Source organism: Mesorhizobium sp. LCM 4577 (assembly GCF_001854795.2).
GTDB lineage: Bacteria > Pseudomonadota > Alphaproteobacteria > Rhizobiales > Rhizobiaceae > Mesorhizobium > Mesorhizobium plurifarium.
On sequence record NZ_MDDU01000001.1, the window covers coordinates 684,823 to 800,165 of the forward strand.

At 64.6% G+C, this 115,343-nt stretch carries 105 protein-coding genes (2 of these 105 only partly in view); 60 read left to right on the top strand and 45 right to left on the bottom strand.

Annotation, left to right across the window (positions count from 1 at the left end):
• The 6 genes in view from araG to LCM4577_RS03305 are tightly spaced (at most 26 nt apart) and all read left to right on the top strand, a layout consistent with a single transcriptional unit that may run on beyond the window.
• Positions 1-70, top strand: partial view of an L-arabinose ABC transporter ATP-binding protein AraG gene (gene araG / locus LCM4577_RS03280; RefSeq protein ID WP_071036795.1) — the 3' portion only. Its footprint begins 1,442 nt before the window's first position; the window shows 70 of its 1,512 coding nt (coding positions 1,443-1,512); its start codon lies beyond the left edge, outside the window; its stop codon occupies positions 68-70.
• Positions 71-79: 9 nt separating this feature from the next.
• Positions 80-1,030: an L-arabinose ABC transporter permease AraH gene (gene araH, locus LCM4577_RS03285; protein ID WP_071069585.1), complete on the top strand. Its 951-nt coding sequence runs from the start codon at positions 80-82 to the stop codon at positions 1,028-1,030.
• Positions 1,027-1,791, top strand: coding sequence for an SDR family oxidoreductase (locus LCM4577_RS03290; RefSeq protein ID WP_116389978.1), 765 nt, complete (start codon positions 1,027-1,029; stop codon positions 1,789-1,791). The genes araH and LCM4577_RS03290 overlap by 4 nt, the downstream gene beginning before the upstream one ends.
• Positions 1,792-1,817: 26 nt before the next feature.
• A complete protein-coding gene (locus tag LCM4577_RS03295) occupies positions 1,818-3,125 on the top strand; it encodes an ABC transporter substrate-binding protein (protein ID WP_041001151.1) in 1,308 nt (435 codons plus the stop codon).
• On the top strand, positions 3,125-4,054 hold the full coding sequence (locus tag LCM4577_RS03300) for a carbohydrate ABC transporter permease (RefSeq protein WP_041001153.1): 930 nt from the start codon (positions 3,125-3,127) through the stop codon (positions 4,052-4,054). Before LCM4577_RS03295 ends, LCM4577_RS03300 begins: the two co-directional genes overlap by 1 nt.
• A complete protein-coding gene (locus tag LCM4577_RS03305) occupies positions 4,054-4,908 on the top strand; it encodes a carbohydrate ABC transporter permease (protein WP_052458151.1) in 855 nt (284 codons plus the stop codon). The genes LCM4577_RS03300 and LCM4577_RS03305 overlap by 1 nt, the downstream gene beginning before the upstream one ends.
• Positions 4,909-4,966: 58 nt before the next feature.
• Here LCM4577_RS03305 and LCM4577_RS03310 read toward each other — a convergent pair whose 3' ends face one another.
• Positions 4,967-5,914 carry a GlxA family transcriptional regulator gene (locus LCM4577_RS03310; protein WP_071069589.1) on the bottom strand — a complete coding sequence of 316 codons (948 nt, stop codon included), beginning with the start codon at positions 5,912-5,914 and terminating at the stop codon, positions 4,967-4,969.
• Positions 5,915-6,001: 87 nt separating this feature from the next.
• On the opposite strand from LCM4577_RS03310, the gene LCM4577_RS03315 reads away from it, so the two are divergent.
• The 7 genes from LCM4577_RS03315 (at position 6,002) to LCM4577_RS03345 (ending at position 13,109) form a co-directional block, all read left to right on the top strand.
• Positions 6,002-6,709: a DJ-1/PfpI family protein gene (locus tag LCM4577_RS03315; protein ID WP_041001156.1), complete on the top strand. Its 708-nt coding sequence runs from the start codon at positions 6,002-6,004 to the stop codon at positions 6,707-6,709.
• A 119-nt stretch (positions 6,710-6,828) separates the two neighbouring features.
• Positions 6,829-7,560, top strand: a complete 732-nt coding sequence (locus LCM4577_RS03320) for a FadR/GntR family transcriptional regulator (RefSeq protein ID WP_071069591.1) — start codon at positions 6,829-6,831, stop codon at positions 7,558-7,560.
• Positions 7,557-8,777, top strand: coding sequence for a PLP-dependent transferase (locus LCM4577_RS03325; RefSeq protein ID WP_041001160.1), 1,221 nt, complete (start codon positions 7,557-7,559; stop codon positions 8,775-8,777). Before LCM4577_RS03320 ends, LCM4577_RS03325 begins: the two co-directional genes overlap by 4 nt.
• 27 nt (positions 8,778-8,804) lie before the next feature.
• Complete coding sequence (locus tag LCM4577_RS03330) at positions 8,805-10,082, top strand: sugar ABC transporter substrate-binding protein (protein WP_040988956.1); 1,278 nt, start codon at positions 8,805-8,807, stop codon at positions 10,080-10,082.
• A 184-nt stretch (positions 10,083-10,266) separates the two neighbouring features.
• On the top strand, positions 10,267-11,190 hold the full coding sequence (locus LCM4577_RS03335; RefSeq protein ID WP_071069593.1) for a carbohydrate ABC transporter permease: 924 nt from the start codon (positions 10,267-10,269) through the stop codon (positions 11,188-11,190).
• Positions 11,190-12,038 carry a carbohydrate ABC transporter permease gene (locus tag LCM4577_RS03340; protein WP_071036457.1) on the top strand — a complete coding sequence of 283 codons (849 nt, stop codon included), beginning with the start codon at positions 11,190-11,192 and terminating at the stop codon, positions 12,036-12,038. The genes LCM4577_RS03335 and LCM4577_RS03340 overlap by 1 nt, the downstream gene beginning before the upstream one ends.
• Before the next feature lie 3 nt (positions 12,039-12,041).
• Positions 12,042-13,109: an ABC transporter ATP-binding protein gene (locus tag LCM4577_RS03345; protein ID WP_071069595.1), complete on the top strand. Its 1,068-nt coding sequence runs from the start codon at positions 12,042-12,044 to the stop codon at positions 13,107-13,109.
• On the opposite strand, the gene LCM4577_RS03350 is transcribed toward LCM4577_RS03345, so the two are convergent.
• Complete coding sequence (locus tag LCM4577_RS03350) at positions 13,106-14,905, bottom strand: ABC transporter ATP-binding protein (RefSeq protein ID WP_071069597.1); 1,800 nt, start codon at positions 14,903-14,905, stop codon at positions 13,106-13,108. The genes LCM4577_RS03345 and LCM4577_RS03350 overlap by 4 nt on opposite strands.
• A 189-nt stretch (positions 14,906-15,094) precedes the next feature.
• On the opposite strand from LCM4577_RS03350, the gene LCM4577_RS03355 reads away from it, so the two are divergent.
• From LCM4577_RS03355 to LCM4577_RS03390, 8 genes are all read left to right on the top strand, one after another.
• Positions 15,095-16,453 carry an LLM class flavin-dependent oxidoreductase gene (locus LCM4577_RS03355; RefSeq protein WP_071069599.1) on the top strand — a complete coding sequence of 453 codons (1,359 nt, stop codon included), beginning with the start codon at positions 15,095-15,097 and terminating at the stop codon, positions 16,451-16,453.
• Positions 16,454-16,465: 12 nt separating this feature from the next.
• Entirely contained in the window at positions 16,466-17,239 is a 774-nt protein-coding gene (locus LCM4577_RS03360; RefSeq protein WP_040988763.1) for a DUF427 domain-containing protein, read from the top strand.
• A 54-nt stretch (positions 17,240-17,293) separates the two neighbouring features.
• Positions 17,294-18,934 carry an ABC transporter substrate-binding protein gene (locus LCM4577_RS03365; protein WP_071069601.1) on the top strand — a complete coding sequence of 547 codons (1,641 nt, stop codon included), beginning with the start codon at positions 17,294-17,296 and terminating at the stop codon, positions 18,932-18,934.
• Positions 18,935-18,965: 31 nt separating this feature from the next.
• A complete protein-coding gene (locus LCM4577_RS03370; protein WP_071069603.1) occupies positions 18,966-19,925 on the top strand; it encodes an ABC transporter permease in 960 nt (319 codons plus the stop codon).
• Positions 19,922-20,809, top strand: a complete 888-nt coding sequence (locus tag LCM4577_RS03375) for an ABC transporter permease (protein ID WP_083354611.1) — start codon at positions 19,922-19,924, stop codon at positions 20,807-20,809. The genes LCM4577_RS03370 and LCM4577_RS03375 overlap by 4 nt, the downstream gene beginning before the upstream one ends.
• Before the next feature lie 52 nt (positions 20,810-20,861).
• Positions 20,862-21,347 (top strand): hypothetical protein, encoded by a 486-nt coding sequence (locus LCM4577_RS03380; RefSeq protein ID WP_040988758.1) that lies wholly within the window; start codon positions 20,862-20,864, stop codon positions 21,345-21,347.
• A gap of 120 nt (positions 21,348-21,467) precedes the next feature.
• On the top strand, positions 21,468-22,907 hold the full coding sequence (locus LCM4577_RS03385; protein WP_071069876.1) for an aldehyde dehydrogenase family protein: 1,440 nt from the start codon (positions 21,468-21,470) through the stop codon (positions 22,905-22,907).
• Positions 22,908-23,028: 121 nt separating this feature from the next.
• Complete coding sequence (locus LCM4577_RS03390) at positions 23,029-23,604, top strand: DUF1349 domain-containing protein (protein WP_071036450.1); 576 nt, start codon at positions 23,029-23,031, stop codon at positions 23,602-23,604.
• Between the two features lie 21 nt (positions 23,605-23,625).
• Here the strand turns inward: LCM4577_RS03390 and LCM4577_RS03395 are convergent, their stop codons facing one another.
• From LCM4577_RS03395 to LCM4577_RS03410, 4 genes are all read right to left on the bottom strand, one after another.
• Positions 23,626-25,191 carry a glycosyltransferase gene (locus LCM4577_RS03395; protein WP_071069878.1) on the bottom strand — a complete coding sequence of 522 codons (1,566 nt, stop codon included), beginning with the start codon at positions 25,189-25,191 and terminating at the stop codon, positions 23,626-23,628.
• A gap of 22 nt (positions 25,192-25,213) precedes the next feature.
• Entirely contained in the window at positions 25,214-27,319 is a 2,106-nt protein-coding gene (locus tag LCM4577_RS03400) for a glycosyltransferase (protein WP_083354612.1), read from the bottom strand.
• A 12-nt stretch (positions 27,320-27,331) separates the two neighbouring features.
• The gene (locus LCM4577_RS03405; protein ID WP_244508200.1) at positions 27,332-28,009 is read right to left on the bottom strand and encodes a bifunctional DNA primase/polymerase; all 678 of its coding nucleotides are present in this window, start codon (positions 28,007-28,009) and stop codon (positions 27,332-27,334) included.
• Between the two features lie 70 nt (positions 28,010-28,079).
• Positions 28,080-28,859, bottom strand: a complete 780-nt coding sequence (locus LCM4577_RS03410) for a helix-turn-helix transcriptional regulator (RefSeq protein WP_041008032.1) — start codon at positions 28,857-28,859, stop codon at positions 28,080-28,082.
• A 110-nt stretch (positions 28,860-28,969) separates the two neighbouring features.
• Between LCM4577_RS03410 and LCM4577_RS03415 the strand changes: the two genes are divergently transcribed.
• The 8 genes from LCM4577_RS03415 to LCM4577_RS03450 all read left to right on the top strand — a co-directional run bounded on the left by LCM4577_RS03415 (position 28,970) and on the right by LCM4577_RS03450 (position 39,725).
• Complete coding sequence (locus tag LCM4577_RS03415) at positions 28,970-31,111, top strand: hydantoinase/oxoprolinase family protein (RefSeq protein ID WP_071069607.1); 2,142 nt, start codon at positions 28,970-28,972, stop codon at positions 31,109-31,111.
• Positions 31,112-31,125: 14 nt separating this feature from the next.
• Positions 31,126-33,321, top strand: coding sequence for a hydantoinase B/oxoprolinase family protein (locus tag LCM4577_RS03420; RefSeq protein WP_071069609.1), 2,196 nt, complete (start codon positions 31,126-31,128; stop codon positions 33,319-33,321).
• A 5-nt stretch (positions 33,322-33,326) separates the two neighbouring features.
• A complete protein-coding gene (locus LCM4577_RS03425; protein ID WP_071069611.1) occupies positions 33,327-33,833 on the top strand; it encodes an acetone carboxylase subunit gamma in 507 nt (168 codons plus the stop codon).
• Positions 33,834-33,840: 7 nt separating this feature from the next.
• Complete coding sequence (locus LCM4577_RS03430; RefSeq protein WP_071069613.1) at positions 33,841-34,611, top strand: glucose 1-dehydrogenase; 771 nt, start codon at positions 33,841-33,843, stop codon at positions 34,609-34,611.
• Between the two features lie 18 nt (positions 34,612-34,629).
• On the top strand, positions 34,630-35,457 hold the full coding sequence (locus tag LCM4577_RS03435; protein ID WP_071036443.1) for an SDR family NAD(P)-dependent oxidoreductase: 828 nt from the start codon (positions 34,630-34,632) through the stop codon (positions 35,455-35,457).
• Positions 35,458-35,538: 81 nt separating this feature from the next.
• Positions 35,539-36,477, top strand: a complete 939-nt coding sequence (locus tag LCM4577_RS03440; protein WP_083354613.1) for an ABC transporter substrate-binding protein — start codon at positions 35,539-35,541, stop codon at positions 36,475-36,477.
• Positions 36,478-36,570: 93 nt separating this feature from the next.
• On the top strand, positions 36,571-37,632 hold the full coding sequence (locus LCM4577_RS03445) for a glycine betaine/L-proline ABC transporter ATP-binding protein (protein ID WP_071069615.1): 1,062 nt from the start codon (positions 36,571-36,573) through the stop codon (positions 37,630-37,632).
• A complete protein-coding gene (locus LCM4577_RS03450; protein WP_083354614.1) occupies positions 37,629-39,725 on the top strand; it encodes a proline/glycine betaine ABC transporter permease in 2,097 nt (698 codons plus the stop codon). Before LCM4577_RS03445 ends, LCM4577_RS03450 begins: the two co-directional genes overlap by 4 nt.
• On the opposite strand, the gene LCM4577_RS03455 is transcribed toward LCM4577_RS03450, so the two are convergent.
• From LCM4577_RS03455 to LCM4577_RS03470, 4 genes are all read right to left on the bottom strand, one after another.
• Positions 39,726-41,009 carry an O-antigen ligase gene (locus LCM4577_RS03455; RefSeq protein ID WP_071069617.1) on the bottom strand — a complete coding sequence of 428 codons (1,284 nt, stop codon included), beginning with the start codon at positions 41,007-41,009 and terminating at the stop codon, positions 39,726-39,728.
• Between the two features lie 39 nt (positions 41,010-41,048).
• Complete coding sequence (locus LCM4577_RS03460) at positions 41,049-42,140, bottom strand: acyltransferase (protein ID WP_083354615.1); 1,092 nt, start codon at positions 42,138-42,140, stop codon at positions 41,049-41,051.
• A 118-nt stretch (positions 42,141-42,258) separates the two neighbouring features.
• Entirely contained in the window at positions 42,259-43,437 is a 1,179-nt protein-coding gene (locus tag LCM4577_RS03465; RefSeq protein WP_244508201.1) for a polysaccharide biosynthesis/export family protein, read from the bottom strand.
• Between the two features lie 185 nt (positions 43,438-43,622).
• Complete coding sequence (locus LCM4577_RS03470) at positions 43,623-44,300, bottom strand: sugar transferase (RefSeq protein ID WP_041001197.1); 678 nt, start codon at positions 44,298-44,300, stop codon at positions 43,623-43,625.
• 607 nt (positions 44,301-44,907) lie between these two features.
• Here LCM4577_RS03470 and LCM4577_RS03475 point away from each other — a divergent pair.
• Positions 44,908-45,180 carry a hypothetical protein gene (locus LCM4577_RS03475; protein WP_041001351.1) on the top strand — a complete coding sequence of 91 codons (273 nt, stop codon included), beginning with the start codon at positions 44,908-44,910 and terminating at the stop codon, positions 45,178-45,180.
• Here the strand turns inward: LCM4577_RS03475 and LCM4577_RS03480 are convergent.
• From LCM4577_RS03480 to LCM4577_RS03505, 6 genes are all read right to left on the bottom strand, one after another.
• Positions 45,154-47,049, bottom strand: coding sequence for an ABC transporter ATP-binding protein (locus LCM4577_RS03480; protein WP_083354617.1), 1,896 nt, complete (start codon positions 47,047-47,049; stop codon positions 45,154-45,156). The genes LCM4577_RS03475 and LCM4577_RS03480 overlap by 27 nt on opposite strands.
• Positions 47,050-47,057: 8 nt before the next feature.
• Positions 47,058-48,038 carry a serine kinase gene (locus tag LCM4577_RS03485; protein WP_071069620.1) on the bottom strand — a complete coding sequence of 327 codons (981 nt, stop codon included), beginning with the start codon at positions 48,036-48,038 and terminating at the stop codon, positions 47,058-47,060.
• Positions 48,035-49,948, bottom strand: a complete 1,914-nt coding sequence (locus LCM4577_RS03490) for a lasso peptide isopeptide bond-forming cyclase (protein ID WP_071069622.1) — start codon at positions 49,946-49,948, stop codon at positions 48,035-48,037. Before LCM4577_RS03490 ends, LCM4577_RS03485 begins: the two co-directional genes overlap by 4 nt.
• A gap of 3 nt (positions 49,949-49,951) precedes the next feature.
• On the bottom strand, positions 49,952-50,326 hold the full coding sequence (locus tag LCM4577_RS03495; protein WP_082037341.1) for a lasso peptide biosynthesis B2 protein: 375 nt from the start codon (positions 50,324-50,326) through the stop codon (positions 49,952-49,954).
• A 25-nt stretch (positions 50,327-50,351) separates the two neighbouring features.
• The gene (locus LCM4577_RS03500; protein WP_040988730.1) at positions 50,352-50,651 is read right to left on the bottom strand and encodes a PqqD family protein; all 300 of its coding nucleotides are present in this window, start codon (positions 50,649-50,651) and stop codon (positions 50,352-50,354) included.
• Between the two features lie 156 nt (positions 50,652-50,807).
• Entirely contained in the window at positions 50,808-50,960 is a 153-nt protein-coding gene (locus tag LCM4577_RS03505; RefSeq protein ID WP_095769314.1) for a lasso RiPP family leader peptide-containing protein, read from the bottom strand.
• A 500-nt stretch (positions 50,961-51,460) separates the two neighbouring features.
• On the opposite strand from LCM4577_RS03505, the gene LCM4577_RS03510 reads away from it, so the two are divergent.
• The 9 genes from LCM4577_RS03510 to LCM4577_RS03550 all read left to right on the top strand — a co-directional run bounded on the left by LCM4577_RS03510 (position 51,461) and on the right by LCM4577_RS03550 (position 61,917).
• Complete coding sequence (locus tag LCM4577_RS03510) at positions 51,461-52,693, top strand: nucleotidyltransferase family protein (RefSeq protein ID WP_083354618.1); 1,233 nt, start codon at positions 51,461-51,463, stop codon at positions 52,691-52,693.
• 46 nt (positions 52,694-52,739) lie between these two features.
• The gene (locus LCM4577_RS03515; RefSeq protein ID WP_071036436.1) at positions 52,740-53,750 is read left to right on the top strand and encodes a glycosyltransferase family 2 protein; all 1,011 of its coding nucleotides are present in this window, start codon (positions 52,740-52,742) and stop codon (positions 53,748-53,750) included.
• Positions 53,751-53,874: 124 nt separating this feature from the next.
• Positions 53,875-54,252 carry a hypothetical protein gene (locus LCM4577_RS03520; protein WP_040988930.1) on the top strand — a complete coding sequence of 126 codons (378 nt, stop codon included), beginning with the start codon at positions 53,875-53,877 and terminating at the stop codon, positions 54,250-54,252.
• Positions 54,253-54,379: 127 nt separating this feature from the next.
• On the top strand, positions 54,380-55,264 hold the full coding sequence (locus LCM4577_RS03525; RefSeq protein ID WP_071069624.1) for a family 16 glycosylhydrolase: 885 nt from the start codon (positions 54,380-54,382) through the stop codon (positions 55,262-55,264).
• 74 nt (positions 55,265-55,338) lie between these two features.
• A complete protein-coding gene (locus LCM4577_RS03530) occupies positions 55,339-56,670 on the top strand; it encodes a UDP-glucose/GDP-mannose dehydrogenase family protein (RefSeq protein WP_040988726.1) in 1,332 nt (443 codons plus the stop codon).
• Between the two features lie 94 nt (positions 56,671-56,764).
• Positions 56,765-57,985 carry a glycosyltransferase family A protein gene (locus LCM4577_RS03535; RefSeq protein WP_071069626.1) on the top strand — a complete coding sequence of 407 codons (1,221 nt, stop codon included), beginning with the start codon at positions 56,765-56,767 and terminating at the stop codon, positions 57,983-57,985.
• 54 nt (positions 57,986-58,039) lie between these two features.
• Positions 58,040-59,119, top strand: coding sequence for a glycosyltransferase (locus tag LCM4577_RS03540; protein ID WP_071036433.1), 1,080 nt, complete (start codon positions 58,040-58,042; stop codon positions 59,117-59,119).
• Positions 59,120-59,284: 165 nt separating this feature from the next.
• Complete coding sequence (locus tag LCM4577_RS03545) at positions 59,285-60,454, top strand: glycosyltransferase (RefSeq protein WP_071069628.1); 1,170 nt, start codon at positions 59,285-59,287, stop codon at positions 60,452-60,454.
• Positions 60,451-61,917: a lipopolysaccharide biosynthesis protein gene (locus LCM4577_RS03550; RefSeq protein WP_071069630.1), complete on the top strand. Its 1,467-nt coding sequence runs from the start codon at positions 60,451-60,453 to the stop codon at positions 61,915-61,917. The genes LCM4577_RS03545 and LCM4577_RS03550 overlap by 4 nt, the downstream gene beginning before the upstream one ends.
• Here LCM4577_RS03550 and LCM4577_RS03555 read toward each other — a convergent pair.
• Positions 61,819-63,336: a polysaccharide pyruvyl transferase family protein gene (locus tag LCM4577_RS03555; protein WP_244508203.1), complete on the bottom strand. Its 1,518-nt coding sequence runs from the start codon at positions 63,334-63,336 to the stop codon at positions 61,819-61,821. The two genes, LCM4577_RS03550 and LCM4577_RS03555, sit on opposite strands and share 99 nt — an antisense overlap.
• 139 nt (positions 63,337-63,475) lie before the next feature.
• Here LCM4577_RS03555 and LCM4577_RS03560 point away from each other — a divergent pair, with 139 nt between their 5' ends.
• From LCM4577_RS03560 to LCM4577_RS03585, 6 genes are all read left to right on the top strand, one after another.
• A complete protein-coding gene (locus LCM4577_RS03560) occupies positions 63,476-64,651 on the top strand; it encodes a glycosyl transferase family 1 (RefSeq protein WP_071069633.1) in 1,176 nt (391 codons plus the stop codon).
• Complete coding sequence (locus tag LCM4577_RS03565) at positions 64,651-65,658, top strand: glycosyltransferase family 2 protein (protein ID WP_116389963.1); 1,008 nt, start codon at positions 64,651-64,653, stop codon at positions 65,656-65,658. The genes LCM4577_RS03560 and LCM4577_RS03565 overlap by 1 nt, the downstream gene beginning before the upstream one ends.
• Positions 65,658-66,596: a glycosyltransferase family 2 protein gene (locus tag LCM4577_RS03570; RefSeq protein WP_071036428.1), complete on the top strand. Its 939-nt coding sequence runs from the start codon at positions 65,658-65,660 to the stop codon at positions 66,594-66,596. The genes LCM4577_RS03565 and LCM4577_RS03570 overlap by 1 nt, the downstream gene beginning before the upstream one ends.
• Positions 66,586-67,572: a glycosyltransferase family 2 protein gene (locus LCM4577_RS03575; RefSeq protein ID WP_071069635.1), complete on the top strand. Its 987-nt coding sequence runs from the start codon at positions 66,586-66,588 to the stop codon at positions 67,570-67,572. Before LCM4577_RS03570 ends, LCM4577_RS03575 begins: the two co-directional genes overlap by 11 nt.
• Before the next feature lie 29 nt (positions 67,573-67,601).
• Entirely contained in the window at positions 67,602-68,498 is an 897-nt protein-coding gene (galU, locus tag LCM4577_RS03580; RefSeq protein ID WP_041001220.1) for a UTP--glucose-1-phosphate uridylyltransferase GalU, read from the top strand.
• A 167-nt stretch (positions 68,499-68,665) separates the two neighbouring features.
• Entirely contained in the window at positions 68,666-71,047 is a 2,382-nt protein-coding gene (locus LCM4577_RS03585) for a polysaccharide biosynthesis tyrosine autokinase (protein WP_071069637.1), read from the top strand.
• Between the two features lie 58 nt (positions 71,048-71,105).
• Here LCM4577_RS03585 and LCM4577_RS03590 read toward each other — a convergent pair whose 3' ends face one another.
• Together LCM4577_RS03590 and LCM4577_RS03595 are read right to left on the bottom strand one after the other, a co-directional pair.
• Positions 71,106-71,819 carry a metallophosphoesterase gene (locus LCM4577_RS03590; RefSeq protein ID WP_064745047.1) on the bottom strand — a complete coding sequence of 238 codons (714 nt, stop codon included), beginning with the start codon at positions 71,817-71,819 and terminating at the stop codon, positions 71,106-71,108.
• A 456-nt stretch (positions 71,820-72,275) separates the two neighbouring features.
• Positions 72,276-74,183 (bottom strand): propionyl-CoA synthetase, encoded by a 1,908-nt coding sequence (locus tag LCM4577_RS03595; protein ID WP_071069639.1) that lies wholly within the window; start codon positions 74,181-74,183, stop codon positions 72,276-72,278.
• A 393-nt stretch (positions 74,184-74,576) separates the two neighbouring features.
• Here LCM4577_RS03595 and LCM4577_RS03600 point away from each other — a divergent pair, with 393 nt between their 5' ends.
• The 4 genes from LCM4577_RS03600 to LCM4577_RS03615 all read left to right on the top strand — a co-directional run bounded on the left by LCM4577_RS03600 (position 74,577) and on the right by LCM4577_RS03615 (position 76,453).
• Complete coding sequence (locus LCM4577_RS03600) at positions 74,577-74,666, top strand: putative RiPP precursor (protein WP_198541015.1); 90 nt, start codon at positions 74,577-74,579, stop codon at positions 74,664-74,666.
• Between the two features lie 91 nt (positions 74,667-74,757).
• Positions 74,758-75,045 (top strand): PqqD family protein, encoded by a 288-nt coding sequence (locus LCM4577_RS03605; RefSeq protein ID WP_071069641.1) that lies wholly within the window; start codon positions 74,758-74,760, stop codon positions 75,043-75,045.
• Complete coding sequence (locus LCM4577_RS03610) at positions 75,045-75,476, top strand: lasso peptide biosynthesis B2 protein (protein WP_071069889.1); 432 nt, start codon at positions 75,045-75,047, stop codon at positions 75,474-75,476. The genes LCM4577_RS03605 and LCM4577_RS03610 overlap by 1 nt, the downstream gene beginning before the upstream one ends.
• Positions 75,473-76,453, top strand: a complete 981-nt coding sequence (locus LCM4577_RS03615) for a serine kinase (protein ID WP_071069643.1) — start codon at positions 75,473-75,475, stop codon at positions 76,451-76,453. The genes LCM4577_RS03610 and LCM4577_RS03615 overlap by 4 nt, the downstream gene beginning before the upstream one ends.
• A 17-nt stretch (positions 76,454-76,470) precedes the next feature.
• Here LCM4577_RS03615 and LCM4577_RS03620 read toward each other — a convergent pair whose 3' ends face one another.
• From LCM4577_RS03620 to LCM4577_RS03690, 15 genes are all read right to left on the bottom strand, one after another.
• Positions 76,471-77,496, bottom strand: coding sequence for a nucleotidyltransferase family protein (locus LCM4577_RS03620; protein ID WP_071069645.1), 1,026 nt, complete (start codon positions 77,494-77,496; stop codon positions 76,471-76,473).
• 64 nt (positions 77,497-77,560) lie between these two features.
• Positions 77,561-78,547 carry a dihydroxyacetone kinase subunit DhaK gene (gene dhaK / locus LCM4577_RS03625; protein WP_071069647.1) on the bottom strand — a complete coding sequence of 329 codons (987 nt, stop codon included), beginning with the start codon at positions 78,545-78,547 and terminating at the stop codon, positions 77,561-77,563.
• 21 nt (positions 78,548-78,568) lie between these two features.
• Positions 78,569-79,000 carry a hypothetical protein gene (locus LCM4577_RS03630; protein WP_071069648.1) on the bottom strand — a complete coding sequence of 144 codons (432 nt, stop codon included), beginning with the start codon at positions 78,998-79,000 and terminating at the stop codon, positions 78,569-78,571.
• A 4-nt stretch (positions 79,001-79,004) separates the two neighbouring features.
• The gene (gene ptsP / locus LCM4577_RS03635) at positions 79,005-80,579 is read right to left on the bottom strand and encodes a phosphoenolpyruvate--protein phosphotransferase (RefSeq protein ID WP_071069650.1); all 1,575 of its coding nucleotides are present in this window, start codon (positions 80,577-80,579) and stop codon (positions 79,005-79,007) included.
• A 41-nt stretch (positions 80,580-80,620) separates the two neighbouring features.
• Entirely contained in the window at positions 80,621-80,923 is a 303-nt protein-coding gene (locus tag LCM4577_RS03640; RefSeq protein WP_041008092.1) for an HPr family phosphocarrier protein, read from the bottom strand.
• Positions 80,924-80,942: 19 nt separating this feature from the next.
• Positions 80,943-81,332: a dihydroxyacetone kinase phosphoryl donor subunit DhaM gene (dhaM, locus tag LCM4577_RS03645; RefSeq protein WP_040988688.1), complete on the bottom strand. Its 390-nt coding sequence runs from the start codon at positions 81,330-81,332 to the stop codon at positions 80,943-80,945.
• Positions 81,332-81,931: a dihydroxyacetone kinase subunit DhaL gene (gene dhaL, locus LCM4577_RS03650; RefSeq protein ID WP_071069891.1), complete on the bottom strand. Its 600-nt coding sequence runs from the start codon at positions 81,929-81,931 to the stop codon at positions 81,332-81,334. The genes dhaM and dhaL overlap by 1 nt, the downstream gene beginning before the upstream one ends.
• Before the next feature lie 10 nt (positions 81,932-81,941).
• Positions 81,942-83,585, bottom strand: a complete 1,644-nt coding sequence (locus LCM4577_RS03655; protein ID WP_071069652.1) for a dihydroxyacetone kinase subunit DhaK — start codon at positions 83,583-83,585, stop codon at positions 81,942-81,944.
• A gap of 59 nt (positions 83,586-83,644) precedes the next feature.
• Complete coding sequence (locus tag LCM4577_RS03660; protein WP_071069654.1) at positions 83,645-84,658, bottom strand: ABC transporter ATP-binding protein; 1,014 nt, start codon at positions 84,656-84,658, stop codon at positions 83,645-83,647.
• Positions 84,651-85,751 (bottom strand): ABC transporter ATP-binding protein, encoded by a 1,101-nt coding sequence (locus tag LCM4577_RS03665; RefSeq protein WP_071069656.1) that lies wholly within the window; start codon positions 85,749-85,751, stop codon positions 84,651-84,653. Before LCM4577_RS03665 ends, LCM4577_RS03660 begins: the two co-directional genes overlap by 8 nt.
• Before the next feature lie 2 nt (positions 85,752-85,753).
• Positions 85,754-85,960, bottom strand: a complete 207-nt coding sequence (locus tag LCM4577_RS03670; RefSeq protein WP_071069658.1) for a hypothetical protein — start codon at positions 85,958-85,960, stop codon at positions 85,754-85,756.
• Positions 85,957-86,907, bottom strand: a complete 951-nt coding sequence (locus LCM4577_RS03675; RefSeq protein WP_041001244.1) for a carbohydrate ABC transporter permease — start codon at positions 86,905-86,907, stop codon at positions 85,957-85,959. Before LCM4577_RS03675 ends, LCM4577_RS03670 begins: the two co-directional genes overlap by 4 nt.
• Complete coding sequence (locus tag LCM4577_RS03680) at positions 86,904-87,851, bottom strand: carbohydrate ABC transporter permease (RefSeq protein WP_071069660.1); 948 nt, start codon at positions 87,849-87,851, stop codon at positions 86,904-86,906. The genes LCM4577_RS03675 and LCM4577_RS03680 overlap by 4 nt, the downstream gene beginning before the upstream one ends.
• Positions 87,852-87,961: 110 nt before the next feature.
• Positions 87,962-89,293, bottom strand: a complete 1,332-nt coding sequence (locus tag LCM4577_RS03685) for an ABC transporter substrate-binding protein (protein ID WP_041001246.1) — start codon at positions 89,291-89,293, stop codon at positions 87,962-87,964.
• 234 nt (positions 89,294-89,527) lie between these two features.
• Positions 89,528-90,226 (bottom strand): PIG-L deacetylase family protein, encoded by a 699-nt coding sequence (locus LCM4577_RS03690; protein ID WP_041001248.1) that lies wholly within the window; start codon positions 90,224-90,226, stop codon positions 89,528-89,530.
• 21 nt (positions 90,227-90,247) lie between these two features.
• On the opposite strand from LCM4577_RS03690, the gene LCM4577_RS03695 reads away from it, so the two are divergent.
• From LCM4577_RS03695 to nhaA, 5 genes are all read left to right on the top strand, one after another.
• Positions 90,248-91,138, top strand: a complete 891-nt coding sequence (locus tag LCM4577_RS03695) for a DMT family transporter (RefSeq protein ID WP_071069662.1) — start codon at positions 90,248-90,250, stop codon at positions 91,136-91,138.
• Between the two features lie 45 nt (positions 91,139-91,183).
• Positions 91,184-93,646 (top strand): ATP-dependent helicase HrpB, encoded by a 2,463-nt coding sequence (hrpB, locus tag LCM4577_RS03700; RefSeq protein WP_071069664.1) that lies wholly within the window; start codon positions 91,184-91,186, stop codon positions 93,644-93,646.
• A gap of 362 nt (positions 93,647-94,008) precedes the next feature.
• The gene (locus tag LCM4577_RS03705; RefSeq protein ID WP_041001252.1) at positions 94,009-95,334 is read left to right on the top strand and encodes an ActS/PrrB/RegB family redox-sensitive histidine kinase; all 1,326 of its coding nucleotides are present in this window, start codon (positions 94,009-94,011) and stop codon (positions 95,332-95,334) included.
• A 232-nt stretch (positions 95,335-95,566) separates the two neighbouring features.
• Entirely contained in the window at positions 95,567-96,130 is a 564-nt protein-coding gene (locus tag LCM4577_RS03710) for an ActR/PrrA/RegA family redox response regulator transcription factor (RefSeq protein WP_040993706.1), read from the top strand.
• A gap of 341 nt (positions 96,131-96,471) precedes the next feature.
• Positions 96,472-97,668, top strand: a complete 1,197-nt coding sequence (gene nhaA, locus LCM4577_RS03715) for a Na+/H+ antiporter NhaA (RefSeq protein ID WP_071069666.1) — start codon at positions 96,472-96,474, stop codon at positions 97,666-97,668.
• Between the two features lie 3 nt (positions 97,669-97,671).
• Here nhaA and LCM4577_RS03720 read toward each other — a convergent pair whose 3' ends face one another.
• The 4 genes from LCM4577_RS03720 to LCM4577_RS03735 form a co-directional block, all read right to left on the bottom strand.
• Complete coding sequence (locus LCM4577_RS03720; RefSeq protein ID WP_083354635.1) at positions 97,672-98,712, bottom strand: RNA polymerase subunit sigma-70; 1,041 nt, start codon at positions 98,710-98,712, stop codon at positions 97,672-97,674.
• A 43-nt stretch (positions 98,713-98,755) separates the two neighbouring features.
• Complete coding sequence (locus tag LCM4577_RS03725; protein ID WP_071036410.1) at positions 98,756-99,502, bottom strand: SDR family NAD(P)-dependent oxidoreductase; 747 nt, start codon at positions 99,500-99,502, stop codon at positions 98,756-98,758.
• Positions 99,503-99,681: 179 nt separating this feature from the next.
• Entirely contained in the window at positions 99,682-100,182 is a 501-nt protein-coding gene (locus LCM4577_RS03730) for an MmcB family DNA repair protein (protein WP_052458165.1), read from the bottom strand.
• Positions 100,183-101,359: 1,177 nt separating this feature from the next.
• Positions 101,360-101,596 carry a hypothetical protein gene (locus LCM4577_RS03735; RefSeq protein WP_131803417.1) on the bottom strand — a complete coding sequence of 79 codons (237 nt, stop codon included), beginning with the start codon at positions 101,594-101,596 and terminating at the stop codon, positions 101,360-101,362.
• 141 nt (positions 101,597-101,737) lie between these two features.
• On the opposite strand from LCM4577_RS03735, the gene LCM4577_RS03740 reads away from it, so the two are divergent.
• A complete protein-coding gene (locus LCM4577_RS03740) occupies positions 101,738-102,208 on the top strand; it encodes a nucleoside deaminase (protein WP_041008124.1) in 471 nt (156 codons plus the stop codon).
• Positions 102,209-102,215: 7 nt separating this feature from the next.
• On the opposite strand, the gene LCM4577_RS03745 is transcribed toward LCM4577_RS03740, so the two are convergent.
• Positions 102,216-103,004, bottom strand: coding sequence for an outer membrane protein (locus LCM4577_RS03745; RefSeq protein ID WP_083354620.1), 789 nt, complete (start codon positions 103,002-103,004; stop codon positions 102,216-102,218).
• 232 nt (positions 103,005-103,236) lie between these two features.
• On the opposite strand from LCM4577_RS03745, the gene LCM4577_RS03750 reads away from it, so the two are divergent.
• Entirely contained in the window at positions 103,237-104,202 is a 966-nt protein-coding gene (locus LCM4577_RS03750) for a helix-turn-helix domain-containing protein (RefSeq protein ID WP_071069670.1), read from the top strand.
• Between the two features lie 6 nt (positions 104,203-104,208).
• Here the strand turns inward: LCM4577_RS03750 and cueR are convergent, their stop codons facing one another.
• On the bottom strand, positions 104,209-104,613 hold the full coding sequence (gene cueR / locus LCM4577_RS03755) for a Cu(I)-responsive transcriptional regulator (RefSeq protein WP_071036406.1): 405 nt from the start codon (positions 104,611-104,613) through the stop codon (positions 104,209-104,211).
• 227 nt (positions 104,614-104,840) lie between these two features.
• On the opposite strand from cueR, the gene LCM4577_RS03760 reads away from it, so the two are divergent.
• On the top strand, positions 104,841-105,458 hold the full coding sequence (locus tag LCM4577_RS03760; RefSeq protein ID WP_040988659.1) for a L,D-transpeptidase: 618 nt from the start codon (positions 104,841-104,843) through the stop codon (positions 105,456-105,458).
• Between the two features lie 190 nt (positions 105,459-105,648).
• Here the strand turns inward: LCM4577_RS03760 and LCM4577_RS03765 are convergent, their stop codons facing one another.
• From LCM4577_RS03765 to trpS, 3 genes are all read right to left on the bottom strand, one after another.
• Positions 105,649-106,218 (bottom strand): NifU family protein, encoded by a 570-nt coding sequence (locus tag LCM4577_RS03765; RefSeq protein WP_040994447.1) that lies wholly within the window; start codon positions 106,216-106,218, stop codon positions 105,649-105,651.
• A gap of 183 nt (positions 106,219-106,401) precedes the next feature.
• Positions 106,402-106,893 (bottom strand): universal stress protein, encoded by a 492-nt coding sequence (locus LCM4577_RS03770; RefSeq protein WP_040988654.1) that lies wholly within the window; start codon positions 106,891-106,893, stop codon positions 106,402-106,404.
• Positions 106,894-107,046: 153 nt separating this feature from the next.
• A complete protein-coding gene (gene trpS, locus LCM4577_RS03775; RefSeq protein ID WP_040988920.1) occupies positions 107,047-108,114 on the bottom strand; it encodes a tryptophan--tRNA ligase in 1,068 nt (355 codons plus the stop codon).
• Between the two features lie 179 nt (positions 108,115-108,293).
• Here trpS and LCM4577_RS03780 point away from each other — a divergent pair, with 179 nt between their 5' ends.
• Positions 108,294-108,539: a PSK operon transcription factor gene (locus tag LCM4577_RS03780; RefSeq protein WP_040988652.1), complete on the top strand. Its 246-nt coding sequence runs from the start codon at positions 108,294-108,296 to the stop codon at positions 108,537-108,539.
• The gene (locus LCM4577_RS03785) at positions 108,539-108,943 is read left to right on the top strand and encodes a type II toxin-antitoxin system VapC family toxin (RefSeq protein WP_040988650.1); all 405 of its coding nucleotides are present in this window, start codon (positions 108,539-108,541) and stop codon (positions 108,941-108,943) included. The genes LCM4577_RS03780 and LCM4577_RS03785 overlap by 1 nt, the downstream gene beginning before the upstream one ends.
• Here the strand turns inward: LCM4577_RS03785 and murJ are convergent.
• Positions 108,918-110,522, bottom strand: coding sequence for a murein biosynthesis integral membrane protein MurJ (murJ, locus tag LCM4577_RS03790; protein ID WP_041008137.1), 1,605 nt, complete (start codon positions 110,520-110,522; stop codon positions 108,918-108,920). The genes LCM4577_RS03785 and murJ overlap by 26 nt on opposite strands.
• 40 nt (positions 110,523-110,562) lie before the next feature.
• On the bottom strand, positions 110,563-113,364 hold the full coding sequence (locus LCM4577_RS03795; RefSeq protein ID WP_071069672.1) for a [protein-PII] uridylyltransferase: 2,802 nt from the start codon (positions 113,362-113,364) through the stop codon (positions 110,563-110,565).
• 186 nt (positions 113,365-113,550) lie between these two features.
• Between LCM4577_RS03795 and LCM4577_RS03800 the strand changes: the two genes are divergently transcribed.
• A protein-coding gene (locus tag LCM4577_RS03800) for a heavy metal translocating P-type ATPase (protein ID WP_041008142.1) crosses the window boundary here: on the top strand, positions 113,551-115,343 show its 5' portion. 712 nt of this gene lie beyond the right edge of the window; the window shows 1,793 of its 2,505 coding nt (coding positions 1-1,793); it begins with the start codon at positions 113,551-113,553; its stop codon lies off the right edge, out of view.

Below are 115,343 nucleotides of genomic sequence, written 5' to 3' on the forward strand. Positions count from 1 at the left end.
GTTCGCCGAAAAAGCGATCCTGGCCGCCGCTTTGCCCGACAAGAAAACCCCCGACGCGATCGCATCCTGAGGATTTGTAATGACCGATCGATTGAAGAAGGTCCTGCTCGGCGAACAAGGCCTCGTCGTCATCTTCATCGTCGCCTTCGCGCTGGTGTCGCTGCTGGTGCCGAACTTTCTCACCGACCGCAACATGCTTGGCCTGCTGCAGTCCGTGGTCACCGTCGGCATCGTCGCCTGCACGATGATGTTCTGCCTCGCGGCGCGCGATTTCGACCTGTCGGTCGGCTCCATCGTCGCCTTTGCCGGCATGGTCGCGGTGATGGCATCCAACTACACCGGCTCGATCCTGCTTGGCCTCATCGCTGCCATCGCCTGCGGCGCCGTCGTCGGCTGGGTCAACGGCGTCGTCATCGCCAAGTTCCGCATCAACGCCCTGATCACCACCTTGGCCACCATGCAGATCGTGCGCGGCTTCGCGCTGATCTCGTCCGACGGCCGCGCCGTCGGCATCAACAGCCCGGATTTCTACCAGCTGGCTCTGTCGAAGCTGCTCGGCATCCCGACGCCGATCTGGGTGCTGGCGGTGCTCTTCGCCGTTTTCGGCTTCGTGCTCAACAGCACCGTCTTCGGCAAGAACACGCTGGCCATCGGCGGCAATCCGGAAGCCTCGCGCCTCGCCGGCGTCAATGTCGACCGGACGCGCATCTGGATCTTCACGCTGCAGGGCGTGGTCTGCGGCATCGCCGGCATCCTGCTTGCCTCGCGCATCACCTCCGGCCAACCCAACGCCGCGGTGGGCTTGGAGCTGTCGGTGATCTCGGCCTGCGTCCTCGGCGGCGTCTCGCTGGCCGGCGGCAGGGCCACGATGTCGGGCGTCATCGTCGGCGTGCTGATCATGGGCATCGCCGAGAACGCCATGAACCTGCTCAACATCCCGGCCTTCTACCAATACATCGTGCGCGGCGTGATCCTGCTTCTGGCGGTCCTGCTCGACAATCTGCGCTCCTCGGCATTGGGGCGGCGCTGATGGCACGGCTCGAGGGAAAACGCATCTTCCTCACCGGCGCGGCGCAAGGCATCGGCTACGCCATCGCCGAGGCCTGCCTGCGCGAGAAGGCCGAGCTGTTCCTGGTCGACCGCGACGCGGAGCTGCTCGCCGAAAGCGCCGGACGTTTGGGCAAGGTCGCGCATGCCGCGGCCGATATCGCCGACGCCAAGGCAATCGAGGCCGCGATGCAGGCAGCGGCAAAGGCCATCGGCCCGATCAACGCCGTCATCAACAATGCCGGCGTCAATGTCTTCTCGACGCCGCTCGAGGCCACCGAGGACGACTGGACGCGCAATCTCGACGTCAATGTGAAAGGCGCCTGGCACTGCGCCAAGGCGGCGCTGCCGGGAATGATCGGACAGGGCGGCGGCGTGATCCTCAACATCGCTTCCACGCACGCCTTCACCATTATCCCGCACACTTTCCCCTATCCCGTCGCCAAGCATGCTCTGCTCGGCCTGACCAAATCGCTGGCGATCGAATATGCCGGCAACAATGTGCGCGTGAACGCGCTGGCGCCGGGCTATGTCGCTACCSAGAAGGTCATCGATTACTGGAACAGTTTTGAAGATCCCGAGGCCGCGCGCTCCAAGACGCTGGCGTTGCRTCCGGGCGGGCGGATCGCCACGCCGGAAGAGATCGCCATGGCGGCGGTCTTTCTCGTCTCCGACGAATGCCCCTTCATCAACGCCGCCTGCCTCGTCGCGGATGGCGGCCTGAGCGTGCTTCACCACCCCTGACACACAAGCCATAATGGGAGGAAACCATGGCGACTGATGTTATCGAGAAGTTCCTGCTGACGCGTCGCCAGGCGCTCGCGCTCGGCGCAAGCGCAGCACTAGCCGGTGCGCTGCCGCGCGACGCCTTCGCAGCGGACGAAAAGGTCACGCTCTGGCATGGCTGGACCGGCGCCGACAACACCACCGCGCTCAACGGCGTCATCGACACCTTCAACAAGGGCGGCAAGGGCGTCACCGTCGAGCCGACCGGCTACGATTGGGATACGCTTTTCTCCAAATGGGTGGTCTCCTCGGCGGGCGGCCGCGCGCCGGACCTGGTGCTCTTCCACATCACCGAGCTGCCGGAATTCGCCACGCGCAAGGTCATCCGCCCGATCGACGACGTCGTCGCCTCATCCGGCCTCGACCTGTCGCAGGTTCCGGACGCCGGCCGCACAGGCGTGACCTTCGACGGCAAGGTCTATGCCGCGCCGCTCGATGTGCATCCGCTCGGCTTCTACTACAATGTCGATATGGTGCAGGAGGCGGGGCTCGATCCGGCCAAGCCGCCGAAGACCGGCGAGGAATTCCTCGAATGGGCAAAGAAACTGACCGTCAAGGACGGCAGCGGCAAGATCACCCGCTATGGCTTCGAATTGCCAAACACCTGGGCGACGGCGCGCTGGATCTGGTTCAGCCTGATGTACCAGAATGGCGGCACCTTCCTTGACGACAAGGGTCTGGCCGCGGTCGATAGCGAGGCCTCGCAGAAGGCGTTGCAATATCTCGTCGACCTGATCAACGTGCATGGCGTGACCAACCCCGAGGTCGGCGGCAACAAGGGCGAGGACGCCTTCGCCTCGAAGCAGGTCGCCATGAAGTTCATCGGCCCCTGGGAGGTCAATCTGCGCATGGCGCAGAAGATGAATTTCATGACCGCGCAGCTGCCTGTTTTCGGCGCCAAGCCTGCGGTATGGGCGAACTCGCACTGCATGGCCGTGTCGAAGCAGAAAAGCGACGACAAGCTCGCCGCCGACGGCACCTTCATGAAGTGGTTCTTCGACAACTTTGCCGCCCCGGCCACCACTGTCGGCATCATCCCGCAGAGCAAGGCGGTGCGTGAAAGCGCGGCCTTCACCGGCACCGAGCAGTACAAATACTTCAAGTCCTTCGTCGACGACCTGCCCAACATCGTCTACGAGCCGCTGATCCCGCAATACCTGTCGGTCTTCTCCTTCGACAAGCCGACGCCGCTGGTCACCAATCTGCAGGCAGCTCTCAGCGGCTCGAAGTCGGTGCCCGACGCCTTGAAGGCGATGAAGGAAGGTCTCGACGCGCAGCTGAAGAAGGGCTGATGGCATCGCTGGCGTCACAACCGGCGGGCCGCTCCAGGGCCCGCCGCGCAGCGGCGCAGGAAGGAGGGGCGGTGCGCAGCGGCATGACGCTTGCCGCCTATCTGTTCCTGTCGCCCTATCTGGCGTTGTTCATCGCCTTCATGCTGTTGCCGACGCTCGCCGCCATCGGCATCAGCTTCATGCGCTGGGACATCCTCGGCACGCCGGAATTCATCGGGCTGGACAATTACCGGCAGATCTTCGCCGATCCGCTGTTCCTGACCGCGATCAGCAACACCTTCTATTTCGTCTTCCTGACGGCGATCCCGATGGTCGTGCTCGGCCTGGCTCTGGCCATGCTGCTCGACCAGAAGCTCAAGGGCACCGCCTTCGTGAGGACGGTGGTGTTCCTGCCCTATGTCGTCATGGTCTCGACGGTCGGCATCCTCTGGGGCTGGCTGTTCGACAAGGGCACCGGCCTCGTCAATTACTATCTCACCACCATCGGCATCGAGCCGATCGCCTGGCTCAAGGACCCGCACTGGTCGATGCCGGCGCTGGCCATCACCACCATCTGGTGGACCGTCAACACCAACATGATCATCTTCCTGGCGGCGCTGCAGGACATTTCCGAGGAATTGCATGATGCCGCCACGCTCGACGGCGCCGGCCCGTGGCAGCGCTTCGTCTACATCACCTTGCCCTTGCTGCGGCCGGCCATGGCGCTGGTCACCGCGCTCACCATCATCAATGGCTGGCGCGTCTTCGGCCAGGCCTATGTGATGACGCAGGGCGGGCCGGAGGCGAGCACCTTCGTCATCGTGCAATATATCTACCTCACCGCGTTTCAGAATTTCGAAATGGGCCCGGCCGCCGCCGCGGGCGTGGTGCTGCTCCTGATCACGCTCGTCTTCTCGCTGGCCCAGATGAAGCTGATGAAGGCGATCTGATGCAGGACCAGCGCTCCAACCGTGCCGGAAAATCGCTTGGCGGGCGCACGCTCGCCTATGTGCTGATGATCGTCGTGACGGCGCTCTGGGGCGCGCCGATCCTGTGGATGCTGGTCACTTCGATCAAGCCCGAGAGCGAGATCTATGCCTATCCGCCGGCATGGATTCCAGACGCGCCGACGCTGGAAGCCTATGGCGCGCTGTTCCAGCGCTTCCCCATGCTGACCTGGTTCCGCAACTCGGCCGTCGTCGGCATCCTGACCACCGTGCTGACCCTGGCCGTCGATGCCTTGGCCGCCTATCCGCTGGCCCGCATGCAATTCCCCGGCCGCCGCGTCATCATGGGCGTGATCTTCGCGACCTTCCTTTTGCCCTATGAACTCCTCTTCGTGCCGCTGTTCCTGGGCCTCAACAGCTACGGCCTTGTCGACAGCGTCTTCAGCCTCACCGTGCCGGCTTCCGCCAATGCCTTCGGCGTCTTCCTGCTGACCCAGTTCTTCCAGGCCGTGCCGCGGGAGCTGGAGGATGCCGCCATCATGGATGGCTGCGGCCGTTTCGGCTTTTTCTGGCGCATCCTGTTGCCGCTGACCAAGCCGGGACTTGCCACCGTCGCGATCTTCACCTTCGTCGCCAGCTGGAACAATTTCTTCTGGCCGCTGATCGCCACCAATTCCGACGAGACCCGCACGCTACCGGTCGGGCTGGCCACGCTGGTCGGCGGCGCCGGCATGTCGATGAAGCAGAGCGTGCTGATGGCTTCGGCCGTCGTGGCGACGCTGCCGACGGCGATCTTCTTCCTCGCCTTGCAGCGGCACTTCGTGCGCGGCATCGCCGCGACCGGCATCAAGGGCTGACGATGGCCGATATCGGGATCGATCCGTTGCGGATCGCTTCGGCGCACGCGGCAATCGATCAGAAGCGCTCGCGATAGTCGCGCGGGTTGGTGCCCAGCACACGTAGAAAGCCGCGCCGCATCGTTTCTTCCGAGCCGAAGCCGCAGCGCCGCGCTGTCTGGCTGACGGTCTGCCCCCGCTCCAGCATCCGCCGCGCCGCCTCGATCCGGATCTCCTCGACGGCGCGGGCGGGTGTGCGCCCCGTCGCCTCCTGATAATGCCGCGAGAAACTGCGCCGGCTCATATTCGCGCGGTCGGCCAGTTGCTCCAGCGACAGGTCTCCGCTCAGATTGTCCAGGATCCAGCCATGCAGCCGGTCGAAGCGCCCGTCGCCTTGCTGCAGCTTGAGGGTCTCGCTGAACTGCGCCTGGCCGCCGGGACGTTTCAGGAAGACGACCAGCTCGCGCGCCACCGCCAGCGCCGTGCGCCGGCCGAGGTCGGCCTCGACGAAGGACAGCGCCAGGTCGATGCCCGCCGTCACGCCGGCGGAGGTCCAGACATTGCCGTCGCGAAGGAAGATCGGGTCGGGGTCGAGCCGAACCGCGGGAAAGCGCTTGGCGAACTCCGCGCAGCGTCCCCAATGGGTCACCGCGCGGCGGCCGTCGAGCAGACCGGCCTCGGCCAGCAGCATGGCGCCGCTGCAGACGGAGGCGGTCCGCGTCGCATCGCGCGAACGGCCGATGATCCAATCCACCAGTTCAGCCTCCTCGCATGCCGCGTTGACGCCCCAGCCGCCGGGCACGATCACCGTGTCGATCTCGGTCCCGTGTGCCGGCAGCGCCGCTGCCTCCAGCACCAGGCCGGACGATGTCCTGATCCGCGGCGAAGCGGCGACGACGGCGACCTCATAGGCGGGCGCTCCGCCGGCCTGCATCTTGAAGTCGTTGGCGCTGGCGAAAACCTGCAGCGGTCCGCTGACATCGAGGAGCTGGATGTCGGGATAGGCGAGGATTTCGATGCGGCRCATGGCTTTGGCCTGAAACGAGGGATCAATGGCAATCGCGCCAAAGCATGATGCCTTACATTGCCAGAAGTCAACTCGCGGAGATTCCCCATGTCCCTTCGTTTCGGCATTCTCGTCTTCCCCAACGTCCAGCAGCTCGACCTCACCGGGCCTTATGAGGTCATGGCGACGGTCAAAAGCGCCGAGGTGGAACTGATCTGGAAGAATCGCAATCCGGTGACGTCCTCGACGCGGCTGTCGCTTACGCCGACGGCGACCTTCGACGATTGCCCGCCGCTCGACGTGCTGTGCATTCCAGGCGGTGGCGGCGTCAACGCGCTGCTGGAGGACAAGGCGGTTCTCGATTTCGTCTGGGAGCGCGCGGTTGAGGCGCGCTACATCACCTCGGTGTGCAGCGGCGCCCTGGTGCTTGGCGCGGCCGGATTGCTCAAGGGCAAGCGGGCGACCACGCACTGGTATGCGCATGATTTCCTGGAAGAATTCGGTGCGATCCCGGTCGATGCGCGCATCGTCGAGGACGGCAAGCTGATCACCGCCGGCGGCGTCACCTCGGGGATCGATTTCGGCCTGGCGCTGGTCGCAAGGCTGCTCGGTCAAGCGGAAGCCGAAATCGTGCAGCTCTCGCTCGAATATGCCCCGGCGCCGCCCTTCCGCTCCGGCACGCCCGCCGGGGCTTCGCCGGCCGTCCTGGCGGAGGCAAAGGATCGGCTTTCGGGTTCGCGGCGGGTTCGCGAGGAAATGTTCGCGCGCTGGCGCGAAGAGCGGGCGTCGGCCAAGCCGGCACGCATCGGCGCCTGAACGACAGGCCGGATGGCGGGTCCCTCCGCCGTTCGGTCGTTACCATTTCGACTGTTGACTCATCTTTCCGCCTGTGCAGAAATTGGTTGGACCATTGAACCACTTCGGGCTCAACCTGCGTGACCGATTTCCTGCCCCCCATCCAGACCACGGCCCGCGACGACGCGGTGCTGAAGGCCTTGGCGGGCTTCGTGCGGCAGGAAGCTCTGGGCCCGGGCGAGAAGCTGCCGACCGAGCGCATCCTGGCCGAACGCCTCAAGGTCRGCCGCAACACGGTGCGCGAGGCGCTGACGCGCTGGGAAGGCCTCGGCCTTGTCGAGCGGCGGCAGGGCTCGGGCACCTATCTCAAGGCCGCTGTCTCGCCCGACATGCTGCACATGCCGCTGACATTGGCGGGCGGCAACGATTTCGCCGGCCTGATGCGCACGCTGGAGATCCGCCGCGCGCTGGAGGCCGAGGCGGCGGCCCTTTGCGCCATCCGCGCCGGCAAGGCCGAGATCGCCGAGATCGAGCGCAAGCTCGACATCATGGAAGATGCCTTCCGCACCCGCGCCGGCATGTCCTCGGAGGAGGACTGGGAATTCCACCAGGCCGTCTACCGCGCCTCGGGCAATCCGCTCTTCGAGCAGATCATCAGCGCCATGCACGAGCTGTTCCACCGCTTCTGGGAGCATCCGCTCGGCGTGCGCGATTTCGGCCATGCCAGCTTCCCCTATCACCGCACCATCTTCGACCGCATCGCCGCGCATGATCCGGACGGCGCCCGCGCCGAGGCGCTGAAGCTCATCGCCACCGTCGAGGACGATCTGAAGCGCGGCGCCGCCAACCTCAAACTTTCGGACCGCAGATGAACGAGCAGCCCAACACTTTCGATCCGGCCTCCCTGGCCAGCGACTATCTCGGCGAGGCGGCGACGCTTCTGGCGCATGACGATCCGTTCCCCGGCGGCGCGGTGGTGCCGCCGATCTACCAGACCTCGCTGTTCACCTTCGCCAGTTACGCCGACATGGCCGATACCTTTGCCGGCCGGAGAAAGCAGCCGATCTACTCGCGTGGCGACAATCCGACGGTGATGGAGTTCGAGGCGCGGGTCGCTGCGCTTGAGGGCGCGGAAGCCGCGCGCGGCTTTTCCAGCGGCATGGCCGCGATCAGCAGCACCGTACTTGCCTTTGTCGGCGCCGGCGAGCGCATGGTCGCCGTGCGCAACTGCTATGGCGACGCCTACCGCCTGTTCGAGCGCCTGTTCCCGCGGTTGCACATCAAGGTCGACTATGTCGACGGCGCCGATCCCGACGCGGTTGCCGCCGCTCTTCCCGGCGCCAAGCTGCTCTATCTCGAAAGCCCGACCTCGATGATGTTCGAGCTGCAGGACCTGGAGCATCTGACGCGGCTGGCAAAGGAGCAGGGCATCGTCACCACGATCGACAATTCCTGGGCCACCCCCGTCTTCCAGAAGCCGATCTCGCATGGCGTCGACCTGGTGCTGCATTCGGCCTCGAAATATCTGAGCGGCCACAGCGACACCGTCGCCGGCGTGGTTGCGGGTTCGGCCGCCCACATCAAGCACATCAACGAGCAGACCTATTCCCAGCTTGGCGGCAAGCTGTCGCCCTTCGAAGGCTGGCTCCTGCTGCGCGGCCTGCGCACGCTGCCGCTGCGGCTGCCGCACCACATGAAGAGCGGGCTTGTCCTCGCCGAGCGGTTGAAGGCGCATGGCAAGGTCGAGCGCGTCAACCACCCAGCCTATTCCAACCATCCCGGCAAGAGGACATTAGCCGGCTATGCCGGGCTGTTCTCCTTCGAGGTCACCGAGGATGTCGATATCCCGGCCTTCGTCGATGCGCTGAAATATTTTCGCATCGGCGTCAGCTGGGGTGGCCATGAAAGCCTGGTCGTGCCGGCAAAGGCCTCGCTCGAGCAGACGCCGGGCATCAATTCGATGGCGCGCTTCGGCGTCAGCCCCCGAACCATCCGCTTCAATGTCGGATTGGAAAATGTCGAAGACCTCTGGGCCGATATCGCCCAAGCCTTCGACAAAAGTAAAGCCTTCGACAAGTCAAAAAAATAACGAGTGTTCAAAATGGGAGTCCTGAACATGAAAAGACTGACCTTCATGCTTGCCGCCGTCGCCGGCCTGGCGATTTCCGCCAGCGGCGCGCTGGCCGACACCACCATCAAGCTGGTCGAGGTCATCACCAGCCCGCCGCGCACCGAATTCCTGAAGAAGCAGATCGCCGAATTCGAGAGCGCCAATCCGGGCATCAAGGTGGAGGTGGTCTCGCTGCCCTGGGGCCAGGCCTTCGAAAAGTTCCTGACCATGGTGCAGGCCGGCGACACGCCCGATGTGGTCGAGATGCCGGAGCGCTGGATGGGCCTCTACGCCAACAACGGCCAGCTCGAGGATCTTGGTCCGTTCATGGCCAAGTGGCCTGACGCAAAGACGCTCGGCGACCGCGCCAAGCAGTTCGGCTCGACCGTCAACAACACGCAGTTCATGATCCCCTACGGCTATTATGTGAACGCGCTGTTCTGGAACAAGAAGCTGTTCAAGGAAGCCGGCCTCGACCGGCCGCCGGAAAACCTCGACGAGTTCGTCTCCTTCTCCAAGAAGATCTCGGCCATCCCCGGCAAATACGGCTACTGCCTGCGCGGCGGCCCCGGCGCCTTCAACGGCATGCACATGTTCATGAACATCGCCGACGGCAAGGGCGGCTATTTCACCGACGACGGTGTCTCGACCATAAATGACGCGGGCTCGATCAAGGGCCTGCAGATGCTGGCCGACATGTACAAGGACGGCCTGGCGCCGAAGGACGCCGTGAGCTGGGGCTTCAACGAAACGGTCACCGGCTTCTATTCCGGCACCTGCGCCATGCTCAACCAGGATCCGGACGCGCTGCTCGGCATCGCCGACAAGATGAGCGCCGACGACTTCGCGGTCGCGCCGCTTCCGGTGGGCCCGAGCGGCAAGTCCTATCCGACGCTGGGCTATGCCGGCTGGGCGATGTTCGCCAATTCCCAGCACAAGGACGAAGCCTGGAAGCTGATGGCCACCCTTCTGTCGCCCAAGGACAATCTGGAATGGGCCAAGGAAGTCGGCGTCATCCCGATCCACAACGGCGCCGACCAGGACGCGCATTTCAAGACCGAGCAGTTCAAGGGCTGGTTCACCGAGCTCAGCGACAGCTCGAAATATGAAATGGTGACGCCGCCGACCCATCTGGAGAACCTCGGCAACTTCGTCGACCAGGTGGCCATCAAGAACTTCCAGGAAGTGCTGCTCGGCCAGAAGCCGGCCAAGGACGTGGCCGACGAATGGGCCAAGTTCCTGACCAAGGAACAGCAGGACTGGCTGGCCAAGAACAAGAAGTAAGCGCAGGCCTCTTCCTTCTCCCCGTTTACGGGGAGAAGGTGGTCCGAAGGACCGGATGAGGGGCAGCGCCAGACCTTCGTAAGTTCGCGCCGCCCCTCATCTGCCTGCCGGCATCTTCTCCCCGTAAACGGGGAGAAGGGCGCTGTCGCCAATGTCGGTCCCCATTCCCCAACGCGAGCACCGTATGACCTACGCAGTGTCCGAAATCCGATCCGCCRCCCGGCCGCGCAAGCGGCGGCTGAGCAAGGCCGCGATCGAGCCTTGGCTCTATCTTTCGCCGGCTATCGTCCTGCTGGTCCTGGTGCTTCTGGTGCCGCTCATCATCGGCATCAGCTACTCCTTCCGCAAATTCTCGGCCTTCAAGTCGCAATATGTCGGCCTCGCCCAGTACCAGGCGATGCTCTCCGACCAGGTGCTCGGCCAGGCGCTGATCAACACGCTGTGGTGGACGGTCGCCAGCCTGTTCTTCCAGTTCTTCCTCGGCCTCGGTCTGGCGCTGCTCCTCGACAAGCCCTTCTACGGCCGCAAGGTCGTGCAGGCGGTGGTGTTCCTGCCTTGGGCAGTGCCGTCCTTTCTCTCGGGCCTTACCTGGGCCTGGCTGTTCAACCCGATCATCGGGCCGTTGCCGCACTGGCTCTTCGCGCTGGGCTTGAAAGCCGAGCCGACCAATGTGCTCTCCGATCCCGCCACCGCCATGTGGGGACCGATCGTCGCCAACATCTGGTTCGGCATCCCGTTCTTCGCCATCACGCTGCTCGCCGCGCTGAAGTCGATCCCGTCCGAACTGCATGAGGYGGCGGCCATCGACGGCGCCTCGCCCTGGCAGCGCTTCACCAAGGTGACGCTACCTTTCCTGGCGCCGACCATCGTCATCACCGTCATGCTGCGCACCATCTGGATCGCCACTTTCGCCGACCTGATCTTCGTCATGACGGAGGGCGGGCCTGCCGGCTCGACCAGCACGGTGCCGGTCTACATCTATGTCAGCGCCTTCAAGTCGCTCGACAAAGGCTACGCTTCGGCCGTTGCGGTGCTGCTTCTGGTGTTGCTCATTGCCTATGCCATCGGCCTGATCGCCATCCGCCGCACGCTGGTGAGGCACGTCTGATGATCGCCGGTCGCTCCACCTCCTCGCGCATTTTCGGCGGCATCGGACTCTACGCGGCAATCGCAGCTTACGTGATCTTCGCGCTGTTCCCGATCTTCTGGACGCTGAAGATATCGGTGACGCCCGAACGCCTGCTCTATTCCGAAGGCATCACCTTCTGGCCGTCTGAAACCACGCTCAAGAACTTCGCCACTGTGCTCGAAGCCTCCGACTTCCCGCGCTACTTCCTCAACAGCGTCATCGTCTCGGTGTCGACGGCAGCGTTCGTCACCGTCATCGCCACGCTCGCCGGCTATGCCATGTCGCGCTTCACCTTCCGCGGCAAGGCGACGCTGGCGATCCTGTTGCTGCTGACCCAGACCTTTCCGCTGGTCATGGTCATCCCGCCGATCTACCGCATCATGGGCGATCTCGGCCTGACCAACAGCCTGATCGGCCTGATCATCATCTACACCGCCTTCAACACCGCCTTCGCCACCTTCCTGATGCAGTCCTTCTTCGACGGCATCCCGAAGGACCTGGAGGAAGCGGCGATGATCGACGGATGCACGCGCGCTGAGGCGATGCGCCGCGTGATCGTACCGCTCACCCTTCCGGGCATGGGCGCGACGCTCGGCTTCGTCTTCACCGCCGCCTGGAGCGAATTGCTGTTCGCGCTGATGCTGATCTCCAGCGACGAGCAGAAGACCTTCGCCGTCGGCCTGCTCACCTTCATCGGCAAGTTCGCCGTCGACTGGGGGCAGATGATGGCGGCTTCCATCCTGGCGCTGATCCCGGTCTGCGTCTTCTTCGCCTTCCTGCAACGCTATCTCGTCACCGGCCTCACCGCCGGCGCGGTCAAAGGATAAAAGATGGCTTCCGTCACGCTGCAAAACGTCGAGAAGGATTATGGCGCGCTGCGCATCCTGCACGGCGTCGATCTCGAGATCGCCGATGGCGAGTTCGTCGTGCTGGTCGGCCCGTCCGGCTGCGGCAAGTCCACGCTCTTGCGCATGATCGCCGGCCTCGAAGAGGTCACCGGCGGTGAGATCCATATCGGCGAGCGCCTGGTCAACGACGTCGCGCCGAAGGACCGCGACATCGCCATGGTGTTCCAGTCCTACGCGCTCTACCCGCATATGGATGTCTCCTCCAACATGGGCTTCAGCCTGATGCTGAAGAAGGCGGAGAAGACGACGATCGACGACCGCGTCGGCGCCGCCGCCAAGCGCCTCGGCCTCGACTCCTATCTCGGCCGCTTGCCGAGGCAGCTTTCCGGCGGCCAGCGCCAGCGCGTCGCCATGGGCCGCGCCATCGTGCGCGACCCGAAAGTCTTCCTGTTCGACGAGCCGCTCTCCAACCTGGACGCCAAATTGCGCGTCCATATGCGCGCCGAGATCAAGGCGCTGCACCAGCAGCTCAGGACCACGTCCGTCTATGTCACGCACGACCAGGTCGAGGCCATGACCATGGCAGACCGCATCGTCGTCATGCATGACGGCTATGTCCAGCAGGTTGGCCGTCCGCTCGAACTTTACGACCGGCCAGCCAACACCTTCGTCGCCGGCTTCATCGGCTCGCCCGGCATGAATTTCTTGCCGGCTAAGGTCGCCAAGGGCGGCAAGGTCGATGCCGTGCTGGCGGACGGCCAGAAGCTCAGATTGCCGGACGGCCTGCCGCTGAAGGACGGCGATGCGCTCACCGTAGGATTGCGGCCCGAGCATATCCGGCTGGTGGACGACGGCGCGCTGAAGGCCGAGGTCGAGGTCGTCGAGCCGCTCGGCCTGTCGACGCAGTTCTATGTCAGGCTGGCCAATCAGCAGATCTGCGTCTTCGTCATGGGCCGCAGCGACGTGAGGCCGGGCGACACGATCCGTCTCGCCGCCGATCCGGCGGCGCTGCATCTCTTCGATCCGAAAAGTGGAAATCGGATCGGCTAGCTGGCCAGCAGTGCATCCGTTCGCCAGCAGGCGATCAGATGGCCGTCGCCCACATCGGCGGCAGCCGGCTCCGCTTCCCGGCAACCGGCCAAGGCAAGAGGACAACGATCGGCGAACGCGCACCCGCCATGCGCTGTCTCTGCGGCCGCTTGGACCGAAACTGCCGGCGCCTCGTCCGAAGACGCCGCCAAAAGCAGCTTCGTATAAGGGTGGTTGGGTCCGCGAAAAACCTGTTCCGATGAGCCGGTCTCGATCAGCCGGCCGCGATAAAGCACGCCTATCCGGTCGGCCATGTAGCGCACGACCCTGAGGTCGTGGCTGATGAACAGATAGGTCGTGTCCTGGTCGCGCTGGAGGTCGTTGAGCAGGTTGAGCACCGTCGCCTGCACCGACACGTCGAGCGCCGAGGTCGGTTCGTCCAGCACCACCACTTTCGGCGCGCCGGCGAAGGCGCGCGCGATCGCCGCCCTCTGCCGCTGGCCGCCGGAGAGCGAGCGCGGCTTCTGTTCCACGGTCGTGTCGGTCAGCCTGACGGAACGTAGCAGCTCGGCGACGCGGTTCTTCGCATCTCTGCGGCCAAGGCCAGCAAGCCGCCGCAGTGACCGGCTGATGATCCGCCCGATCCGATGGCGCGGATTGAGCGTGCGGTCGGGCGACTGGAAAACCATCTGCAAGTCGCGCCGTTCGCGCCGCGCCCGTCTCTCGGCGCGCGGCGCGACGGTCTTGCCGAACAGCTCGACCGATCCTTGGCTGGGTGTCTGCAGGCCGGTGACGATCCTTGCCAGCGTCGACTTGCCCGAGCCGGATTCACCGATCAGGCCGAAGGTCTCGCCTTGTCCGATGCGGAACTCGACATTGTGCAGCACCGGCTGCGAACCGAATGAATGACTGACGCTCTTGCAGGCAATAGCGGTCCGGCGTTCCGGATCCGGGCCGGTTTGGCGAGCGGCCGGCTGGATGTGGCTTGCCGCGCCGATCTCTGCCAGCCGGCCGTCGCGCTTGGTGAAATTGAGCGCCGGGATCGAGGCGATCAGCGCCTTGGTATAGGCATGGGCGGGATTCTCGAAAACCTTCTCGGCGCCGCCGCTCTCGACCACGGCGCCCGACTGCATCACCGCAACGCGGTCGCAGGAGCGGCGGATCAGGTTGATGTCATGGCTGATCAAAAGGATGCTGGTCTTGTGGTCGCGGCGCAGATCGTCGAGGATCGCGATCACTTCCGACTGCACGCTGGCGTCGAGCGCTGTCGTCGGTTCGTCCAATACCAGCAGCGCCGGGTCGAGCGCGATGGCAATCGCGATGTTGGCGCGCTGCTGCATGCCGCCGGAAAGCTCATGCGGGTAGAGGTCGAGCACCCGCTCGGGATTGGCGACCCGCACACGCCGGAGCAACTCAGCCGAGCGCCAACGCGCCTCCTCATGGCGGACCGGACGATGGCGCATGATCGTCTCGCCGATCTGTCGGCCGATCGTCATGGCCGGGCTGAGCGCGGCCCCTGGATGCTGGTAGACCGCCGCGATACGATCGCCTCTCAGGCCGCGCAGCTCCTCGCCGGAGAGGCCGCGTATTTCCCGACCCTGGAACTCCAGCGCCGAGGCCGCCAGCCGGGCATTGCCCGGCAGATAGCGCAATATGGCCAAAGCCACGGAGCTCTTGCCCGAACCTGACTCGCCGACCAACCCCAACGCTTCGCCCTGGCCTATGGAGAGCGAGACACCATTGACGGCGGATTGCCATCCTCTTTTCCCGCCATAGGCGATGGAAAGTTTCTCCACGTTCAGCACTGAAGGGGACATCAAGACCTCGAAATCGCTTTCTGCCGGTACCCTAATCAAGGGCAATCGCTTCCGCTCATTTAGTACATTATCTCTATAAAATTACTCGAATTAACGACAAGCGCAATCTAGCCTTTCACCTGATCGAGAGATTTCAACGGCGCTGCCGATGCAACGCCGGCTCTCTCGCGAAGCTGCAAGGAGGCCGGCATGGCGCGAAATCAACTGATCCTGAGCGCGTTCTTCTTCAACCCCCAGGGCGATCACCGCATGTCGTGGCGGCACCCGCGCGCGCCCGGCCGGGAAGTGCTTGGCTTCGACTACTATCGAGAGCTCGTCCAGGCCGCCGAGCGCGCCGGGATCGACACGATCTTCGTCGCCGACCACGTATCGATCTGGGATTCTGTGAAGAGCGGCGTCGCGCATTACGCCAATGCCCGCCTCGAGCCGCTGACGCTGCTTTCCGCGCTGGCCGGCGTGACCAAGCATATCGGTCTCATCACAACCGCGTCGAGCTCCTACAGCGAGCCCTACAATGTGGCCCGCCTGTTCGCCTCGCTCGACCATATCAGCGGGGGCAGGGCGTCGTGGAACGTCGTCACCTCGGCCATGGACGAGGAGGCGCGCAATTTCGGCCGCGACGGCAATATCGAGCATGCCTTCCGCTACCAGCGCGCGGCCGAATTCCTCGATATCGTCAAGGGGCTGTGGGACAGCTGGGAGGATGAAGCTCTGCTGTTCGACAAGGAAACCGGCTATTTCGCCGATCCGGACAAGGTCCATGTGCTCGACCATCGCGGCGCGCATTTCAAGGTGCGCGGGCCGCTCAACGTCTCGCGCCCGCCACAGGGCCATCCGCTGATCGTCCAGGCCGGCTCGTCCGAGGACGGCAAGAATTTTGCGGCTGCCCACGCCGATGCCCATTTCGCCATCTACAGCACCAGGGAAGACGGAATCCGGTACCGCGAGAACATCAACGAGCGGCTCGCCCGTCACGGTCGGCGGCCGGAAAGCTTCAAGATCCTGCCGGGCATCCTGYCGATCGTCGCGGCGTCCGAGGCCGAGGCGCGCGACAGGCAGGAGTACCTGCAGACGCTGCTCCCCGATCGCGTCGGCATCGATCTCCTGTCGAGCTGGAGCGGCATCGATCTTTCGGCCTATCCGCCGGACGGCCCGCTGCCGCAGCTTCCGGACGAAAGCACCTTCAATGGCGGGCGCACCTCGCTCAATCGCGTCAGGCAGTGGGCGACGCAGAACCTGACCCTGCGCGAGATCGCCCGCAAACTCGCCAACAGCGGCTCGGTGCCGACCGTCGCCGGCACGCCGAAACAGATCGCCGACCAGCTCCAGGACTGGTTCGAGGCGGGCGCCGCCGACGGCTTCAACCTGATGTTCCCGCTGCTGCCGGAGGACTGGATCAATTTCGCCGAGCAGGTCGTGCCCGAACTACAGCGCCGCGGCGTCTTCCCGACCGAATACGCGCCCGGAACGCTGCGCGACCGCTTCGGCCTCGCCCGCCCCGCCAACCGCTTCGCCGAGCAGCGCGCCAACCAGCGCGCCGTGTCCTGAGGGAGAGCTGTCATGACCGCCGCACCGAGACTGCAGCCGCGCGAAGCCACCGCGCCGCAACTGATCAACGTCCTGCACAGCCCCAAGCGCATCCGCGTCAAGTTCGCCGGCCGCATTATCGCCGACAGCCGCAACGTCATGGTTCTGCGCTCCAACCATTTCCTGCCGATTTATTTCTTCCCGCTGGCGGCGATCGACCAGTCGGTGCTGAAGCCGTCGAAGCAAGGCCAGCAGCATCCGATCGGCGGCGAGACGAAATACTGGGATATCGAAACGGGCGACAGGCGCGCCGCCGATGCCGCCTGGTCGTTCACGGCGCCGCCGGATGAGAACCTCGCGCCGCTCGCCGGCCGCGTCGCCTTCACCTGGAACCTCGTGGACCAGTGGTTCGAGGAGGACGAAGAGGTCTTCGTCCATGCCCGCGATCCCTATGCGCGCATCGACGTGCTGCAAAGCTCCAGCCATGTCGAGATCTGGTTCGACGGCGAGCCGATCGCCGACAGCCGGCGTCCCGTGCTGCTCTTCGAAACGCACCTGCCGACGCGGTTTTATCTGCCGCTCGAGGATGTCCGCCTCGACCGGCTGAGGGCCTCGTTGACCAGGACCCGATGTCCCTACAAGGGCATCGCCTCCTACTGGTCCGGCGTGCTCAAGGACGGCTCTTTGCGCGAGGACATCGCCTGGAGCTACCGCGATCCGATCGCCGAAATGCCGAAGATCAAGGGGCTGATCGCCTTCTATCCGCAAGCAGTCGACCGCATCCATCTCGACGGCCAGCCGGTCTGACCCGGCTCCGTCGCCTCCACTTCATTTCAAACCGCGATTTTCACAGAGGCAAAAATGACCAAACGCAACGAAATCGACGCCCTTCGCAACCTGTCCGGCGACATCTGGAACGTCGCCGTCGACGAATATGCCAAAGGCTATCTCAAGCGCCGCGACCTGCTGAAATATGCAGCCCTCATCGGCCTGACCGGCTTCGCCGCTTCGCAAGGCCTCGGTTTCTCCCGGGCCCGCGCGGCTGTCGCCGGCGGCACCGTCCGCGTCGGGCTCGGCCAGCCGACCAAGGCGATCGATCCGGTCACGGTCACCGATCCGGCCAGCATCGGGGTGCTCAGTCAGGTCGGCGAATACCTGATCCTCGACGATCCCAAGGACGGGCTGCAGCCGAAGCTCGCTTTGTCCTGGGAAGCCGACGAGACGGCCAAGCGCTGGACCTTCAAGCTGCGGCCCGGCGTGAAATTCCATGACGGCCGCACCGTCACCGCCAAGGATGTGGTGGCGAGCTTCGAGCGTCTGGTCGATCCAAACAGCGGCTCGTCGGCGCTCTCTGCCTATAAGGGCATCCTGTCCAAGGGCGGCGCCAAGATTGTCGACGACGAGACGGTCGCCTTCGATCTCGACCAGTCGAACTCGAATTTCCCCTTCTATGTCTCGTCCGACGTCTACAACGCCGTGATCCTGCCGGCCGACTATGCCGGCGACTTCGAGAAGAATTTCAACGGCACCGGGCCGTTCAAGCTCGAATCCTTCCGTCCCAAGCAGGGCGCCAGCTTCGTGCGCAATCCCGACTATTGGGGCGACAAGGCGCTGCCCGATCGCGTCGAGATCAAATTCTTCGACGACGAACAGGCACAGGTCGTCGCGCTGCAGGCAGGCCAGCTCGACGTCATCCCGAGCACCACGCGCCTGGAATTGGCGATCGAGGGCAATCCCAACTTCAAGCTTTTGAGCGTGCAGGCGAGCTCGCATGACGCCGTGCATCTCAGGACCGACCAGGCGCCGTTCACCGACAAGCGCGTCCGCCGCGCGTTGGCGCTCACCCTCGACCGCGAGGCCATCGTGAAGGGGCTGCTCAAGGGTCGCGCCATCGCCGGTAACGACACGCCGTTCGCTCCGATCTTCCCCTCGGCCGATCCGTCCGTGCCGCAGCGCAAGCAGGACATCGCCGAGGCCAAGCGGCTGCTCGCCGAAGCCGGCGTGCCCAACGGCTTCGAGGTGACGCTGACCACCGAGCGCGCCTACGACATCCCCGACTACGCCGTCATCATCCAGAACTTCGCCAAGAAGGCCGGCATCGACGTCAAGCTCAATGTGCTGCCGCAGGACGCCTATTACGGATCGGCGACCTTCGGCAGCTCGCCCTGGCTCGACTCCAATCTCGGCATCACCGATTTCGGCCATCGCGGCACGCCCGACATCTTCCTCAACGCGACGCTGAAGAGCGACGGCGCGTGGAACGCCGCGCATTTCAAGAATGCGGATTATGACGCCTTGCTGGTCGAATACGGCAAGGCGCGTGACCTTCAGGCGCAGCGCATCGCGGCCGGCAAGATCCAGGCCCTGTTGCTCGACGAGACGCCGGAGATCATCAGCTACTTCTCGCAATACAGCCGCATCTCCAGCGCGAAAGTGGAGGGCGTGCGCTTCACCGCGATCTCGCATCTCCTGCTCGACCGCGTTTCCTTCGTCCAGGCATGACGCGGAAACGCCAAACCAGGCGGGATGCCGGATGCTGACCGGCCGCACCTTGTCGGCGCGCGCGGCCTCGCTCCTGCTGACGCTGTGGCTGGTCAGCGCGCTGGTTTTCCTCGCCGGGCAGGTCCTGCCCGGCGATGTCGCGCGCGTCATGCTCGGTCCCTTCGCCGACGCGCAAGCTGTCGCCGCGCTGAACAGACAGCTCGGCGCCGATCAGCCGGTGCTCGTCCAATACTGGCGCTGGTTCAGCGCGGCGCTCACCGGCGATTTCGGCACGTCGCTGTCGATGCGCGCGCCGGTCGGCCCCTTCGTGCTGGCAAGCCTCGGCCGCTCGGCCGCACTTGCCGGCATCATCCTTTTGTTTCTCGTGCCGCTCGGCGTCGGCGCGGGCATTGTCGCCGGCCTCAACCGGGGACGACTGATCGACCGGCTGATCGTGCTCGCCGGCGTCTCCTTCGGCATCGTTCCGGATTTCGTGTCCGGCCTGCTCCTGCTCCTGGTCTTCGGCCTGTGGCTGAACTGGCTGCCGATCACGGGTGCCGCGCCCGATGGCGCGGGCCTCTGGACGAGCGGCTACTATCTCATCCTGCCGGCGCTGCCGCTGGTGCTCAACCTCGCCGGCTATCTGGCGCGCATGACGCGGGCCGGCGTCATCGAGGCGCTTGCCGCCGACTATACGCGCACCGCCACGTTGAAAGGGCTGGATCGTCGGCAGGTCATTCTCCGCCACGTGCTGCCCAATGCGCTGACGCCGACCATCGCGGTGCTTGCCACGCAGAGCGGCTACATGCTCGGCGGGCTGGTGGTGATCGAGGCGTTGTTCGGCATCCAGGGCCTCGGCAACCTCGTGCTCAATGCCGCCAAGTCGCGCGATTTCCCGATGCTGGAAGCGGGCGTGCTGGTGATGGCGACGATCTTCGTCCTGTCCGCCGCGATAGGCGATCTCGTCCAGGCGCTRCTCGACCCGCGGCAGYGGCGGCGGGCGTCGCCATGATGGACCTTTTGGAATTCCCGGCACCGTCGCACGCGCCCGTTGTCTTGCGGGTCGCCGGCAGGCTGAGCCGCGCCGTTCGCGGCCTTCCCGCGTCCGTCATCATGGGATCGCTCATCCTCGCTTTCTGGATCGCTTGCGCCCTGTTCGGCGACCGGCTGGTTCCCTATGATCCTTATGCCGAGGATTTCCTCGCCACGCTGACGCCGCCGGACGCCGCGCACTGGTTCGGCACCGACCATCTTGGCCGCGACGTGCTGTCCCGCATCATCGTCGGATCGCGCGATATCCTGCTGGTGGCGCCGCTGGCCACGCTTGGCGGTGTTGCCGCCGGCACCATCATCGGCCTGGTGCTCGGCTATTTCGATGGCCTGGTCGACGCGATCGGCGCGCGGCTRCTCGACACGCTGATGGCCTTTCCCTTCATCGTGCTCGTCACCATGACGCTGGTGGCGCTGGGGCCATCGAACCTCACGGTTATCCTGGTGATCGCCATCGCCTATGCGCCTCTGGTGGCCAGAACCGTGCGCGCCGCGGTGCGCGAGCAGAAGGAGCGCGAATATGTCAGCGCGGCCCGCCTAGGCGGCGAGAATGCTTTCGCCATCATGGTGCTGGAGATCCTGCCCAACATCAGGGAGACGATCCTCATCGATCTCGTCACCCGGCTGGGCTACGCCTTCTTCTCGATCGCCACGCTGAGCTTCCTCGGCCTCGGCATCCAGCCGCCTTCGGCCGACTGGGGCCTGGCGATCGCCGAAGGCTACGGCTTCCTCACCGGCGGAAAATGGTGGGTCGTGGTCTTCAACTCGGGCGCGATCGTCTCGCTGGTCATGGCGACCAATCTGATCGCCCAAGGCATCGGCGCTTTCGAGAATATCGAGAGGTGAATTGCGGCTTTGATTGCTAGACTCCTGTTGATTCGTCTCGACAGGAAACGGCATGAGCAAGGCCCTTGGCACGTTCGCACTGATCACGGTTCTGAGCGCCTTACTGATGGCGCTGTCATTGGCCGTGGCGAGGCACGGCTATCCCTACGGCGCCTATGGCGTGAAGCGCCTCGACGGCATCGCCGACGCCGGCTCCTTCCTGGCGATCGCCGCCGTCTATTTCTTCGGCGCCATGCTGATGATGATCCTGCCGATCCGCGCCGCCGGCATCGTGCTGACCCATGCCGCCGACGCGATCTTCTGGGCGACGATCATGCTCTTCGCGACCATCGTCGGCTCGCTCGTCGCCAGATGGGCCTTCGGCCAGCATGAGGTGCTTTGGGCGCTCTTCAACTGGCGCTTCCTGTTCGTGGCAGTGATCGTGGCGGCGCACCTCACCATGAACGAGCTTCGCCGCAATGTCCTGCTCAGAAGCCTGTTCTTCGTCGTCTTTGGCGCGGTCACGCTCGCCTGCCTGTTCTGGTCGTTCTCGACCTGACGCGATCCGGCTCTAGGTTAAGATCGCGGGTAGACCTCCTGCTGGCCAATAGCTATATCATTTGTCTGACAATTGACCCGGCCGAAGGCCGCCGCGACCAATCTCGAAGGAAAAAACAAGATGACCGTGCTCCGCAAGAACCTGATCGACGGCGAGTGGCTTGGCGAGGCCGGCTCGCGCAACATCAACCCCTCGAACACCAACGACGTCGTCGGCGAATACGCTTCGGCGGGGCCGGAAGAGGCAAAGCAGGCGATCGCGGCCGCCAAGGCCGCTTTTCCGGCCTGGTCGCGCTCCGGCCCGCTGGCCCGCCACGCCGTGCTGAAGAAGACCTCCGACGAGATCATGGCGCGCAAGGACGAGATCGGCCGCTCGCTCGCGCGTGAAGAAGGCAAGACATTGGCCGAGGGCGTCGGCGAGACGATCCGTGCGGCGCAGATCTTCGATTTCTTCGCCGGCGAGACGCTGCGCCTGTCGGGCGAGATGGTGCCGAGCGTGCGGCCGGGCGTCGGCGTCGAGATGACCCGCGAAGGCGTCGGCGTCGTCGGCATCATCACGCCTTGGAATTTCCCCATCGCCATTCCCGCCTGGAAGATTGCGCCGGCGCTCGCCTACGGCAACACGATCGTCTTCAAGCCGGCGGAGCTCGTGCCCGAAAGCGCCTGGACCATCGTCGACATCCTGCACCGCGCCGGCCTGCCCGAGGGCGTGCTCAACCTCGTCATGGGCAAGGGCTCGGTTGTCGGCCAGGCGATGCTCGACAGCCCTGACGTCAACGCCATCTCCTTCACGGGCTCGGTCGGCACGGGCAAGCGCGTCGCCGCGGCCAGTGTTGAGCATATGCGCAAGTTCCAGCTAGAGATGGGCGGCAAAAACCCGCTCGTCGTGCTCGATGACGCCGATCTCGCCGTCGCCGTCGATTGCGCCGTCAACGGCGCCTATTTCTCGACCGGACAGCGCTGCACGGCGTCCTCGCGTCTCATCGTCACCGACGGCATTCACGACCGTTTCGTCAATGCGGTGAAGGAGCGGCTGGACAAGCTCGTCATCGGCGATGCGCTGGACGCCAAGACCCAGATCGGCCCGGTCGTCGACCAGACGCAGCTCAAGCAGGACGAGGACTACATCGCCATCGGCCGCCAGGAAGGCGCCGAACTCGCCTTCGGCGGCGACCGGCTGGAGCGCGGCACGCCGGGATTCTATCTGCAGCCGGCGCTGTTTGTCGGCTCGACCAATGCCATGCGCATCTCGCGCGAGGAGATCTTTGGACCGGTCGCCAACGTCATCCGCGTCAAGGACTACGACGAGGCGCTGGCTGTCGCCAACGACACGCCGTTCGGCCTGACCTCGGGCATCTGCACGACCAGCTTGAAGCACGCGACGCATTTCAAGCGTAATTCCGAAGCCGGCATGGTGATGGTCAATCTGCCGACGGCGGGTGTCGACTTCCACGTGCCGTTCGGCGGCCGCAAGGGCTCGAGCTACGGTCCGCGCGAGCAGGGCCGCTACGCGATGGAGTTCTACACCACGGTGAAGACGGCCTATACATTCGCCGGCTAGAGTGGTTCACCGTTTCACGGAAACGGCGAACCACTCTATCTCTTTGTTTTGACGCAATTCCGGGCGGAAAACCGCTCACACTTTTCCTGGAATTGCTCTAATCCAATCCGGGAGGAGCTCGATGAACGTGGCCGACATGACATGGCTCAACCCGCCGCCGCACCACACGGTCGGCGACGGYACGCTCACCGTCCGAACGGGCAAGGAGACCGACTTCTGGCGCGAGACCTTCTACGGCTTCTGGCGCGACAACGGCCATTTCCTCCACCGTCCCGTCGAGGGTGATTTCAGCGCCGAGGTCACCGTCAAGGGCGACTACAAGGTGCTTTACGACCAGGCGGGGCTGATGCTGCGCCTCAGCGAAACGCACTGGATCAAGGCCGGCATCGAATACACCGACGGCTTGGCCTATTTCTCCGTCGTCGTCACCAACGACACCTCCGACTGGTCGCTGGTCGCCATCGCCGCCGGCAAGGACGGCGTCAGGATCCGCCTGACCCGCCACGCCGAGGCGATCCGCATCCAGTATCTCGACGCCTCGGATGGCCACTGGAAGCCGGTTCGGCTGGCCTATTTCCCGACCTCGAAAGCGGTCGATGTCGGCATGATGTGCTGCTCGCCGCAACGCGAAGGTTTCGAGGTGACATTCTCCGGCTTCACGATCGGGCCGGCGATTTCAAGGGACCTGCACGACTGAGCGACGCACCGTAGGCCCGTCTCACCACGGCACGTGCAGGATCTCGAGTCTCGGCAGGCCGATCGGCCGGATCCCCAGATCGTTGGCGAGCACGCCAAAGGCCTCCGTCTCGATCAGGTCGCGATAGGGGATTTCCGGAAAGCGGAGCCCGCCGCGATGCAATGTCGCGTCGACCAGCAGCATCGTCCCGCCGACGCCGTCCAGTCCGATGCTGTCGAGATGCCTGACGTCGCTGAGATGAAGGCGGTTGTAGGAATACGCCGGGGGTTGATGGATGCCGCCGTATATCTCGCGATAGTAGCGATAATCCTTCTCCTTGCCCACGCTGATGAAGCTGTTGAGGTCGAAGCTGCCGCCGCCGGCGATCTTGACGCAGTTGGGAACCACGATGCGATGCCCGCCTTCCATAAGCCGGCTCAGGATGTCGCCGGGAAACCGCCATACATCGATATCGACCCACAACGCCCAATCGTCATCCGGGTTGAGGCCGTGGTCGATCAGGTGGTTGCGCACCTTCGCGATGGCGCCGCGCCTTGCGCGCTGCAGGCGTCGCTTGGCGCGCTTGGTTCGATCGACCCGGACGCCTGTCTGTCTCTGCAGCAGAACCACGTCACGATAGTTGCCGGTCAGCGGCGCCACGGCTTGCTGCAATCGCTCCCAGCTTCCGTCCGTGCTGTCGCCCTCGCAAAAGACCAGCTTGATCCTGTCCTTTGGGTAATCGAGTGCGGAGACGGCATCGAGAAACGGCTGGATATGATCCGCCGCGTCGCRCAGCGGCACCAGAATGGCGACGTTGCCGCCTGACGGGGCAGGCGCGGCGACGGCCGCCGGGTCCACGCCCTCCCTGGCGGCTGCTTCGCTCAGATAGGCGCCGCGCGTCAGATGGTGCCAGGACCGGTAGACCCGCGTGCGGATCTTGTCTCGCCATCCCGGCGCCGGGGCGCGTGTCCACCATGTGCCGGCCCAATGGTGGATGGAAAGGGTAGGCGTCTCGTTGCCGCCATTGCGTCCGGCCGAGTCCACCGGCGCGAACAACGCCGAAGGGTGGATGGCGAAGGCGGATTGGTCACCGTAGCTGAGCTGCGCCGAAGTCATCACACAGGGGCCTGTCGCGTCGATGGCCTCCTTGGCGTGGGCCAGCCCCGGCAGGAAGGACAGGAGGTGAAGCCAGAAGGGATGTCCGGGCGGGCTGGCGATCGTGCCGTTGAACAGAAGATAGGGCAATCGGCGGAAATCGGCCTGCACTCGCGCATGCGTGTCCGGTTCCTTGCAGACCACGATCCGGTCCTCGCTGGCCAGCGGATCGAACGAGGCCACGCATTCGCAGTCGATATCGGCATAGACGCCGCCGAAATGGTGCAGAAGCATATACCGTCCGGCATCCGCCCTCAGCACACCCCGTTCGTAACTGCAAAAGGTCGGCAGGAAGTCGGGATAATGCCGGGCGACGAACTCGAGCAACCGCCGGTCGTTCCAGAACATCATCGTCCAGTCCGGATGGTGCCGCTTCCAGCTCTCGACATAAGCCTGGAACCGGGCGGGGATGTCGTCGGTCTTCCAGGTCTGGTGCAGGATCTTGGGGATCATCGAAGACTCGTTGTGCAGCGGTTCATCGGCTGGCGCCCTCCAGCCCCAGGCCATGGCGAACGGCGTCGCGGATCGCCTGAGGTCCGAAGCGGGACCATGCGGTGCCATGGGCGCGGACGCGCAGCCTGGCCATGCGAGCGGGGTCGGAACAGAGTGCGACCGCCAGGTCGGCAAGTCCTTCGTCGGTGTCGGACAGGAGCAAGTCCGCGCCGCTGGTGAGGTCGAGCCCTTCCGCCGCGAGCGGCGTCGCGATCACCGGAACACCCGCGGCCATCGCTTCTAGGATCTTGATGCGCGTGCCTCCCCCGGTCCTGAGCGGAACGATGCAGAGATGCGCTGCCGACAGCAGGGGTCCGATATCATCGGGGTTTTCGATCAGGACGACGCCGTCGAGTTCCGACAGGGCCTGGACGGCTGGATCGGGCGAACGGCCGGCAAGGACGAGCCGCGCGTCTGGCAACGCCTCCCGGACCCGCGGCAGGATGATGCGCGCCAGGCGTTCAGCGGCATCGACGTTGGGATGATAGCCGAGATGGCCGACAAAGAGGATCACCGGAAATCCATCGGCTGTGCCGGGTGGTGGCGGTAGCGTCTCAGACATCTCTTTGGCGCGGGGGATGCCATTCGGCACGATATCGACCGGCGTTTCATGCGTGGTTATCGCCTTGAGCCGCTCGCGGTCCAGCTTCGAACAGACCCAGATGCGATCGACGATCGCCGCCGCCCTCCGCTCCAACTGCCTTATCTCGGGCGACACGGCCGACGCGGCATCGCCGGGCGTCTGGGTGGCGAGATCGGATTCGACATTGTGCATGTCGAGAATGAGCTGACCGGTCAACGGCCGCAGAGGCTGCAGCAGCTTGAACAGCGGAATGCTCTCGACGACGATCGTGTCCGGGCGGAACGCGCGCACCAGGGCTCTGAGACGGGCGAGCGCCGGCCGCGGAATCCTGTTCTCGCCCTTGATGCGTCGCCAGCCGAGCGAATGCGACAGCCTTTCGGCTTCCGTGGTCAGTGAGACCGTGCGGATGTCGCGGCCTGGTGGCTGCGTCGAGCCGGCAGGTCTGACCGAGGCAAGACGGACGGGACCGATTTCGGCGGCCGCGACGGCATTGCCGAAAGTCCTGAGGTCGGCGCCGGAGGCGGGCGGGTAGGCCGGATCGAAGCTGACGATCAGCGTGCGCCGTGGCGCCGCCAAGCCGGTGGATGTATCCGGCCTGATCCCGGCCAGCCGCCCGAACCGGATCCTGGCCAGGTATTGGGCCGCTTTCCAGCTCCGGCCAAGTTCTCGATGGCCCTTGACCGCGCGCATCATGCCGGCGGCGTCCGCCAACATCCCGTGCTTGATAAGCTGGCGGGCGATGCGCTGCGCTATCCAGGCCTTTCGCCATTGCAACGCGTCCCGCTCGACGCCGGCGGCCGCGAGGCCGTTGAGTTCGCGCGCTATGGTGAGGAACGTCTTGCGCGGCGCGGTGATGAAACGGCGCGCCATACGTTCCTCGTCATGGTGATAGAGAAGCACCGGCGTGTCGATGGCAACGATTTCGGCGCGCGCCAGCAGCGCCGCCCAGTAGCAGGTGTCCTCGTCGAGCCCGATCGTTTCCGGAAAGCGGATGCCGGCTGTCGCCCAACCGGCAACCAGCGCGCTTCCCATGGCGATCGGCCACAGCTCGTTGCGCAGGTATCGGCGCGTGTTCTGCCGTTTGTCAGGGCCATAGCCATGCGGGGTCTTGAGCTTGTCCGGCCGGCCTTTCGCGCGCCGTATGCTGGCCCCGACGGCGAGGCCGGCGCCAGGCCGGCTTGCGAGCGCCGATCCCAGCAGCGACAGGCTGCCGGGCATCACCTCGTCATCGGCATCGAGAAAGAAGATGGATGTGCCGCTCGTCCGCTCGATTCCGACATTGCGCGCGGCGCCCGCGCTGCCCAGGCGAACGCTCACCACATCCAGCGGCAAGCCATGGCGGCGAGCACTCTCCGTCGCCGCCTTGGCCGTGCAGTCATCCGAGCTGTCGTCTATCAGCAGGATCTCGCGGATGACCGCCCTGTCGGCGGTCAGGCTGCCGAGCGCCGCGTCCAGCGTCGCGGCCGCATTCCTTGCCGGGATGACGACGGTTATGTCGGCCGCCATGCGCTCAACCGCTCATTGCCGTTCGAAGAAGCCGCGCTTGAGCAGGCGGTCGTAGTGGTGCTTGAGCAGTGACACCGGCCGCAGCGAAAGACTGCCAAGGCCATCGACGAGCTGCGGCTCGATGTCGAATGGCGATTGGTTTTCGAGCCAGCGGTAGGAAGAACCGTCCCTGAGCACCGAAGGAGAGCCCACCACATAACCGCCGAGCGCCTTGACGTGGCCGACCCGTCGCAGGCCGAAATGCAAGCTGGAGGAGACCATCGGTTCCCGCGTTCTCAGATAGACGTGAAATCCGCTCGGCGACTTTGCTATCGGCGTGCCGTTCGCAATTGCCATGTGATCGGCGCGCCAGGCACGGTAGCCGGCATCGCTGTCGAAATCGAGGATCATCAGGTTGGAGAATCCCCCCAATATGCCGACATTGCCGGCAAAGCCGCGAAACCAGCTTGCAATGTCGCTACCGTCCGGCGGCTTCTGCGCCAGCTGGAAGGTGATGGAATTGAAAGCCAGTTCCTTCAGGTCCTTGCGCAGCGTCTGCAGATGCAGCGGATCATACTCCATCGCCGCAAGGTCGAGATGCTTGCCGCCGGCGCGAAGCGGAAGGCATATGTAGCCGCGCTCCCGCAGCCTCAAAGCATAATCGGTCAGCACCTCAGGCTGCATGCGCCAGCTTGCCCGTATCGAACCCACGGCCGATCTTCGTTAGCCAACAGCGCCGTCGTCAAGCAATTCATCCCGGCCCGACGCGTTATTTTGCGGGCTAGCCGTCCATTCGGTGCTGGAAGAATTGCAGGAACAGTTCCCGCTCGGTGGTGATGTCGAGCTTTTCATAGATTCGCCGGCGGTGGTTCTTCACCGTGCCGACGGTGATGCCGAGCCGCTCGGCGATGTTGGCGGTTGGATGGCCGGCGAGGATGAGTTCCACCAGCTCGCGCTCGCGCAATGAGAGTTCCGGCCACAGGCTTTCCGGAATTCTGGGCTTCTGCTGCGGCGAAGCGCCTGGACCGCTCGGCGCCGAGGTGCGTGAAAAGTCTGAGCCGCGCGCTTTGATGTCCAGCGCATGCAGCGCTTCGAACACCGGCAGCCGCTCGGTCAGCAGCGCGATCTCGCCGTCCTTGAACGACACGGTCGAGCGGTCGAGGAAGATGCCGAGGCACCAGTCGCCGCCGTCGGCGAGCAGGATGCCGACCTCGTCGCAGATTTCGGACTGCGCCAGGAAGCCGGCTATGTACTGGCCGCGCTTGGCCTCCTCGTCGGCCAGGCCCTTCAGCGGCATGATGCCCAGCCGGCGCTCGCTGCGCCACGACGCATAGAACGGGTCGAAGACGTAGTAATTGTCGAGATAGCGCCGCACCATCTCGTCGGAGAAGCGCCGGTGCTTGACGAATTCCGGCGTCTTGGTCGCCGAATAGCGCGTCACCGTCACCAGGTCATGCGCGATGTCGGCGCCGATCAGGTCGATCAGGCAGTCGACATGCCGGTCGGTGCCGGTGGCGGCGATCGCTTTTGCCAGCGGCGCCCAGATATTGCCCATGCGCATGCCCTTTTCTCGGCGAACCCGGCCCAAGCGTCATTGTGTCTTTAGGCATATGGCGCGATCCGGCTTCGGGAATCTAGCCTGCGGTCACTCTCGGCAAGGGAAAGCGACCCGTGGACCAGATCACCACCAACCCAATCGTCATCGGCATCGACGCCGGCGGCACCATGACCGACACGATCCTTGTCGATCAGGACGGTCACTTCAAGATCGGCAAGTCGGCGACCACGCCGAAGAACGAGGCCGAGGGCTTCCTCGCTTCGGCCGAGGACGCGGCGGATGCCTGGGGCATCTCGCTTCAGGATCTGTTTTCGGGCGTCAACGTGGTGCTCTATTCCGGCACCGGCATGCTCAACACGCTTCTGTCGCGCACCGGCCGCAAGCTCGGGCTGATCACCACCAAGGGCCTCGAGGACATGATCCTGATGGGCCGCGGCCTGCAGGCCTGGGCCGACTATTCCTATGCCGACCGCCTGCACGCGGTGACCCACCATCATCCCGATCCGCTGGTGCCGCGCCGCCGCACCCATGGCGTCACCGAGCGCATCGACCAGTTCGGCGACGTCATCCTGCCGCTCTACGAGCACGAGGTGCACGCTGCCGCAAAGAAGCTGATCGCCGACAAGGTCGAGGCGATCTGCATCATGACCATCTTCTCCCATGTCAATCCGGCGCATGAGAAACGCATCGCCGAGATCTGCCGCGAGGAGATCGCCGCCGCCGGCGCCGACATCCTGGTCTACACCAGCCACGAAGTGCGCCCGGTCATCCGCGAGCAGTCGCGGCTGAACTCGGTGCTGATCGAAGCCTATGCCACCTCACGCGGCCGCAGGCAGCTCAAGGGCATCGAGGACGTCTCGAAGAAATATGGCTTCAGATATGGCGTGCAGACGCTGCTTTCCTTCGGCGGCCTGACGTCCATCGACCATCCGCGCCTGCACGAGACGATGATCTCCGGTCCGATCGGCGGCATCCTGGGCGCGGCCTATGTCGGCAAGCTGATCGGCAACGACTCGCTGATCTGCTCGGATATGGGCGGCACCTCGTTCGACATGGGCGTCATCACGCGCGGCCAGACGCGGATCGAGAACGAGCCGCTGATGGACCGCTTCAAGCTCAACGTCCCGACGCTGCATCTCGACACCATCGGCGCCGGCGCCGGCATGATCCTCAAGGTCGATCCGCTGACCAAAAAGGTATCGCTCGGGCCGGAAAGCGCCGGCTCCGATCCCGGCCCGATCTGCTTCGCCAAGGGCGGCGCCGAGCCGACGATCGCCGACTGCGACGCCATCCTCGGCCGCTTGAACCCGCATTACTTCCTTGGCGGCAAGGTCGTGCTGCAGGTCGAAAAAGCAAGGAAAGCCTTCGAGGAGAAATGCGCCCGCGTGCTCGGCGTCGGTGTCGAAGAAGCTGCCGAAGGCATGATCGACATGCTGGAGGCCGACGCCAACAATGCGCTGCGCCGCGTCATCTCCGGCCAGGGCATCCATCCATCGGAGTTCACGCTGCTCTCCTATGGCGGCTCCGGCCCGCTGCACCTCGCCGGCTGCTCCAAAGGCATCGGCTTCAAGGACATCATCACCTTCCAGTTCGCCGCCGCCTTCTCGGCCTTCGGCTGCACCACTGCCGATTTCATGCGCCGGCATTCGGTGTCGACACAGATCGACATCGGCGCGCGCGCCAGCGATGACGAATTGCAGGCTTTCGGGGCGAAGGTTACCGGCGTGTGGAACGACCTGACGAAGGCCGCGGTCGAAGAAATGGTCGCCGACGGCCATGCGCTCTCAAAGATCAAGACCGTGCCGTTCCTGATGATGCGCTACACCGGCCAGCTCGAGGACGTCGAGGTGATGGCGCCGCTGTCGGCGGTTCGTTCGGCCGACGACATGCGCAAGGTCATCGCCGAGTTCGAGGCGGTCTACGCCAAGGTCAATCACCGTGTGTCGCGCTATGGCGAGGCCGGCTTCTCGATCACCGAGCTGGGCTTGATCGCGACCGCCGACAAGGTCAAGCCGATGCTGGTCAAGCGGCCGCTGGGCAAATCCGACCCCGCGTCGGCCCATAAGGGGGTGCGCGAGGCCTATATCGGCGGCCGCTGGCACAAGGCCAATCTCTACGAGATGGATCTGCTCCAGCCCGGCCACGAGGTTATCGGCCCGGCCATCATCGAACATCCGGCGACCACTCTCGTCGTCCACCCGCAGGACCGCGTCCATGTCGATGAATGGACGCTGCTGCACTACACCCACGCTTGAGAAGGGCGAACGCCATGCTGGACAAACCCGCCTCTGCGCTGCGCATCCGCGAAAGGCTGATCGAATCCGAACGGCTGATGGACGAGACCGGTTGCTATGACGGCATCACCGAGCTCGAGCTGCGCAACCAGGATCCGCTGAAGTTCGAGACGCTGCACACCAAATTGCGTGCCTATTGCGTGTCGGCCCGCGAAATGGCGCGGCGTATCTCCGCCTCGCCCGGCGTGCGCGAGGTCGGCGAGATGGTCGTCGCCATCTACACGCCGGAGGGCGACGCGATTGCGCTCTCCAATGGCATCATGGTGCATGTCCACACGATGAGCCGCTTCATCAAATGGATGATCCGCAACGGCTACGAGGAAAACCCGCAGATCCGCGACGGCGATATCTTCGCCAACAATGACGCCTTCATCGGCACCGTGCAGGTGCCGGACGTGATGGACGTGGTGCCGATCTTCCATTCGGGCAAGCTCGTCGGCTGGGCCGGCGCCGTCTGTCACGAGCTGGAGGCCGGCGGCATCACGCCGGGCGGCGACGTGGCGCTGGCGCAGGAGCGCTTCACCGAAGGCCTGTTCGTTTGTGCCGAGAAGGTCGGTGAGAACGACGAGCTCAGGCGCGACTACGTCATCCGTTGCGAGCGCAATCTCCGCATGCCGATCTACTGGGTGCTGGACGAGAAGGCCAAGGTCGCCTCCTGCATCGACATGCGCGAAAGCGTCAAGGCGCTGATCGACGAGATCGGCCTCGATTACTGGATGCAGGTGTCGAAGGAGTTCATCGAGGAAGGTCGCCGCGCCCAGCTCGCCCGCACCCGCCAGCTCACCGTGCCCGGCATCTATCGCGGCCACACCTTCTACGGCCACGTCACCGCCGGCAAGCCGGGCTACCAGCCGCTCGGCGACCCCAACTGGCTCTACAACATTCCGATCGAGATGGAGATCACGTCCGACGGCAAGATCGTCATGGACTTCGAGGGCACGCAGCCTTGGGGGTACCATTCGATGAACTGCACGCCGGCCGGCATGGACGGCGGCATGTTCGTGACGCTGACCCAGCACATGAATTTCGAGGGCCTGGTCAATGACGGCGCCTGGATGGCGACCGAATTGAAGCTGCCGCATGGCACCTGGACCAACCCCGACAACGAGATGGTGGCGACGGCCACATCCTGGGCGCTGCTGCTGCCCGCCTACGGCGTCTTCCAGCGGCTCTTGTCGCGCTCCTTCATCGCGCGCGGCTTCGTCGAGGAGGCCTTTGTCGGCCAGGTCAACAGCCCGATGATCGAGATGGGCGGCGAGAGCCAGTACGGCACGCCTTTCGGCATGGCGCATTTCGAATGCGCCGCCGCCGGCTCCGGTGCGCTGGCGATCAAGGACGGGCTCGACACCGCCTATGTCGGCTGGAACCCGGAATCCGACATGGGCAATATCGAGATCTGGGAACAGAACATGCCGATGCTCTATATCGGCAGGTCGATCGTTCCCAATTCCGGCGGCGCCGGCAAATATCGCGGCGGCTGTTCCTTCCTGTCGACGTGGCTGGTCTCGAAGACCGATCATTTGCGGCTGGTGACGTCCGAGCACTCCTCGCGGGTCTTCGACAATGGCGGCCTGTGCGGCGGCTATCCGGCGCCGACCTGCCAGAAGCACCGCGCCGTGCGCGATTCGAACATCTTCGAGCTGGCCGAAAACGGCGCGCCGCTCGCCCATCACACCGGCACCAATCCGTACCGCTCGGAGCTGGAAGTGCGGCTCGAAGGCGATCATGTGACGCTGGAAGGCCCTTACATCACCGCGCCGCATAAGACCGGCGATGTCTTCACCCATTCCTACAATGGCGGCGGCGGTTACGGTGACGTGCTGGAGCGCGATCCGATCAAGACCGCCTGGGACGTCGAGAACGGTTTTCTGACCAAGGAAGCAGCCGAGGGCATCTTCGGCATCGTGCTCGACGAGGACGAGGAAGGTTTTCCGGTCGCCAATCTCGAAGCCACCAAGCGCCACCGCGCCGAGATGCGGGCCAAGCGCCTGGCGCGTGCAAAACCGGTCTCGGAATGGATCGCCAAGGAGCGCGAACGCGTGAAAGCCGCCGATTTCGCGCCCGAGGTGAAGAAGATGTACGCCAGCGCCATCAAGCTGTCGCCGCGCTTCACCAGGGACTTTTCGACCTTCTGGGATGTCGATGCCAAATCGACCTTCGGCGTGGAGTAAGGACCATGACCTCATACAGCAAGGAAGTCATCGCCGATCTGGTTGCCGGCACGCTGCCCTGGCCGCAGACGCGGCGCATCATGAGCGCCTACAAGGACGACGACCGTTTCTTCAAATATGTCGCGGTGCTGCAGGATCGCGTCGGCTGGAAGGACCCGATCCTGCTCCCGGTCGGAGACCATCTCTTCATCTGCCAGAGCGGCGACGAGCGGGTGACGAAATGCGAATGCGGCCACTCCTTCGGCGACTACCRCAAGAACTGGAAGCTGAAGGCCGCGATCATCGTGCGCGACACCGAGGAGACGCTGCGCGAGATCTACCCCAACAGCGACTTGCCGGATCCGGAGTGGATGGAAATCCGCGAATTCATCTGCCCGCAATGCGGCACGCTGCATGAGGTCGAAGCGGCCGCCCCCGGCTATCCGATCGTGCATGATTTCGAGCCCGATCTCGAAGGTCTCTATCGTGACTGGCTGGGCAAGCCGCTGGAGCCGTTGAACAAGGGAGGCTGATGCCGCAATGGGCCGCGTCGCAGGCAAGGTGGCGCTCGTTACCGGGGCCGGGCTCGGCCTCGGCCGTGCGTCGTCGCTTCTGCTGGCGTCGGAAGGCGCCAGGCTCGTCGTCAGCGACATCGATGAAGGCCTCGCGGCCAACACGGCGGCGGAGATCGTCAAKGCCGGTGGCGAGGCATTGGCACTGCGCCATGATGTGTCGAAACCCGAGGACTGGCCGGCCGTCATGGCGGCGATCGAGCGGCGCTTCGGGCGGCTCGACGTGCTGGTCAACAATGCTGGCATCGCGATCGCCAAAAACGTCGAGGACACGACTTTAGCCGAATGGCGGCGCACCATGGCTGTCAATCTCGACGGCGTCTTCCTGGGCTGCCAGGAAGGCGTCAAGCTGATGAAGAAATCCGGCGGCGGATCGATCATCAATCTCTCCTCCATCGACGGCATCATCGGCGAGGCGGACTTGGCCGCCTACTGCGCCTCCAAGGGCGGCGTGCGCACCTTGACCAAGGCGGTTGCGGTGCATTGCGCCGAGCAGCGCTACGGCATCCGCTGCAATTCCATCCATCCGGGCTACATCTGGACGCCGCAGACCGAGACCTATTTGCGCGACCTCGGCACGCTCGAGCAGGAGAAGGCCAAGGCGCTGTCGCGGCACCCGATCGGCTTTCTCGGCGAGCCGAACGACATCGCCTACATGGTCCTCTACCTCGCCTCGGACGAATCGAAATTCGTCACCGGCTCCGAAATGGTGGTCGACGGTGGCTATCTTGCAGTGTGAACCCGGAGACCGCTTGCGATGACCAACCTCACCGGCCGCAGCGCCATCGTCACCGGCGGCTTTTCCGGCATGGGCTTTGCCATCGCCACGGCGCTCGCCAAGGCCGGCGCCAACGTCGCCGTCGGCTCCTATGTGGCGCCGCCGCAGGCGGGCAGGGCAGACGCCGCCTACTATCCCGGCGCCGACGAGATCGAGCGCGTGAAGTCGGCGCTGGCTGCCCACGGCACCAAGGTGCATGCCACCCATCTCGACGTGCGCGACAGCGCGCTCACCAACCTCTTCTTTGCGGAAGCCCAGGCGGCGGTCGGCCCGGCCGACATCCTCGTCAACGCCGCGGGTACCACGGCCGAGCAGCCGGTCTGCGGCCATTCCGACGAGCTCTGGGACAAGATCGTCGACACCAATCTCACCGGGGCGTTCCGTACGACCCGCGCGGTCCTGCCCGGCATGATCGAGCGCGGCTGGGGCCGCATCGTCAACATCGGCTCGACCGCCGCTTCCGTCGGCTGGAAGGACAATCCAGCTTATTGCGCCTCCAAGGCCGGCCTGCTCGGCCTGACCCGGTGCGTCGCGCTCGAAGGCGCGGCACACGGCGTCACCTGCGTCATGATCAGCCCGACCTGGGTCGAAACCGAGCTGATGCGCCGCAACGTGGCGCAGGTCGTAGAGCGCGAAGGCAAGGGCCGCAGCGCCGAGGACCTGATGGACGAATTCAGGAAGGGCAACCCGCAGGGGCGTATGATGCAGCCGGAAGAAATCGCGGCGCTCGCGGTCTTCCTCTGCTCGGACCTGGCCAAGGGGATCACCATGGAAAACATCCAGATCACCGGCGGAGCCTTATGGTAGCATCGGCAGGGGTGATGGATACCGGTCTCGTGGGAGGAGGCCGGCATGACGGAAGGACCATCAACCAACAGGGGAACTGACATGATGATAAGAAATGTCTTGCAAACAGCCGGAATTGGCCTCGCGCTGATGCTTGCCGGAGGGAGCGCGGCGTACAGCGCCGATCTCGGCGCCAAGGACGAGCCGATCAAGCTCGCCATGCTGGAATGGACCGGCGCACATGTCTCCACGCACATCGCCGGGCAGCTCCTGGAGAAGCTCGGCTATAAGGTCGAATACGTCACCGCCGGCAATTTCCCGCAATTTTCGGGCCTGGCCGATGGCTCGCTCAGCGCCTCGGTCGAGATCTGGTTGAACAATGTCGGCGACATCTATCCGAAGGTGCTGGCCGCCAAGCAGATCGAGGACATCGGCAAGCTCGACCTGAAGACCCAGGAAGGCTGGATCTATCCGAAATTCATGGAGAAGGTCTGCCCCGGCCTGCCGGACTGGAATGCGCTGAACAAGCCCGAATGCGTGCAGGCATTGGYGACGCCCGAGACGGCACCCAACGGCCGCTTTCTCGATTATCCAGCCGATTGGGGTTCGCGCGCGGCGACCATCCTCGCCGACAACAATATGCCTTACACCGCCGTTCCGTCGGGCTCCGAAGGCGCGCTGGTCGCCGAATTGGAAGCAGCAGAAGCCGCCAAGACGCCGCTGATCATGATGTTCTGGGGCCCGCATTACGCGCTGGCCGAGAACGATGTCGGTTGGGTGACGATGCCGCCCTGCAAGGAGCAGACCAACGAGCACTGCATCACCCCTCCCGATGTCGACAAGATCGTCTGGTCGGGTTTCGGCGCCAAATGGCCGGCGGCTTACGCCTTCCTCAAGGCCTTCAAGATGGATGCGACCGAGCAGCAGAAGATGATGCTGGCCGTCGACAAGCAGGGCAAGGATCTCGACGCCGTCGTCAAGGAATGGATCGACAAGAACGAGACGGTGTGGAAACCTTGGCTCGACGCCGCCAAGGGATAATTCGCCGATGTGCTTGGCAAGGGCTGAGGGCACCATAGGCCCGGCTTCCGCGCTGCGCGGAGCCGGGCGGGCGATCGGCACGGGTGGTTAAGGATGAACACGGCCGCGCGTCCGATAAAGCTTGCCTGCCGAAATGTCTGGAAGGTCTACGGCCGGCGCCCGGCCTATTACTTCGACTCGCGCGGCTATATCATCGATCCCGACGCGCTGGCCGAACGCCTGCGCGCCGAGGCGCATCTGCCGGCCGTCGTCGATGCCAGCTTCGAGGTGGCGACCGGCGAGATCTTCGTCATTATGGGCCTGTCCGGCTCCGGCAAGTCGACCCTGGTGCGCTGCCTGTCGCGCCTGGTCGAGCCCAGCGCCGGCGAGGTCCTGCTCGACGGCAGGAATCTGCTCGCCGCCAGCGGCAAGGAGCTCATCGAGCTGCGCCGCCACGCCATGGGCATGGTGTTCCAGAATTTCGGCCTGCTGCCGCATCTGAACGTGTTGGGAAACGTCGCCTTCCCGCTGAAGATCCAGGGCAAGCCGGCGAAGGAGCGCGAGGCCCGTGCCCGCGAGATGATCGCCCTGGTCGGGCTTGAAGGGCGCGAGGCGTCCTTCCCGCATCAGCTCTCCGGCGGCCAGCAGCAGCGCGTCGGCATCGCCCGTTCGCTCGCGGTGGGGCCGGAGCTCTGGTTTCTCGACGAGCCGTTCTCGGCGCTCGACCCGCTGATCCGCAAGCAGATGCAGGACGAGTTCCTGCGCCTGCAGCGCATGCTGAAGAAGACCATCATCTTCATCACCCACGATATCGCCGAGGCCTTCCGCCTCGCCGACCGGCTGGCGATCATGCGGGCCGGCAAGATCGTGCAGATCGGCCGCCCGGCCGATATCGTGCTCAACCCGGCCGACGACTATGTCGCGCAGTTCACTGAGGACATGCCGCTGTTGCGCGTCATCACGGCTGGCGACATCGCCGCGCCCGCCAATGGCGCGGTGCTGCCTGAGCGCAGCGTCGCCGCCGACACCAGCCTCGAAGCGCTGATCCCGCAGCTCGCCTCCGGCGTGGCGGCGTTCACAGTGCCGGGCGCCGGCGACAGCCCGCCGGCGGTGCTCAGCGCCGGCGCCGTGCTCGCCGTGATGGAGCGCGAGCAGGCGAGGCGCAAAAGTTCATGACGGCGCCGGCCGCGATCGCACCATCCCCGCAAAGGTTCGCCATCGCGCCGGCCCTTCTTCCCTGGTGCGCGCTGGCCGTGCTGACGGTGCTTTGCCTGCTGCTCAAAACCGAACTTCCCTGGCTGGTCAATTTCCCAAAGGAATGGACGCTGCCGCTGGCTACATACATCAATGCCGTGACCGACGTGGTGGTCGCCGTCATCCAGCCGGGTTTCCGCGCGCTCTCCGCTCTGCTCGATGCGCCGATGCGCGGCGCGCGGCTGGCGCTCGCCTGGCTGCCCTGGCCGGCGGTGATGCTGGCTGTCGCCGCCCTTGCGCTGAAGTCGAGCGGCGAACGGCTGGCCATCTTCGCGCTCGCCACGCTCGCCTATATCCTGCTCGCCGGCTACTGGCCGCAGAGCATGAACACGCTGGCGCTGGTGCTGCTGGCGGTGCCGATCTCGATCGTGCTCGGCTTCCTGCTTGGCGTTCTCGGCCATGCCCGCCCGCGTTGGCGTCCGGTGCTCAACGGCGCGCTCGATCTCATGCAGACGGTGCCGGCCTTCGCCTATCTCATCCCGCTCCTGCTTCTGTTTGGCTTCGGCCCGGTGGTCGGGCTGATCGCCTCGGCGATCTACGCGACGCCGCCGATGGTGCGCAACACCATGCTCGGATTGGATCGCGTGCCGGCGGCGATCAGCGAGGCCGGCCTGATGAGCGGCTGCACGCGCCGCCAGCAATTCTGGCAGGTCGAGGTGCCGACGGCGCTGCCGCAGCTTCTCGTCGGCTTCAACCAGACGACGATGGCGGCGCTGTCGATGGTCATCGTCGCCGCCATCATCGGCGGCTTCGAGGACATCGGCTGGGAGGTCCTTTCGTCGATGCGCAAGGCCGAGTTCGGCCAGAGCATCCTCTCAGGCCTGGTGATCGCGTTGCTCGCCATCCTCATCGACCGTCTCACCATCGGCTTCGCCAGGGCGCCGGAGACCGGCCCAACGCGCGCCATGCGCTGGATGACGCCGCGCCGGCTGGTGCTGTCGCTGGCGGTCGCGCTGGCTCTTGCAGTGGTCATCCGGTTGGCCGTGCCTGATGCGACGCTTCTGCCGCAAACCGGGCTGCGCATGCAGATGGGCACCGTCAACGAGTGGCTGCTGGGACTGGTGCGTGACTATGCCTGGTTCTTCAACGGCGCGCGCAATGCGGTGCTCTATTGCCTGTTGCTGCCGATGCGCGTCGGCATTTCCGGCTCGGCGACGCCGGTCATGTGGGGCTTCTCGCTGCCGCCATCGGCGCTGGCCGCCTATGCCGTCCTGGTGCTGGCCATGGCCGTGCTGGCTGYGCGCCGTCTCGGCTGGCAGGCGGCGGCCGCGGTGCTGGCCGCCGGCCTCGTCCTCTACACCGGCTTTCTCGATCTGCCTTGGCCGGTCTTCATCCTTGCCGTCGCCTTGCTTGCCGGTCAGGTGGGCGGGCCGCGGCTCGGCCTCTTCGCGGTGGCGGGCTTCGGGCTGATCCTGGTCAACGGTCTGTGGCCGCAGCTGGTGCAGTCGCTCTATCTCTGCACGCTGGCGGTCCTGCTTTGCCTTCTGGTCGGCGGCGCGCTCGGCACATGGGCGGCGCATAGCGACCGCGTCTCGCAGGTCCTGAAGCCGATCTGCGATGCATTGCAGACCATGCCGCAATTCGTCTTCCTCATCCCGGCGCTGATGTTCTTCAAGGTCGGCGAGTTCACCGCGCTGATCGCCATCATGCTCTACGCCATCGTGCCGCCGATCCGCTATGTCGAGCACGGACTGCGGCATGTGCGCGCCGATGTGGTCGAGGCGGTCGAGCAGATGGGCGCGACGCCGCTGCAGACGCTGCTGCAGGCCAAGCTGCCGCTCGCCTTGCCGGTCGTCATGCTCGGCCTCAACCAGACCATCATGGCGGCGCTGTCGATGCTGGCCATCGCCGCCCTTGTCGGCACGCGCGATCTTGGCCAGGCGGTCTATGTCGCGCTTGGCAAGGCCGATGCCGGCATGGGCCTGATCGCCGGCCTGTCGATTGCCTTCCTGGCGATCCTGGCCGACCGGTTGATCCAGGCCGCCGTCGCACGCTCGGCGGCTTCGTCGCTCTGATCAGACCGGCGCCGGCACACGGCCATTGGCAGGTCTCTCGTCCTCGGTTGGGACGACCGCCCTGCGGCGCCGGAAAGCCGGCAACGGGGTCAGCGTGAACAGGCCATAATAGACGATAAACGACGCCATGAAGTAGGGGCCGAGCATTTCGACCTCGAAGAAGGAGCGGATCAGCATCAGCCCGATCGCGCCGGCAAGCACCACCGAATCGGCGTTCCAGTCGCCRAACACAACCTTCGACACATGGCCGTAGAAAGAGCGCAGGATGACCAGCGCCAGCAAGGTGACGCCGATGAAGCCAATCTCGACCAGTGTCTCGACATAGGTGTTGTGGAAGTGGAAGCCGGAGCGGGTCGAGATGTAGAATTCCGCCCACAGCCGTTCCGGATCGGCAAAGCCCTGCACCCAATAGGCGGCATAGCCATAGCCGAGCAGCGGATGCTGCTGCGCCGCTTCCCAGCCCTGTTCCCAGAGATAGGTGCGGCCGGTGAGCGTCGAATCCTTGCCGAAGAGGCCGAGCACGAAATCCAGCAGGCCGAGGTTGAGCGCCGCCACCACGCCCGTCACCAGCGCGCCGGCGCCGACGATGAACAGCACGCGGCGATAACGCAGCGACAAAACCTTGGTCATGGTGAGCAGCATCACGATGCCGATCACCGCCGGCAGCGAGGCAACCGACGTCGCCGAATGGGCGATGGCAAGCATATAGACCGACAGAAGCATGATCGGCGCGGTCCAGACGAAGCCCAGCCAGTTGCGCCGGTAGAAGACCAGGAAGGCAAGGCAGAAGAAGATGCCGAGCGAGGAGAAGAAGCCGATCTGGTTCTTGGAGCCGAAGGCGCCGACGAAATTGACCGTGCCGTCGATCGTGTCGAGCGCGTAGGCGCCGACCTTCAGGGAATAGAGCAGGACAATGAAGATGCCGATCAGCGAGCCGACCACCAGCGTGCGCACGCTGATGGTGCGCGCCGCGACATAGGCGCAGACGATATGCGAGGAATATTGCACTGCCGCGCGCGCGCTGATGCCCGCCGCCTGGGACCAGAACACCGAGAAGCAGACATAGGCCGCAAGCAGTATCGGCAGCCAGGCGCTGGAAAGCCTCCAGGTAAAGCGCCGGTAATCGACGAAGAGCAGCGGCAGCCAGACGGCGTAATAGGCGAGGATCAGGATCTGACCGAAATTGGGCGAGTAGGCGAAAGCGACCATGGAAACCGCGACGGCGAAGGCGCCGTAGGTCTCGTTGCGGTCGGGATCGATCAGAATGGATTTCGGAATCTTCATGCCGGATCTGTCCGTTGAGCCCTTCTTCAGTGAGCCGGTCTAAGCCACGGCTCGCGCGCGCTGCATCTGCCGCTGCAGGAAGCGCCGCACCGGCTCGTCATAGATGCGCGTGGCGATGTCGGCGATGACGATGACCGAGGCCGCCATCACGATGCCGAACCAGGGATGATGCGCGAAAGGATCGATCGAGAAGGCCTTGCCGGCTCCGGCGATGATCATCAGCATCGGCGTGTGGATGATGTAGATCGGATAGGAAATCCGCCCGAGCCAGCCATAGAAGCCGGACAGAAGCGGCGCGGTCGGCGCCACCGCGCCGGTCATCACCATGATCGGGAAGACGATGACGATCGCCGCGAGGTCGTAGGCAACGCGCGCGCCGCCGCCAGGTGCGATGGCGAAGACGGCGAGCGTGAGCAGGATCGCGCCCTCGACCCACAAGCCGTGCCGCAGGAAGCCGAGACTGCCTTGCCAGCGCGCCATCGAGCGGCAGAGCAGCACGCCGAGGAAGAACGAGAAGGTGACGCGTGGCAGTCCGCTGAGGATGGTATTGCCGGTCATGCCGAAATCCAGCGTGCCGGCGAAGATCGAGGCGACGACGAGCAGCACGAGGCTGACGGCGACGATGCCCGTCAGCACGCGCCGCGACAGGAGCACGAAGACCGCGACATAGGCGATGTTGACGATGAGCTCGAAAAACAGCGACCACGAAGCCGGATTGAGCGGGAAGATCGTGTGATAGGCATCGCTGACCAGCGGGATGAAGAACATGCCGGTCGTCAGCCGCATGCCGATCTCGGACAGCGGCATGTATTCGACCGGCATCAGCCTGTTCTTGACCAGCAGGTAGAAGAAGCCGAGCAGCGTGCCGGCGAGATAGAGCGGATAGAGCCGGATCAGGCGGATGGCCACGAACGTGCCGAAGCCCATGCCGTTCTCGATCTTGCGGTCATAGGCATGCGCGATGACGAAGCCGCTCAGCAGGAAGAACAGATCGACGGCGAGATAGCTCGACGGCAGCACCCTACCGTCGGCCAGGAACGGCGAGAAGTGGTAGAGCATGACGCTGATCGCCGCCACTCCGCGGATGGCGTCGAGATTGAGATACACATGACGCGGAGCTGCGGGCTGCATGTTATGCCTTCAAGCGGTCCAAAACAGATCGCCCGCCCGCGTTGCGCGCGAACGAGCCTGACTTGTTCCTCCCGCCTCCGTTGCTCGGTTCGCCGCGTGCAAGCCGTGGCCGGCGGCGCTACTGGCTGGCCGTCGGCGCCAGCTTCACCTTGATCACGTCGCCCGGCAGCACAGGCGTGTCTTCCTTGGCTTCGATCTCGCTCGTCTTGCCGTCGGCAACGCGCACCAGCGAATAGAGCAGGGGCGGTTCTTGACTGCCGGTGAGGGCCGCAGTCGTTGCCGGATCCGACGCCTGGGCGATCAGGCCCTTCTGCATGCCGACCCTCAAGGCTGCCTCGTTCAGGTTCGCCTCCGTTTGCTGCCGGTCGGCAGTGAGGCTCGAACTCAGTGTGTTACGGGCATCGATGGCGTCCTGCTCCGCCTTGCTGATCGACTGCTTGGCGGTGAGGATAGCCGTCTCATAATCGAGGATCTTGCCCTGCAGGTCGGTGACCGTCTGCTGCGAGGAAAGCAATCGCGCATTGGCAATCAGGCCCTTTTGCGCCAGCGGACCGATGCTGTTTGCCTGCTGCTCCGCCAGGTCGACCTGCTTCTGCTGGTTGGCGATCTTCTTTTGCAGCGATTCGATTTCCGACTGCAGAACACCCTTCAACTGGTCGAGCGCATCAAGCTTCAGCTTCAGCGACTTCTGGTCGGAAACCAGGATGGCCGTTTCGTCGGCGACGATGGTCGGCAATCTCGAATCACCCTGGATTTCCTGAGGCACCTCGAAGGTCGTTTTCCCGGCCAGGTCGGCGTCGATGCGGGCTCGCTTGACCATCAGCCGCAAGCGCTGGTCGTCATAGATGTCATAGCTGCCCTTGGCGGTGATCAGATCCTTTTCGATCTGCGGACCATAGTCGGCATTGCGCCTTATGCCGCCGGCAATGCTGACTGCCTTGAGCACGGTCAGATCGGGCACGAAGGGAAACTGGCCGGGATTTTGGACTTCGCCCGAAATGTAGAACGGCCGGAACTGCGCCATCTGGACTGAAGCTTCCGGCTTGTCGGGTAGCGCCAGCTTACGCTGCAGCGCGAGTCCGATCGCCGAAGCGATCTCCGCCGTCGTCTTGCCGGCGGCCTCCATGTCGCCGACGAACGGCACCGAGAGCGTTCCGCCCGGGCCGATCGAATACTCGCCGTTGATGGCCGACCAGTCGCGGAACGTGCCGTCGACCGTCTGCCATTCGGCGACGCGGATGTTGAGCTTGTCCAGAGGGCCAAGCTGATAATCGCCGGCGGCAGCCAATTGCGGCATGGCCAGCGACGCCGCAAGCAAGAAGCCCGCGACGCGGGCCGGTGTCCGGGATATGAGACTGCAGGCGAAAGACAGTCCGAAGAGGTCTTTTGTCAAATGAACGTTTCCGATCCGCTTTGGCCCCATCCGCCCGATGAGATCACTGCCGGATGCCTGCCCCTAATCTGGCGGGGCAGCCCCGTCGGTCAATAGCTGCCGCGCGACATCCACACGGCAGGAACCGTCTTGAAGATGATGCGAATGTCCTGGAACATCGACCAGTTCTCGACATAGTGGCGGTCGAAGGCGACGCGTGTGTCGTAGGATACGTCGTTGCGGCCGCTCACCTGCCACAGGCCGGTGAGACCCGGGCGCGACTTCAGGTAATAGACCGCGGCGCTGCCATAGATCTCCAGTTCGTCGCGTACGACCGGGCGCGGGCCGACAAGGCTCATGTCGCCCTGCAGGATGTTGAGGATCTGCGGCAGCTCGTCGAGGCTGAGCTTGCGAAGCACCTGGCCGACGCGGGTGACGCGCGGATCGTTCTTCAGCTTGCGCGTCGCGATCCATTCGGCGTTGGCTTCCGGATTGGCGGCCAGATAGGCGGCGAGCACGCGCTCGCCGTCCGTCACCATGGTGCGGAATTTGAGGCAGGAGAAAATCCTGCCGCCACGACCGATCCGCTTGTGGCCATAGAAGATCGGACCGTTGTCCGAAAGCTTGACCAGCAGGGCGACCATCAGGAAAAGCGGGCTGAGCAGAACCAGCCCGGACAGGGAACCGACGATATCGAAACTGCGTTTGAGCAGACCGCCGATGGGGGGTGGAAAATCAACGCCGACCTGCGCAAAACCCGCATTAGCCGACTTGGCGACGTCCCTCATGCAGAAGCTCCATACGTTGAACGGATGGTTTACGGCAAGATATCAAAAAAATGCTGCAGCGCAACACACAATTTCCCATCGCGCTGAAATGTTCACGTCATGAATTGACTAAATAATAAACCTGCCCTGCCCAAATTTTCACCTTTGTGGCATGTTTATGACAAGGTGAGAGCAAACCAGGAAAATGTAGTCCACCTTTTGGGCCATTTTTGGACAGTGCATTCTTTGCTGCAGAAGAAATGCGGTTGCATGTCGCTGGGAGCACTCGCAACGGTAAGTTATTCAGCTAAAATACTAATCAAAGTGGTAGGTTTTACTGAAGCGACAGGCGGTGCATTGAATAGCTGCCGGAGCCAGAGTGTGCGACGCAGCATGGTGGAGTCGATCTCGTAAAATCCTTGGAAACCATACCTGCCGGGCCTTGCTCCAACCGGCCCGCCTTAATAGAGTCGCAAATTGTTCCTGTCATTGTCTGCATGGGTAAGGAAGGCCGGAAGCAACCGGCCGGATTGGGCAGCCAGAAAGAACTCTTTGGCGCAACGGGGAGTTACGCGGGTGGGTAAGTCACAGCTTCTGCATGCTCGTCTCGGTTGAAGGGCCGGCGAACATGTCTCTGCCAAAATTCATCATCGGCATGATATTCGCGCTCGCGATCGTCATCGGCTGGTCGTATTTCGACGGCGCATCGGCGGGCACCATCCTGTTGCGTGCCATCGTTTGCGCCGTGATCATCCAGGCGGGCTATTTCCTTCTGGTCTTCGCCATGATCGGCAGGGCCACGCCGACATCGGCCGACAAAGCCCGCGAGGCGGACCGCGGCACGATCCTGAACAAGGTCGCCGAAGGCGAAAAGCTAAGCGCCAGGCGCAGCCTCCACTGATCGTTCGACCGGCGTCGGGACCGGTCCGGCCTCGACCGGAGGCGCGGTGCCGCGCTCGGCCTGCTCGCCCGACAGCATCCTCGCAAGACGGCTGCCGGCTTTTGCCTTCAGCCGCCGATATTGTCCGACCTCGACGATGCGCCCGTTCTCGATGGCCACGACCCAGTCGGCGAAGGCGATCATCGATGGTCGGTGCGCGATGGTCAAAATCGTCATTTCGCCGCGCAGCGCCTCGATCGATTGGGCGATCAGCGACTGATTCTGCCAGTCGAGCGCGCTCGTCGCCTCGTCGAGGATAAGCAGCGAGGGCTTGCGCAGCAGCGCTCGCGCCAGGGCGACGCGCTGCCGCTCGCCGCCGGAGAGCCGGACACCGCGGTCGCCCACCACCGTCTCGAGCCGCAATGCCAGCCGCTCCACGAAATCGGCCGCATGGGCGTTGCGCAGCGCCGCCCAGAGCTCGTCCTCGCTCGCCCCGGGTGCTGCAAGGCGCAGATTGGCGGCGATCGTGTCGTGCAGCAGGAACACGTCCTGCGGCACATAGGCGACCTGATCGCGCCAGGCCCTGCGATTTTGCGCAGTGATCTCCACGCCGTCAGCCAGGATGCGTCCCTCGGTGGGCTCGAGCAGGCCAAGCAGCATGTCGGCAATCGTGCTCTTGCCGGAACCGGAAGGGCCGATCAGCGCCGTCACCTTGCCGGCCGGCAGGCCGAAGGTGATATCGCCGACCACCGGTTTCCCGTCTCCTTCGCCATAGGTGAAGGAGACATCGCGGATGTTGAGGCCCGTCTCGAGCGAGAGTTTCGCGCCCTGTTCGGCCGCGCTCTCTCCCGTCTCGCGTTCTGCCTCGAAGCGAGCCTGGAGGCTTTGCATCGAAGCGTAGGCCGGCAGGTTGATCAGCACCTGCTGGGTCTGAAGCTGCATGTCCATGAAGCGCGGCGCGACGCGCATGAAGACCAGGAGCAGCACGACGATCTCGGCCAGCGACAGATGGAAGCCGACCAGCGCGATATAGATGAAGAGGCTGAGCCCGATCACGCTCGTGACCTGAAACAGCGCGGTGCCGAGCGAAGAGTTGCGGACGAAGGCGATGTTGTCGGCCTTCATCCTGTCCAGCGTCGCGCCGAGCTCGGCAAAGTAGCTTGCCTCGACATTCAGGCTCTTGGCGACCTTGRTGCCGCCGAGGAACTCGGAGACCGTGCGGTACTGGTCCTGRCGGTTGCCGGTCAGCGTGCGGCCATAGGCGCTGGCGCGCGCCCGGAACGGCTGCAGGGCGATCAGCAGCACCAGGCCGACGAGGATGGCGAAGGACGTCATCACCGGCGAGATGAACAGCGAGACCACGAGATAGCCGGTGAGAAGCAGCGTGGCCTGGGTGAGCATCAGCAGCGAGAAGGCCGCCACCTGCACCCGGTCGACGTCGCCGTTCAGCGCATGGTCGAGGTCGGAGCTGCGGATACGCGTGAAGACGCCCCAGCGCGCCCTGCCGACGCTCTCGAACAGGTTCATGCGCACCTGGTTGACGAAGTCGTAGAGCAGCCGCGCCATGTAGACCGACTTGAAGCGGTTGAAAATCGCTTGCAGCGCCACCAGCGCGACGAGCAGTGAGAGCACGGTGGCGAGCGACAGCGTTCCGCCGGGCACAAGCCAACGCAACGCCTCCGGCACCCGCACCGCGTAATCCTGCTCGGCCTTGCCGATCAGGCGCAGCAGCGGGACGAGCAGCAGGATCGACATGCCCTCCGTGAGGCTCCCCAGGATCAGGAAGGCAAGCGCCGTCGCCGTGCGCCGCCCGCCGACATGCGCCATCATGGCGCCGAAGCCCGCGACATCACGGAAAAACGACAGGCGAAGCTTCGAGGACCAGCCCATGCCCTGGCTCACCTTGTCCCGGACGCCAGGTCGGCTTCGATCGCGGCAACCGCTTCGTCGATCCGGGCTAATCCGGCCGGCACTTCGAGGCGGCTGACGCCGATTTGCCCGGCAACCCGCGCGCATTGGCGCAGATGCGCGGCGGCAAGGTCGCCCGGCAGCGCCTGGCGGCCGAACCGCGTGACATAGGAGAATTTGATGATCGCCGGCAGCGCGGCGCCCCCGGTCAGCGGCGAGATCGCCGCTCGCGCGCCGCGCTCGAGCACATAGAGGCGCGACACCGGCACTGCTTCGGCGGCAAATCCGTCGCGCAGCCGATGCTGCGCCTTGTCGATTTGCGGATGCACCTGCGGGCGCACCTCCGCCTGCTCGAGGCGGATGGCGCCGGCTGCATCCGCGGCGAGCTTGAGCTGCGGAAATCCGGGCAGGATCATCGGCCGCTCGGGATCGGACAAATCCAGCGCCACGACGTCGTCGGTGAGCAGCCGATGGCCGGCGCGGATCATCGCGCCCGCCGTCGTCGATTTGCCGGCGCCCTTGTCGCCCATGAAGATCACGCTCTTGCCGCCGACGGCAATGGCGCTGGCATGCAGGACGAGCAACCCGCGCCGATGCAGGGCGAGCGCCATCACCGGCCCAAGCAGCGGAAAGGCAAGCAGCGGGTCGTCGACCCCCGGCGCAGGATCGACATCGATCCGGCTGGCGCCGCTGATCATGAAGGTGCCGACCGCCTGCCATGAAAGATATTGGCGCGTCGGCTCGAAACGGAACGCCGTGGCGCCCGGCGATGCACCGTCCGGAAAATCGACCGGCCCGACCGCGATCTCCAGGTCGGGCGTCGTCGGCGCCGTCGGTTCCAGTTCCGGCAAGCTCACTTCCGAGCTCACGATCAGCCCGTAGGCCCTGTAGAAATGGTGCACACGTCCCGCCGGCGCCGCTGTTTCAGCGGCGGGCTCCTGCCGCTCAAGGGAAGCGATCGAAAAGTTCATGCAGGGCTTCCTTGGACTTGCCGCAACCACAGCGACAGCGACACCGAGCGCCAGACATGCTGGACGTCCGGCAGCGTCGCCTGCTCGGGTTGGCTGAGCAGGCGCTCGTAGACCGCGTTCACTTCAGGCAGGTTGACATAGGGCGCGATCCGCTCGCTGTCCGAAATCAGCAGCCTGTCCAGAAGCTCGCGATGATTGCCGAGCATGCCTTTGACCAGGTTGGCGGTGAAATCGATCTTGTCGCGCCGCCACTGCACCGCCGGCGGCAGAACGCCTTGCATGGCCCGGCGCAGCACATGGCGGCCGAAGCCGTCCTTGAGCTTTTCCTCGCCGGGCAATGCCAGGCAGAATTCGATGAGCGGCTTGTCCCAGAACGGATAACGAGGCTCCACGCCGAAATTGGCTGCGGCCTTGTCGAGCACTTCGAAGGCGTGCGGCACCAGTCCGGTAGACAGAAGCCAGCGATGCGTCAGCGCTTCGCTGGCGCTGACGGCTGTCGGCATGTGGCCGCTGCGATGGAAACGCTCGGCAAGATCGGTGCGCCTGGCAAGCTCCGGGTTGACCAGGCCCGTCCAGGCGGCGCGCGCCGCTTGCGCCGGCCTGCGCCGCGCCTTGCCGACGATGCGTCTGGCCATCGACCTCATCCGGACGATCCGCCAGGCCGGTCCGTAGATGGTCAGGAACTTGAAATAGAGCGAGAGCATGCCCTCGCCATAGGTGTTTGCGGCGCTGCGCAGCTCGCGCCACAGCTCCAGCCACCTGCCGGCATTGGCGAGTTCATGAAGGTGTCCATGGCCCTGCGAGACGACCTCGTCGCCGCCATGCCCGTCGAGAAGCACTTTGACGCCCTTTGCGCCGGCGGTGCGGTAAAGGTCGCGCGTCAGCGACAGGCCGGGCGCCAGGAACGTGCCTTCCTGCTCCTCCAGGATGCGCTCGAATTCGGCGAAGGGCGCGTAATTGCCCACCGATATCAGCGTGGCATCGAGCGGATTGTCGGCGAGGACTGCATCGATGAACGGCTTTTCGTCCATCGGCGAGCCCTTGCCGAAGACCAGCGAGAAGGTCTTGAGCTTCGGATTGCGCTGCGCCGCCGCGCGAAGACCGGCAACGCAAGCGATCGAGGAGGAATCGAGCCCGCCGCTCAGCATGGCGCCGACGGCCGGCGTGCCGCGCATCCGGTTCTCCACCGATTGCGCGAAGAGATGCTTGAATTCCTCGGCCACGTCCGAACGCGGCGGCCGTTGCGACGGCTCGATCTGCCAGTAGCGCCGCAGCGTCACCTGGCGGTCCGCGACCGTCATGCTGTGCCGTGCCGGCAGGCGGAAGATCTCGGCATAGGGCGTGGCCTGCGTATCGTCCGGCAGACCGGCGAGGAAGCCGGAAATCTGGTGCTCGCTGAGGCGCCTGCCGACGCCGTCCAGCGCCAGGATCGGTCCGATCTCCGAGGCGAACGCAAAGCGTTTGCCGGTCGAATGATAGTAGAAAGGTTTGACGCCGAAATGGTCGCGCGCGCAAAACAGCGCCCGGCGCTCGCCGTCCCATATCGCGAAGGCGAAATCGCCCTGCAGATAGGTCGGGCAGGCTTCGCCCCATTTGAGGTAGGCGCGCATGATGAGCACTGCGTCGGCGATCGACCGGTCGCGCAGGCCGAGCCGGGCCAGAAGCTCGTCGCGATTGTCCAGCCGGCAGTCGGCGGTGATGGCGAGCTTGCCCCCGGCCATCGTCATCGGGCCGGGGCCGTCCTCACCGGTCGTGTCGAGCCAGGCGTGGCCGAGCGCCACGCTGCCCTCGGTCCACCACGAGCTGCCGTCGCGGGCGCGGTGGCGCATGCGCGAAAGCATCTCTTGGATATCGCCGGCCCCGGCGGGCCGGCCATTGTCGCCATGCACGAGTCCGGCGACGCCGCTCATCGCTCACGACCCATGGTCGACAAGATGGGCAAATCCCTTGATCGTGCCGCCGAGCACGATGTGGTTGCCGCTCATCAGCCAGGCATGCGCCTTGAGCGTGCTGCCGGTCCCTTTCTCGATGCCGATGCTGATCTTCGAGGCGTTGCCTTGGCGGGCGAGCAGATATTGCCCGGCCAGCGCCTGGGTGAGGCAAGTGGCGCCCGGCACGAGCCGCGCCGCGGCCGCAACGCCCCAGGCGACCCGCCGCAGATCGGCGATGCCGGCGTCACGCCTGGCGTCCAGCCGCGTGACCGCGCCGCGGACACGGTTGTAGGAAGACAGCGTCAGCGCAAGCCGCACCGCGCTCACCACCATCAGGCAGCGTGCCAGAAACAGCATCTCCCGGCCGCTCAGCGAGCGGAGCCTAGACCAGTTCCTCACGGTGGAGCCTCGCAAGCCCTGCTTCGCTCAGCCCCTTGAGCAAGCCCTCGACATCGGCCTTGCAGCGCTCGGCATCGACATTGTAGCGCGCGAGCACGGCGCCGCGGATATCGAGGATCGATCGCGGCTCCTGGATCTGCTCCCAGATGAAGGCGCCGACGCCGTTCAGGCTGTAATAGACATTGGATTTGAGGTGGAGCAGCGCCAGTCCGGCGCCGAATTCACATGCGACCGCCTCGCCGGTCGCGACCACGCGGTCATGGTCCGAGGGGTTCCAGTCCATCCTAAAACCTCGTTGCTGGCCACCGCGCCCTAGGGCCTTTCGCCGTGGATCGGTTGCCGGCGATCCTCGGCAGGAAGCCGGGGGGCAAAAGCCCCCCGGCTCACCTGTTGGAGAGCATCCGGAGCCCCAACTTAGACATCCGGATGCCTGTAAGCTTTAAGAGAAGGTCAGCTCGCCGACCGGCGTGTGCGCGGGAAAGCTCGCGTCAAGCGCCGTCGTGCCAGCACCGCCCTGCGTGATCGTTTCAATCGAACCGTGAACCGTCAGGCTGGGGGTTTCATACTCATGCTTTTCAACATTCTGTTCCATTTTACTCTCCAATTAAGGACTGGAAGCGGCTGCAGAATGCCGCCAGCATATGGCTATGCTGCAATGCGATTGCTGCACGGCACCATCCATGAGTCAAGCCTGATTTACCAAGCGTTAATCAATTCTTGGTTGCGCTCGCCTTCGTTGGTGGTCAAGGCGTAAGCCCCGTCATCGTAGACCCTGCCCATTCAGAAATTCAACCGCGGGTCTTCGCTGTTCAAATAAGCATTTGATTTATTTATGATATTTTTTAAGGCGAGGAAGGCATCTCGCACCTGCGAAGAAATTCCTGCAAAAATTCGCCGCATTCCGGCCTGCTGGAACGTCTCCGGAGTTGTCTTCAAAAGTGATTGAGCGCGCAGCAGTTTTAAACGCTGAGGTTGCAGTCGTGAGGCGGTTCAGTCCGGATCTGGGATGATGGCGTTAATTTTTCCGATGCTTTTCTTCGCAGTTGCGGTATAAGCGCCTCGGGCGGCATTTTGCGGAGAACGACATCGGGCATGGCGGTGCAGGATGGCTCCTATGAAAGGCTGCGCGCCGCCGGCTGCGCCGACGAAGTCGCCTATGTGCAGGCCTGCCTGAGGCTGTTTTTCGCGCCAGGAGCCAACACCACCGATGGCCGGGCCGATCTGCCCGCATCGACAGTCTCAGCCTCCCCAATCTCGGCGACCCCAGTCTCGGCGACCAATGTCGCCGATATCGCCAGGCTGAACAAGGTCGCCGTGTTCCTGCTCAAGGCGCTCAAGCGTAGGCCCGCAGATGCTGTGCCCGCAGAGTTGGCTGGATGGCTCGATGGCTATCGTCGACGCACGATGTCGATGAACGCCGCCTGCATCGGCGACTCGATAGCCATCGGTCGCGCGCTGCGCGAGAGCCGGGTCGATTTCGTCTTCCTCAAGGGGCCGCTCCAGCAGCATCTGCTCTATGGCGATCATTTCATGAAGCCATCGGGCGATGTCGACATACTGGTTTCGCCGGCGCGCTTTGGGCAAGCCCGCGAGGCGTTGCGGGCGATCGGCTACGAGATTGCCGGCAAATCCCGTTCCGTCTGGTGGGTTCGCTTCCTCGGCGAGCAGCACATGGTTCGCGACGATGGCGCGAGGGCCTCGACGGTCGACCTCCATCACCGGCTGCAGCAGCCGGGCTCGCCGAGCCCGCGCGACATCGACGGCTTTCTTCGTCGCAAGCGCGGAGTCGAGGTGGCCGGTGTCATCATGCCGGTGATCTCGGCGGCCGACACGCTGCTATTGTCCTCGATCAGCGTCGCCAAGGCCTTTTTCAACCGCGAACCCTGCGCCGGCTATGTCTGCGACGTCAGGGCCAGCGCCAGCCGGCTGAACGAAGCCGAGCAGCAGAGGGTGCTCGACCACGCAGCCGGACAGGGCCTGGCGGACACACTGCTCTTGGGATTGCGCGCGGCCGACGTGTTGCTCGGCGGCGACGGCACGCTGCTTTCGGATCGCGCCACCCGCATTCTGGCCCGCATCGACAACGCCGACCTCTTCCACATGGTCATGGCGCCGTGGCTCGCGTCGCTGCGCTGGCCGCAGCGCCGCCATGTGCTGTGGGAGCTCTGCGGTCGCGAGCCGGTCCGTTACCTGGCGGAAGCCGGCTGGGCGGCCTCGGCCGACCTCAGCCGGCGTATCTTCGAGCGCCCGGCCATGGTCGAGCCGGCACGGAGCGAAATGATCAAAATCGTTGGCGGGGCGGCCAATCATGCAAGCGAAAGGTGAGCCCATGCCCGTGACGACGCCTGTGACGACCCCAGTGGCGAACCCTATGGCGACCTTGGGGGTCTGCGTCATCATCGCCGCGCGCAATGCGGCGCGAACGATTCCCGCCGCCATTGCTTCGGCGCTGCGCGAGCCGGAAGTGGCCGAAGTCATCGTGGTCGACGACGCCTCCACCGACGACACCCGGGATGTGGCTTTGGCCGCCGACGACGGCAGCGGCCGGCTTGCCGTCATCCGCTTCGACGTCAATCGCGGTCCTTCCGCGGCGCGCAACGCCGCCGTCCGGGCCTCCAGATCGCCTTTCATCAGTATTCTCGACGCCGACGATTTCTTCCTGGAAGGCCGCTTTCGCCGGCTTTTCGCCAGCACCGACTGGGATTTCGCCGCCGACAACATCATGCTGATCCGCGACGATGCCGCGCCCGACCTCGCCAAGGTCGCCGCGCCGCCTTTCGCGGCCGAGCCGGAATTTCTCGATTTCGAGCGCTTCATCGACGGCAACATCTCCCGCCGCCGTGTGCGGCGCGGCGAACTGGGCTTCCTCAAGCCGGTGATCAGCCGGGCCTTCCTCGAGCGGCATGGGCTGAGCTACGACGAGAACCTCAGGCTTGGCGAGGACTACGAGCTCTACGCGCGCGCTGTCGCCTGCGGCGCTCGCTTCAAGGTCATCAAGTCCTGCGGCTATGGCGCGATCGTGCGCGCCGATTCGCTGAGCGGTCGCCACCGGACGCAGGATTTGAAGCGTCTTGCCGATGCCGATCTGGCGCTGCTCGAGATCGACAGCCTTCCCGAGCGCTCGAAGGCCGCGTTGCGGCGCCACGAGCGCCATGTCCGCGACAAATACCGGCTACGCAACTTCCTTGACGTGAAAGCCGAGCGCGGGCTGGCGTCGGCCGCGGCTTACGCCTTCGCCAGCCAGTCGAATCTGATCCCGATCGTGCGCGGCGTCGCCACCGACAAGCTCGACGCGCTGTTCCGCCGCACCGGGATTGTTGCGCGGCAGCAAATACCGCCGATGCGCTTCCTGATGGCGGCAACCAATGCGGCAAACGAGTGATCCCGCATCGTCCCGGAAGCTGCGGCCCCTCAAAAAATCCGCATTCGCAAAACTATGATGTTGCCTAGTCGCTGCTGGAATGGCAGTCTATGTTGCAATGCAGCAATTTCGAAAGGCCGATAGGATGGCTTCGATTTTTGGCTTCAGATCCCGCGATCCGGCGCGCGACCGGCAGACCGATCTTCAGCGTTTCGACCGGCTGGCGAAGCTGTTCGACCAGATCGCGGCGGAGATCGAGGCGGAGAAAACCGGGCTGGAGAACCGTTACAAGTCGACGGCCGCCAACGCGGCCTTTCTGGTCGAGGCGATGGAGAACGGTTCGGCGTCGGCCAGCAAGGGATCGGATGTCAGCGCGATGACCAGTTCGATCCTGAACTGCGAGCGGCGCATTGCGGAGCTCGCTCGCCAGAAAGGTTTGATGAAGGAACTGCGCCATTCGCTCGACGCGATCGTCGAGGATGGTTCCAATCGGCTTGCTGCGCAGGCGACGGCAAGAGGTTGATGACGTGTTAGGCGCCGTCATCGGTACGAGACATTAGAGGAGTTCAAAGGGCGGAGGATCAGAAGCGGCTCGCTCATGCGAACCGAGGATGACTTGGGTTGGGCGGACAACACAAGGTGAGTTTGTTATGAACGCAGATCCGGACAACATCTCCACCATGGCGGCTTGCGCGATGTCGCATGCGCCAGGGAGCGGATTGACCAGCCTGAGGCTAGGCTTCGTCGGAGCCCTGGTTGCGGCTACGGTGGCCCTTGCGGCAAGCCTGCACCCCGCGCATGCGCAAGAGGYGCAGCAAGAGCTGCAAAGCGCACCATCCTTCGTCGACAATTTCTCGAATTTCAACCAGTCCCGCTGGTTCGTCTCGGACGGCTGGACCAATGGCGCCCATCAGAACTGCACCTGGTCGAAGGATCTCGTGCGGCTTTCCGACGGCGTGCTGTCGCTGGGCTTCGAAAAGCGCAAGCTGAAGGACCGAGATTTCGCCTGTGCCGAGATCCAGACCAAGCAGCGCTTCGGCTACGGCGTCTACGAGGCGCGCATGAAGACCGGCACCGGCTCCGGCCTCAACGCCGCCTTCTTCTCCTATATCGGCCCGCAGGACAAACAGCCCTGGGACGAGATCGACTTCGAGGTCCTTACCAAGGATCCATCGAAAGTGCAGGTCAACAGCTACATCCAGGGCAAGCCGAAGAACGGCAAGCTGGTCGACGTCGAGGGCGGCGCCGACAAGGGCTTCAACGATTACGGCTTTGTCTGGGAAAAGGACCGGCTGCGCTGGTACGTCAACGGCAAGCTCGTCCATGAAGTGACCAACCCGGACGAGCTGCCGAGGCATTCGCAGAAGATCTTCTTCAGCCTCTGGGGCAGCGACAAGCTGACCAACTGGATGGGCGCCTTCACCGATCCAGGCAGCAAGGTGACCATGCAGGTCAAGCGCGTCGCTTTCACCGCCCTGGGCCAGCCATGCCAGTTTCCGGAATCGCTGGCATGCAGCATAAGTAACAGCAACTAGGCCGTTGGACCTGGGGACATCTGAACCGGCCGGACCGCTTTTGCGGCCCGGCCTTTGACAGGAATAGAACCAAAATGAATTTGACGGTGTTTGGGATTGGTTACGTCGGTCTCGTCCAGGCCGCTGTGCTTGCCGAGGTCGGACACGAGGTGGTGTGCGTCGATATCGACGAGAAGAAGGTGGAGCGGCTCAACCAGGGTTTGATCCCGATTTTCGAACCGGGCCTCGAAAGCCTCGTCAAGGAAAACCACGCGGCCGGCCGCATCCGCTTCACCACGGACGCGGCAGCGGCGGTCAGGCATGGCCAGATCCAGATGATCGCGGTCGGCACGCCGCCCGGCGAGGATGGCTCGGCCGATCTGAAATATGTGCTCGCCGTCGCCGAGACCATCGGCCGCGAGATGGACAGCCCCAAGATCGTCGTCGGCAAGTCGACCGTGCCGGTCGGCACTTGCGAAAAGGTGAAGGCCAGGATCGCCGAGACGCTGAAGAAGCGCGGCCGCGAGGACCTCGCCTTCGATGTCGCCTCGAACCCCGAATTCCTCAAGGAAGGCTCGGCGGTCGCCGACTGCATGAAGCCGGACCGCATCATCGTCGGCACCTCCAGCGAGGACACCGAGATGGTGATGCGCGAGCTCTACGCGCCCTTCAACCGCAATCACGAGAAGATGATCGTGATGGATGTGCGCAGCGCCGAATTCACCAAATACGCAGCCAATTGCATGCTGGCGACCAAGATCAGCTTCATGAACGAGATGGCCAATCTCGCCGAGCAGCTGGGTGCCGACATCGAGGAGGTGCGCAAGGGCATCGGCTCGGATCCGCGCATCGGCTACCACTTCATCTATCCCGGTCTCGGCTATGGCGGCTCCTGCTTCCCGAAGGATGTGCGCGCGCTGATCAAGACCGCCGAGGGCGTCAAGTTCGACGCCAAATTGCTGCGCGCCGTCGAGGAGCGCAACAATGCGCAGAAGTCGGTCCTGTTCGACAAGGTCAACCATTATTTCAAGGGCGCTCTCAGGGGCAAGACGTTTGCCGTCTGGGGGCTGGCCTTCAAGCCCAACACCGACGACATGCGCGAGGCGCCGTCGCGCACGCTGATGGAAGCGCTATGGGCGGCCGGCGCCAAGGTGCAGGCCTACGATCCCGAGGCGATGCAGGAGTGCCAGGCGATCTACGGCCTGCGCGAGGATCTGCTTTTGTGCGGCACCAAGGAGGCGGCACTTCGCGGCGCCGACGCGCTGCTGATTTGCACCGAATGGAAGAGCTTCCGCGCGCCGTCCTTCGACGCGCTCAAGGATGCGCTGACGACGCCGGTCATCTTCGACGGCCGCAATCTCTACGATCCCAAGGTGATCGCGCGCTACGGCATCGAATATTTCTCGATCGGCAGGATGGCGGCATGACGATGGCTGCCTGCCTCGAGGACAATTGTCGTCGCCACGTCCGCGACACAACGCCGGCGAACGGCGCATCGGCAATAAAATAATGAGGTCACCAATGGCTTCGCGGCAGAGACCCACAGTCACCGTCATCGTCCCCACCTTCAATCGGGAGAAGTTCCTGCCCGAATGCATTGGCAGCCTGCTGCGGCAGACTGTGGTGCCGGATCAAATCCTGATCGTGGACGACGGTTCGACCGATAATACTGGTGCGGTCGCCGCCTCGTTCGCGGCCCCGGTGGAATATCACCGCAAGGAAAACGGCGGCAAGTCGACGGCGCTGAATTTCGCCCTGAAGCACTGCACGGGCGATTTCGTCTGGATATTCGACGACGACGACGTCGCGCATCCGACGGCGCTGGAACGGTTTCTCGCCGCCTTCGAGCGGGAACCGGACGCCGATTTCGCCTTTGGCGAATATGCGCGCTTCCAGCGCTCGGCCCAGATCGAGGAGCAGGATTACGAGATCGTCGCCTTCGGCCACGTCACCCCGGACAATTTCTTCCCCTCCCACCTCGAATATTGCCACGTCCACCAACCCGGTCTCCTGGTGCGCCGCGAATGCTATGACGAGGTGGGAGGCTTCAACGAGACCCTGGTCCGGTCGCAGGACTATGAGATGATGTTGAGGCTCGCTCGCCGGTTCAAGGCGATCCGGGTCGACGGCCTGATGTTCTTCCAGCGCCAGCACGACATGGTCCGCGGCAGCACCAAGGTGGTGATTTCCTACACCGACCGGATAAAGGCCTGGGGCTCGTACGACCGCGTGATCATGGAAGAGATCTACAAGTCGGTCGATCTCCACGAATATCTCGATCGCCCGGAACAGGCCTTGCCGAAAACGGCCGATCTCGAAATGCAGGCGGTGCTGCAGCGCTCGAGCATCATGGCGAGGAAGGGGCTATGGCATCATGCGGCCGCGGACATCCGCCGCTACGCCCAGCTTGCCGAGCGAGCCGGAAAGACGTCGCTCAGCGACAAGGAACGCGCCATCGTGCGGCGCACCTTCGAAGCCTATGACACGGGCTTGGCCACCGCCCCCGCCGACGAATTCGTCTCGGCTGTGAAGGCATGGAAGCCAGGTCCGCTGAAGGCCGACATCGTCAGGGAATACATGCACTCCTTCCCGCATTTTCTCGCCCGCGATTTGAAGGCGGGAAAATTCGTTCCTGCATCGAAGCTCTTGCGGGAGTACTCGACGCTGTCTCTTTCAGGCTCGGTCAGCCGCCTCTGCCGGGCAATGACGTCGAAGCTTCCGTTGCCACGCAGTGCAAGCTGACGACCTGCAATCGAGCGCCGCCGGACAACGCTGGACCGAATTAGGAGCCAACCGATGAAAGTGCTTTTTGCAAGCGGCAATGGATACATTCCCGAGTTCACCGGCGGCGTGCAATCCAACACCCATCATCTGGTCGAACAGCTGATCGAGCATGGCCACCAGGCATCGGTCCTCGCCTCGCTGTTCGGCGACGGCATGTTCGGCTTCAAGGCACGCGCCAAGATGAAGCTGTTGCGGCAGCCCGCGGTCGTCGACAATTTTCCCGGCTATCCGGTGTTGCGCGCCTGGTTCCCCTGGGAGGCGGCCGGCTTCGCCGTCAGGAAAACCAGGCCCGATGTCGCCGTCGTGCAGTGCCACAAATCCGTCCTGCTCGGAAAGGCGCTCCTTGCCGAAAGCGTGCCGCTGGTCGTCTATCTGCACAATGTCGAGTTTCACGAGCTCGCCGGCGATCCGCGCGAACTCGGTTCGGCGCTTTACATCGCCAATTCGGAGTTCACCGCGCGCGTCTACAAGGAAAAATTCGGCATCGAGTCCGTCGTGCTTCCGCCGACCATCAACGACGCCCTCTATTGCACGCACACCACCGGCGAATTCGTCACCATGATCAATCCCTACGAGGAAAAGGGGTTCGATCTGGCTGTGAGGATTGCGGCCGCCTGTCCGGAGATCCCCTTCCTCTTCGTTGAGAGCTGGAAGCTGGACGACGACCATCGCGCCCGTGTCGAGAAGACCATCGCGCCGCTCGGCAACGTCACGCTCGAAAACCGCACCAACGACATGAAGACGGTCTATGGCCGTACCAGGATCCTGCTTGCGCCGAGCAAATGGGAGGAGGCCTGGGGCCGAGTCGCGTCCGAGGCGCATTGCAGCGGCATCCCTGTCGTCGGATCGCGGCGCGGCGGCTTGCCCGAGGCGATCGGTCCGGGGGGCGTGGTGCTCGACTATGACGCGCCGCTCGCCGACTGGGCCGCGGCGGTAAGGCGCCTGTGGAACGATCGCCAGGAATACGACCGGCTTTCGGCCGCGGCACTCGCCTTCTCCAAACGCCCGGAGCTCGATCCCGCGCGGCAATTGGTGGTGTTTCTCGATCTGCTCGAAAGGGCGGCCCGGCAAGGCGTTCGCCGCGCTGCGTAGTTTGGCGAGCTGGAAGACAAAGTTGATTTGCTGCGCTGCACCAAAATTGTTGCGACGCAGCATTGCTCATACTAGGTTGTGCCGACAGGAGTCAAAGTTCATGCCGCATGTGTCAGGCTTTGCCGGCGACGTTTCCAGCCTGATCCGGGYGAGAACACCCTGCCGATGAGGATCTGTTTCGTAGTCGACAAGTTTCCCACCCTGTCCGAGACATTCGTGCTCGATCAGATTGCCGGATGCCTCGAGAGAGAGATGGAAGTCAGTGTCGTCTGCAACGAGATGGCCTTTGGCAAGGACAGCAACGTGGACGATGCACGTTGGCGGACATTGCCCGGGCCCGTCGTTTCCTGGTGGGGTGGCCTCAGTCGCTACCGCTCGTTGCTCAGGAAATGGTCCGGCAGGTTTTGGGACAAGCTTTCGACCTTCATCGACTTGGCTAACGCGCACAAGCTGCGAAACGTCGATGTGATCGTGGCGCATTTTGGCCATAACGGCCTGCGCGTCGCCCGCATCATGAAGCGGCGCAGGATTTCCGCGCCTTTGGTGACCATTTTCCACGGCACAGATGTCGGCAGGCCGATGCATGACAACGCACTCGGCTACTACAGGCCCGTTTTTGAACAAGGGGCTCTCCAACTGCCTGTGAATGCGTTCTTCCGCCAGGCCCTGATCGATGCCGGCGCCGAGCCGGCGCAGGTCGCGGTCCACCACATGGGCGTTCGCCCTGGCGAGATCGAATATCGCTGGCGCTCCTGGCAGGGACGTACGCTGTCCTTCATCTCGGTGTGCCGGCTGACCGAGAAAAAAGGGACCGAATATGCGCTTCGCGCGCTCGCCCGCCTGCCGCATCGCGACTGGATCTATTCGGTGATCGGCGGCGGGGAATTGTTGGAGCAGTTGAAGCGCACTGCCATCGACCTCGGTATTGCCGACAGGGTGACTTTCCTCGGACCGCGTCCGCATGACGAGGTGAAGCAGCGTCTGCGTGAGGCGGATGTCTTCCTTCTGCCAAGCGTCGCCGGGCGGGACGGCGATCTGGAAGGAATCCCCGTTGCGCTCATGGAGGCGATGGCCGGCGGCCTGATCGCTGTCAGCACCTATCATTCGGGGATTCCCGAGCTGATCGAGGATCACAAGACAGGCTTCCTCGTACCCGAACGGGACGTCGCTGCGCTTGCCGGCAAGCTCGCCTGGATCGCCGAGAACCCGGGCCTGTGCGAGCCGATAGCGCTTGCCGCCCGACGGAAGGTCGAGGCGGATTTCAATGCTGATATCTTGAACGAACGCTTTGCGCGGATCGTCGCGCGGCTGGGGGAGACCGGATCCGTCACATGAACGCCAACCCGCCGCCCCCTCAATTCGGTCGCGTTGCCTTGCGCGGCGGCCTGGTCACGGCTGGCGCCCAAGGCTTCAAGATAGCGATCCAGTTCCTTTCGGTCGTCATCCTTGCCCGGCTGCTTGTTCCCGAGGATTTCGGCCTGGTGGCTTCCGTGGGACCGATCGTGGCGTTTGTCGGCCTGCTCCAGGATCTCGGCCTCCAGCAGGCGGTCATCCAGCGCAAGGAGATCGATCAGCGGCAACTCAACCAGGTCTTCTGGCTGAGCGCGGTTGTCGGCCTGTGCGCCGGGGCGGTCGTGGCTTGCCTGGCCCCCGCCATTGCCGCCTTCTACGGCGACCAGCGAATGTGGGGAATAACACTTGCTTCCGCCGTGCCGCTGCTTTTTGGCAGTCTTGCCGCCGTGCCGCTTGCCCTGATGAACCGCCATCTGCAATTCGGCCAGCTTGCGCTCAACGACACAATCACCGCGGCCGTCGGCCTGCTCGCCACCGCAACCGCGGCGTATTGCGGGCTTGGCTATTGGTCGCTGGTTTTGGGGCCGGCTGTTTCAGCCGTCGTAGCGCTGGCTGCCGGCTGGTTGGTGACGCGCTGGGTGCCGTCCTGGCCGAATCTGAAGATCGACGGCGACATATTCAGGTTCGGCGCGAACCTCACGGGCTTCAACCTTGTCAATTTTCTCTCCCGCAACCTCGACAACATCCTCATCGGAAAATATTCCGGCGCGGTCGAACTGGGCTACTATGATCGCGCCTACAAGCTGCTCCTCTTTCCGCTGCAGAACATCAACCAGCCGCTGACGCGTATCATGGTGCCGCTTCTCAGCCGCATCCATGAGGACAAGCAGCGCTTTCGAGACATCTACGTCCGTACAAACTGGCTGCTGGCCGTCATCACCATGCCCGGCATTGCGACGCTGACGCTGACTTCGGAGCAGGTGGTCAGGCTTCTCTTCGGCGAGCGTTGGATGGCTGTGGCGCCGATTTTCGCCTGGCTGGGCATCGCCGGCCTGATGCAGTCCGTATCGAGCACCACGGGGTGGATATTCATCTGCCAGGGCAAGACGAAGACGATGTTCCATTGGGGCATCTATTCGTCGCTGACGACGGTCGCCTCGTTCATCGTCGGCCTGCATTGGGGGGCGATCGGCGTCGCGGCCGCCTATGCCATCAGCGGTTATGTGCTGCGCGTCCCGGTGCTTGCCGCCATGATCCATCGTGTCGGCCCGGTGACAGCCGGCGATTTCCTGGGCATACAGGGGCTCTTCATCGTCTCGTCGCTGCTCGCCTGGCTCTCGTACCTGTCGCTGCCGGCGTTGCTGACCAATCAGTCGGACCTGCTCGCGATCCTTGCGGCGATCGCCCTAAATTACGGGTTCGCCCTGGCCCTCATGCTTGCTGTTCCGCAGTCGCGCAGGGTGCTRCTCGCCACTCTTGCCAACGTTGCCGGCAACATTGGGTGAGCGGCTGCCTATCACGGACGACAACTGCCTCGTTGCCGACATTGCCGACGCATGCTCATCTAGAACCGCCTCGAGGCTTGCCCGCCGATAGTGGTCCAGATTGCCGATGAATCTGCCGAGTTTTTCGGCTGCTTCCGACGGCGTCACAGTATCGATGTCGAGCAGAAGGTCGGCGACGCCGATGCGCTTGGCGACTTCCTTCGTCTTGAATTCATAGGCGATCGGCAGCACAGGCGTGCCGACGCAAAGCGACATGATCATCATATGCATGCGCGTCGCGACGACGAAGTCGCAATCCTTCACCAGCGACATCAGTTGGTCGGGCGTATGAAATGCGGCGTCGACATTGACGTGTTTGGCGATCTCCGGGTCGAGTCCGCCCACGACCGCCCTCGCAGTCTTGGCGTCGTCATGGGCATATTCCGGCACGCCCTGGCAGGTTGAGACGAAGGTCACCTCTTTGGCGTGGTCTCTGACAAGAATTGTGGCGATCTCCCGGATCGAATCGAGATAGCGGCGCATGCCATCCTCACCGTCGCTGACGAAGCTCCAGTGGCGAACGGAAATGGCGACACGGCCCGTCGGCGCCGGCGCGGTGCCGAGAAGTTTCTTGATCCTGTCGGAATCCGCCAGGGCAAACACGGCATCGGCGACCACATGGCATTTGCCCGGGTCCTTCACCAGGTCCAGTATGTGGTTTCGGGATCGCTCGTCACGCAGCAGGATGAGCGGAGCCCGGTCAAAGATCGGGCCCAGTTCCTGGCGATTGTAGCTTTTCTTGAACGGGCCGAGCGACTGCGTGAAGAAGATTGGGTCCTTTCCCAACATCGCGTCGATGCGGAATTGATTGAGGCGCTTTTCAAGATCGTAATTCTCGACGAGATAGGTTCCGCCTGTCGTCACCACCAGGTCGGCGTTCGCATAGGCTTCAAGGCCGCGGCGGTCGTCCTGGCTGAAGAAAACGCTGCCGGCGGCGCCGGTTTGCGCGAAGCGACGCAAGGCGCGCCAGACTCCCCGATTGTAGATTGACTTGAGCCGGCCCTTGATCCCGCCGCCACGCTGATCCTTGAATAGGGATTCCGACAACAGCTTGTGGAATTCGAGATCCGGGTAATCTTTCTTCGGGTAAAGCCTGGCCGCGACGTCGGGCTGACTGTCGAAAACCAGGAACTGCACATCGCCGCCGGCGATCGATCTGAGAATATGGCGGATAGCCAAGAGGATCGCGGCATCGCCCGTGTTCAGACACACCGTGTTTTCGATCACGACTTTCATGGGGAAACCTCGTTTCGCGTCCGTCGCCAGGCCAGCGGCGGTTAAAACGGCATGTTTTGCCGAAGTGTTGCCACGCGATCCGCGTCGCGATCCTGGCGTGGTGCGCCACGCTGGCAGCCAATGAGGAATCCAGATCGACGCCAAGCAGGGCCAGAGTATCGTATCATTTTTGCAGTGCAACAAAAAATGTGCAGGCGTTTGCTTCGTCGCACCAAAAATGTTGCGATGCAGCAAAAGCTGTACTAGCATCGCCGATGGGTGGGCCCAACAGCGGTCGAGTTACATGCTGCATGTCTTGTACCTTGTGCATGACGTATCCGACCCGGCGGTGCGCCGGAGGGTTCAGATGCTCAAGGCAGGCGGCGCCGGGGTCACCCTGGCGGGCTTCCGCCGCACCACCAGCCCGGTCGCCGAGATCGAAGGCATCGAGCCTGTCGACCTCGGCGCGACGCGCGACGGCCGATTCGCGCAACGCCTCGGCGCGGTCGCCAAGGCAGCCATGTCGATCGGCGCGAAGCTGGGCGCCATGCCCACGCCCGATCTCATCATCGCACGCAATCTCGAAATGCTGGCGCTGGCCCGCCGCGCCAATGCTGCTCTTGGGGCAAACGTGCCGATCGTCTATGAGTGCCTGGACATTCACCGTCTGGTGCTGCGCGACGATTTAGTCGGCAGGACGTTGCGCGGCGCCGAGCGTCGTCTCGCCCGCGACGTGAAGCTTCTGGTGACGAGCTCGCCGGCCTTCATCGCCAATTATTTCGAGCCGTTCGGGCAGATCGTCGCACCCGTCGAGCTGATCGAGAACAAATATTTCGAGACGGCATCCGGTGTCGCCGCGCGGTCCCTCGAGGACGACAGTCCGGCGTCGCCGCCTTGGCGCATCGGCTGGTTCGGCGCGCTGCGCTGCCGCCGCTCGCTGGAGTTGCTGGCCGATTTCACCCGCCGCCAGGCGGGGCGTTTCGAGGTCGTGCTCAGGGGCCGTCCGGCGCTGTCCGAGTTCCCGGACTTTCATGGCTTCGTCGAGGCCGAGCCCTGGCTTTCGTTCGAGGGGCCTTACCGCAACCCGGAGGACATGGCGTCAATCTACGGGCAGGTGCACTTCTCTTGGGCGATCGATTTCTTTGAAGCCGGCCAGAATTCCGAATGGCTGCTTCCCAACCGCCTCTATGAGGGCTGCCGTTTCGGCGCGGTGCCGATCTCGATGGCAGACACCGAAACCGGAAGGTTCCTGAAGCAGCGGGATATCGGCGTGCTTCTGCCCGAAGCGACGCCCGAAAGCGTCGGGGCGGTRCTCGGCCGGATGGATCAGGTTCGATATCGCGACCTGAAGTCGCGGGTGCTGGCGCGCAATCCGAGGACTTGGAGCTACGACCGCAGCGATTGCGCGGCTTTCGTCAAAAAGCTGAGCGGCCTCGCCACGATGCCTTCAAATTTTGCAACGACGGAGGCGGCGGCGTGATGGCAGGGGACGCGCAAGAACCCGTGACGCAGGCGTCGATCCTGATCGTCATTCCCTGCCTCAACGAGGCAGCTCATATCGGCGGCCTGCTCGACCAGTTGCGGCCGGCGGCGGCACGGCTCGGCGGCCGCATCGTCGTCGCCGACGGCGGCAGCGCCGACGGCACGCAAGCCATCGTCGAGAAGATCGTGGCGAAGGATCCCCGCGTCATCCTGCTCGCCAATCCGAAGCGCCTCCAGAGCGCCGCCATCAATCTCGCGGTGGCGAGCCTCGGCGAGGGCGCCGATTACCTCATCCGCATCGATGCGCATGGCGGCTATCCGGACGATTACTGCGACCGGCTGGTCGAGGAAGCGCTTGCCACCGGCGCCGATTCGGTCGTCGTTTCGATGCTGACCGCCGGCACCGGCGCCGTGCAGAAAGYGGTCGCGGCGGCGCAGAATTCCAAGCTCGGCACCGGCGGCTCGAAGCACCGGCATATGTCCGAGGGCGAGTGGGTCGACCACGGCCACCACGCGCTGATGCGCATCGCCGCCTTCAGGCATGTCGGCGGTTACGACGAGAGCTTCAGCCACAACGAGGACGCCGAGCTCGATTATCGCCTGCGCCAGGCAGGTTACCGCATCTGGATGAGCGGCAGGACGCAGATGGTCTATTATCCGCGCTCGACGCTGAAGAGCCTCTATTTCCAGTATCTCGGCTATGGCCGCGGCCGCGCCAGGAACGTGCTGAAGCACCGCATGGTGCCGAAGGTCCGGCAGATGATTCCGCTGCTGGTTGCGCCTGTGGTGCTGCTTGCCCTGTTCTCCTTCGTCCACTGGCTGGCGGCGGTGCCGTTCCTTTTGTGGGCGGCGGTGTGCCTCGGCTACGGGCTGGTGACGGCGATACGCCAACGCAACGCCAGCATAGCGCTCGCCGGCGTCTCGGCGATGGTCATGCATTTCGGCTGGTCCGTCGGCTTCTGGCAGCAGCTTTTGATGYGCCGCTCGCAGCGCGAGGTGGCGTGATGGCCGGGCGCTCGATCGACATCTGCATCTGCACCTTCCGCCGGCCGGAGCTGGCCGACACGCTGCGCTCCGTCGCCGCGCTGGAGAGGCCTGAGGGTTTGGAGATCGGCATCATCATTGCCGACAATGACGATGAGCCCAGCGCGCAGAAGCTGGTGAAGGCATTGGCCGACGAGCTGAAGCTGCCGATCCGTTATCGCCACGCGCCGGCGCGCAACATCTCGATCGCCCGCAACGCGTGCCTCGACGCCAGCGTGTCGGACTTCGTCGCCTTCATCGACGACGACGAGACGGCGTCGCCCTCCTGGCTGGTCGAGTTGATGGCGGCGGTCGACGCGACGGGCGCGGCGGCGGTGCTCGGTCCGGTGCGGGCGCATTACCGCCATGACGCGCCGGACTGGATGCGGAAGGGCGATTTCCATTCCACCTTGCCGGTCTGGGTGCGCGGCGAGATCCGCACCGGCTACACCTGCAACGTCCTGCTCGCGATGACCGATGCGAGCTTGCGCGGCCGTCGCTTCAGCCTGGCGCGCGGCCAGACCGGCGGCGAGGATACCGAATTCTTCGATGCCATGGTCAAGGCCGGCGGCCGCATCGCCTTTGCGCCCGATGCCTTCGTCGACGAGGTCGTGCCGCGCGCCAGGGCCGCGTTCGACTGGCTGCGCCGCCGCCGTTTCCGCTTCGGCCAGACGCATGGCCATCTGATCGGGCGCGGCGCCGGCGGTTTGCGTCGCGCCGGCCAGGTAGGGCTCGCTTCGGCCAAGGCCGCCTACTGCTTCGGCATGGCGATTTTGACCGCGATCAGCCCGGTGCGACGGAACCGCAGCGTGCTGCGCGGCATTATGCACGTTGGCGTCGTCAGCGGTTTGGTCGGCGTCCGCGAAATCCGCCAATACGGCCTCACGTCGCCAGAACAAGGGAACAAGCGTGCAGCCTGACGTCAGCTTCGTCATCGCCGCCTATAATGCGGAGGCCACTCTCGACCGCGCCATCGCCGGCGCGATCGCGCAGCTTGGCGTCACCGTCGAGGTCATCGTCGTCGACGACCAGTCGCGCGACGGCACGCTGGATGTGGCGCGCGCCTATCCGCAAGACATCGTCAAGGTGGTGGCGCTGCCGGCCAATCGTGGTCCGGGCGGCGCCCGCAATGCCGGCCTCGACCTGGCCAGGGGCCGCTGGGTGGCGGTGCTCGATTCCGACGATGCGGTTCTTCCCGACCGCCTGGCCATGATGATCTCCCGCGCTGAAGCAGCGGGTGCCCAAATTGCGGTCGACAATGTCCAGGTCGTGCGCGAGGACGGCACCCCCGACGACACCATGTTTCCGGCCGGCTATCTCGAAGGCCTGCGCGAAATCTCGCTCGCCGACTACATCGACGGCAATCTGATTTTCGAATCGCGCTTCAATCTCGGCTATCTCAAGCCGATCTTCCAGCGCCGCTTTCTCGACGACAACAGGCTGCGCTACGACGAGAAGCTGCGCATCGGCGAGGACTATATTCTTCTGGCCAGCGCGCTGGCCAGCGGCGGCCGTTGCGTCGTCGAGCCGACCGTCGGCTATGTCTATCACATCCGCACCGGCTCGATCTCGCGGGTGCTCGAACTGCATCACGTCGAGGCGATGACGCGCGCCGATGCCGCCTTCGCGGTGGCATATCCCATGGACAGCAGCGCGAAGGCGGCCTTCGCCAGGCGCGGCCGCAGCCTGCGCAAGGCGTCGTCGTTTCTGTCCCTGGTTCAGCACATCAAGGCGCGCGCGCCGCTCAAGGCGATCGGCGCGGCGCTCAGGGATCCGGCCGCGATCGGGCATTTGAGCATGCCGATCGCGGTCCGGCTCAGAAGGGTTGCGGCGCAGGTTCGCCGCGGGGGTGGGGAGATAAAGCATGCGGGCGATCTGATAGCCGGCGACAGGTAGAAACCTTTTTCTCTCAGAAGGAAGACCAGATGCAGAAAGTCAGGAAGGCAGTCATCCCGGTGGCGGGGCTCGGAACGCGGTTCCTGCCGGCGACCAAGTCGATGCCGAAGGAAATGCTGCCCGTCGTCGACAAGCCCGTCGTGCAATATGCCGTCGACGAGGCGTTCGAGGCCGGCATCGAGCACATCGTCTTCGTCACCGGCCGCAACAAGGCGGTCATCGAGGACTATTTCGACCTGCACCCTGAACTGATCGGCACGCTGGAGCAGACCGGCAAGAAGGCGCAGCTCGAATCGCTGGAAAGCCTGCTGCCCGTCGCCGGCGCCACCTCCTTCATCCGCCAGCAGTCGCCGCAGGGCCTCGGCCACGCCGTATGGTGCGCGCGCGACGTGATCGGCAACGAGCCGTTCGCGCTGCTGCTTCCCGACATGGTGTCCTTCGGCGCGCGCGGCTGCCTTGCCGAGACGGTCGACCTTTACCAGCGCACCGGCGGCAATGTGATTGCCGTGGAGCGCTGCGACCCGGCTGAAACCAGCAAATACGGCATTGTCGGCCGCGGCGACGAGGTCGGCTCCGGCTTCAAGGTCACGGCGATGGTCGAAAAGCCGGCGCCCGCCAACGCGCCGTCGAATTTCTACATCAACGGCCGCTACGTCCTGCAGCCGGAGATCTTCGCCCTGCTCGGCAACCAGCAACGCGGCGCCGGCAACGAAATCCAGCTCACCGACGCCATGGTGCGCCTGGCTCAGAGCCAGCCTTTCTACGCCCAGCCTTTCGACGGCCGCATGTTCGACTGCGGCTCCAAGGAGGGCTTCATCGAGGCCACCATCGCCTTCGCCTTGGCGCGCGACGACATGAAGGGCCCTGTCTTCGAGATGCTGCAGCAATTTGTCCGGTCGCATGAGCGCCGGGAAGTAGCCGCATAATGCCCATCTTTCGGGTGCATATGCGGTTTCGCGATGGCGCGACAGCCACTCCAGCGCCCGGGCCTTCCGGCCCGGCGCATCCTGGCAACAACGTTGCGCGGTCTTTTCTGGTCACGACGCCGATCTACCAAGGCCGATAGCGCCTGCAACCTGGAATTGGACCGAACATGAACTATGCCAAATTCCCTCTCGACAAGAGGGTGCCGTTGCCCGGTGCCGATCAGGAAAAGGGCGAAGACTTCATCGATGTCGAGCGTCTGCTCGGCATGGCCGCCCGACAGGCCAAGGTCGTAGCGGCCTGCGCCGTCATCGGCCTGTTCCTGGGCGTGATCTATCTGCAGACCACGCCCAAGCAATATATGTCCGTGGCGAGCGTCCTGGTCGACGAGGGCCTGAACAAGGTCGTCGACGACATCTCGGCCGCGTCACAAACCGTTCAGACCGACGCTTCCTTTCTCAGCCAGGTCGAGATTCTCACCTCCGCACGCCTGGCGTCGGTGGTGGTCGACAAGCTGAAGCTCGATCAGAACGACGCGTTCATGAACCCGCCCCAATCGGCGCTGGCCAAGGGCATCGGCTTCCTGCGCGGCGTGGTCGGATATTTCCGCGGCAGCTCGGCGGGCGACATCCCCGGCATTGAGAATGTCGACGAGGCGACGCGCCAGGCCATGATCAAAACGGCGACGCACGATTATGCCGTGTTGAAGCTGCAGAGCGAGGTGCTGGCGCAGCGCAACGGCCGCAGCTACGTGATTTCCATCGGCTACCAGGCGCCCGACCCTGCTTTGGCCACGGCCATTACCAAGGCCTATGCCGATGCCTATCTGGCTGACCAGCTCAACGCCAGCTTCGATGCCACCGAGCGCGCCGCCTTGTGGCTGCAGGGCCGGCTCACCGAGYTGCGCGAAAGCTCGCAGCGGGCTGCGATGGCAGTCGAGAAGTTCAGGGCCGAACATGGGCTCTCCGCCAACAGYGACGGCCAGTTGCTGAGCGACAAACAGCTCGCCGATCTCAATGCGCAGCTCATTGTCGCCCAGGCCGATACCGCCAGAGCCAGCGCTCGCTACCAGCAATACAAGGCGATCGTCGACAGCGGCTCCGAAAGCGCCTTCAACGATTCGGCCATCGGCGCCGACCAGCCGAGCAGCTCGGTCATCATCGGGCTCAAGACCCGCTATCTGGCCATCGCCAAGCGCCTGCAGGACGTCGAGACCAACTTTGGCAAGGACCATCCGCAGGCGGTCGCGCTGGCCAAGGAAAAGGCCGACGTCTTGGCGCAGATTTTCGRCCAGCTGAAGCAGCTTACCGAAAGCTACCGCAACGACTTCCAAGTGGCGCAGGCGCGCGAGCAGGCGCTGCGCGACAAGATCTCCACGGCCGCCGGCAAGAGCTCGATCGACAACCAGTCGCAGGTGAAGCTGAAGGAGCTCGATCAGCAGGCCCAGGCGCTGACCACGCTCTACCAGACCTTCCTCAGCCGTTACGAGGAAGCCTCGCAGCAGCAGTCCTTCCCGGTCGGCAAGGTCCGCATCATATCCGACGCGACGATGCCGCTCGCGGCCTCCAGCCCCCGCACCTTGCGCGTGCTGGCGCTGTCGCTGGTGCTCGGCCTGATGCTCGGCGCCGGCTTCGGCGGCCTCAACGAGTTCAACGAGCGGTTCTTCAGGACGGGCGAGGACATCCGTGACCGTGTGGGTCTGAAGTTCCTCGGCTATCTGCCGACGATCGGCGGCGGCAAGGCCAAGGATTCCAAGGCCGACGACCTGCCGGCCGACGGCAAGGTGGCAAGCCTTTCCGCGGCGGAGAAACGGGCGCGCATGCGTGTCAGCATCGATGCCCCGGCTTCGATGTTCGCCGAGACGCTGCGCAACGCCAAGATCGCCTTCGACGTCGTGATGGAAGACCGCGGCAGCCGGGTGATCGGCGTCATTTCGGTGCTGCCCGGCGAGGGCAAGTCGACGGTGGCCGCGAATCTCGCCGGCCTGCTCGCCGCCAATGGCGCCAGGACCCTGCTCATCGACGGCGACCTGCGCAATCCGGGCTTGAGCCGCAGCCTCGGCATGGAGGCCGAGCAGGGCCTGATGGAAGCGGTGGTCAACGGCCAGACCTGGCAGTCGGTCGGCAAGGTCGATCGCCAGACCAAGCTGGCGATCATTCCCGCCGTGCTGCGCGGCCAGTTCTCGCACACCAGCGAGCTTCTGGGCTCGGCCGGCATGCGGCGCTTCATCGAGAACGCCAAGGAGACGTTCGAATACATCATCGTCGACCTGCCGCCGCTCGGCCCCGTCGTCGACGCCAAGGCCTTCGCGCCGCTGGTCGACGGCTTCGTTCTGGTCACCGAGTGGGGCCGCACGCCGCGCAACATGGTTCGCTCGATGCTGGAATCCGAGCCTTACATCGCCAACAAGGTGATCGGCGCGGTGCTCAACAAGGTCGATTTGAAGAAGCTGGCCAAATACGGCGCGCTCGGTGGTTCGGAAAGGTTCTTCGACCGCTATTCGACCTACTATCTGGAAAAATCCGAACAGCGCCCCAAGCAGGCAGCCTGAGGCGGGTTTCCGTTCGGAAAGACAGAGTTGGCGGTTCAGCCTAAAAGAGTGAACCGCCCTAATCGTTTGAGGACAGCAGCCGGCCGTATTTACCGACGATCCTGAGCGCGGTCAGCCGTCCGGTTTGAAAGGCGCCGGTGTCGATGTCGAGCCGGCGCCCGTCGAGCGTCGGAGCGTCGACGATCGTATGCCCATGCACCACCCAGCGGTCGAGGCGATGCGCCGCCTGGAAGAACTCCTCGCGGATGTTGAGCAGGTCGCCCTCGTCCTGCGCCTCGAGCGCGATGCCGGGCCGGATGCCGGCATGCACGAAGACGAATTGGTCTGAGCAGACCATCGCCGGCAGCGTGCGCAGGAAGTCGACATGGCTGGCGGGAATGGCCTCGCGTATGCGCGCATCCGCCTGTTCGCTCGAACCGTAGAGGCTTATCAGCCGGTCAGGATCGACGCCGTAGGAGAACAGGGTCTCGCGGCCGCCATAGCCAAGCCAGGTTTCACGCGAGAGATGACCGTCCAGATAGAGGAGCAGCGCGACCTCATGGTTCCCCACGAGGCAGATGCGCTGGAAGCCCTTTGGCGGCGGCGCCATCAGATGGTCGATCACGCGCCGCGAATGCGGCCCGCGGTCGATATAGTCGCCCAGCATGATGATGATCTTGCGGCCGCGGAAGCGCTGCGCGTCGAGCTGGATCTTTCCTTCCAATGCGCGCAATTCGTCAAGGCAGCCATGCACGTCGCCGATCGCGTAGACGACCGTGTCGCGTATGTCCATGACGAGGCGCTCGCGCGGCGCGGGTCGAGGGCGTTTCGATCGTTGGAACAGGCTCACGGATTGAGGCTCGGATACTTGCACTGATTTGCGCCTCGATATCATGCCGAATGCGAACAATTCCACACCGGCGGTCCAGACAGCCAGACGAGCGGTTCCCCGTTTCCACGAGACGGTGAACCGCTCTCGGCGGCCGTCGACGGATGACGGAACAGGGTGGGACCGAGCGACGGCAGAGTGCGCGGATCGCCGCCGGGCTTTACCGGTCGGTTGACGGCGACGGTAGCAAGGCGTCGCGGTATGTCGACGCCGCCGAATGTCGTCTCTTGTTGAGCCATGCCGTGCTTTCGGTATGGCCCCCCAAACGAACTTTAAGGTCCACTGCTGCGCTGCACAACAAGCGATTGCAGGGCAGGACAAACTGGTGAATTCTTCGTTAACGCGGCCGTCTGCGGGCTGCTACACGCCGATGCCGCGTCCCTTCAGCGCCGCCGTGATCTCGTCGAGGATCACGGGGTCGTCGATGGTCGCCGGCATCGTCCATTCCTCCCTGTCGGCGATCTTCTGCATCGTGCCGCGCAGGATCTTGCCCGAGCGGGTCTTGGGGAGCCGCTTGATCGTCACCACGGTCTTGAAGGCGGCAACCGGGCCGATCCGCTCGCGCACCAGCCCCACCACCTCGCTTTCGATCGCGCCGGTGTCGCGCGACACGCCGGCATTGAGCACGACGAAGCCGAGCGGCACCTGGCCCTTCATGGCATCGGCAATGCCGATGACCGCGCATTCGGCGACATCGGGATGCGCTGCCAGCACCTCTTCCATCGCGCCGGTCGAGAGTCGGTGGCCGGCGACATTGATGATGTCGTCGGTGCGGGCCATCACATAGAGATAGCCGTCCTCGTCCATCATGCCGGCATCGGCCGTCTTGTAGTAGCCGGGGAACTCTTCGAGATAGGCTTGGCGGAAGCGGGCATCGGCATTCCACAGTGTCGGCAGGCAGCCGGCGGGCAGTGGCAGCTTGACCACGACATTGCCGAGCGTGCCGGGCGAGACTTCATGGCCGGCATCGTCGAGGATGCGGATGTCGTAGCCCGGCATCGGCACGCCGGGCGAGCCGTATTTCACCGGCAGCAGTCCCAGACCCGCCGGGTTGATCGTCATCGGCGATCCGGTCTCGGTCTGCCACCAATGGTCGACGACCGGCCGGTCGAGCTTCTGCTCCGCCCATTTGATCGTTTCGGGATCGGCGCGCTCGCCGGCGAGGAACAAGGTGCGGAACTTCGACAGGTCGTATTTCGGCACGAACTCGCCCTTGGGATCCTGCCCCTTGATGGCGCGGAAGGCGGTCGGCGCGGTGAACAGCGCCACGACGCCGTGCTCGGAGATCACCCGCCAGTAGGTGCCGGCGTCCGGCGTGCCGATCGGCTTGCCTTCGAAGAGCACGCTGGTGCAGCCCTGCAGAAGCGGTCCGTAGACGATGTAGGAATGGCCGACCACCCAGCCGACGTCGGAGGCAGCCCAGAACACTTCGCCGGGCTTGACGCCGAACTCGTTGTCCATGGTCCATTTCAGCGCGACCATGTGGCCGCCATTGTCGCGCACGATGCCCTTCGGCTGCCCGGTCGTGCCGGAGGTGTAGATAATGTAGAGCGGATCGGTGGCCAGCACCGGCACGCAATCGACATTGGCGCCGGCCGCCCGTTCGCGGGCAACTGCGTCCGCATAGTCGAAGTMGTAATTGTCCTTCATCTCGCAGCGCAGCTGCTCGCGCTGCAGGATCAGGCAGGCGTCGGGCTTGTGCTTCGACATCTCGATCGCCTTGTCGAGCAGCGGCTTGTAGGCGACGACGCGTCCAGGCTCCAGGCCGCAGGAGGCCGAGATGATCAGCTTCGGCTTGGCGTCGTCGATGCGCGTGGCGAGCTCATGCGAGGCGAAGCCGCCGAACACCACCGAATGCACGGCGCCCAGCCTTGTCGAGGCGAGCATGGCGATGGCCGCTTCCGCCACCATCGGCATGTAGATGATGACGCGGTCGCCCTTGCCGATGCCGCGATGCCTCAGCACCGAGGCCAGCGCGACCACCTCGCGCTTCAATTCGGCATAGGTGAATTTCCGGATCGTTCCGGTGATCGCGCTGTCATGGATCAGCGCCAGCTGGTCGGCGCGGCCGCCCGCGACATGGCGGTCGATGGCGTTATGGCAGGTGTTGCAGGTGGCGCCGGCGAACCAGCGGCCATAGACGCCTTGCGTCGGGTCGAAGACCTTTTCGGCCGGCTTGTACCAGTCGATCGCTTTCGCTGCTTCGGCCCAGAACCCTACGGGGTCGCGTTTCCAGCCCGCATAGACTTCGTGATAGCGTGAGGCCATCCGCCTTCCTCCCAAGAAACGTTCTGCCGCCTGCCATAGACTAAGCCGCGCGTCGCGGCCATGTCTTCCTGCATTTTGGTCGACATCGCCGGCAAACGTCTCTGTTCGGCGCCTCTGGCGGAGGCGTCGCTGTCACTCCGTGATGGCTTAGAGCGGCAGCGCCGCCAGCATCAGCCCGACGCCGCCGGCGATCAGGATGGCCGCTGCCAGCGCCTTCCGGTGGCGCTCGAACGCCGTCGGAGCCCGTTCCCAATTGTAACGCATACAGATCACTCCCCAAAGCCCGGCGGATTCATAGCTTACTCAGGGGAAGGAAGGCAACCGCCGCCTTGACAGTGGACGCGATCACCCGTCATGTTCACACTGCGGGTTGTTTGACTTGGGGGATTTTCGATGAAGAGAACTTACGAAAAGCCGACGCTGGTGAAGCGTGAGAGGCTCTCGAATGTGGTGGCGGGCGTCCAAAGCCCTCCGATCGACTGATATAGCCCAGTTCGCTTCCGTGTCGCTATCGCCGGCGATGGACAGCGCCATCGTCTCGCGTTAATTGCGCTGCTGCTAAAGGAGCGGGCGGATGGCTGAAATCGGCTCTGAAACGGTGTTGCGCATGGCGGACGACGCGTCCGTCCAGCATGTCGGCGATGGCGCGGTCGTGCTTTTGGCGCGCAGTGGCCAGCTTTATACCTGCAACGACACGACCGAGGCTTTTCTCGACAAGGTGGACGGCGCGCGCAACCTTAACCAGATCGTCGACCTGCTGTCGGACGAATTCGAGATCGACAAGGCAACGCTCGACCAGGACATGGCCGAATTGGCCGCCGAGCTGGTGGCTGAAGGCATCCTCGCCGACCCGGGCGCATGATGGCCGACGGACCGGTCCTGCGCGCCCTGTTCCGCGTCCATTTGTGGCTCAGCGCCCGGCTGATGCCGGTGCTGGTCGGCCGGCGCGATTTCGAAGGCGTGTTGAGACTGGCGCCTCTGCAGTCGCCCGCGCCCTATCGTGACTTGCCCTGGACCTACATCGTCCATCACGTCAAGCGAACGGTGCGGCGCCCCTGGCTGATGCGCGACCGCAGGTGCCTTCGGGAAGGTCTGCTCGGTTTTCGCTTCCTGCGCATGGCCGGCTTCGACCCGGAGCTGCGTTTCGGGGTCGACGCCAGGTCGATGCACGAGCCTCGCCTGTCGGCGCATTGCTGGGTCTGCCTCGACGGCAAGCCGGTGGTCAGCGACAGCCAGCCCGGCATGGTGGAGATCTATCGCCACCCCGCCAGGATGAAGGCGCCGGCCGCTTGAGCGACCAGACTTTCCGCTACGACCTCAACGGCCAGGTCATAGGCATCACCGCCGCGCGGGCCGATCTGTGGCCAAGCTTCGACCTGATGCTCGGCGCCCTGCGTGTGGAAGAGCCTGTCCCGCCCGGTTTTCGCGTCGACATCGTCGAGACGGCTGCGTTGCAGGAGAACCCCGAAGGAAAGCTGGCCTTCGACGGCGACGTGCCGCTGGACGGCCATTGCCGCATGATCGACGCCGGCAGCGTCTTCCATCTCGTCTTTCCGGGCCAGCAGACGCTGTCGATCCGCGACGGTGAGGGCCGGGCCGAAATCCGTCTTCATCCCGACAGCAAGATCAAGTGGACCTTGCTGATGATGGTGCTGGACGCGGCGCTCGACGCCGACGGCCAGCATATGCTGCACACGGCGGGTCTCACCTTGCCTGGAAAGGACGGCTTGGTTCTCATCCATGCGCCAAGCGGCACGGGCAAGTCGACGACGTCGCTGGCGCTTGCGTCGCGGGGCTTCGGCCTTTGCTCGGACGACGTGATGATCCTCAACGCAAGAGCTGAGGGCATCACGGCCTGGGGCATGCCGCGCCGGGTGAAGGTCCACCGCAACACGGCGGCGATGCTGCCCTTCGTCGCGCCTTGCCTCGGCGAGAAGTGGGACGCTGAGGGCGAGCAGTCCGTTTCGCTGGACTGCCTCGGCGAAATCATTCGGGTCGAGGATGTGCGCGCCAGGCCCGTCACCGCGCTCCTGCATCTTGCGCGCTCGGCCGACGCCGAGACCCGGCTGCTGCCGTTGGCCAGGACAGACGCCATGGTGGCTCTGGCCACCGACAATGTGCGGACCGGCATGACCGGCCTGCTGTCGCTGCAGAAAAGGCGCATGGCGATGATCGCGGCGCTGGTGAAGGCGGTGCCGACCTTCACGCTGGAGGTTGGGGCAAGGCCGGCCGAGGCGGCGGCGCTGATCCGCGCTGCGGTGGATATTTAGCCGGAAGTGAGCTTCCCTCAGGCCGGATAAGGTCGCGGCCGGGCAAGCCTCTGCACCCAGCGGAAGGCATCGCGGCTGAGGCGCGAGCGCAGCTTCTCGCGGGAATTGACGCGAAGCAGCATGTTGCCGGTGATCAGCCATTTCGCCAGCCGTATCGACAGATCCGGCTTGATACGGTCCGCGAGCTCGATCGCGCGCGGCGCGCCGAACAGGCGCCCAGTCACGTTGAGCACCGTCGCCAGCTCGAGCTCGATCCCGGTCATGCGGGCGGCCTCGAGCAGACGCGCTTCGTCTTCCGGCGATTTCAACGCCCGCACGCCTTGCAGCACGTCGACGCAGAGCTGCAGCCTATGGAACTTGTGGCCGCCTGCGGCATGGACGATGGCGATGGTGAGCAGCGCCGCCGGCGTGTCGGTCTCGCCCTTGTCGATCGCCCGCAGCTCGCGAAAGCCGAGCGACAGACGCCTGCGCATGCCGGTGTCGTGCACCAGGTTGCCGTGCAGTTCGATCAGCAGGCTGGAATTCTCTTTCTCCAGCCATTTGAATTCCTGCAGCGCGTGCGAGAGGGCCTCGCCGCTGCCGAGCACGAAGCCGCATTCGGCGATCGTCCGGTTGGCCGCCTCGATGCCGGCGGGGTCGACGAGGATGTCGATGTCGGTGAAGGGACGGTCGGCAAGCTGGCGATAGAGCCTGCGCGCGAACACCGGCCCCTTGACGATCCGGGCCGGAACGCCTTTTGCCGCCAGCGCCTTCATGACGCGGTCGCCGTGATATTGCAGCAGCATCGACTGCCCGGTCGCCGTCGTCATCTGGTCGCGCAGCTCGGCAAGCTTTTGCCTCAGGCCCGCGTCATTCGGCAGATCGGCGTCGCCGCGTTCCCGGAGCTTGCGCAGCACGATCGGCAGCACGCCGTGGAACTCGGCATTGGCCAGCAGCGCCAACAGGTCGCCTGCGGAAACGTCGTTGCCCCAATCGGCGGGCGCCTCGGGGTCCGCAAGCTTGATCAGCAATTTTTCCTGGGCAGGCGAAAGCTCGGGCAGCATCGTTCAGGCAGCAGCAAGGTTTCGCGTATGCTTGCCAGAAAAGCACCGGGTAAGCCAGCGACGCCTACATCCCCCAGCGCAGCGCCGCGGTGTGCACGGGAGCATCCCACAGCGCCGTCATGTCGTCGTCGAGCAGGGTGAGCGTGATCGAGCATCCGGCCATGTCGAGCGAGGTCACGTAGGAACCGACGAGCGAGCGGATCACTGTCACGCCGTGTTTCTCGAACATTTTGCGGGCGCTGTTGTACATCAGATAGAGCTCCATAGACGGCGTGCCGCCGAAGCCGTTGACGAAGAGCAGCGCCGGCCCTTCGGTCCGGCCGCCGAAATCGCCGGCGATCGCCGCGCAGACCTCTTCGGCGATGGCGTCGGCGCTCTTCAGCGCGTCGCGCCGCCGGCCGGGCTCGCCGTGGATGCCGACGCCGAACTCCATCTCGCCGTCGCCGATCTCGAAGGTCGGTTTGCCGGCCGCTGGCACCGTGCCGCTGGTCAGCGCCACGCCCATCGAGCGTGTCGCGGCGTTGACGCGCTCGCCCAGCGCCTTGAGTTCGCGCAGCGCCATGCCCTGCTCGGCCGCAGCGCCGACGATCTTTTCCACCACCAGCGTGCCGGCGACGCCGCGCCGTCCGGTCGTGTAGGACGAGTTCTCGACCGCGACGTCGTCATTGGTCACCACCTGCAGCACGCCGTCCGCCATCTCGGCCGCCATATCGAAATTCATCACATCGCCTTCGTAGTTCTTGACGATGAACAGGCAGCCGGCGCCGGTGCCGACGGCCTCAACGGCGGCCAGCATCTGGTCGGGCGTCGGCGAGGTGAAGACCTGGCCCGGACAGGCCGCGTCCAGCATGCCGTGGCCGACCAGCCCGCCATGCAGGGGCTCGTGGCCCGAGCCGCCGCCGGAGATCAACGCCACCTTGCCGGGCTTCAGCTCTCTGCGGCGGATGAATTTGCGGTCCTCTCCAAGCATGAGGATGTCGGCATGAGCCGCCGCAAAACCATCGAGGCTTTCGGCCAATATCGTGTCCACCGAATTGATGAATTTCTTCATGGCTGTCCTCCCATGCTTCCGCTAGCCGCTGCCCTTGCCGGCGATGCTGGTTATTTTCTGGATGAATTCGTTGATCGCCCGATCGAGCGCGGCGTTCTGCTTGTCGTCGCCGAAATCCGGCACGATCAGCGAGACATGGCGTGTCTTGCGCGGCCCGGACGCGGCGGGCGCCTTGCCGGGATGCGCCTGGTGATAGGCGGCCATGAACTGGTCGCGTTCGGCCTGGCTGAAATGGCAGACGGAGAAGATGGCCGGCAGATGCTTTGACGGGATCGGGATCGAATAGGCCGGGCTCGATATCTGGGTGACGAAGCTGCGGTGCTTGCCGAGCGCATCGGCAAGGCGCTGGCGCATGCCGGACGGGCGCTGGTCGATGACCTGCGACAGGATCGTCTTGTAGGCGCGGATCGCGTCTTCCGAGCCGGTTTCGGCTATCCTGGCGGCCTTGGCCATACGCTTACACCGAAACGTCCGCGATGGCCGCCTTGGCCATGGCGAGTTGCGCGGGGGCGACCGACAGGTCACGCAGGCCCGCTTCGAGCAGCGCCGGGATGGTTGTCGGATCGCCGCCCGCGTCGCCGCATAGGCTGACTGGAATATCTCGCTCCCGTCCGAAGGCCGTGATCGCAGCGATCAGCCGCAGCATCGCCGGATGGCGCACGGAATTGAGATGCGCCACGGCTGCATTGTCGCGCGCGGCCGCCATCACATATTGCGTCAGGTCGTTGGAGCCGATCGAGAAGAAGGCGACGTCGGCGAAGGTTTCCGGCGCCAGCGCGACGGACGGCACCTCGACCATGATGCCGAGCGGCGGAAGCTTGTGCGCGACGCCCCGCGCGGTAAGCGCGGCCTGCTCCCCGGCGAATAGCGCGGCGGCTTGGCTGTACTCGTCATGCGTGGCGATCATCGGGAACATCACCTTCAGATTGCCGTGGATGGCGGCGCGCAGCAATGCCCGTATCTGCACGCGGAAGATATCGCGCCGCGCCAACGAGAGCCTTATACCGCGCAGACCGAGGAATGGGTTGGTCTCCTCGACGGTGAAGCCCGGCACCGGCTTGTCGCCGCCGGCATCGACGGTGCGAATGGTCACCGGCTTGTCGCCCGCCCATTCCAGCACCTTGCGGTAGGCACGGTACTGCGTCTCCTCATCCGGCAATGCCTTGCCGAACAGGAATTCGGTTCGCATCAGCCCGACGCCGTCGCAGGTCGCGACATCGATGCCGTCGACGTCGGAGGGGTAGGCGATGTTGACCTGGACGCGCACGGCGGTGCCGATCTTGGTGACCRCCGGCTCGGTCAGGAATGTCCGCGCCGCGCCCTGGCGGTCGGCGAAGGAGGCGGCCGATTGCCGGAAGGCTTCGACCTCAGCCGGGGATGGCGAGAAAACGATCGCGCCGCGTTCGGCATCGAGCAGCGCGTCGCTGCCGAGCGGTCCGGCCGGGGCGCTGAGGCCGACGACCATCGGAACGCCGCGCGAGCGCGCCAGCATCGCGACATGGCTGGCGGTGCTGCCGCGCTTGAGCGCTATGCCGCCGCCTTTGTTCCAATCGGTTTCGAGGAAGCGTGTCGGCGCGATGTCCTCGCCATAGAGGATCGCACCCGGGGGCGCCTCGGCCTCGTTGTCCTCGCTCAGCGCTCGCAGCACCTGGTCGCGGATGTCGCGCAAATCCGCGGCGCGGGCGCGGAAATAGTCCTGGTCCGACGCTTCGTAGCCGGCGATCTCGCTGTCCAGCGCCGCGCGCCATGCGGCATCCGCCGGTTGCCCTGAGCCGATCGCCGCCAAGGCCGGACCGCTCAATGCGTCGTCCTCCAGCATGGCGATGTGGAATTCGAGGATGCCGGCGGCGTCGCCATCGGCGGTCTCGACCAGTGCGGTCAGCCGGCCGACGGCCGTGCCGATTGCGTTCACCAGTGCGGCTCGTTCTTCCTCGGTACTGGCCTGGGGCTTGTAACTGGCCGGAGGCTGGTCGAGGTCGAACAGCGGGCCTTCGGCGTAACCGGGAGAGGCGGGGATACCCTCAACCTGCATGGCTCGCGTTCCTTGCGGGCCTGCCGTCATGCAGATCGGTCTCAAGCGGACCGGGCATGGTCCGCATCCTCGTCGAAGTTACGCTGCACCAGATCGACCAGCGCTTTCACCGCCTGGGCCGCGCCGTCGCCCTTGGCGCGGATATGCAGCATGGTCCCTTTCGGCGCCTTGGCCGCCATCACCTTGACGATGCTCTTGGCGTCGAACCAGGGGCCGTTGGCGGCCACCGCCACTTCCACCTCGGCCGCGAACGACTTGGCAAGCTTGGTGAACTTCACCGAAGGGCGCGCGTGCAGGCCCACCGCGTGGGTGATCAGGACCGTTGCTTCGGCGGATGCGGACATTCAGTCGGTTCCCGTTCGTTCACGACGGCGACAATTCATGCGCCGTCGCCACCACTTCCTTGAGCGAGGCGCCGCCGGAGGATTCGGTCGCCGCCATCACTGCGCCCTCGACGATCGGCGCGTTGCAGACGACTATTCTGTGGGAGCGCGGCTCGCCGATCATCTCGACCGCCATCTCCGAGTTGGTCTCGGCGCCGCCGAGATCGACCAGTATGGCGACGCCCGCGTCCGACCAGGCCTTGTCGATCGCGCCCATGATCGCCTCGACGCTGGTGCCGAGCCCGCCATGGCCGTTTCCGCCGCACCATGCAAGCGGCACCTCGTCGCCCACCATCTGGCGCACCATGTCGGCCGTGCCCTCGGCGACCAAGGGCGAATGCGACACGATGACGATCCCGACATTGCTCATCAAATACCCTCTATCGCTTCCGCGACTGCGCGCACCAGCAGCGCGGTCGAGCGCGCTCCGGCGTCCATATGCCCCATCGAGCGCTCTCCCAGGAAGGAGGCGCGCCCGCGCAGGGCCTTCATCGGCACCGTGGCTTCGGCCGCTTGATCGGCGGCATCGGCGATTTCGCCAGCCGTCTTGCCCTGCGCCAATGCCTCATACACCGGCTGCAGCACGTCGAGCATGGTTTTTTGCCCCGGCTGCGATTTGCCGCGTGCCGCGACCGCCTCGATCGCCTTGCCCAGTGCCGCCGCCAGCGCGGTGCGGTCGGGTGCCTCCGGCAGGTCCTTGCCCAGCGCCATGAACAGCGTGCCGAACAGCGGGCCTGAAGCGCCGCCGACGGTCATCACCAGCTTGGTGCCGACCGCTTTCAACGCATCGGGCAGCGGTTTTGCCGAAAAGGCGTCCGCCTCGGCGCGCACCGCCTCGAAGCCGCGCTTCATGTTCAGCCCGTGGTCGCCGTCGCCGATCGCCTGGTCGAGCGCCGTCAACTCGTCGGCATGCGCCGCGATCGTATCGGCTGCCGCCGCGATCAATCGGGAGAAATCGGCTGCGGCCATCATTGGTCCTTCATGCCGGGGCGAAGAGCGCCGCCACGGCAGTAAAGACCTCGGCGACCGCGAAGGCGCCCGGATCCGCGACACCGTCGAGCTGGCTGCCGATATAGGCGGAGCGCCCGGCCTTGGCCTTGCGCATCGCGGCGGTAGCCTCGGCGCCTTGCCGCGCCGCCTTGGCGGCCGCTTCCAGCCCGCCGGCGTCAAGGGCTCTCAGCGCCGGCTCCAACGCGTCGACCATGGTGCGGTCGCCGATCCTGGCGCCGCCATAGAAGGTCATCCGGTCGAGGCCGGCGAGCAGCGCCTTGGGTAGAGTTGCGCCAAAACCCAAAGTCTGCGCGGCGGCGGTGAAGAAGATCGACAGCAGCACGCCGCTGGAACCGCCCATGGACGTGCCCAGCGTATCGCCGATCGCCGCGGCGGTCGCGGCGCGATCGGCAAGCGGCAGCGTGCCGATGCGTTCGAGAATGCTGCGCGCGCCGGTCGCCACGGTCGAGCCGGTGTCGCCATCGCCTGCCTTGGCGTCGAGCGCGTTGAGCGGCTCTTCGAGCGCGATCAGCCTTTGGCAGGCGGCTCTGATCAGCCGCTCGGCGGCCGCATCGCGGCTGGCGGGCTTTGTGGCTGTGCCGGCGGCAGGCTTGGCCATCGCGATAATGACCGGTGCGCGAACCGGCTTTGCCGGCAGCCAGGCATGCGGCCCGACGGGCGCCAGCAGCGCCGCCTCGCGTTCCGCATCCAGCTTGATCAACGACAGCGAAAAGCCGTTCATGTTGAGCGCCGTCATCAGATGCCCGGGGCCGACCGTCAGCGCCACCGCCTTTGCCAACGACGAAGACAGCGCGGCATTCGCGATCAGCGCCATTTCGAGCGGTGGTACCGAGCCGAGATTGTTGATCAGCAGGGCGTGGCGGCTGTGCGGATCGAGCCGCGCCGCGAGGCGTTCCGCCATGATGGCGACCAGCTTGCTGGCGGCCTCCAGGGCGATGCGCTCGACGCCGGGCTCGCCATGGATGCCGAGTCCAAGCTCGCCATCATTCGCGCCGAAACGCTCCTCATGCGCCTGTCCGGGGATCGAGCAGGAGGAAAGCGAGATGCCGAGCGAAACGATGTCCTTCGCCGCCGCGCGGGTCGCGGCTGCGACCGACGCCAGGTCCCGGCCGCTCTCGGAAAGGTGACCGGCGATCTTGTGCACGAACAGCGTGCCGGCAACGCCGCGCGGCTGCGCGATGTCCGGCAGGGCTATGTCGTCGGCGACGATCACCATCTCGACCGCGAGACCCTCGGCGCGCGCCTTCTCCGCCGCCAGTCCGAAATTGAGCCGGTCGCCGGTGTAGTTCTTCACGATCAGCAGGCAGCCGGCGGGACCGGTCGTGGCGCGGATCGCCGCCAGCACCGCCTCGACGCTGGGCGAGGCGAAGATTTCGCCGGAGATGGCCGCCGTCAGCATGCCGGCGCCGACGAAGCCGGCATGCGAGGGTTCGTGCCCGGCGCCGCCGCCCGAAACCACGGCCACCTTCGTCTTGTCCCAGTCGGCGCGCAGCACGACCTTGATCTCGGGATAGCCGTCGAGGCGGGCGAGCGCGCCCGACCCTGCCGTGGCGAGGAAGCCGTCCATCGCCTCGGTGACGATCGTGTCCTTGCGGTTGAAAAAGTGCTTCATGGATTTCGTCCAGTCCGTATCTGCGGTCGTCAAATGTGCGAATACATGGCGCGAACCGGCTACATCAGTCTTTGCCCGTCCGAGCCGAAATAGAGCGGCGCGATGTAGCGGATCGTCACCTTGTCCCCCTTGGCTAAAGGCGTGTCTGGATCGGTCAGCGTCACCAGCTTCTTCGCCCCCACCGTCACATGCAGATGGTTCTGGTCGCCGAGATGCTCGACCCAGTCGACGACGCCGTCGGCATGGCCGTTCGCCGCCTTCTCGATCGCCAGATGCTCGGTGCGGGCGCCGATCGTTTTCGTTCCGGTCGGCGCGCCGCCGTCGGGCAGCAGGCCGGCCGGCAAGAGGTTGATCGCTGGCTGGCCAAGGCGCGCCGCGACATGCAGGTTTGCCGGCTCGGAATAGATCGCGCGCGGCGTGCCGATCTGCACCAGCACGCCGTCAGCGAGGATGCCGATGCGGTCGGCCATGGTCATCGCCTCGATCTGGTCGTGCGTGACATAGAGCATGGTGGCGCCGAGCTCGGACTGGATGCGCTTCAGCTCCAGTCGCAGATCGGCGCGCAGCTTGGCATCGAGCGAGGACAGCGGCTCGTCCATCAGGTAGATCGCGGGCTTGCGCACCAGCGCGCGGCCGATGGCGACGCGCTGCATCTCGCCGCCCGACAACCTTGTCGAGCGGTTGTCGAGCTTGTGGTCAATGCGCACCATGCGCGCCACCTCCTCGACACGGCGGCGCACCGCGTCTTCCGGAAAGCGCCGCGCCGGCGAGCGCAGCGGGAAGGCCAGGTTGTCGAACACCGACAGATGCGGATAGAGCGAATATTGCTGGAAGACGAAGGCGGTGTCGCGCTCGGCCGGCGATAGCGCCGTCGCGTCATGGCCGCCGATATGGATCGTGCCGCTGTCCGGCCGTTCCAGCCCGGCGATCAGCCGCAGCGTCGTCGTCTTGCCGGCGCCGGTCGGCCCAAGCAGCACGACGAACTCGCCGTCCTTGATCGCGAGGTCGAGATCGTCGATCGCGACGGTGTCGCCAAAACTCTTGGTCACGCCCTGGATACGGACATCAGCCATGGCGCGCCTCCTGATCATGCATGGCGGTCCTGACCGCGCGTCCGGAACCCTTGTCGAACAGCGACAGCCGCGCGCTGCTCAGCGTCAGCCCGACCTGCTCGCCGGGGCTGAGATGGATGCCAGCCGGCACCCGCGCCTTGATGATGCCGTCCGCCGTCTCCACCGCGACGATCTGCGTGGTGCCGAGATATTCGGTGCCGTAGATCGCGCCGCGCAGCTTGGAGGCGTCGTCGAAGCGGATGTGCTCGGGCCGGATGCCGAGCGCCATGTCGGCGGGCGCGATGTCCTCGCGCACTTCCGGCACCGCCACCTTGGCGCCCTGAACGACGATCTCCTTCGCGCCCCTGGCGAGGCCGCCGCCGAATTTCAGGAAATTCATCGGCGGCGAGCCGATGAAATCGGCGACGAACATGGTCGCCGGCCGGTCGTAGATCTCGCGCGGTGTGCCGAACTGCTCGATGACGCCGTGGTTCATCACCGCTATCTTGTCGGCCATCGACATCGCTTCCATCTGGTCATGCGTGACATAGACGGTCGTGGCGTGGATGCGGTTGTGCAGCTCGCGCAGCTCATGCACCATCAGATCGCGGAATTCCGTGTCCAGGGTCCCCAGCGGTTCGTCCATGAGAAAACATTTCGGCCGCCGCACGATGGCGCGGCCGAGCGCGACGCGCTGGCGGTCGCCGCCGGCAAGGCCGGAGACGGATTTGTCGAGCAGATGATCGATGCGCAAGAGCTTCGCTGTCTCCTCCACGCGTTGACGGATCTCGGCGGCAGGCATGCCCTGCGCCAGCAGCGGGAAGCCGATGTTCTTGCGCACATTCATATGCGGGTAGAGCGCGAAGAGCTGGAAGACGAAGGCGATGTCGCGCTCGCGCGCCCGGCGCATGGTGACGTCCTCGCCGCCGAGCAGGATCTTGCCGCCGGTCGGCAGCTCGAGGCCGGCGATCATGCGAAGCGTCGTCGTCTTGCCGCAGCCGGACGGCCCGAGCATGACGAAGAACTCGCCGTCCTCGACGACGAAATTGGAATCCTGCACGGCGACGAATGCGCCGAAGGCCTTCCTCAGGTTCTGAACACGGATCTCGGCCATCGTTATTCCGGGAATTTCGAGACGATGATGAACATCACCGTGCCGGCGAGCATGGTGACGAAGGAATAGGTGTAAAGCGACAGCGCGAAGGGCTGGAACAGCATCAGGAAGCCGATCGCGATGATCGCCGTCGCGATGTTTTCCATCAGCCCGCGCCTTGCCCAGACGGGCCAGCGCGATTTGCGTTTTGCAGTCTGGATCGTGCTCATTTGCGCACCGCGCCGAAGGTGATGCCGCGCAGCAATTGCTTGCGAAGCAGGATGGTGAAGACGAGGATCGGCACCAGGAAGATCGTCGTGCCCGCCGCCACCGCCGGCCAGTCCTGGCCGCCCTCGCCGATAATGGTCGGGATGAACGGCGGCGCGGTCTGCGCCGTGCCGGAAGTCAGAAGTGCGGCGAAGGCATATTCGTTCCAGGCGAAGATCAGGCAGAAGATGGCGGTGGCGGCAATTCCGGTCGTCGCCTGCGGCAGCACGGTGCGCCAGAAGGCCTGCAGCCGGGTATAGCCGTCGATCATCGCGGCCTCCTCATATTCGCGCGGGATCTCGTCGATGAAGCCCTTGAGAAGCCACACCGCCAGCGAGACGTTCACCGCGGTGTAGAGCAGGATCATGCCGAGCGCGGTGTCCGAGAGGCCGAGCTCGCGGTACATCAGGTAGATCGGGATCGCCACCGCGATCGGCGGCATGAAGCGCGTCGACAGGATGAAGAACAGAAGGTCGTCGGCCAAAGGCACCTTGAAGCGCGAGAAGCCATAGGCCGAGAGCGTGCCCAAAAACACCGCGCAGAAGGTCGAGCCGAAGGCAATGATCAGCGAGTTGACGAAGCGCGGCAGGAAGTTCGACGGGCCGGCGATCACCATGTTGCGCTTGCGCACCGTCTCGTCGCAGAAGCCCGTCGCCGGCCCAAGCGAATTGATGTATTCCGGCGTCTGCCGGGTGCGGGTGGTGAAGAGGTTGCAATAGCCCTCGATGCTCGGCTGGAAGACGATCTTCGGCGGATAGGCGATCGAATCCGGTGGCGTCTTGAAGCTGGTGGCGAAGATCCACAACAGCGGCACGATCGAGATCAGCGCATAGGCGATGATGATCGTGCCGGCGATCAGCTTGGCGTTCGACGAGGGCGCGACGACGGAATGGGCGGTGGTCAGGCTCATCTCTGCTTCACCTTGTTGAGCGCCTTGACGTAGATGTTTGCGAGGCCGAACACCGCGACGAACAGGATGATGGCGAAGGCCGAGGAATAGCCGGTGCGCCAGCTTTCGAAGGCCTGCCGCTTGAGCGTGATCGAGGCGACCTCGGTGGTCGAACCTGGTCCGCCGCCGGTGAGCAGGTTAACCATGTCGAACATCTTGAAGTTCTCGATGCCGCGGAACAGCACCGCGAGCATGATGAAGGGCAGCGCCATCGGCAGCGTGATCGACCAGAACTGCCGCCAGTTCGAGGCGCGGTCGACCTCGGCCGCCTCGTAGATGTATTCGGGAATGGAGCGCAGGCCCGCGAGGCAGATCAGCATCACGTAAGGCGTCCACATCCAGGTGTCGACGATGATGATCGCCCACGGCGCCAGCTCGACATTGGACAGCATCTGGACATTCGTCGGCGGAATGCCGGTGACGAACGAGACGACGTAGGAAAACAGCCCGATCTGCGGCTCGTAGAGGAAGCGCCAGAAATTGCCGACCACCGCCGGCGACAGCATCATCGGCACCAGGATGATGGTGGTCCAGAAAGCGTGGCCGCGGAACTTGCGATCGATCAGCCATGCCAGCGTGAAGCCGATGACGGTCTGCAAAAGGATCGTCCAGAACACGAAATGCGCCGTCGTCTGCATGGCGATCCAGATGTCCTGGTCGCCGAGGATGCGCTGGTAATTGGCGAGCCCGAGGTTCTTCACCACCTCGTTGGGCCGGTTGGCGCGGTAGTTGGTGAAGGAAAGATAGATCGCCCAGAACAGCGGGAAGATGTTGATGGCCAACAGCAAAAGGATCGTCGGCGAGATGAACAGCCAGGCGAGGCCCTTGTCGCTGATGCCCCGGATCTTCTTGGCCAACGGCTCCGGGGTCGCCCGGGCAACGTTGTCCGCAGTCCGATTGAGCATGGTAAGTCCTGCTTCGGTCACGGGTCGGTCTCGGCTATGGAATTTATCTGAACTGCGTCCCGTGCCAAGGGCGGCACGGGACGCTGCGGTTTGGGCTCGGGAGGAGCCGGTTACATCTTGCCGTCGTCCTGGAACACCTGCGTCCAGTCCTTGACGAGACCGTCGAGCGCGTCCTTGGCCGAGCCCTGGCCGGCCACGACATAGTCGTGGAAGCGCTTCTGCGAAGCCTGCAGCAGCGGCGCGTAGCTCGGTTCGGCCCAGAAGTCCTTCACGATGGCCATTGAGTCGAGGAAGGCCTGCGCATAGGGCTGGCTGGACGGAAACTTCGGATCCTTGACGACGGAGTTCAGGCAGGAATAGCCGCCGAGCGACCACCACTTGGCCTGCACGTCCTTGTTGGCGAACCACTTGATGTATTTCAGCGCCGATTCCTGCTTGTCGGAATAGGAGACCACCGAAATGCCCTGGCCGCCGAGCTGGGCGAACTGGTCGCCGTCGGGACCCTTCGGATTGACGAAATAGCCGATCTTGTCGCCGCCGACATTCTCGTCCTTCTGCAGGCCGGGCCAGGTGAAGGCGAAGTTCATGTGCATCGCCACCTGTCCGGATTTGAAGGCGTCCACGCCTTCGCCCATGTAGCTGTTGGAAGCGCCGGGCGGCGTGCAGCAATCATAGAGCGCCTTGTAGAATTCGAGGCCCTTCACCGATTTCTCGGAATTGACGAAGCCTTCCATCTCGTAGGGCTTCTTCGGGTTCTCGTACTGGAAGCCATAGCTGTAGAGCACGTCCATGGCGCCCATGGTGATGCCTTCCGAGCCGCGCTCGGTGTAGATCGAGGCGCCGTAGACCGTCTTGCCGTCGATCTGCCGCTTCTGGAAGAACTCGGCAATCTGCTTCAGCTGGTCGAATGTGGTCGGCGGAGCGAGGTCCCAGCCATACTTCTCCTTGAATTCCTTCTGCAGCTCGGGCCGCGAGAACCAGTCCTTGCGATAGGTCCAGCCGACGACGTCGCCCATGGCCGGCAGCGCCCAGTAGTTCGGCGTGTTCTTCGGCCATTCCGAATAGCCGACCACGGTCGCCGGCACGAAGTCGTCCATGCTGATCTTCTCCTTGTCGAAGAAGTCGTTCAGCTTGACGTAGTGGCCGTTCTCGGCCGCGCCGCCGATCCACTGGCTGTCACCGATGATCAGGTCGCAGAGCTTGCCGTGCGAGTTGAGCTCGTTGAGGAAGCGGTCGGCATAGTTGGTCCATGGCACGAACTCGAACTTCATGCCGATGCCGGTTTCCTTGGTGAAGTCCTTGGACAGTTCCACGAGCGCGTTGGCCGGATCCCAGGCCGCCCAGCACAGCGTCAGGTCTTCCGCATGCGCGACGTTCGAGACGGCTGTCGACGCAAAGATCGCCGAGGCCAGTCCCAACGCCAGTTTCAAGGTCGATTTCATGCCTTACCTCCCATTTGCGAAACGCGTCCGGATGACGGTTTCAAGAGCCCCTCAACCCTCGCTCCTCCGAGGGCCTAAACAAGGCGCGAGATGCGCAGCCGATGTTTAGTAATTTGTTTAGTGATGCTCTTTTTACTAAACAACGCAAGCGAATTCGTTGCTGCGCCGCAGCATGTCGAAACGGGTCATTGAAATCGTTGGGAAATGATCGCCGGACGCTGCGTTCCGCAGCCGTCAGCTGACCGGTTTGGCGGGGCCCGGGCTCGCCATCACCGGCCGGATCGCCGGCGCCGGCGGCAACAGCGCGCGTATGTCGGCGAAGGGGAAAGTCGGCTCGAAGCGGAAGGCCTCGGCCAGCGCGCCGGAGGCGCCGTTGCACTGGCCGGCGCGAAACTCGTTCTGGAGGCGCGCCCTGTGCACATAGTGCTCCGGACCTTGCGACTGGTGCGCGCGGATCGCCTTCGCCTTGATGTCCCAGTGATGCGAGATCTCGACATAATGCGTCGGCGAAAAACCGGTGCCGCCGAGCGTGTCGGCATGCAGCACCGGCACCGCGAAGGACGCCGCGATGCGCACGCCGTCGGAAAGGGCGCGGTGATCGCCATGATAATCATAGGGCGCATGGGTGATGGCGAGGTCGGGTTTCACCTCGTGGATTAACGTCTTCAGCGCCGAAACAAGCGCGGCATCGGCGATGAGTTCGCCGTCGGGAAAGTCGAGGAAGCGCGGCTCGACGCCGAGCAGCCCTGCCGCCTTGGCCGCTTCCTTGCGCCGCAAGCGGGTGAGCGCCGCCGGGTCCCCTGTACCGCCTTTGGCACCATCGGTGGCTATCGCAAAATTAAGCTCTGCGCCTTGCGCGGCATAGGCGGCCAGCGTACCGAACATGAATATCTCGATGTCGTCGGGATGTGCCCCCAGCGCCAGTATCTTCACGTCTTCTCTCCCGGAAATGGTATGCCGAACGGAATCCTGCTCGCCTTGATCGCCTATGCAAGCTATTCGTTCAGCGACGCCGTCATCAAGAGCCTGGGCGGGCAGTTCACCGTCTTCGAGATCGGCTTCTTTTCGACCCTGTTTGCCGGCTGTTTTCTGTTCTTCACCAAGCCGAGCGACGAACGCTGGCGCGACGCCTGGCGCACCAAAAGGCCATGGGCGGTGCAGGCGCGCGCCTTGGCGGGCATCGCATCCGGCGTGCTCAGTGTCTTTGCCTTCACCACCATTCCGTTGGCGGAAGTCTACGCGCTGATTTTCCTGGCGCCGCTGCTGGTCACCATCCTGTCGACGGTCATCCTGAAGGAAAGGGTCGGCCCCTGGCGGTGGCTGGCCGTCGTCGCCGGCTTTGTCGGCGTCATGCTGGTGGTGCGGCCAGGCTTTCGCGAATTGCATCTCGGCCATCTCGCCGCCTTCGCCAACGCCTTCCTCGCCGCCATCAGCGTCATCCTGATGCGCTCGCTCGCCCAGCAGGAAAAGCGCACGACGATCCTCGGCGCGCTGGTCGGCTATGGCCTGGTCTTCAACGGGGTGGGTGCTGCCGCGACCTCGTTCTCGCTCCCCGGTCTCGGACAACTGGTCTGGCTGGTGCTGGCTGGCGTTTTTACCGCCGGCGGGCAGCTGCTGCAGCTGCTTGCGGTCAAATACGCGCCCGCGAACCGCATCGCGCCGACGCATTACTCGCAGATCGTCTGGGCGGTCATCCTCGGCGCGCTGTTCTTTCAGGAATATCCCGACTGGCTGTCGCTGGTCGGCCTGGCGGTGGTCGGCGCCTCGGGCCTGCTGACGATGGTGCGCGAGGAGGTGAGGCTCGGCACCGTGCGCTGGAACCCGTTTTCGCGCACCAGGCTTTGAGCGCATACGTTGCATGGCGACCGCGACCGCTGATATGCGGGCGACATGATGACGAGACCCCTGCCGGAGCTTCCGGTCGCAGCCGCGCTGCCGGCGCTTGCCGCTGCACTTGCCGCGCGCAATAGCGCCGTGCTGGTGGCGCCGCCCGGCGCCGGCAAGACGACGCTGGTGCCGCTGGCGCTGCTCGACGCGCCATGGCTCGGTCAGGGCCGGATCGTGCTGCTCGAGCCGCGGCGGCTCGCCGCCCGCGCCGCCGCCCGCCGCATGGCCGAATTGCTCGGCGAGGAGCCGGGCGGCACGGTCGGCTATGCCATGCGCATGGAGAACCGGACGTCGACGCGGACGAAAATCCTGGTCGTCACCGAAGGCGTGCTCTCGCGCATGATCCTCGACGATCCGGAGCTGCCGGGCGTCTCGGCGGTGATCTTCGACGAATTCCATGAGCGCTCGCTCGACGGCGATTTCGGCCTGGCGCTGGCGCTCGACGTGCAGGGCGCGCTGCGTCCGGACCTTCGCCTGCTGGTCATGTCGGCGACGCTCGACGGCGCGCGCGTGGCGAAGCTTTTGTCGGAAGCGCCGGTGATCGAAAGCGAGGGCCGCGCCTTTCCGGTCGCGATCCGCTACGACGAACGGCCGGCCGGAACGGCGATCGAGGACGCCATGGCCAAAGCCGTGCGCGCAGCCCTGGCAGGCGAGCAGGGCAGCGTGCTCGCCTTCCTGCCCGGACAGCGCGAGATCGAGCGCACCGCCGAGCGGCTCGCGGGCAATGTCGCGGCCGACACCGACATCGTTCCGCTCTTCGGCCAGCTCGACAACAAGGCGCAGGACCAGGCGATCAAGCCGGCGCCGGCCGGTCGCCGCAAGGTTGTGCTGGCGACCTCGATCGCCGAGACCTCGATCACCATCGACGGCGTGCGCGTCGTCATCGATTCCGGCCTGTCGCGCCTGCCGCGCTACGAGCCGGCAAGCGGCCTGACCAGGCTTGAGACTGTCCGCGTCAGCAGGGCCTCGGCCGACCAGCGCGCCGGCCGCGCTGGCCGTACCCAACCCGGCGTGGCAGTGCGCCTGTGGCGCGCCGAGCAGACCGCGTCGCTTCCCGCCTTCACGCCGCCGGAAATCCTCGAGGCCGATCTGTCCGGCCTGCTGCTCGACTGCGCCGCTTTCGGTGTCGCCGATCCATCCAGCCTTTCCTTCCTCGATCCGCCGCCGGCCCCGGCGCTCAACGAGGCGAGGGTGCTGCTCACGGCGCTGCATGCCATCGACAATACCGGACGGCTGACCGAGGCGGGTGCCGCGATGCGCAAATTGGCGCTGCCGGTGCGGCTGGCGCATATGGTGGCTGAGGCCGCGAAGACCGGCCACGCGTTGGAAGCGGCGACGATTGCCGTGCTTTTGACCGAGCGTGGGCTGGGCGGCGACAGCGCCGACCTGGAGCGGCGTCTGCTCCGGTTCCGCGCCGAGAAATCCCCTCGCGCCAACGCCGCCAGGCAGCTCGCCGAGCGTTTGGCCAGGCAGGCCGGTGGCGGGCAGGGCGACGAGGCGGCCTCTGCCGGCGCCCTCCTCATTCACGCCTGGCCGGATCGCGTCGCCAGGGCGCGTGGCGAACGCGGCCGCTTCGTGCTGGCCAACGGCTCGGGCGCCATGGTCGATGCCGCCGATCCGCTTGCCAATGAAGCTTGGCTGGTCGTCGCCGACCTGCAGGGCAAGGCGCAGAACGCCCGCATCACCGCCGCCGCGCCGGTCGGCGAAGCCGATATTCGCGCCGCCCTTGCCGATCGCATCGAGACGAAGCGGGAGGCGAGCTTCGACCGCGAGCGCCGCGCCGTGCGCATGCGCGAGACCGCCAGGCTCGGCGCCATCACGCTGTCCGAGCGGATGCTGCCGGCGCCGTCCGGCGCCGATGCCGACCGCGCCATTCTCGACGCCCTGAGAGAGCACGGCCTGTCGCTGCTCGATTGGGGCAAGGAGGCGGAAGCGCTCCGCCAGCGGCTTGGCTGGCTGCATCGCGGCTTAGGCGCACCCTGGCCCGATGTTTCGGATGAGGCCCTTATCGAGGGCCTCGACGACTGGCTCCTGCCCTTTCTCTCCGGCGATGCCTCCTTCGCGGCCATCAAGCCGGCGACTTTGTCGTCGGCGCTCATGGCGCTGGTCCCGCACGACCTGCAGCGCAAGGTCGACGTGCTGGCGCCGACCCATTTCGACGCGCCGTCGGGCAGCCATGTGCCGATCCGCTATGACGGCGATTGGCCGGTGCTGGCGATCCGCGTGCAGGAGCTGTTCGGCCTCGACCGTCATCCGGCGATCGCGGGCGGCACCGTGCCGCTGACGCTGGAGCTGCTGTCGCCGGCGCACCGCCCCATCCAGACGACGCGCGACCTCCCCGGCTTCTGGCGTGGCTCCTGGGCGGATGTGCGCACCGACATGCGCGGCCGCTACCCCAAGCACGTCTGGCCGGAAAACCCGCTGCTGGCCGCCGCCACCAGTCGCGCCAAGCCGCGTGGGACGTAGTGATAGGGCTCACAGCAATGAGCCGCATACCTTTGCGATTGGCGCAAACACCTCGCCACTTCGTCATCCACGGGCGGAGCAAGGAGCGAAGCGACGCGCGTAGACCCGAGGATCCATTCCGTTACCTCGACCGTAGAATGCAGCGGAGCAGAATTCTGCACCGTGGCAACGCTTGGAAGTCACGGAATGGATCCTCGGGTCTGCGCTCCGCTTCGCGTCGCTCCGCCCGTGGATGACGAAGTCGCGAGGCGCCTCGGTCAATCCCGAGTGTTCACGAACGATGAAGCACCGGCTGCCAATCGCTTAGGTCGCCTTTTCAGCACTACTAGCGCTTACCCTCTCGCGGTTATAATCGTAAGTCGATGATCAACATCCTGCGCGCGCCCGATTCCCAGCAAAGCCAGCGGCTGCGGCTTAACACGCTGATCCGCCTGCGCTGGCTCGCCATCGTCGGCCAGAGCATCGCGGTGCTCGTCGTCGCCTATGGGCTGAAATTCCCGCTGCCGGTGTCGATGTGCTTCGCGTTGATCGCCTTGTCGGCCTGGATGAATCTGTGGCTCACCTTCCGCTATCCGGCGGCGCATCGGCTCACCCCGCTTTCGGCCTTCGCCATCCTCACCTTCGACGGCATCCAGCTCACCGGCCTGCTTTACATGACCGGCGGCCTGACCAACCCGTTTTGTGTGCTGCTGTCCGTGCCGGTCGTCATCTCGGCCGCCTCGCTGCCGCTGCGGTTCACCGCGATCCTCGGCGCGCTGGTCATGGTGGCCGCGACGTTGCTGGTGTTCTTTCACCTGCCGCTGCCCTGGTATGAGGGATCGCCGCTGCCGATGCCCTTCATCTATGTCGCTGGCATGTGGATGGCGGTCTTCGCCTCGATCGCCTTCACCGCCATCTATGCCTTCCGCGTCGCCGCGGAAGCGCGCCTGCTCGCCAATGCGCTAGCCGCCACCGAGCTGGTGCTGCAGCGCGAGCAGCATCTGTCGGCCCTGGACGGGCTGGCGGCGGCGGCCGCGCATGAGCTCGGCACGCCGCTGGCCACCATCACCGTCGTCGCCAAGGAGATGGAAAAGGCGCTCGGCAAGGATCCGAAATATGGCGAGGACGTCAAGCTGCTGCGCTCGCAAAGCGAGCGTTGCCGCGAGATCCTGAAGCGGCTGACCAGCCTTTCGTCGGAAGGCGAGGCGCATCTGTCGCGCATGCCGCTCACCTCGCTGGTCGAGGAGGTGACGGCGCCGCATCGCGATTTCGGCATCTCGATCCGGTTGCGGCCCGGCGAGCGTATCGGCCCCGAGCCGGTCGGGCGGCGCAGCCCCGGCGTCATCTACGGGCTCGGCAATCTGGTCGAGAACGCCGTCGATTTCGCCCGCAAGTCCGTCACCGTCAGCTGGAGCTGGGACAATGAGGCGGTCACCTTCACCATCACCGATGACGGGCCGGGATTCCCGGCCGAGATCATCGATCGCATCGGCGAACCCTACATGTCGACGCGCCAGGGCACGGAGGCCGGCGGCGGCCTGGGGCTGGGCTTGTTCATCGCCAAGACCTTGCTGGAGCGCTCCGGCGCCACCATCGATTTCCGCAATTCGAGCGGGCTCGGCGAGGGCGCGGTGGTGCAGATTTCCTGGCCGCGCGGCCTCTTCCTCAACCAGGACCAGGCTTCGGCCACCATGTTCGACAACGCGTAAATCTTGGTTGGACGGTGCTTAAACCTTGCAATTGCCGCATGGCAGCTCTGTTGCCGGCTCTAAAAATTGGACATTGTTCTTGCAGGACTGTATCTGCGTAAAAGTGAGGCATGTCGCCTAAAACCGTGCAGCGGCTTTGGGAAGACGACATGCCCGGAAACAAGGATCGGAAGGGCCCCCCGCCAGAATAGGTTCGGCGCGGTGCGCTTCAGATCAGTAGGATGCCGATAAGATGAGCGGAGACGAAACGACTGGCGCAATGGTCGAGGGCGAGGACACCTCGCTGCTCATCGTCGAGGACGACAAGCCGTTCCTCACCCGGCTTGCCCGGGCCATGGAGACAAGGGGCTTTGTGGTCGAGACGGCGGAGAGCGTGGAAGAGGCGGTCGCCAAGGCGCGCGCCCATCCGCCGGCCTATGCGGTGGTCGACATGCGGCTGGGCGACGGCAACGGCCTCGATGTCGTGGCCGCCATCCGCGAGAAGCGCGACGACGCCCGCGCCATCATCCTGACCGGCTACGGCAACATCGCCACCGCGGTGACGGCGGTGAAGCTCGGCGCCGTCGACTACCTCTCGAAGCCCGCCGATGCCGACGACGTGTTCGCCGCGCTTACCCGCACCTCGGGCGAGCGCGCGGCGCCGCCGGAAAACCCGATGTCGGCCGATCGCGTGCGCTGGGAGCACATCCAGCGCGTCTACGAAATGTGCGACCGCAACGTTTCCGAGACGGCGCGCCGCCTGAACATGCACCGCCGCACGCTGCAGCGGATCCTCGCAAAGCGGGCACCGCGCTAATCAGCGCTGAGCGCGCAGTGTTATGCACCTCCAGGCCGGCCTTGGTCCGGCTTGCAGTAAAGATGCCAACCGCCAAGGCCGGCGCTGCCCCTCATCGCCCTGCCGGGCACTTCTCCCCGTATGGTGACGGGGAGAAGGGGCCGTCCGAAGCCTTGGCGCTTTTCTTGCAACGTTGGCGATTGGCGAAACCGCCGGCGACAGCGCCCTTCTCCCCGTTCCACGGGGAGAAGATGCCGGCAGGCAGATGAGGGGCGGCGCCGGCGTTCGCAAAATTGTGGCGCTTGCCCGGCCGTTGAAGTTTGCGCATCATCGCGCCGCCGAAAGGGAAGCGAGGAGTCGAAATGCAGGCTTTGGATCAACGGCCGAGATCGATCCTGCGCGAGTTCCTCGACGGCGAGGCCGCCGGCGGCATCATCCTGATGGTGGCCGCGGCCCTTGCATTGATCGTCGCCAACTCGCCTTTGGCCGAGACCTATTTCGCCGTCCTGCACGCCTATCTCGGGCCGCTCAGCGTCTCGCACTGGATCAATGACGGGCTGATGGCGGTGTTCTTCCTGCTGGTCGGGCTGGAGATCAAGCGCGAGATGCTTGACGGACAGCTCTCGACCTGGCCGCGCCGCGTGCTGCCGGGCATCGCCGCCGCCGGCGGCATGGYGGTGCCGGCGCTGGTCTATGTCCTGATCAACCGCGACAATCAGGCGGCGCTCTCCGGCTGGGCGATCCCCACCGCCACCGACATCGCCTTTGCGCTCGGCGTGCTTTCGCTGCTCGGCAGCCGCGTGCCCGCCGCGCTGAAGGTCTTCCTCACCGCTCTGGCCATCATCGACGATCTCGGCGCCGTCGTCATTATCGCGCTGTTCTACACCAGCGGCCTGTCGTTCGCCTATCTGGCCGCCGCCTTCGTGGTCATTGCCTTGCTCGTCCTGCTCAACCGCATGCGGGCCATGAAACTCTGGCCGTATCTCCTGCTCGGCGTCGTCTTGTGGGTGCTGGTGCTGAAATCGGGCGTGCATGCCACGTTGGCCGGCGTCGCGCTGGCGCTCACCATCCCGCTGGAGCGTTCTCCCGGCATCAGCCACGATACGGGACATTCGCCGCTGCACCGGCTGGAGCACGGCCTGCACAAGCTCGTGCCCTTCATCGTCATCCCGATCTTCGGCTTTGCCAATGCCGGGGTCTCGCTCGGCGGCCTGAGCCTTGCAGCCCTTGTCGAACCGCTGACGCTGGGCGTCGCCGCCGGCCTGGTTCTCGGCAAGCTGGTCGGCGTTTTCGGCTCCTCGGCGCTGGCGATCCGGCTCGGCCTCGCCGACCTGCCGGTCAATGCCGGCTGGCTGCATATGCTGGGCATTTCGCTGCTGTGCGGCATCGGCTTCACCATGAGCCTGTTCATCGGCCTGCTCGCCTTCGCCGCCGACCCGGCGCTCCAGGACGCGGTGAAGGTCGGCATCCTCGCGGGGTCGCTGGTTGCCGCGCTGCTCGGCGCCGCCGTGCTGCTGACGGCACCGGCGGCCGGCGGGGCGGAAGAAGATCTGGGCTGATCCTCAGGACGCAACTGGCTCCGGCGGCAGGCCGAAGGCCGCGAACAAGGCGGGGCCGAGCGGCGGGACATAGATCGTCAGCGCGGCGATTCTGTCTTCGGCTGGTTCGATCACATGCAGCGAATGCGGCCGCCAGGCGGAATCCTGGCGGCCGAGCGCGTAGACCCCCACGGCCGGCTGGGCGTTGGCGCCGATGGCCACCGCTCGATAGGCGGCAAAATTTCCCCAGACGGTTCGGAGGAAAGCGCCGACGGCCGGGCGCCCATGGTACCATTCCCGCCATGGCGGCATGTGGTAGACGGCGTCCTCGCGCAGCAGGTCGACGAGTCTGTCGAGATTGTCGGCCTGCCAGGCCTGCATATAGCGTTCGAGCAGCACGCCTTCGTCCGCGCTGGGTCGCGACCGCTGCGTCGTGCGCACCTGGCRATTGCCCAGCGTCGCGCGGGCCCGCTGCAAGGCGCTGTTGATCGAGGCCGTCGATCCGCCGAGCAACTGCGCCGTCTCGATGGCGGACCATCCGAGCACATCGCAGAGCAGCAGGGCCGCGCGCTGCCGCGGCGGCAACAACTGGATCGCCGCGACGAAAGCGAGCCGCACGGCCTCGCGGGCCTCGTAGCGCGCTTCCGGACCAGGCCTGTCGTCGGCAATATCCGGGAGCTCCACGTCCGGATATGGATCCAGCCAGGCGAGCTCCGCGGTCGGGCCACCGTTCGCGCCTCCTTCGGAGGGCGACCGTCCAGGCTGTTCGAGAATGCGCCCAGCCGACGACCGTGCCTTGATCGCGTTGAGGCAGCTCTTGGTGGCGATCGCGTAAAGCCAGCCGCGCGCCGAGCCGCGCCCGTCGAATTGCGACCGCGCGCGCCAGGCCTTGAGGAACGTCTCCTGGACGAGATCGTCCGCCTCGTTGAGCGAGCCCATCATCCGGTAGCAATGCAGCTTGAGCGCGCGGCGGTGGGCGACGGTCAGGCGCTCGAAGGCCAGCCGGTCGAGCACCGGCTGGCCCGGCCGGCCCAAAGGCTCGATAGGGCCGGCAGCATCAGTCATGGGAAGCCCCGGGGCGCTGAATCCGACCCGCATCCTGCGCGCCTCATGCCGCCGCCGCAAGGCCGCTGCCGCTTACCGTGAAGGAACTGCCCTGCGGCTTGCCTGTCGCGAGCTCGACCACCGCCCGTCCGACATCGTCCGGCGTCTGCATGTCGCTCAAGCTGGCGAGGAAGTCGGCCGGGCGGATGCCCATATAGGCGGCGATGCTGTCGATGCCGCGATCGCCGACCCCGGTGCCCGGCATGATGCGGGCCGGCGAAAGCGCCATGAAACGCAGGCCGAGGCCGAGCTTGTCCGATTCCTTCTGGCAATGGCCGGCCAAAAATATCTGCATGCGCTTGGCGCCGGCATAGCCGCCCGAATTCGGCGGGCCGCCGGTGATGGCGGCGCCGCTGGCAATCAGCACCACCCGGCTGCCCGCTTTGAGTCGACCCTTGAGGGCTTCGCGGCAGAACAGGAACGATGCCTTGACGTCCATTTCCCAGTTCGCCGAGAAGACGTCCCAGCTCTGCTCCTGGATCGGCGCGGCAGCGGCGAGCGCCCCCGCGCAGACCACCAGCAGGTCGGGCGCCAGCGCATCGAAAACCGCCTGCGGCGCGGCTTCCGCCGTCGCATCCGCGGCCAATGTCTTCAAGCCCGGGCGTTCCCAGGCAAGCTGCTTCAGGTCGGCGGCGCCTCGGGCGACGGCAAGCACGGTCGCTCCCGCGCCAAGCGCGGCTTCCACGATCGCGCGGCCGACGCCCCGGCTGCCTCCGACGACGACGACATTCTGATTTTGCAACGGTTTCATGTGATCACCTCTTCCAGGCCGCCGGCCATCCGGACGCGCCTGTAGGTGAAGACAATCGGGATGAGCGAAAATCATCGGTGCGAGATGAAAATTCTTGCCGGCCGCAGGCGAGGGGAGGTTCGAGCCTGGCCCCACGCCAGACGTCAAGGACCCCGGCACCTAATCCTCGGGAAAAGAACCTATTCGCTCTCGCCGTCCAGCGCCGGCACGGCGACGCCGGCAAGCTCGGCTGCCAGGAGCCGCGCGGCGCCCGCCCGCGCGATCCGCAGCATCAGCGCCTTGCGCGTCGCGGCCGCCATGCGGTGCTCCGGCGCATCGCGCAGGATCTCCGCGCCGTAGCCGTCGGAAAGGATGAAGCCGCATTCCTCGGGAAAGATGTCAGCCGGCACGCCGGGATGGGTGGCGAAGAAGAAGCGGTCGGAGTGCAGCCGGTAGTCCGGCCATTTGCGGTCGACGCGAAAATCCTCGATCGAGGATTTGATCTCGATGATCCAGATGTCGCCCTGCCTGGTCAGCGCGACGAGATCGGCGCGCCGCCCGGTGGCCAAAGACAGCTCCGGCAGCACATGCGCGCCCATTTCGGTGAGCAGCCGCTGCACGCCGCGCCGCACCAGCATGGCCCGCTCCGACTGGCGGCCGTCGATCAACGGGTTGAGGGGAATCGGGGAAACGATGGGCATGGGACGCACCATGCCAGATTTTGTTCACGGTTTGAACCCGCAATGGGCGCACGATTATATATTTTGAAAAGCCGGGAGCGCTGATACGAAAAGCGCATGAGGCAACCCAATAAGTTTATGATGCGAGCCGTTGTAATCGCTATGGAGCTTGCTCTAGCCTGGCTGGTTGCCCAATCCCTTTGGACAAGCCGGATTCCTTTCAAGGATCACCCCATAGAGCGAGCCCTTGACCCATTTACTTACTGGGTCGAGTTGGCCTTAATGGCGTTCGCTATGGTAACCGTGCCGCTCTGGATGCTCTACCGAGAGCGGCAAGGGCGCTAAAGCCTACTTAGACCCACCCGCAGACCAGCGGTTTGACCTCTAGCTGCGATTGTATTTTACAATACTTAACCGCCCGGCGATAGGTTTCTACCTTGGGTTTTGAACCGGGGAGCGGCCATTTGGATTGGCAATCTATAGCAAAAGGATGGCGGCGGTTCTGGTCGGAACGGCTCGTAAAGCAGGAAGACGTCGAGACTCGAGACTTCACGCTATCGTTCAAAGTTTATCGTTCTGACGATGGTGCGCAGACATGCCGTATGAGTTTTCATACGGCTGGCGATGCATAGTCTTTCCAATTCCCGATGGTGATGTGGACCGCTTTATCCAAGCCGCTCAGGAAGCTAGGGCACAGCTAGCGACTCAGGCCCAACAAGCGGATGAATGCGGCGTCCTGTGAAAGATATAATCGCCAAAGGGCGGGCGATTATACAGACCGGCGGTCGAAATCCGTCGCTAGTGCGAGGCGACGGGATCCTGCTGTGATCCGATGGCTGGACAAAGGCCGGTTGGGCGCGGGTAACCTTGGGGACGAGCCGGTCCCGCGCTCCAGCGCGATTACGGTGCCGGTTTGTGAGTTCACGATCTAGCGCGACCCGGCCCAAAACGGGGGGAACATTGCCTGACCTCCCACGTTGTGCAGCGCGGCGCATCCCGTAGGACTGGAACACTGCTTGTCGTGCCGCCGTTGGGGATGACCTGACAGCCCGCCCGTGACAGCCATCTCGGGCGGGCCAGCTTTAAGGTGATCTGGCCCAAACCGGCGGATGAATTCAGCCAGATGCACTCCTGAGCTTGGCCATCGAGTCAGTGCGGATTCCTGACAGCCCGTGGAATATGAGGGCTTCGGGGACCCTTATTGCGAATCCGCCGCTCGAAATTCATCCGCCAGGAGCCTGGCCAGGTGGTCGCGGCTCAGGCTCAATGTCTCTTTCAGGAACCACAGGAAGTTGCTCGGGCCGTCCGTCGGCAGGCCGCTTTCCTCAGCCTGGGCGATGACCGCGCGCTGGCGCTCGATCCGCTGTTCGATCTCGCGGATATGCTGCTCGACCCGTCCGATGTCTTCCTGGAGACTCATGGCCGGCAATCTCATTGTGCACAATCGTCAAGATAGCACCAAACCGGAAATGCGTGGAGCGTAAAGCCAAGCGGGATGCTTGGCCGTGGTTCACGCAAGATTAGGTCTTGCTAACCATGCCCCTCGGCAGCAATCTCGCCCTGAGAGGATTTCCCCATGACCCGCGATCAGATGCTTGCCCACCTCCGGTCCGCCGACGCCGTCGCGCGCGAGGCGGCGGTGCATGGGCATCATCCGTTCGGCTGCGTGCTGATCGGGCCGGACGATCGCGTTTTGATGCGGCAGGGCAATCTCGACACGGTGCGCCATGCCGAGACGGAGCTCGCCCGCCGCGCCGCGGCGGCCTATGAGCCTGAGTTCCTGTGGCAATGCACGTTGGTCTCGACCTTCGAACCGTGCGCGATGTGCGCCGGCACGATGTACTGGGCGAATATCGGGCGCCTGGTCTATGGGGTCGAGGAAACCAGCCTCCTGGCGCTCACCGGCGATCACGAGGAGAATCCGACGATGAACCTCGCCTCGCGCACCGTCTTCGCCTCCGGCCAGAAGAAGATCGAGGTCTTCGGCCCCTTTCCCGAAATCGCCGACGAATTGCTCGCCCCGCATCGCGATTTCTGGAAGCGCTGACACGGTCTCAGAAGCTGGCGTTTCCCGCCTCGTTGAATCGGTAGACCAGCGACAGCGAGAGCGTCTGCACGGTCGGTTTGAAGGAAATGGCGCTGTCCGGGGCTCCGGTGGCTTCGACATACATGCCCGCGCTTCTGCGGCCGTAGTCGGCAAAGCGGTATTCGGTCTTCATGGACCAGCCCGGTGAAGCGATGCCCGTGAAGTCGAGCGTGTTCTCGACGCCGCCGCCCACGAACCAACCGCCATAATGTTGCCCCGCAACGCTCAAGGGCACGAGCGGCGCCGGGTCGAGGCCGGAGCCAGTGAACTCGGCGTGGCTGTAGCCGCCATCCACGTAGATCAGCGCGTCCGGAGTGGCCAGTACGCCGAGACGAAGCCCCGCGGCAAAGTTCAGCCTGTTGCTCGTGGTGCCAGAATATTGCTCGAAGGGCGCCTTGATCGAGCCCCTGATGTCGCCGAACTGCGCGTCGGCAAAGGCGCCGGCCACCCAATTGGGGGTGAATTGCCAGTCATAGCCCCCGCCTACGGTGGCGAAGCCGCCGCTGCCGCTGGTCCCCACCGACGGTCCCGGCGCAGGAAAGCCTCCGAAATCGGTGTACTGGTCGGCGCTCCACCAGCCGAACCCGCCGCCGGCGGAAAGATAGAACCCGCTCCAGTCCCGGGCCGGCGCTTGCCTCACGGCGTTCATGTCGGCCGCCCAAGCCGCCGGCGGCAACATGCTTGCGATCACGATACCGGCCGCGTGCAAAAATCTCATGCGAAAGTCCCCGAAATTGATCTTGGCACGTGCAGCCATGGCTGATTTTGCGGCTGCCGTCTTGGACGGACGGGCTCCGGCATTGGATGGGCGGGCGCGGTTTGAAATCGATTGGGAATGTGGCGCGGCTGCAACGAACACCGATCCAAATGATCACAGCTTGGACCGGGTGGCTCTAGGATTGGACTGGGGAGCCTTTTGGCTTCTTTTTGGTCGACCCCCGCTGGCACAGTCGTGCTAGGCTGAGAACGGGGCAAACAGATTTCCATCCATGCAGAAGATCGATTTTTCGTCGGCCAGCCTGCCAGCGCATCTGAGCGACAGGGATCGCTTTCGCCTCTGGCGCGACATGTGGATGGAGCAACTTGGCAATGCCGAGATCAGGCATGCCGAGGACAAGCCTTTCGCGACGGCGACGAAGATGCGCTTCCTCGGCGAGCTTCGCGTCGGCCTGTTCGAGACCACGACCGAATACTATGTGCGCACGCGCCGGCATGTCGCCAACGACCGCGACGATATCTTCGTCGGATTCTACCGCAGCCCCAAGCCGCAGATATGGTCGGTCGCCGATTGCGATCTGTCGCTGCGGCTCGGCAACGGCATCGCCTACAACGTCGCCCAGCCCTGCCGCAGCTTCACCGACGGCGTCACGTCATGGGTCCTGGCCTCCATCCCCCGCGCCTCGTTGCTGAGACAGGTGCCGCATGCCGACGACCGCCCGGTGACGCGGCTCGACCCGGCAAGTCCCGCCGTGCGCCATCTGGAGCGCATGATCGACTTCCTGCTTCGATCCGAGGAGGTGGATGAGGAGCCGGCGCTTTCGCGGCAGGCCGGAACGGCGCTGGCCGATCTGATCGTGCTGGCGCTGGGGGCCAAGGGCGATGCCGCGGAGATCGCGATCGGCCGCGGGCTGCGCGCGGCGCGGCTGCGTGAAGCTTTGGCGRTGATCGAGTTACGCTTCACCGACCCGGCGCTGTCGACGGAGATGGTGGCCCGTGCGATCGGGCTTTCGCGTCGATATCTCAACACGCTTCTGCTCGAGAGCGGCAGCACCTTTGCCGAGCGCGTGCTGGAGCTACGGCTGCGCAAGGCATGCGCCATGCTGTCGGACATCCGCAACGACGCCACGAAGGTAAGCGACATCGCGCTCGCCGCGGGCTTCAACGACGTATCCTATTTCAACCGGCGGTTCCGGGCTCGCTTCGGCGCCTCGCCCACGCAATATCGCGGCGGGTAATTTCTTTCAGGCGGATACTTGGTCCGCCGCGCCCGCCATGTCGTCCAGGATCGGGCAGTCCGGCCTGTCATCGCCATGGCAGGCATGGATGAGCTTCTGCAGCGTCGAGCGCATCGACTGCAATTCACGCACCTTCTCTTCGATCGCCCTGACATGGGCGGCGGCGATCTCGCGCACGTCGTGGCTGGCGCGGCCACGATCCTCATAGAGCGCCATCAGCTGCCTGCAATCTTCGATTGAGAAGCCGAGATTGCGCGCACGGCGCAGGAAGGCCAGCCGATGGACGTCGTCGCCGGAGTAGTCGCGATAGCCGTTCCCGGCCCGCGCCGGGCGGATCAGGCCGATCTCCTCATAGTAGCGGATGGTCTTGGCCGGCAGGCCGGAACGCTCGGCGGCATCACCGACATTCATGGCACTCTCCTTGGACTCCAGGCGGCTCTATGAGCCGCCTCATTGATTTTGTTTCACAATCCTGTGAACCCTGTTGCCGAAATGCCGCAGTTCGGCACTTACCGGCAGGTAAGGTCTTGCATATAGGCAGTGCGCGCTTGGCAAGCAAAAGAAATGCCAGCATGAATGATGGCAGCAAAGCGGCCGACTCGTGCCGCTGCCATAGAGACGGGGCGTCGGACCTATTCATGCGCTTGAAGTCATTTGCAATCCTCGCCGCTCTTGCGCTGTCGACCGCGATCAGCGGGTGCAGCACCATCGGYGGGCAAATGTTCACCAACAACTATGGCGCGATGACCGATGCCGGCTATCAGCTGCCGCGCATCCCGATCGAAAAAGTCCCCGCCAGGTATCACCGCCAGGAAGTGCGGTATGACTCCCCCGAGAAGCCGGGCACCATCATCGTCGATACCCAGAACAAGTTCCTTTACTTCATCGAAGGCGACGGCATGGCGATGCGCTACGGCATCGGCGTCGGCCGCGAAGGTTTTGAATGGCACGGCACCGCCCATATCGCGCTGAAGCGCGAATGGCCGACCTGGACGCCGCCGGCGCCGATGATCAAGCGCCAGCCCGAGCTCGCCAAATTTGCCGGCGGCATGGAGCCGGGTCTGAAGAACCCGCTCGGCGCGCGCGCCATGTATCTCTTCAACAAGGGCGGTGACATGGGCTACCGCCTGCATGGCAGCCCGGAATGGTTCTCGATCGGCAAGGCGATGTCGTCGGGCTGCATCCGGTTGATGAACCAGGATATTATCGACCTCTACGACCGCACGTCGGTCGGCGCCAAGGTCATCGTGATGTAAGGACCATGATCCCGAAAGGTGGAAGCCGGTTTTCGGAAAAGATCATGGTCAACTAAAGAGTTTCGCAAGCGGACCGTCTAGGCAACAACAAGACGTCCTGAAAACAAAAAACCGGGCTGTTGGGGCCCGGTTTTTTGTTTTCTGCGTTCTGGATCAGAACTCGCTCCGCCGCCACGCGGCTGGCGGACTCTCAGGCGACTTGCTCGACCTGCTGCACCTCGGGAACGAAGTGACGAAGCAGGTTCTGGATGCCGTGCTTCAGCGTCGCCGTCGACGACGGGCAGCCGGCGCAGGCGCCCTTCATATGCAGGAACACCGTGCCGTTCTCGAAACCGCGGAAGGTGATGTCGCCGCCGTCCTGCGCGACGGCCGGACGCACCCGCGTATCGAGCAGTTCCTTGATGGTCAGCACCAGCTCCTCGTCGGCCTTGTCGTAGAACTCGCCGGTCCCGCCGGCTTCGCTCGCCGGAGCGGCCGAAGCCATGACCGGCGCGCCGGACATGAAATGCTCCATGATGGCGCCGAGTATCGCCGGCTTCAGATGCTGCCAGTCCGGGCCGTCCTTGGTCACCGTGATGAAATCATAGCCGAAGAAAACCCCGGTGACGCCCGGGATCTCGAACAGCCGGCCGGCCAGCGGCGAGGCCTCCGCCGCGGCTTCGGCGTTGCGGAAATCGGCGGTGCCTTCGCGCAGCACTTCCTTGCCGGGAAGAAACTTCAACGTCGCCGGATTCGGCGTCGATTCGGTCTGGATGAACATGGGTATCTCCAGGCCCTTCGCGGGCCGATAGTTTGGAATAGTTCTAAATAGGCTCTATCGGCTGGACATTCAAGCGAAACGCGTCGCTGCGAACGGCTGGCTGGCGGAATGTTTTATCGCCTCCGCCATGAGTTTTGAAGTGGGTCGCGGTGGTCGGGTTGGCGGTCGCCCGATTGAGATGGCTTAAGCGAGACTGTCGATCTCTTCGTCGGACAGGTTCTGCGGCACCACCGTCACTGGAATAGGGAAAGCCGCGCCGCGGCCGGCAACCGCGCTGACCAGCGGTCCCGGGCCTTCCTTGCCGGCGCCGGCCGCCAACACCAGGATGGCGATGTCCTGATCGTCCTCGATCAGCTTGTGGATCTCCTCGGTCGGCTTGCCTTCGCGCACGACCAGTTCCGGCTCGATGCCGACGCTCTGACGCACCTTGTTGGCGTAGCCGTCGAGTGCCCCGCGCGCCGTCGCGTTTGCTTCCTCGCGCATGATCTTTTCCACGCCCAGCCAGTGCTGGAAATCGTCCGGCTCGATGACATAGAGCAGTACCAGCACGCCGCTGGTGTGCTGCGCCCGCTTCGAGGCATAGGCGACGGCGCGCTCGCATTCCGGCGTGTCGTCGATGATCGCCAGGAATTTTCTGCGATGCCCGGCTTCGCGGCTGAGGCGTTTGGAGACCATGTCTATCTGCTCGGTATGGTTTCAGCCGCAATCTGCCACCGCCACGGACCGGCGGCAAGCCGCCGGCCGGTACGGCAATGGTCCCAGAGCAATTCCAGGAAAAGTGTGTAGCGGTTTTCCGTCCGGAATTGCGTCGAAACAACTACTTGTCGATCAGTCCTGCAGCAGGCCGATGATGTCGCGAACCGTCTTCATCGTGCCCTCGGCGATCGCGCGGGCGCGGTCGCCGCCATCCTTGAGCACGGCATCGACATAGGCGCGGTCGCCCTCGATGCGGCGCATCTCCGCAGCGATCGGCGCCAGCTTTTCCACGGCAAGGTCGGCAAGCGCCGGCTTGAACACGGAAAACTGCTGGCCGCCATATTGCTTCAGCACGTCTTCCTTCGAGATCTCCGCCAGGCCGGCATAGATGCCGACGAGGTTTTCCGCCTCGGGCCGGCTTTCCAGCCCGTCGATCTCGCTCGGCAAGGCCTCCGGATCGGTCTTGGCCTTGCGGATCTTCTTCGAGATGGTGTCGGCGTCGTCCGTCAGGTTGATGCGCGAGAGGTCAGACGGGTCCGACTTCGACATCTTCTTGGAACCGTCGCGCAGGCTCATGATGCGCGCCGCCGGGCCGCCGATGACCGGTTCGGTGATCGGGAAATAGCCGTTCACCGTCTCCTCGCCTATCCTCATCTCGACGCCGACGCCGAGCGCCGCGATCTTCTCGGAGAAGTCGTTGTTGAATTTCTGCGCGATATCGCGGGTGAGCTCCAGATGCTGCTTCTGGTCCTCGCCCACCGGCACATGGGTGGCGCGGTAAAGCAGGATGTCGGCGGCCATCAGGCTCGGATAGGCGAGCAGGCCGAGCGAGGCGTTCTCGCGGTCCTTGCCTGCCTTGTCCTTGAACTGCGTCATGCGGTACATCCAGCCGATGCGTGCCACGCAGTTGAAGATCCAGGCCAGCTCGGCGTGCTGGATGACCCGCGACTGATTGAAGACGATGTGCTTCTTCGGGTCGATGCCGGAGGCCAGGAACGCTGCGGTGATCGAGCGCGTCTGGTCGCCGAGGTCCTGGTGCACGAGCTGCGCCGTCAGCGAATGCAGGTCGACGACGCAATAGATGCAGTCGGACTGTTCCTGTAGGGCGACGAATTTCTTGATGGCGCCGAGATAATTGCCGAGATGCAGATTGCCGGTCGGCTGGACGCCCGAAAAGACGAGTGGCTTGAAGGCGGTCATGATGTCCTCATGGCTTGTGGAGGGCCGTTTCGCGCGCGGCGAAAGTCTTTCGACGGCGCGCTTATGAACGAAGGTGGTTGTGGGATCAAGAGCTTGGAATTGAGCCAATTGAGACGAGCTCACAATTGACACTCCGTGGATGGAACTACATACTACTGGCTACACGCAGAAATGTAGACATGACCATCAACATCAACAACAAGGAAGCCGACAGGCTGACACGGGCCTTCGCTAAAGTCGAAGGGGTCGGTCTCACCGAGGCGATCGTGATTGCGATGCGGGAGGCATTGGAGCGTCGCCGCAATCGTGAAACGCCTTTGGAAACGGCGGCGCGGTTGCGGGCTGAATTTGGGATCAAGCTCAGCGAGCAAGCGCGCAAGCCGCTGCCTCGCTCGGTCTACGATGAATTGTCGGGCGACGACTGATGTTTGTCGACGCAGCAGCCATCGTCGCGATGCTGAGCAACGAGGTCGAAGCCGAACGCTGCGCGCGAGCGGTCACCGAAGCATCGGCACCGTTCACTTCCGCCATCGCCGTGTGGGAAGCCGCCATGGCGCTAGCTCGGCCGGAAAAGCTGGCCATACCGGTCGTCAGAAGTGCGGAGATTGTAGGCCGCTTTCTCGAAGAACGCGCAATTGCGTTACGCGAGCTTCCGCCGGCGCCCGAGGCAGCGTCGCTATCCATTGAGGCCGCGTCACGATTTCGCAGCAACGCCATGCGCCTGAACATGGCGGATTGTTTCCACTACGCTTGCGCTCGCTATTACGCCGTTCCGATGCTCTCTACGGCAGACGAATTCAGGCTCACGGATCTGGAGACTGTTCCGTAACAGGCGGCGTTGTCTTCGACCCGCGCCGAACGTTCCGGCGGATCATGCCGAAATCGGCGCCGCCGGTGCCGAAGGCGGCGATGAAATAGAGCGCCGCACCCCCGCCGACCAGCGCGAACAGCGTCGTCGCCTTCACCACCAGCGGCGAGCCGGGACCGAGCCTGGCGGCGAAGTAGTGTTCGGCGAAGTAAAGCGCCGTCGCCATGATCGCCGCCGACAGCACCAGCCGCGGAATACGCTTCAAGAGCGGGATGTCGCGGCCCCAATGGCCGCGCCTGATCAGCATGCCGAGCAGCATCAGCGCGTTGACCCAGCCGGCGACGGCCGAGGCCACCGCGATGCCCGGCGCGCCCATCGAAGGGAACAAAGTCAATGCGGTGGCGACGTTCACGCCGACCGAGATTGCTGCGAAGATCATCGGCGTGCGCGTGTCCTCGCGCGCGAAATAGCCCGGCGTGAAAGCCTTGATCAGCACGAAGGCCGGCAGGCCGAGGCCGAAGATCGCGAGGATGGAAGCGACAATCGGCGTCGAGTGGTTGGCGGCGAAGGCGCCGCGCTCATAGACCAGCCGCACGATCGGCTCCGACATCACCCAGAGTGCGGCGGCCGCCGGCAACGTCATGAACAGGGTGAACTCGACCGAGCGGTTCTGCAGATTGGCGGCCTCGATCAGATTGCCCGATTTCAGCGCCCGCGACAGTTCCGGCAAAAGCACGATGGCGACGGCCACGCCGACGACGCCGAGCGGCAGCTGGTAGATGCGGTCGGCATAGGCGAGCGAGGACACGGCGCTGTTCTGCCCCGAGGCGATCGCCGTGCCGATCAGCTGGTTGATCTGGGTTATGCCGCCGGTGATCGCCGCCGGCAGCGCCAGGATCAGCAGCCGCTTGACGTTGGGCGTCATCTTCGGCCGGCGGAAGCCGATCGAGATGCCGGCATGGCGCACCGCCACCCAGACGATGGCGAGCTGCACGATGCCCGCCGCCAGCACGCCCCAGGACAGCCCGAAGCCGACATCATGCGCGTCGAGCCCGTGATACCAGGCATAGGCGAGCACGCTGATCAGGATGATGTTGAGGAAGGCGGGCGCGATCGCCGCCGCGAAATAGCGGCGCAGCGAGTTCAGCATGCCCGCCATCATGGCGCCGAGCGACATGCAGATGAGATAAGGGAACATGATCGTCGCAAGCGTGACGGTCGTCTCGAACTTGCCCGGAATGTCGGCGAAGCCCGGCGCCACCAGGTAGCGCACGATCAGCGGCATCGCGAGTTCCATCGCGATGGTCAGCGCCAAAAGCGCCGAAAACAGCACGCCGAACACTTCCTCCGAGAAGCGCTTGGCGCCTTCATTGCCGTGCTGCTCGATCTCCTTGGCGAAGAGCGGCACGAAAGCGGCGTTGAAGGCGCCTTCGGCGAACAGCCGGCGGAAGGTATTGGGGAACTGGAAGGCGGCGTTGAAGGCATCGGCGACCGGCCCGGTGCCGAGCGCCGCCGCCATCAGCATCTCGCGGCCGAAACCCAGCGCGCGGCTCATCAGCGTGCCGGAGGCGACGGTGGCGAATTTCTTGACGAGGCTCATGCTGGGAATGACTGCCAGAAAAATTGCGTCAATTGGATGGTCACTCGGCCGCCGCCTTGGCCTTGCCGTTGCGTTCCGACGAATTGCCTTCCAGCGTATCGATCAGCCGCTTGTGGATGGCGGCGGTGCGCGTCGGGCTGTCGATCTTCTGTCCGGTCAGGTCGGTGACGTAGAACGTGTCGATGACCTTCTCGCCAAAGGTGGTGATATGCGCCGAGGCGATGTCGAGCGAAAGGTCGGAAAGCGTTCCGGTGATCTCGGAGAGCAGCCCCGGCCGGTCGAGACCCTCGACCTCGATCACCGAGAAGCGGTTGGACAGCGTGTTGCGGATCTCGGCGCGCGGCGGAATCCTGAAAGCCTTGGCGCCGCGTTTCGGCTTGGTGCGCTTCTCGATCATCTCGGGCAGCCAGCTCTTGCCGGACAGCACGTCCTCGATCAGCCGGCCGACGCGCTCGGCACGGCGGCGCTCGTCCTCGTCAAGGTCGAATTCCCTCGAGATCAGGATGGAGTCGAGCGCGCGCCCGTCCGAGGTGGTGAAGATCTGCGCGTCGACGATGTTGCCGCCGGCCGCGGCACAGGCTCCGGCGATGATAGACAGCAGGCGCGGATGGTCCGGCGCCAGCACGGTGATCTCGGTCACCGCCTCGAACTCATGCGTCTTGACCATGGTGGCGAGTTTCTTGCCGGCCGCGTCCGCCTCGCGGATGAACTCGGCATGGCGAAGCTGGTCGGGGAGGTCGACGGTGAGCAGATAGTTCTCGTAGTGCAGGGCGACGTAGCGCTTGCGTTCCTTGGCCGGCCAGGCGGACAGCGCCCCGGCCAGCTGCTCGCGCGCTGCCGCCGTGCGCTCGGCGCGCGAGACTTCGGAGAAGCCGCCGGTGAGCAGCAGTTCGGTCTCGAAATAAAGCGTGCGCAGCAATTGCCCCTTCCAGCCGTTCCACACACCAGGCCCGACGCCCCGGATGTCGCAGACAGTCAGGATCAAAAGCAGCTTCAGCCGCTCGACCGACTGCACGATCGAGGCGAAATCCTCGATGGTCTTGCGGTCGTTGAGGTCGCGCGTCTGCGCCATCATCGACATCACGAGGTGATTCTCGACCAGCCAGGCGACGGTCTCGGTGTCGGCTGCAGACAACCCCATATGCGGGCAGATGCGTCGGGCAATGCGGGCGCCGGCTTCCGAATGATCCTCCGGACGGCCTTTGGCGATGTCGTGCAGAAGCACGGCGACATAAAGCGCCTCGCGGCTCTTCCTCAGCCCCGGCATCAGCGAATGCGACAGCGGATGCACTTTGGCGCCGTCGCCGCGCTCGATCTCGGCCAGCACGCCGATGCAGCGGATCAGATGCTCGTCCACCGTGTAGTGGTGGTACATCGAGAACTGCATCATGGCGACGATCTTCCCGAAATCGGGGATCAGCCTGCCGAGCAGCCCCGCCTCGTTCATGCGCCGCAGGTTGAGCTCGGCGTTGCGGTCCGAGGTCAATATGTCGAGGAACAGCCGGTTGGCCTCCTCGTCGCGCCGCAGCGACTTGTTGACGAGGCCAAGCGAGCGGGTGAGCAGCTTGAGCGCATCCGGATGAAACTCCAGCCCATGCTTGTCGGCGAACCAGAACAACCTCAGCAGATTGACCGGATCGCGCTCGAAGACGCCGTCGTCGGCGATGTTGATGCGGTGATTGTCGACGATGAAATCGCTTGTGCCGGCAAGCTTGCGCTTGCGCCGCTGGAAGGTGAGGAAGATGCGGTTGAAGYCCGGCACATGCTTGGCCTGCTCTTCCTCGAGCGCAGCGCAGAAGATGCGGGTGAGGTCGCCGACATCCTTGGCGACGAGGAAATAGTGCTTCATGAAGCGCTCGACCGCCGACAGGCCGGGATGCGTCGTATAGCCTAGCCGTTCGGCGATCTCGCGCTGGATGTCGAAATGCAGCCGTTCCTCCGCCTTGCCGGTGAGGAAATGCATGTGGCAGCGCACCGCCCACAAAAAGTCCTCGGCCTTCTGGAACTCGCGGTATTCGGCCTCGGTGAAGACGCCCTTCTCGACGAGCTCCTCGCCGGTGCGCACGCGATAGAAATATTTGCCGATCCAGAACAGCGTCTGCAGGTCGCGCAGGCCGCCTTTGCCGTCCTTGACGTTGGGCTCGACCAGGTAGCGGCTTTCGCCGGCCTTGGCGTGGCGCTCGTCGCGCTCGGCGAGCTTGGCCTGCACATATTCCGGCCCGGTCGTGCGCACCACTTCGTGGTCGAAGCGGGTGAGCAGCTCGTCATAGAGCTTGCGTTCGCCCCACAGGAAACGCGCCTCCAGGATCGATGTGCGGATGGTGATGTCGCTGCGCGAGAGCCTCAGGCACTCCTCGATGTTGCGGGTGGCGTGGCCGACCTTTAGCCCMATATCCCACAGCATGTAGAGCATGTATTCGACGATCTGCTCGCCCCACGGCGTCTGCTTGTAGGGCAAGAGGAAAAGCAGGTCGATGTCGGAGCCCGGCGCCAGCGTGCCGCGGCCATAGCCGCCGACGGCCACGACCGCCATGCGCTCGGCCACCGACCGGTTCTTGACGCGGTAGACGTGGGTGGCGGCGAAATCATAGAGCGCCCGGATCAGCTCATCCATCAGATGCGAGAGCCGCTCGGCGCAGGCATTGCCGCCGCCATCCTGCATGAGCATGGCCTCGGCGATCTTGCGCCCCTCCGCCAGCCTGCCTTTGAGCAGCTGCAGGACGGCCGTGCGAACCGCCGGTCCAGAACCGTCGCCGGCGGTCGCCGCCGTCAGCGCGGTCAGGTCGCGGCGCAGCGCGTCGCCATCGATGATTTCGTCGAGTTTCAGGGAGATCTTTGCCATTCGGCGGCGTCTATAGCCTGTTTTCGCGGCGCTGTGTATGGGGGCGGCGGCCGCGATTTGCCGCCGCGCGGAAGCGTAAACCGCAATCGCCCGGCCGATTTTCGCAAAAGTCGAAACCGGCCCTTGACCTTCCAGTAACTGGAAGGACTACCTCCGCCTCAATTCGAGAATTTCGAGGTACTGCCGATGACCCATTCCGACCATCACCACCATCATGCGCATGGCGGCGCCTGCTGCTCCGCAAAGAGCACCGCGCCCGCCGCCGAAGCGGTGATTCGCGATCCTGTCTGCGGCATGACGGTCGATCCGGCGGCCGGCAAGCCGACGGCCGAGCATGGCGGCCGGACGTTTCATTTCTGCAGCGAGCGCTGCCGCGCGAAATTCCAGGCCGAGCCGGACAGCTACCTGACGGCCACCGATCCGGTCTGCGGCATGAATGTCGATCGCGCGAGCGCGAAGCACTTCGTTCGCCACGAAGGGCAGGGTTTCTATTTCTGCTCCGCCGGTTGCAAGGCCAAGTTCGAGGCGGAGCCGGCAAAATATCTTGCCGGCCGGCCCGAGCCGCAGCCGATGCCGAAGGGCACGCAATACACCTGCCCGATGCATCCCGAGATCATCCGCGACAAGCCCGGTTCCTGCCCGATCTGCGGCATGGCGCTGGAGCCGATGGGCGTGCCGACAGGCGACGAAGGCCCTAACCCGGAACTTGTCGATTTCACGCGCCGCTTCTGGGTCAGCGCGGTGCTTTCCGTACCGCTCCTGATCGTCGCCATGGCGCCGATGCTGGGCTTCAGCTTCGAAAACCTCATCGACGGTCGCACCAAGACTTGGGCGGAGCTGGCGCTGGCAAGCCCGGTGGTGCTGTGGGCGGCGTTTCCGTTCTTCCACCGCGGCTGGGAATCGATCCTCAACCGTAGCCCCAATATGTGGACGCTGATCTCGCTGGGTGTCGGCGCCGCCTATCTTTACAGCGTGGTCGCCGCCCTGTTCCCGGACATCTTCCCGCATCAGTTCCGCGGTCATGACGGCGCGGTTCCGGTCTATTTCGAGGCCGCCGCCGTCATCGTCGCGTTGGTCTTCCTCGGCCAGGTGTTGGAACTGAGGGCCCGCGAGCGCACCGGCTCGGCCATTCGCGCGCTCCTTGACCTTGCGCCGAAGACGGCGCGTCTGATCGGCGCCGATGGCTCCGAGAACGACGTGCCGCTCGATCATGTCAAGACCGGGGACAAGCTCCGCATCCGCCCCGGCGACGCCGTGCCGGTCGACGGCATCGTGCTGGAGGGCCGCTCGGCGATCGATGAATCGATGATCACGGGCGAACCGCTGCCGGTCGAGAAGACCGAGGGCGACAATCTTACCGGCGGCACGCTGAACAAGAACGGCTCGCTGGTCATGCGCGCCGAGAAGGTCGGCGTCGAAACCACGCTGTCGCGCATCGTCGAGCTGGTCGCCAAGGCGCAGCGTTCGCGCGCGCCGATCCAGGGGCTGGCCGACCGCGTGTCCTTCTATTTCGTTCCGGCCGTCGTGCTGGTCGCCATCATCGCTTTCTTCGCCTGGGCGCTTCTCGGTCCGTCGCCGAGCCTGATCTTCGCCATCGTCTCGGCGGTGTCGGTGCTGATCATCGCCTGCCCCTGCGCGCTTGGTCTCGCCACGCCAATGTCGATCATGACGGCGACCGGGCGTGGCGCGCATGCCGGCGTGCTGATCAAGGAAGCGGCGGCGCTCGAACGCTTCGCCGCCGTCGACACGCTGATCGTCGATAAGACCGGCACGCTGACCGAGGGCAAGCCGCGGCTTACCGATGTCGTTGCGGCAGAGGGCATGGAGGACAACGATCTTCTGGGCCTTGCCGCCACGCTCGAAAAGGGCTCGGAGCATCCGCTGGCCGAGGCGATTGTCGAAGGCGCCGCCGCGCGCGGTCTGAAGCTGGCCGACGCCGCCGATTTCGAAGCCGTCACCGGCAAGGGCGTTTCGGGCAT

Excerpts from the sequence above, each read along its gene's own strand:
- araH (WP_071069585.1), top strand. The coding sequence starts at position 80 with ATGACCGATCGATTGAAGAAGGTCCTGCTCGGCGAACAAGGCCTCGTC.
- LCM4577_RS03295 (WP_041001151.1), top strand. The coding sequence starts at position 1,818 with ATGGCGACTGATGTTATCGAGAAGTTCCTGCTGACGCGTCGCCAGGCG.
- LCM4577_RS03300 (WP_041001153.1), top strand. The coding sequence starts at position 3,125 with ATGGCATCGCTGGCGTCACAACCGGCGGGCCGCTCCAGGGCCCGCCGC.
- LCM4577_RS03305 (WP_052458151.1), top strand. The coding sequence starts at position 4,054 with ATGCAGGACCAGCGCTCCAACCGTGCCGGAAAATCGCTTGGCGGGCGC.
- LCM4577_RS03315 (WP_041001156.1), top strand. The coding sequence starts at position 6,002 with ATGTCCCTTCGTTTCGGCATTCTCGTCTTCCCCAACGTCCAGCAGCTC.
- LCM4577_RS03325 (WP_041001160.1), top strand. The coding sequence starts at position 7,557 with ATGAACGAGCAGCCCAACACTTTCGATCCGGCCTCCCTGGCCAGCGAC.
- LCM4577_RS03330 (WP_040988956.1), top strand. The coding sequence starts at position 8,805 with ATGAAAAGACTGACCTTCATGCTTGCCGCCGTCGCCGGCCTGGCGATT.
- LCM4577_RS03340 (WP_071036457.1), top strand. The coding sequence starts at position 11,190 with ATGATCGCCGGTCGCTCCACCTCCTCGCGCATTTTCGGCGGCATCGGA.
- LCM4577_RS03345 (WP_071069595.1), top strand. The coding sequence starts at position 12,042 with ATGGCTTCCGTCACGCTGCAAAACGTCGAGAAGGATTATGGCGCGCTG.
- LCM4577_RS03350 (WP_071069597.1), bottom strand. The coding sequence starts at position 14,905 with ATGTCCCCTTCAGTGCTGAACGTGGAGAAACTTTCCATCGCCTATGGC.
- LCM4577_RS03360 (WP_040988763.1), top strand. The coding sequence starts at position 16,466 with ATGACCGCCGCACCGAGACTGCAGCCGCGCGAAGCCACCGCGCCGCAA.
- LCM4577_RS03365 (WP_071069601.1), top strand. The coding sequence starts at position 17,294 with ATGACCAAACGCAACGAAATCGACGCCCTTCGCAACCTGTCCGGCGAC.
- LCM4577_RS03380 (WP_040988758.1), top strand. The coding sequence starts at position 20,862 with ATGAGCAAGGCCCTTGGCACGTTCGCACTGATCACGGTTCTGAGCGCC.
- LCM4577_RS03385 (WP_071069876.1), top strand. The coding sequence starts at position 21,468 with ATGACCGTGCTCCGCAAGAACCTGATCGACGGCGAGTGGCTTGGCGAG.
- LCM4577_RS03400 (WP_083354612.1), bottom strand. The coding sequence starts at position 27,319 with ATGGCGGCCGACATAACCGTCGTCATCCCGGCAAGGAATGCGGCCGCG.
- LCM4577_RS03410 (WP_041008032.1), bottom strand. The coding sequence starts at position 28,859 with ATGCGCATGGGCAATATCTGGGCGCCGCTGGCAAAAGCGATCGCCGCC.
- LCM4577_RS03420 (WP_071069609.1), top strand. The coding sequence starts at position 31,126 with ATGCTGGACAAACCCGCCTCTGCGCTGCGCATCCGCGAAAGGCTGATC.
- LCM4577_RS03435 (WP_071036443.1), top strand. The coding sequence starts at position 34,630 with ATGACCAACCTCACCGGCCGCAGCGCCATCGTCACCGGCGGCTTTTCC.
- LCM4577_RS03445 (WP_071069615.1), top strand. The coding sequence starts at position 36,571 with ATGAACACGGCCGCGCGTCCGATAAAGCTTGCCTGCCGAAATGTCTGG.
- LCM4577_RS03460 (WP_083354615.1), bottom strand. The coding sequence starts at position 42,140 with ATGCAGCCCGCAGCTCCGCGTCATGTGTATCTCAATCTCGACGCCATC.
- LCM4577_RS03465 (WP_244508201.1), bottom strand. The coding sequence starts at position 43,437 with ATGCCGCAATTGGCTGCCGCCGGCGATTATCAGCTTGGCCCTCTGGAC.
- LCM4577_RS03470 (WP_041001197.1), bottom strand. The coding sequence starts at position 44,300 with ATGAGGGACGTCGCCAAGTCGGCTAATGCGGGTTTTGCGCAGGTCGGC.
- LCM4577_RS03475 (WP_041001351.1), top strand. The coding sequence starts at position 44,908 with ATGTCTCTGCCAAAATTCATCATCGGCATGATATTCGCGCTCGCGATC.
- LCM4577_RS03485 (WP_071069620.1), bottom strand. The coding sequence starts at position 48,038 with ATGAACTTTTCGATCGCTTCCCTTGAGCGGCAGGAGCCCGCCGCTGAA.
- LCM4577_RS03490 (WP_071069622.1), bottom strand. The coding sequence starts at position 49,948 with ATGAGCGGCGTCGCCGGACTCGTGCATGGCGACAATGGCCGGCCCGCC.
- LCM4577_RS03495 (WP_082037341.1), bottom strand. The coding sequence starts at position 50,326 with ATGCTGTTTCTGGCACGCTGCCTGATGGTGGTGAGCGCGGTGCGGCTT.
- LCM4577_RS03500 (WP_040988730.1), bottom strand. The coding sequence starts at position 50,651 with ATGGACTGGAACCCCTCGGACCATGACCGCGTGGTCGCGACCGGCGAG.
- LCM4577_RS03505 (WP_095769314.1), bottom strand. The coding sequence starts at position 50,960 with ATGGAACAGAATGTTGAAAAGCATGAGTATGAAACCCCCAGCCTGACG.
- LCM4577_RS03510 (WP_083354618.1), top strand. The coding sequence starts at position 51,461 with ATGGCGGTGCAGGATGGCTCCTATGAAAGGCTGCGCGCCGCCGGCTGC.
- LCM4577_RS03515 (WP_071036436.1), top strand. The coding sequence starts at position 52,740 with ATGGCGACCTTGGGGGTCTGCGTCATCATCGCCGCGCGCAATGCGGCG.
- LCM4577_RS03520 (WP_040988930.1), top strand. The coding sequence starts at position 53,875 with ATGGCTTCGATTTTTGGCTTCAGATCCCGCGATCCGGCGCGCGACCGG.
- LCM4577_RS03530 (WP_040988726.1), top strand. The coding sequence starts at position 55,339 with ATGAATTTGACGGTGTTTGGGATTGGTTACGTCGGTCTCGTCCAGGCC.
- LCM4577_RS03535 (WP_071069626.1), top strand. The coding sequence starts at position 56,765 with ATGGCTTCGCGGCAGAGACCCACAGTCACCGTCATCGTCCCCACCTTC.
- LCM4577_RS03540 (WP_071036433.1), top strand. The coding sequence starts at position 58,040 with ATGAAAGTGCTTTTTGCAAGCGGCAATGGATACATTCCCGAGTTCACC.
- LCM4577_RS03545 (WP_071069628.1), top strand. The coding sequence starts at position 59,285 with ATGAGGATCTGTTTCGTAGTCGACAAGTTTCCCACCCTGTCCGAGACA.
- LCM4577_RS03570 (WP_071036428.1), top strand. The coding sequence starts at position 65,658 with ATGGCCGGGCGCTCGATCGACATCTGCATCTGCACCTTCCGCCGGCCG.
- galU (WP_041001220.1), top strand. The coding sequence starts at position 67,602 with ATGCAGAAAGTCAGGAAGGCAGTCATCCCGGTGGCGGGGCTCGGAACG.
- LCM4577_RS03590 (WP_064745047.1), bottom strand. The coding sequence starts at position 71,819 with ATGGACATACGCGACACGGTCGTCTACGCGATCGGCGACGTGCATGGC.
- LCM4577_RS03600 (WP_198541015.1), top strand. The coding sequence starts at position 74,577 with ATGAAGAGAACTTACGAAAAGCCGACGCTGGTGAAGCGTGAGAGGCTC.
- LCM4577_RS03605 (WP_071069641.1), top strand. The coding sequence starts at position 74,758 with ATGGCTGAAATCGGCTCTGAAACGGTGTTGCGCATGGCGGACGACGCG.
- LCM4577_RS03610 (WP_071069889.1), top strand. The coding sequence starts at position 75,045 with ATGGCCGACGGACCGGTCCTGCGCGCCCTGTTCCGCGTCCATTTGTGG.
- LCM4577_RS03620 (WP_071069645.1), bottom strand. The coding sequence starts at position 77,496 with ATGCTGCCCGAGCTTTCGCCTGCCCAGGAAAAATTGCTGATCAAGCTT.
- dhaK (WP_071069647.1), bottom strand. The coding sequence starts at position 78,547 with ATGAAGAAATTCATCAATTCGGTGGACACGATATTGGCCGAAAGCCTC.
- LCM4577_RS03630 (WP_071069648.1), bottom strand. The coding sequence starts at position 79,000 with ATGGCCAAGGCCGCCAGGATAGCCGAAACCGGCTCGGAAGACGCGATC.
- LCM4577_RS03640 (WP_041008092.1), bottom strand. The coding sequence starts at position 80,923 with ATGTCCGCATCCGCCGAAGCAACGGTCCTGATCACCCACGCGGTGGGC.
- dhaM (WP_040988688.1), bottom strand. The coding sequence starts at position 81,332 with ATGAGCAATGTCGGGATCGTCATCGTGTCGCATTCGCCCTTGGTCGCC.
- dhaL (WP_071069891.1), bottom strand. The coding sequence starts at position 81,931 with ATGGCCGCAGCCGATTTCTCCCGATTGATCGCGGCGGCAGCCGATACG.
- LCM4577_RS03655 (WP_071069652.1), bottom strand. The coding sequence starts at position 83,585 with ATGAAGCACTTTTTCAACCGCAAGGACACGATCGTCACCGAGGCGATG.
- LCM4577_RS03660 (WP_071069654.1), bottom strand. The coding sequence starts at position 84,658 with ATGGCTGATGTCCGTATCCAGGGCGTGACCAAGAGTTTTGGCGACACC.
- LCM4577_RS03665 (WP_071069656.1), bottom strand. The coding sequence starts at position 85,751 with ATGGCCGAGATCCGTGTTCAGAACCTGAGGAAGGCCTTCGGCGCATTC.
- LCM4577_RS03670 (WP_071069658.1), bottom strand. The coding sequence starts at position 85,960 with ATGAGCACGATCCAGACTGCAAAACGCAAATCGCGCTGGCCCGTCTGG.
- LCM4577_RS03675 (WP_041001244.1), bottom strand. The coding sequence starts at position 86,907 with ATGAGCCTGACCACCGCCCATTCCGTCGTCGCGCCCTCGTCGAACGCC.
- LCM4577_RS03680 (WP_071069660.1), bottom strand. The coding sequence starts at position 87,851 with ATGCTCAATCGGACTGCGGACAACGTTGCCCGGGCGACCCCGGAGCCG.
- LCM4577_RS03685 (WP_041001246.1), bottom strand. The coding sequence starts at position 89,293 with ATGAAATCGACCTTGAAACTGGCGTTGGGACTGGCCTCGGCGATCTTT.
- LCM4577_RS03695 (WP_071069662.1), top strand. The coding sequence starts at position 90,248 with ATGCCGAACGGAATCCTGCTCGCCTTGATCGCCTATGCAAGCTATTCG.
- hrpB (WP_071069664.1), top strand. The coding sequence starts at position 91,184 with ATGATGACGAGACCCCTGCCGGAGCTTCCGGTCGCAGCCGCGCTGCCG.
- LCM4577_RS03705 (WP_041001252.1), top strand. The coding sequence starts at position 94,009 with ATGATCAACATCCTGCGCGCGCCCGATTCCCAGCAAAGCCAGCGGCTG.
- LCM4577_RS03710 (WP_040993706.1), top strand. The coding sequence starts at position 95,567 with ATGAGCGGAGACGAAACGACTGGCGCAATGGTCGAGGGCGAGGACACC.
- LCM4577_RS03725 (WP_071036410.1), bottom strand. The coding sequence starts at position 99,502 with ATGAAACCGTTGCAAAATCAGAATGTCGTCGTCGTCGGAGGCAGCCGG.
- LCM4577_RS03730 (WP_052458165.1), bottom strand. The coding sequence starts at position 100,182 with ATGCCCATCGTTTCCCCGATTCCCCTCAACCCGTTGATCGACGGCCGC.
- LCM4577_RS03735 (WP_131803417.1), bottom strand. The coding sequence starts at position 101,596 with ATGAGATTGCCGGCCATGAGTCTCCAGGAAGACATCGGACGGGTCGAG.
- LCM4577_RS03740 (WP_041008124.1), top strand. The coding sequence starts at position 101,738 with ATGACCCGCGATCAGATGCTTGCCCACCTCCGGTCCGCCGACGCCGTC.
- LCM4577_RS03745 (WP_083354620.1), bottom strand. The coding sequence starts at position 103,004 with ATGGCTGCACGTGCCAAGATCAATTTCGGGGACTTTCGCATGAGATTT.
- cueR (WP_071036406.1), bottom strand. The coding sequence starts at position 104,613 with ATGAATGTCGGTGATGCCGCCGAGCGTTCCGGCCTGCCGGCCAAGACC.
- LCM4577_RS03765 (WP_040994447.1), bottom strand. The coding sequence starts at position 106,218 with ATGTTCATCCAGACCGAATCGACGCCGAATCCGGCGACGTTGAAGTTT.
- LCM4577_RS03770 (WP_040988654.1), bottom strand. The coding sequence starts at position 106,893 with ATGGTCTCCAAACGCCTCAGCCGCGAAGCCGGGCATCGCAGAAAATTC.
- trpS (WP_040988920.1), bottom strand. The coding sequence starts at position 108,114 with ATGACCGCCTTCAAGCCACTCGTCTTTTCGGGCGTCCAGCCGACCGGC.
- LCM4577_RS03780 (WP_040988652.1), top strand. The coding sequence starts at position 108,294 with ATGACCATCAACATCAACAACAAGGAAGCCGACAGGCTGACACGGGCC.
- LCM4577_RS03785 (WP_040988650.1), top strand. The coding sequence starts at position 108,539 with ATGTTTGTCGACGCAGCAGCCATCGTCGCGATGCTGAGCAACGAGGTC.
- murJ (WP_041008137.1), bottom strand. The coding sequence starts at position 110,522 with ATGAGCCTCGTCAAGAAATTCGCCACCGTCGCCTCCGGCACGCTGATG.